General features: G+C 57.1%; 109 protein-coding genes, 1 tRNA gene and 2 pseudogenes (2 of these 112 cut by a window edge). 57 read left to right on the top strand and 55 right to left on the bottom strand.

Going from position 1 to position 115,343, the window contains the following annotated elements; all coding sequences use genetic code 11:
* From HRR99_RS19150 to HRR99_RS19215, 14 genes are all read left to right on the top strand, one after another.
* Positions 1-877: the 3' portion of a bifunctional salicylyl-CoA 5-hydroxylase/oxidoreductase gene (locus HRR99_RS19150; RefSeq protein ID WP_233124432.1), read on the top strand. It extends 1,436 nt beyond the left edge of the window; the window shows 877 of its 2,313 coding nt (coding positions 1,437-2,313); its start codon lies beyond the left edge, outside the window; it ends in the stop codon at positions 875-877.
* A 7-nt stretch (positions 878-884) separates the two neighbouring features.
* A complete protein-coding gene (locus HRR99_RS19155; protein WP_233124434.1) occupies positions 885-1,670 on the top strand; it encodes an SDR family NAD(P)-dependent oxidoreductase in 786 nt (261 codons plus the stop codon).
* A 23-nt stretch (positions 1,671-1,693) separates the two neighbouring features.
* The gene (locus HRR99_RS19160) at positions 1,694-2,113 is read left to right on the top strand and encodes an acyl-CoA thioesterase (RefSeq protein ID WP_233124435.1); all 420 of its coding nucleotides are present in this window, start codon (positions 1,694-1,696) and stop codon (positions 2,111-2,113) included.
* Complete coding sequence (locus HRR99_RS19165; protein WP_045229606.1) at positions 2,106-2,501, top strand: RidA family protein; 396 nt, start codon at positions 2,106-2,108, stop codon at positions 2,499-2,501. The genes HRR99_RS19160 and HRR99_RS19165 overlap by 8 nt, the downstream gene beginning before the upstream one ends.
* Before the next feature lie 27 nt (positions 2,502-2,528).
* Positions 2,529-2,957, top strand: a complete 429-nt coding sequence (locus HRR99_RS19170) for a cupin domain-containing protein (RefSeq protein ID WP_233124437.1) — start codon at positions 2,529-2,531, stop codon at positions 2,955-2,957.
* The gene (locus HRR99_RS19175; RefSeq protein ID WP_233124438.1) at positions 2,954-3,802 is read left to right on the top strand and encodes a fumarylacetoacetate hydrolase family protein; all 849 of its coding nucleotides are present in this window, start codon (positions 2,954-2,956) and stop codon (positions 3,800-3,802) included. Before HRR99_RS19170 ends, HRR99_RS19175 begins: the two co-directional genes overlap by 4 nt.
* A gap of 2 nt (positions 3,803-3,804) precedes the next feature.
* Entirely contained in the window at positions 3,805-4,587 is a 783-nt protein-coding gene (locus HRR99_RS19180; RefSeq protein ID WP_233124440.1) for an SDR family NAD(P)-dependent oxidoreductase, read from the top strand.
* Between the two features lie 162 nt (positions 4,588-4,749).
* Positions 4,750-5,256 (top strand): MarR family winged helix-turn-helix transcriptional regulator, encoded by a 507-nt coding sequence (locus tag HRR99_RS19185; RefSeq protein ID WP_233124442.1) that lies wholly within the window; start codon positions 4,750-4,752, stop codon positions 5,254-5,256.
* A 307-nt stretch (positions 5,257-5,563) separates the two neighbouring features.
* The gene (locus HRR99_RS19190) at positions 5,564-7,189 is read left to right on the top strand and encodes a benzoate-CoA ligase family protein (protein ID WP_233124443.1); all 1,626 of its coding nucleotides are present in this window, start codon (positions 5,564-5,566) and stop codon (positions 7,187-7,189) included.
* A gap of 118 nt (positions 7,190-7,307) precedes the next feature.
* Positions 7,308-8,444, top strand: a complete 1,137-nt coding sequence (locus tag HRR99_RS19195) for an ABC transporter substrate-binding protein (RefSeq protein ID WP_233124445.1) — start codon at positions 7,308-7,310, stop codon at positions 8,442-8,444.
* A 9-nt stretch (positions 8,445-8,453) separates the two neighbouring features.
* Positions 8,454-9,377 (top strand): branched-chain amino acid ABC transporter permease, encoded by a 924-nt coding sequence (locus HRR99_RS19200; protein WP_233124447.1) that lies wholly within the window; start codon positions 8,454-8,456, stop codon positions 9,375-9,377.
* Positions 9,378-9,389: 12 nt separating this feature from the next.
* Complete coding sequence (locus tag HRR99_RS19205; RefSeq protein WP_422387348.1) at positions 9,390-10,370, top strand: branched-chain amino acid ABC transporter permease; 981 nt, start codon at positions 9,390-9,392, stop codon at positions 10,368-10,370.
* Positions 10,363-11,112 carry an ABC transporter ATP-binding protein gene (locus HRR99_RS19210; protein ID WP_233124449.1) on the top strand — a complete coding sequence of 250 codons (750 nt, stop codon included), beginning with the start codon at positions 10,363-10,365 and terminating at the stop codon, positions 11,110-11,112. The genes HRR99_RS19205 and HRR99_RS19210 overlap by 8 nt, the downstream gene beginning before the upstream one ends.
* Positions 11,112-11,795 carry an ABC transporter ATP-binding protein gene (locus HRR99_RS19215; RefSeq protein WP_422387349.1) on the top strand — a complete coding sequence of 228 codons (684 nt, stop codon included), beginning with the start codon at positions 11,112-11,114 and terminating at the stop codon, positions 11,793-11,795. The genes HRR99_RS19210 and HRR99_RS19215 overlap by 1 nt, the downstream gene beginning before the upstream one ends.
* Before the next feature lie 29 nt (positions 11,796-11,824).
* Here the strand turns inward: HRR99_RS19215 and HRR99_RS19220 are convergent, their stop codons facing one another.
* Together HRR99_RS19220 and HRR99_RS19225 are read right to left on the bottom strand one after the other, a co-directional pair.
* Positions 11,825-12,811 carry an SMP-30/gluconolactonase/LRE family protein gene (locus HRR99_RS19220; RefSeq protein WP_233124450.1) on the bottom strand — a complete coding sequence of 329 codons (987 nt, stop codon included), beginning with the start codon at positions 12,809-12,811 and terminating at the stop codon, positions 11,825-11,827.
* The gene (locus HRR99_RS19225; RefSeq protein WP_233124451.1) at positions 12,808-13,701 is read right to left on the bottom strand and encodes a helix-turn-helix domain-containing protein; all 894 of its coding nucleotides are present in this window, start codon (positions 13,699-13,701) and stop codon (positions 12,808-12,810) included. The genes HRR99_RS19220 and HRR99_RS19225 overlap by 4 nt, the downstream gene beginning before the upstream one ends.
* An 87-nt stretch (positions 13,702-13,788) precedes the next feature.
* Here HRR99_RS19225 and HRR99_RS19230 point away from each other — a divergent pair, with 87 nt between their 5' ends.
* From HRR99_RS19230 to HRR99_RS19255, 6 genes are all read left to right on the top strand, one after another.
* On the top strand, positions 13,789-15,063 hold the full coding sequence (locus HRR99_RS19230; protein ID WP_233124452.1) for an ABC transporter substrate-binding protein: 1,275 nt from the start codon (positions 13,789-13,791) through the stop codon (positions 15,061-15,063).
* 90 nt (positions 15,064-15,153) lie between these two features.
* Entirely contained in the window at positions 15,154-16,014 is an 861-nt protein-coding gene (locus HRR99_RS19235; RefSeq protein ID WP_233124453.1) for a carbohydrate ABC transporter permease, read from the top strand.
* Positions 16,011-16,847, top strand: a complete 837-nt coding sequence (locus HRR99_RS19240) for a carbohydrate ABC transporter permease (RefSeq protein ID WP_233124454.1) — start codon at positions 16,011-16,013, stop codon at positions 16,845-16,847. The genes HRR99_RS19235 and HRR99_RS19240 overlap by 4 nt, the downstream gene beginning before the upstream one ends.
* A 15-nt stretch (positions 16,848-16,862) precedes the next feature.
* Positions 16,863-17,948 carry an ABC transporter ATP-binding protein gene (locus HRR99_RS19245; protein WP_233124455.1) on the top strand — a complete coding sequence of 362 codons (1,086 nt, stop codon included), beginning with the start codon at positions 16,863-16,865 and terminating at the stop codon, positions 17,946-17,948.
* Between the two features lie 39 nt (positions 17,949-17,987).
* Positions 17,988-19,994 carry an aldo/keto reductase gene (locus HRR99_RS19250; protein ID WP_233124456.1) on the top strand — a complete coding sequence of 669 codons (2,007 nt, stop codon included), beginning with the start codon at positions 17,988-17,990 and terminating at the stop codon, positions 19,992-19,994.
* A 207-nt stretch (positions 19,995-20,201) separates the two neighbouring features.
* Entirely contained in the window at positions 20,202-22,211 is a 2,010-nt protein-coding gene (locus tag HRR99_RS19255; protein ID WP_233124457.1) for a hypothetical protein, read from the top strand.
* Between the two features lie 74 nt (positions 22,212-22,285).
* Here HRR99_RS19255 and HRR99_RS19260 read toward each other — a convergent pair whose 3' ends face one another.
* The 8 genes from HRR99_RS19260 to repA form a co-directional block, all read right to left on the bottom strand.
* Entirely contained in the window at positions 22,286-22,843 is a 558-nt protein-coding gene (locus tag HRR99_RS19260) for a fasciclin domain-containing protein (protein WP_111838729.1), read from the bottom strand.
* A gap of 114 nt (positions 22,844-22,957) precedes the next feature.
* Positions 22,958-23,674 (bottom strand): anti-sigma factor, encoded by a 717-nt coding sequence (locus HRR99_RS19265; RefSeq protein WP_233124458.1) that lies wholly within the window; start codon positions 23,672-23,674, stop codon positions 22,958-22,960.
* Entirely contained in the window at positions 23,671-24,210 is a 540-nt protein-coding gene (locus tag HRR99_RS19270; RefSeq protein ID WP_233124459.1) for a sigma-70 family RNA polymerase sigma factor, read from the bottom strand. The genes HRR99_RS19265 and HRR99_RS19270 overlap by 4 nt, the downstream gene beginning before the upstream one ends.
* Positions 24,211-24,458: 248 nt before the next feature.
* Positions 24,459-25,448 carry a Bug family tripartite tricarboxylate transporter substrate binding protein gene (locus tag HRR99_RS19275; RefSeq protein ID WP_233124460.1) on the bottom strand — a complete coding sequence of 330 codons (990 nt, stop codon included), beginning with the start codon at positions 25,446-25,448 and terminating at the stop codon, positions 24,459-24,461.
* Positions 25,449-25,551: 103 nt separating this feature from the next.
* Positions 25,552-26,166 carry a biliverdin-producing heme oxygenase gene (locus tag HRR99_RS19280; RefSeq protein ID WP_233124461.1) on the bottom strand — a complete coding sequence of 205 codons (615 nt, stop codon included), beginning with the start codon at positions 26,164-26,166 and terminating at the stop codon, positions 25,552-25,554.
* A gap of 102 nt (positions 26,167-26,268) precedes the next feature.
* A complete protein-coding gene (gene repC / locus HRR99_RS19285) occupies positions 26,269-27,537 on the bottom strand; it encodes a plasmid replication protein RepC (RefSeq protein ID WP_233124462.1) in 1,269 nt (422 codons plus the stop codon).
* A 193-nt stretch (positions 27,538-27,730) separates the two neighbouring features.
* On the bottom strand, positions 27,731-28,744 hold the full coding sequence (gene repB, locus HRR99_RS19290) for a plasmid partitioning protein RepB (RefSeq protein ID WP_233124463.1): 1,014 nt from the start codon (positions 28,742-28,744) through the stop codon (positions 27,731-27,733).
* Positions 28,741-29,955, bottom strand: a complete 1,215-nt coding sequence (gene repA / locus HRR99_RS19295; RefSeq protein ID WP_233124464.1) for a plasmid partitioning protein RepA — start codon at positions 29,953-29,955, stop codon at positions 28,741-28,743. Before repA ends, repB begins: the two co-directional genes overlap by 4 nt.
* Before the next feature lie 342 nt (positions 29,956-30,297).
* Between repA and HRR99_RS19300 the strand changes: the two genes are divergently transcribed.
* The gene (locus tag HRR99_RS19300) at positions 30,298-31,689 is read left to right on the top strand and encodes an FAD/NAD(P)-binding protein (RefSeq protein WP_233124979.1); all 1,392 of its coding nucleotides are present in this window, start codon (positions 30,298-30,300) and stop codon (positions 31,687-31,689) included.
* Positions 31,690-31,849: 160 nt separating this feature from the next.
* Here the strand turns inward: HRR99_RS19300 and aptA are convergent, their stop codons facing one another.
* Positions 31,850-33,184 carry an omega-aminotransferase AptA gene (aptA, locus tag HRR99_RS19305; protein ID WP_233124465.1) on the bottom strand — a complete coding sequence of 445 codons (1,335 nt, stop codon included), beginning with the start codon at positions 33,182-33,184 and terminating at the stop codon, positions 31,850-31,852.
* 147 nt (positions 33,185-33,331) lie between these two features.
* Here aptA and HRR99_RS19310 point away from each other — a divergent pair, with 147 nt between their 5' ends.
* From HRR99_RS19310 to HRR99_RS19325, 4 genes are all read left to right on the top strand, one after another.
* Entirely contained in the window at positions 33,332-33,880 is a 549-nt protein-coding gene (locus tag HRR99_RS19310) for a cupin domain-containing protein (protein ID WP_233124466.1), read from the top strand.
* A gap of 367 nt (positions 33,881-34,247) precedes the next feature.
* Positions 34,248-36,308 carry a GumC family protein gene (locus HRR99_RS19315; protein WP_233124467.1) on the top strand — a complete coding sequence of 687 codons (2,061 nt, stop codon included), beginning with the start codon at positions 34,248-34,250 and terminating at the stop codon, positions 36,306-36,308.
* Positions 36,309-36,344: 36 nt separating this feature from the next.
* Positions 36,345-37,610 carry a lipopolysaccharide biosynthesis protein gene (locus HRR99_RS19320; RefSeq protein WP_233124468.1) on the top strand — a complete coding sequence of 422 codons (1,266 nt, stop codon included), beginning with the start codon at positions 36,345-36,347 and terminating at the stop codon, positions 37,608-37,610.
* Between the two features lie 49 nt (positions 37,611-37,659).
* On the top strand, positions 37,660-38,556 hold the full coding sequence (locus tag HRR99_RS19325; protein ID WP_233124469.1) for an ATP-grasp fold amidoligase family protein: 897 nt from the start codon (positions 37,660-37,662) through the stop codon (positions 38,554-38,556).
* A gap of 2 nt (positions 38,557-38,558) precedes the next feature.
* Here the strand turns inward: HRR99_RS19325 and HRR99_RS19330 are convergent, their stop codons facing one another.
* Both HRR99_RS19330 and HRR99_RS19335 read right to left on the bottom strand, forming a co-directional pair.
* Positions 38,559-39,863: an O-antigen polymerase gene (locus HRR99_RS19330; RefSeq protein ID WP_233124470.1), complete on the bottom strand. Its 1,305-nt coding sequence runs from the start codon at positions 39,861-39,863 to the stop codon at positions 38,559-38,561.
* A gap of 105 nt (positions 39,864-39,968) precedes the next feature.
* Positions 39,969-41,204: a glycosyltransferase gene (locus tag HRR99_RS19335; protein ID WP_233124471.1), complete on the bottom strand. Its 1,236-nt coding sequence runs from the start codon at positions 41,202-41,204 to the stop codon at positions 39,969-39,971.
* Positions 41,205-41,516: 312 nt separating this feature from the next.
* Here HRR99_RS19335 and HRR99_RS19340 point away from each other — a divergent pair, with 312 nt between their 5' ends.
* The 10 genes from HRR99_RS19340 (at position 41,517) to HRR99_RS19385 (ending at position 51,484) form a co-directional block, all read left to right on the top strand.
* On the top strand, positions 41,517-42,623 hold the full coding sequence (locus HRR99_RS19340; RefSeq protein ID WP_233124472.1) for a glycosyltransferase family 4 protein: 1,107 nt from the start codon (positions 41,517-41,519) through the stop codon (positions 42,621-42,623).
* Positions 42,620-43,693 carry a glycosyltransferase family 4 protein gene (locus HRR99_RS19345; RefSeq protein WP_233124473.1) on the top strand — a complete coding sequence of 358 codons (1,074 nt, stop codon included), beginning with the start codon at positions 42,620-42,622 and terminating at the stop codon, positions 43,691-43,693. Before HRR99_RS19340 ends, HRR99_RS19345 begins: the two co-directional genes overlap by 4 nt.
* A gap of 84 nt (positions 43,694-43,777) precedes the next feature.
* Positions 43,778-45,031: a glycosyltransferase gene (locus HRR99_RS19350; protein WP_233124474.1), complete on the top strand. Its 1,254-nt coding sequence runs from the start codon at positions 43,778-43,780 to the stop codon at positions 45,029-45,031.
* A 118-nt stretch (positions 45,032-45,149) separates the two neighbouring features.
* Positions 45,150-47,003, top strand: a complete 1,854-nt coding sequence (locus HRR99_RS19355) for an alpha/beta fold hydrolase (protein WP_233124475.1) — start codon at positions 45,150-45,152, stop codon at positions 47,001-47,003.
* Between the two features lie 281 nt (positions 47,004-47,284).
* The gene (gene rutA, locus HRR99_RS19360) at positions 47,285-48,376 is read left to right on the top strand and encodes a pyrimidine utilization protein A (RefSeq protein WP_233124476.1); all 1,092 of its coding nucleotides are present in this window, start codon (positions 47,285-47,287) and stop codon (positions 48,374-48,376) included.
* Positions 48,373-49,113 carry a pyrimidine utilization protein B gene (rutB, locus tag HRR99_RS19365; protein WP_233124477.1) on the top strand — a complete coding sequence of 247 codons (741 nt, stop codon included), beginning with the start codon at positions 48,373-48,375 and terminating at the stop codon, positions 49,111-49,113. The genes rutA and rutB overlap by 4 nt, the downstream gene beginning before the upstream one ends.
* A gap of 30 nt (positions 49,114-49,143) precedes the next feature.
* Positions 49,144-49,530: a pyrimidine utilization protein C gene (gene rutC / locus HRR99_RS19370; RefSeq protein WP_233124478.1), complete on the top strand. Its 387-nt coding sequence runs from the start codon at positions 49,144-49,146 to the stop codon at positions 49,528-49,530.
* 15 nt (positions 49,531-49,545) lie between these two features.
* Entirely contained in the window at positions 49,546-50,334 is a 789-nt protein-coding gene (gene rutD, locus HRR99_RS19375) for a pyrimidine utilization protein D (protein WP_233124479.1), read from the top strand.
* Between the two features lie 15 nt (positions 50,335-50,349).
* A complete protein-coding gene (locus HRR99_RS19380) occupies positions 50,350-50,934 on the top strand; it encodes a malonic semialdehyde reductase (protein ID WP_233124480.1) in 585 nt (194 codons plus the stop codon).
* Between the two features lie 25 nt (positions 50,935-50,959).
* Positions 50,960-51,484, top strand: a complete 525-nt coding sequence (locus HRR99_RS19385; RefSeq protein ID WP_233124481.1) for a flavin reductase — start codon at positions 50,960-50,962, stop codon at positions 51,482-51,484.
* A 6-nt stretch (positions 51,485-51,490) separates the two neighbouring features.
* Here HRR99_RS19385 and HRR99_RS19390 read toward each other — a convergent pair.
* The 7 genes from HRR99_RS19390 to HRR99_RS19420 all read right to left on the bottom strand — a co-directional run bounded on the left by HRR99_RS19390 (position 51,491) and on the right by HRR99_RS19420 (position 59,268).
* Positions 51,491-52,439 (bottom strand): IS630 family transposase gene (locus HRR99_RS19390; RefSeq protein ID WP_233124482.1). Its coding sequence is split into 2 segments (ribosomal slippage): positions 51,491-52,102 and positions 52,104-52,439, totalling 948 coding nucleotides; the frame shifts between segments, so codons are not numbered across the junction.
* A 102-nt stretch (positions 52,440-52,541) separates the two neighbouring features.
* The gene (locus HRR99_RS19395; protein WP_233124483.1) at positions 52,542-53,780 is read right to left on the bottom strand and encodes a putative bifunctional diguanylate cyclase/phosphodiesterase; all 1,239 of its coding nucleotides are present in this window, start codon (positions 53,778-53,780) and stop codon (positions 52,542-52,544) included.
* Positions 53,781-54,100: 320 nt separating this feature from the next.
* Positions 54,101-54,886: an SDR family oxidoreductase gene (locus HRR99_RS19400; RefSeq protein ID WP_233124484.1), complete on the bottom strand. Its 786-nt coding sequence runs from the start codon at positions 54,884-54,886 to the stop codon at positions 54,101-54,103.
* A gap of 28 nt (positions 54,887-54,914) precedes the next feature.
* The gene (locus tag HRR99_RS19405) at positions 54,915-55,868 is read right to left on the bottom strand and encodes a sugar-binding transcriptional regulator (RefSeq protein WP_162694442.1); all 954 of its coding nucleotides are present in this window, start codon (positions 55,866-55,868) and stop codon (positions 54,915-54,917) included.
* Positions 55,869-55,888: 20 nt separating this feature from the next.
* A complete protein-coding gene (locus HRR99_RS19410) occupies positions 55,889-57,358 on the bottom strand; it encodes an FGGY family carbohydrate kinase (RefSeq protein ID WP_233124485.1) in 1,470 nt (489 codons plus the stop codon).
* 144 nt (positions 57,359-57,502) lie between these two features.
* A complete protein-coding gene (locus HRR99_RS19415) occupies positions 57,503-58,459 on the bottom strand; it encodes a transketolase family protein (protein WP_233124486.1) in 957 nt (318 codons plus the stop codon).
* Positions 58,459-59,268: a transketolase gene (locus HRR99_RS19420; RefSeq protein WP_233124487.1), complete on the bottom strand. Its 810-nt coding sequence runs from the start codon at positions 59,266-59,268 to the stop codon at positions 58,459-58,461. The genes HRR99_RS19415 and HRR99_RS19420 overlap by 1 nt, the downstream gene beginning before the upstream one ends.
* Before the next feature lie 235 nt (positions 59,269-59,503).
* Here HRR99_RS19420 and HRR99_RS19425 point away from each other — a divergent pair, with 235 nt between their 5' ends.
* The 4 genes from HRR99_RS19425 (at position 59,504) to HRR99_RS19440 (ending at position 63,908) form a co-directional block, all read left to right on the top strand.
* On the top strand, positions 59,504-60,484 hold the full coding sequence (locus HRR99_RS19425; RefSeq protein ID WP_233124488.1) for an ABC transporter permease: 981 nt from the start codon (positions 59,504-59,506) through the stop codon (positions 60,482-60,484).
* 128 nt (positions 60,485-60,612) lie between these two features.
* Positions 60,613-61,539, top strand: a complete 927-nt coding sequence (locus HRR99_RS19430) for a sugar ABC transporter substrate-binding protein (RefSeq protein ID WP_112497994.1) — start codon at positions 60,613-60,615, stop codon at positions 61,537-61,539.
* 87 nt (positions 61,540-61,626) lie between these two features.
* Entirely contained in the window at positions 61,627-63,105 is a 1,479-nt protein-coding gene (locus HRR99_RS19435) for a sugar ABC transporter ATP-binding protein (protein ID WP_233124489.1), read from the top strand.
* A 14-nt stretch (positions 63,106-63,119) separates the two neighbouring features.
* The gene (locus tag HRR99_RS19440) at positions 63,120-63,908 is read left to right on the top strand and encodes an SDR family oxidoreductase (protein ID WP_233124490.1); all 789 of its coding nucleotides are present in this window, start codon (positions 63,120-63,122) and stop codon (positions 63,906-63,908) included.
* An 88-nt stretch (positions 63,909-63,996) separates the two neighbouring features.
* Here the strand turns inward: HRR99_RS19440 and HRR99_RS19445 are convergent, their stop codons facing one another.
* The 4 genes from HRR99_RS19445 to HRR99_RS19460 form a co-directional block, all read right to left on the bottom strand.
* Complete coding sequence (locus tag HRR99_RS19445) at positions 63,997-64,179, bottom strand: hypothetical protein (RefSeq protein WP_233124491.1); 183 nt, start codon at positions 64,177-64,179, stop codon at positions 63,997-63,999.
* A gap of 153 nt (positions 64,180-64,332) precedes the next feature.
* The gene (locus tag HRR99_RS19450; RefSeq protein WP_233124492.1) at positions 64,333-65,694 is read right to left on the bottom strand and encodes an enoyl ACP reductase FabMG family protein; all 1,362 of its coding nucleotides are present in this window, start codon (positions 65,692-65,694) and stop codon (positions 64,333-64,335) included.
* Between the two features lie 203 nt (positions 65,695-65,897).
* Positions 65,898-66,416 carry a 2'-5' RNA ligase family protein gene (locus tag HRR99_RS19455; protein WP_233124493.1) on the bottom strand — a complete coding sequence of 173 codons (519 nt, stop codon included), beginning with the start codon at positions 66,414-66,416 and terminating at the stop codon, positions 65,898-65,900.
* A gap of 19 nt (positions 66,417-66,435) precedes the next feature.
* Positions 66,436-67,569 carry a GAF domain-containing protein gene (locus HRR99_RS19460; RefSeq protein ID WP_233124494.1) on the bottom strand — a complete coding sequence of 378 codons (1,134 nt, stop codon included), beginning with the start codon at positions 67,567-67,569 and terminating at the stop codon, positions 66,436-66,438.
* Between the two features lie 271 nt (positions 67,570-67,840).
* On the opposite strand from HRR99_RS19460, the gene HRR99_RS19465 reads away from it, so the two are divergent.
* Positions 67,841-68,104: a hypothetical protein gene (locus tag HRR99_RS19465; protein WP_112497989.1), complete on the top strand. Its 264-nt coding sequence runs from the start codon at positions 67,841-67,843 to the stop codon at positions 68,102-68,104.
* Positions 68,105-68,125: 21 nt separating this feature from the next.
* Here the strand turns inward: HRR99_RS19465 and HRR99_RS19470 are convergent, their stop codons facing one another.
* Positions 68,126-69,010 (bottom strand): LysR substrate-binding domain-containing protein, encoded by an 885-nt coding sequence (locus HRR99_RS19470; RefSeq protein ID WP_233124495.1) that lies wholly within the window; start codon positions 69,008-69,010, stop codon positions 68,126-68,128.
* A gap of 106 nt (positions 69,011-69,116) precedes the next feature.
* Here HRR99_RS19470 and HRR99_RS19475 point away from each other — a divergent pair, with 106 nt between their 5' ends.
* Positions 69,117-70,133: a YeiH family protein gene (locus tag HRR99_RS19475; RefSeq protein WP_233124496.1), complete on the top strand. Its 1,017-nt coding sequence runs from the start codon at positions 69,117-69,119 to the stop codon at positions 70,131-70,133.
* Between the two features lie 33 nt (positions 70,134-70,166).
* On the opposite strand, the gene HRR99_RS19480 is transcribed toward HRR99_RS19475, so the two are convergent.
* The 3 genes from HRR99_RS19480 to HRR99_RS19490 are packed head-to-tail and all read right to left on the bottom strand — an operon-like array spanning position 70,167 to position 72,741.
* On the bottom strand, positions 70,167-70,694 hold the full coding sequence (locus HRR99_RS19480) for a flavin reductase family protein (RefSeq protein WP_111838689.1): 528 nt from the start codon (positions 70,692-70,694) through the stop codon (positions 70,167-70,169).
* Entirely contained in the window at positions 70,694-71,584 is an 891-nt protein-coding gene (locus HRR99_RS19485) for an aldo/keto reductase (RefSeq protein ID WP_233124497.1), read from the bottom strand. The genes HRR99_RS19480 and HRR99_RS19485 overlap by 1 nt, the downstream gene beginning before the upstream one ends.
* Complete coding sequence (locus HRR99_RS19490; RefSeq protein ID WP_233124498.1) at positions 71,584-72,741, bottom strand: LLM class flavin-dependent oxidoreductase; 1,158 nt, start codon at positions 72,739-72,741, stop codon at positions 71,584-71,586. Before HRR99_RS19490 ends, HRR99_RS19485 begins: the two co-directional genes overlap by 1 nt.
* 101 nt (positions 72,742-72,842) lie before the next feature.
* Here HRR99_RS19490 and HRR99_RS19495 point away from each other — a divergent pair, with 101 nt between their 5' ends.
* From HRR99_RS19495 to HRR99_RS19520, 6 genes are all read left to right on the top strand, one after another.
* Positions 72,843-73,547, top strand: a complete 705-nt coding sequence (locus tag HRR99_RS19495) for a GntR family transcriptional regulator (RefSeq protein WP_233124499.1) — start codon at positions 72,843-72,845, stop codon at positions 73,545-73,547.
* Positions 73,548-73,756: 209 nt separating this feature from the next.
* The gene (locus HRR99_RS19500; RefSeq protein ID WP_233124500.1) at positions 73,757-74,830 is read left to right on the top strand and encodes an ABC transporter ATP-binding protein; all 1,074 of its coding nucleotides are present in this window, start codon (positions 73,757-73,759) and stop codon (positions 74,828-74,830) included.
* 59 nt (positions 74,831-74,889) lie between these two features.
* Positions 74,890-76,125: an ABC transporter substrate-binding protein gene (locus HRR99_RS19505; RefSeq protein ID WP_233124501.1), complete on the top strand. Its 1,236-nt coding sequence runs from the start codon at positions 74,890-74,892 to the stop codon at positions 76,123-76,125.
* 118 nt (positions 76,126-76,243) lie between these two features.
* Positions 76,244-77,179, top strand: a complete 936-nt coding sequence (locus tag HRR99_RS19510) for a carbohydrate ABC transporter permease (RefSeq protein WP_422387350.1) — start codon at positions 76,244-76,246, stop codon at positions 77,177-77,179.
* Between the two features lie 5 nt (positions 77,180-77,184).
* Positions 77,185-78,039: a carbohydrate ABC transporter permease gene (locus HRR99_RS19515; protein ID WP_113492405.1), complete on the top strand. Its 855-nt coding sequence runs from the start codon at positions 77,185-77,187 to the stop codon at positions 78,037-78,039.
* A 52-nt stretch (positions 78,040-78,091) separates the two neighbouring features.
* Positions 78,092-80,083, top strand: coding sequence for an alpha-glucosidase (locus HRR99_RS19520; protein WP_233124502.1), 1,992 nt, complete (start codon positions 78,092-78,094; stop codon positions 80,081-80,083).
* 94 nt (positions 80,084-80,177) lie between these two features.
* On the opposite strand, the gene HRR99_RS19525 is transcribed toward HRR99_RS19520, so the two are convergent.
* From HRR99_RS19525 to HRR99_RS19560, 8 genes are all read right to left on the bottom strand, one after another.
* Positions 80,178-80,417 (bottom strand): hypothetical protein, encoded by a 240-nt coding sequence (locus tag HRR99_RS19525; protein WP_233124503.1) that lies wholly within the window; start codon positions 80,415-80,417, stop codon positions 80,178-80,180.
* 133 nt (positions 80,418-80,550) lie between these two features.
* Entirely contained in the window at positions 80,551-81,420 is an 870-nt protein-coding gene (locus HRR99_RS19530; RefSeq protein WP_233124504.1) for a D-psicose 3-epimerase, read from the bottom strand.
* Positions 81,421-81,431: 11 nt separating this feature from the next.
* On the bottom strand, positions 81,432-82,115 hold the full coding sequence (locus HRR99_RS19535) for a nucleoside triphosphate hydrolase (protein ID WP_233124505.1): 684 nt from the start codon (positions 82,113-82,115) through the stop codon (positions 81,432-81,434).
* 57 nt (positions 82,116-82,172) lie between these two features.
* Entirely contained in the window at positions 82,173-83,021 is an 849-nt protein-coding gene (locus tag HRR99_RS19540; RefSeq protein ID WP_233124506.1) for a sugar phosphate isomerase/epimerase family protein, read from the bottom strand.
* 1 nt (position 83,022) lies between these two features.
* Complete coding sequence (locus tag HRR99_RS19545) at positions 83,023-84,018, bottom strand: ABC transporter permease (protein ID WP_233124507.1); 996 nt, start codon at positions 84,016-84,018, stop codon at positions 83,023-83,025.
* Entirely contained in the window at positions 84,018-85,031 is a 1,014-nt protein-coding gene (locus HRR99_RS19550) for an ABC transporter permease (RefSeq protein ID WP_233124508.1), read from the bottom strand. Before HRR99_RS19550 ends, HRR99_RS19545 begins: the two co-directional genes overlap by 1 nt.
* Positions 85,024-86,514, bottom strand: a complete 1,491-nt coding sequence (locus HRR99_RS19555) for a sugar ABC transporter ATP-binding protein (RefSeq protein ID WP_233124509.1) — start codon at positions 86,512-86,514, stop codon at positions 85,024-85,026. Before HRR99_RS19555 ends, HRR99_RS19550 begins: the two co-directional genes overlap by 8 nt.
* 119 nt (positions 86,515-86,633) lie before the next feature.
* Positions 86,634-87,608 carry a substrate-binding domain-containing protein gene (locus HRR99_RS19560; protein WP_111838674.1) on the bottom strand — a complete coding sequence of 325 codons (975 nt, stop codon included), beginning with the start codon at positions 87,606-87,608 and terminating at the stop codon, positions 86,634-86,636.
* A gap of 238 nt (positions 87,609-87,846) precedes the next feature.
* Here HRR99_RS19560 and HRR99_RS19565 point away from each other — a divergent pair, with 238 nt between their 5' ends.
* The 4 genes from HRR99_RS19565 to HRR99_RS19580 all read left to right on the top strand — a co-directional run bounded on the left by HRR99_RS19565 (position 87,847) and on the right by HRR99_RS19580 (position 92,649).
* A complete protein-coding gene (locus HRR99_RS19565) occupies positions 87,847-88,926 on the top strand; it encodes a LacI family DNA-binding transcriptional regulator (RefSeq protein WP_233124510.1) in 1,080 nt (359 codons plus the stop codon).
* 86 nt (positions 88,927-89,012) lie between these two features.
* Positions 89,013-89,633, top strand: coding sequence for a pyridoxamine 5'-phosphate oxidase family protein (locus HRR99_RS19570; RefSeq protein ID WP_233124511.1), 621 nt, complete (start codon positions 89,013-89,015; stop codon positions 89,631-89,633).
* A gap of 694 nt (positions 89,634-90,327) precedes the next feature.
* Positions 90,328-90,401, top strand: a tRNA-Gln gene (locus HRR99_RS19575).
* A gap of 157 nt (positions 90,402-90,558) precedes the next feature.
* Positions 90,559-92,649, top strand: coding sequence for a DUF6538 domain-containing protein (locus tag HRR99_RS19580; protein WP_233124512.1), 2,091 nt, complete (start codon positions 90,559-90,561; stop codon positions 92,647-92,649).
* A gap of 21 nt (positions 92,650-92,670) precedes the next feature.
* Here the strand turns inward: HRR99_RS19580 and HRR99_RS19585 are convergent.
* Positions 92,671-94,017, bottom strand: a pseudogene (locus HRR99_RS19585) (hypothetical protein); the annotation flags it as partial.
* Positions 94,018-94,066: 49 nt separating this feature from the next.
* Here HRR99_RS19585 and HRR99_RS19590 point away from each other — a divergent pair.
* Positions 94,067-94,519: an ATP-binding domain-containing protein gene (locus tag HRR99_RS19590; RefSeq protein WP_233124513.1), complete on the top strand. Its 453-nt coding sequence runs from the start codon at positions 94,067-94,069 to the stop codon at positions 94,517-94,519.
* Between the two features lie 561 nt (positions 94,520-95,080).
* On the opposite strand, the gene HRR99_RS19595 is transcribed toward HRR99_RS19590, so the two are convergent.
* The 3 genes from HRR99_RS19595 to HRR99_RS19605 all read right to left on the bottom strand — a co-directional run bounded on the left by HRR99_RS19595 (position 95,081) and on the right by HRR99_RS19605 (position 97,874).
* The gene (locus HRR99_RS19595) at positions 95,081-96,184 is read right to left on the bottom strand and encodes a DUF4365 domain-containing protein (protein ID WP_233124514.1); all 1,104 of its coding nucleotides are present in this window, start codon (positions 96,182-96,184) and stop codon (positions 95,081-95,083) included.
* 329 nt (positions 96,185-96,513) lie between these two features.
* On the bottom strand, positions 96,514-96,879 hold the full coding sequence (locus HRR99_RS19600) for a hypothetical protein (RefSeq protein ID WP_233124515.1): 366 nt from the start codon (positions 96,877-96,879) through the stop codon (positions 96,514-96,516).
* Positions 96,880-96,896: 17 nt separating this feature from the next.
* Positions 96,897-97,874 carry a HEPN domain-containing protein gene (locus HRR99_RS19605; RefSeq protein WP_233124516.1) on the bottom strand — a complete coding sequence of 326 codons (978 nt, stop codon included), beginning with the start codon at positions 97,872-97,874 and terminating at the stop codon, positions 96,897-96,899.
* A gap of 331 nt (positions 97,875-98,205) precedes the next feature.
* Here HRR99_RS19605 and HRR99_RS19610 point away from each other — a divergent pair, with 331 nt between their 5' ends.
* Together HRR99_RS19610 and HRR99_RS19615 are read left to right on the top strand one after the other, a co-directional pair.
* Positions 98,206-98,586, top strand: a complete 381-nt coding sequence (locus HRR99_RS19610; protein ID WP_233124517.1) for a pentapeptide repeat-containing protein — start codon at positions 98,206-98,208, stop codon at positions 98,584-98,586.
* Positions 98,587-98,805: 219 nt separating this feature from the next.
* Positions 98,806-99,708 carry a hypothetical protein gene (locus HRR99_RS19615; protein WP_233124518.1) on the top strand — a complete coding sequence of 301 codons (903 nt, stop codon included), beginning with the start codon at positions 98,806-98,808 and terminating at the stop codon, positions 99,706-99,708.
* A 232-nt stretch (positions 99,709-99,940) separates the two neighbouring features.
* Here HRR99_RS19615 and HRR99_RS19620 read toward each other — a convergent pair whose 3' ends face one another.
* From HRR99_RS19620 to HRR99_RS19645, 6 genes are all read right to left on the bottom strand, one after another.
* On the bottom strand, positions 99,941-100,687 hold the full coding sequence (locus HRR99_RS19620) for an SDR family oxidoreductase (RefSeq protein WP_233124519.1): 747 nt from the start codon (positions 100,685-100,687) through the stop codon (positions 99,941-99,943).
* A gap of 54 nt (positions 100,688-100,741) precedes the next feature.
* A complete protein-coding gene (locus HRR99_RS19625; RefSeq protein WP_045232626.1) occupies positions 100,742-101,176 on the bottom strand; it encodes a MarR family winged helix-turn-helix transcriptional regulator in 435 nt (144 codons plus the stop codon).
* A 286-nt stretch (positions 101,177-101,462) separates the two neighbouring features.
* Positions 101,463-102,467: an NADP-dependent oxidoreductase gene (locus HRR99_RS19630; protein ID WP_233124520.1), complete on the bottom strand. Its 1,005-nt coding sequence runs from the start codon at positions 102,465-102,467 to the stop codon at positions 101,463-101,465.
* 124 nt (positions 102,468-102,591) lie between these two features.
* The gene (locus HRR99_RS19635; protein ID WP_233124521.1) at positions 102,592-103,416 is read right to left on the bottom strand and encodes an oxidoreductase; all 825 of its coding nucleotides are present in this window, start codon (positions 103,414-103,416) and stop codon (positions 102,592-102,594) included.
* A 112-nt stretch (positions 103,417-103,528) separates the two neighbouring features.
* Positions 103,529-104,623 carry an alkene reductase gene (locus HRR99_RS19640; RefSeq protein WP_233124522.1) on the bottom strand — a complete coding sequence of 365 codons (1,095 nt, stop codon included), beginning with the start codon at positions 104,621-104,623 and terminating at the stop codon, positions 103,529-103,531.
* A gap of 52 nt (positions 104,624-104,675) precedes the next feature.
* Positions 104,676-105,464 carry an SDR family NAD(P)-dependent oxidoreductase gene (locus HRR99_RS19645; protein WP_233124523.1) on the bottom strand — a complete coding sequence of 263 codons (789 nt, stop codon included), beginning with the start codon at positions 105,462-105,464 and terminating at the stop codon, positions 104,676-104,678.
* Between the two features lie 111 nt (positions 105,465-105,575).
* Here HRR99_RS19645 and HRR99_RS19650 point away from each other — a divergent pair, with 111 nt between their 5' ends.
* Positions 105,576-106,124 carry a TetR/AcrR family transcriptional regulator gene (locus HRR99_RS19650; RefSeq protein ID WP_233124524.1) on the top strand — a complete coding sequence of 183 codons (549 nt, stop codon included), beginning with the start codon at positions 105,576-105,578 and terminating at the stop codon, positions 106,122-106,124.
* Positions 106,125-106,426: 302 nt separating this feature from the next.
* Here the strand turns inward: HRR99_RS19650 and HRR99_RS19655 are convergent, their stop codons facing one another.
* Positions 106,427-109,543, bottom strand: a complete 3,117-nt coding sequence (locus tag HRR99_RS19655) for an efflux RND transporter permease subunit (RefSeq protein WP_233124525.1) — start codon at positions 109,541-109,543, stop codon at positions 106,427-106,429.
* Complete coding sequence (locus HRR99_RS19660; protein WP_045232633.1) at positions 109,543-110,655, bottom strand: efflux RND transporter periplasmic adaptor subunit; 1,113 nt, start codon at positions 110,653-110,655, stop codon at positions 109,543-109,545. Before HRR99_RS19660 ends, HRR99_RS19655 begins: the two co-directional genes overlap by 1 nt.
* A gap of 98 nt (positions 110,656-110,753) precedes the next feature.
* On the opposite strand from HRR99_RS19660, the gene HRR99_RS19665 reads away from it, so the two are divergent.
* Positions 110,754-111,341, top strand: a complete 588-nt coding sequence (locus HRR99_RS19665) for a TetR/AcrR family transcriptional regulator (protein ID WP_233124526.1) — start codon at positions 110,754-110,756, stop codon at positions 111,339-111,341.
* 779 nt (positions 111,342-112,120) lie between these two features.
* On the opposite strand, the gene HRR99_RS19670 is transcribed toward HRR99_RS19665, so the two are convergent.
* The 7 genes and pseudogenes from HRR99_RS19670 to HRR99_RS19700 all read right to left on the bottom strand — a co-directional run bounded on the left by HRR99_RS19670 (position 112,121) and on the right by HRR99_RS19700 (position 114,401).
* Positions 112,121-112,618: a hypothetical protein gene (locus HRR99_RS19670; protein WP_233124527.1), complete on the bottom strand. Its 498-nt coding sequence runs from the start codon at positions 112,616-112,618 to the stop codon at positions 112,121-112,123.
* Entirely contained in the window at positions 112,602-112,793 is a 192-nt protein-coding gene (locus HRR99_RS19675; protein WP_233124528.1) for a hypothetical protein, read from the bottom strand. Before HRR99_RS19675 ends, HRR99_RS19670 begins: the two co-directional genes overlap by 17 nt.
* Positions 112,793-112,981, bottom strand: a complete 189-nt coding sequence (locus HRR99_RS19680) for a helix-turn-helix domain-containing protein (protein WP_233124529.1) — start codon at positions 112,979-112,981, stop codon at positions 112,793-112,795. Before HRR99_RS19680 ends, HRR99_RS19675 begins: the two co-directional genes overlap by 1 nt.
* 58 nt (positions 112,982-113,039) lie before the next feature.
* Entirely contained in the window at positions 113,040-113,258 is a 219-nt protein-coding gene (locus tag HRR99_RS19685) for a hypothetical protein (RefSeq protein WP_233124530.1), read from the bottom strand.
* Positions 113,255-113,692 (bottom strand): hypothetical protein, encoded by a 438-nt coding sequence (locus HRR99_RS19690; protein WP_233124531.1) that lies wholly within the window; start codon positions 113,690-113,692, stop codon positions 113,255-113,257. Before HRR99_RS19690 ends, HRR99_RS19685 begins: the two co-directional genes overlap by 4 nt.
* Positions 113,693-113,916: 224 nt before the next feature.
* Positions 113,917-114,102: pseudogene (locus HRR99_RS19695) on the bottom strand (IS6 family transposase); the annotation flags it as partial.
* A complete protein-coding gene (locus tag HRR99_RS19700; RefSeq protein WP_233124532.1) occupies positions 114,087-114,401 on the bottom strand; it encodes a tripartite tricarboxylate transporter substrate-binding protein in 315 nt (104 codons plus the stop codon). The gene HRR99_RS19700 and the pseudogene HRR99_RS19695, both read right to left, overlap by 16 nt.
* 79 nt (positions 114,402-114,480) lie before the next feature.
* Between HRR99_RS19700 and HRR99_RS19705 the strand changes: the two genes are divergently transcribed.
* Positions 114,481-115,343, top strand: a protein-coding gene (locus HRR99_RS19705; protein ID WP_233124533.1) for an IS630 family transposase whose coding sequence is annotated in 2 segments (ribosomal slippage) — positions 114,481-114,816 and positions 114,818-115,343 — 948 coding nt in all (it continues 86 nt past the right edge of the window). Because the reading frame shifts where the segments join, the coding sequence is not laid out codon by codon here.

A 115,343-nucleotide genomic window follows, 5' to 3' on the forward strand; every position in this document is an offset into this window, starting at 1 on the left:
GCAGATTGCCGGTTGGAAACGGTTCGTGGATTTTGCACATGCCAACAGCGCCGCCAAGGTCGGCATTCAGCTCGGCCATGCCGGGCGCAAGGGTGCGACGAAACTGGCCTGGGAAGGCATCGACCAGCCGCTGGAAACCGGCGCATGGCCGCTGTTTTCGGCGTCAGCCATACCCTATCTGAAACACAGTGTCGTTCCCAAGGCGATGGACCGGGCCGATATGGACCGCGTCAAGGCCGACTTCGTGGCCGCAACCAAGCGCGCGGCTGAAACCGGCGCGGACTGGCTGGAACTGCACTGCGCCCACGGCTATCTGTTGTCCAGCTTCCTGTCGCCGCTCACCAATCTGCGTGAAGATGAATATGGTGGCAGCCATGAGAATATGGCGCGCTATCCGCTGGAGGTGTTTGCCGCCGTGCGTGCAGCCTGGCCCGAGGACAAGCCAATTTCGGTTCGCCTCTCCTGCCATGACTGGGCCGAGGGCGGCAACACGCCTGAGGATGCGGCCATCTATGCCCAGATGTTCAAGGATGCGGGTGCGGACCTGATCGACTGCTCGTCCGGTCAGGTATCGAAAGAAGAAAAGCCGGTTTATGGCCGCCTCTTCCAGACGCCGTTCTCGGACAAGATACGCAACGAAATCGGCATCCCGACCATCGCCGTCGGTGCGATCTCGGAGGCCGACCACGCCAACTCCATCATCTCGGCAGGTCGTGCGGATCTCTGCGCCGTTGCCCGTCCGCATCTTGCCGATCCATCCTGGGCTCTGCACGAAGCCGCCAAGATCGGCCTGAAATCCGTGGCATGGCCGAAGCAATACATGTCTGCGAAAGCGCAATACGAAGCCAATCTCGACCGCGCAGCGGCGGCAAAGTGAGGTCGGCATGGTAACGCAGACCCTTGCAGGCCGCCATGCGCTGGTGACAGGAGCCGGAAGCGGCATCGGTGCGGCGATTGCCATGACGCTGGCCAAGGCTGGAGCGAAGGTCACGCTGGCCGGTCGCCGTCGTCAGCCGCTGGAGGATGTGGCCGCTGCCATTGGCGGCGACTGCCTTGTTCTTGATGGTTTCGATGTCACCCAGCCGGACGCGATTGCCAAGGGCATGGAGACGGCGCGAGCAACATTCGGGCCGGTCTCTATTCTCGTCAACAATGCCGGTGAAGCGCCGAGTGCCTCGTTCGAGAAGACCACACTCGACATGTGGAGCCATGTTCTGTCAGTCGATCTCACCGGGGTTTTCAACGTCACGCAGGCAACGCTTGCCGATCTGAAGACGCACGGCGCGGGCGCGCGCATCATCAACGTCGCCTCGACAGCAGGTTTGACGGGTTATGCCTACGTATCCGCCTATTGCGCTGCAAAGCATGGCGTTATCGGCATGACGCGGGCGCTTGCGCTGGAACTGGCCAAAAAGGGCGTGACCGTCAATGCCGTCTGCCCTGGTTTTACCGATACGCCGATCATTCAGCACTCGCTGGAGACCATCATGGAAAAGACCGGTCGCAGCCGCGATCACGCCTTGGCCGAGTTCACCAAGTCAAACCCTCAGGGACGCCTGATCCAGCCGCAGGAAGTGGCCGACACCGTGCTGTGGCTTGCCTCACCGGGGGCTGGCTCCATCACGGGCCAAGCCATCGCGGTTGCCGGCGGCGAAATCATGGTTGGTTGAGCGAGAAAGAAGCGAGAGGACACATGCCTTTTACCCACTCCAAGCCGATGCGTTTTGGCGATTGCGACCTCACCGGCATCGCCTACCATCCGGCCTATCTGTCCATGCTGGTCGATGTCAACGAGGCGATGTTCGCTTCCTTTGGCGTGACCTGGAAAGAGATCATGTTCGAGCGCAAGCTGGGCTTGCCGACCGTGACCATGAACCTCGAATTCAAAAAGCCCGCCGTCTACGGCGATGTGCTGGATTTTGCCGTCCACGTGCGTTCCATCGGTCGCGCCTCGCTCGATCTGGAAACCATCGTCACGGTACGCGGTGACATCATCTGGACGGTGCGTCAGCGCATCGTGATGACCTCATTGACCGACCATAAATCCCATCCCTGGCCCGACGACATTCGCGCAGGCCTGACACGTTATCTGGAGCCAAAACATGATGCATGAAATCATCCAACCGGACGGTTGGGCAAAGCCCATCGGCTATTCCAACGGTATCAGCGCCCGTGGCCGCATCGTTCAGGTCGGCGGACAGATTGGCTGGGATGCGCATTGCCAGTTCCATTCCGATGACTTTGTCGATCAGGTTCGCCAGACGCTTTTGAACATCGTCAGCGTGCTGGAGGCTGCCAATGCCAAGCCTGAGCATCTCATTCAGATGACGTGGTACTTCACCGATCGCGAAGCCTACAAATCCCGCATGCGGGAAATCGGTGCCGTCTACCGTGAGATCATTGGCCGTCACTTTCCGCCCATGGCTGCCGTGCAAGTCGTGGCGCTAATGGAAGATCGCGCCAAGATCGAGATTCAGTCGCTCGCCGTCGTGCCGGACTGACAAACGTTCAAAGAGGAGGAGAATTCGATGACCAGCAAAGTCATGCCCGTGATTACCCGCAAGGGACAGGAAGATACCGGCACCGGCCAGTCCGGCGGTTGCGTGCGCATATCTGGCGTCAGCCCGCAGCACACGCCCGCCACCAAAATCTGGTTCGGCAAGGTCTCCAACGACCCCGGCTACCGCTCCTATCCGCACCACCACGGTGAAGCCGAGACAGGTGGTTACGTGCTGAAGGGCAAGGCCCGCATCTATTTCGGCGAGAACTGGCAAGAATTTCTCGACATGGAAGAAGGCGACTTCATCTTCGTACCGCCGAACTGGCCACATATCGAAGTCAACATGTCCACGACGGAAGAACTGGTCTGGCTAACGACCCGCACGCCCGACAACATCGTCGTCAATCTGCCCGACGTTGATGACAGCGTATTGGTTGGCTTCAGGAGAGCAGAATGAAACTGTTGAGACTAGGCGCGCTTGGTGCTGAAAAGCCCGCACTTCTGGCTGATGATGGCACATTGCGCGATCTCTCCGGCATCGTCTCCGACATCGCAGGCGAAGCTCTTGATGATGAGGCTCTAAACCGAATCCGCACCATTGATCCGGCAAGCCTGCCAGTCGTGTCCGCCGATCGCGTCGGTGCCTGCGTCGGCAATGTCGGCAAGTTCATTTGCGTCGGACTGAACTATGCCGACCATGCCAAGGAGACCGGCAAGGAGCCGCCTCCCGAGCCGATCCTGTTCATGAAGGCAACAACAGCGGTCGTCGGTCCCAATGACGATGTCGAAATACCCCGCACCTCCGCCAAGACCGACTGGGAGGTCGAGCTCGGCGTGGTCATCGGCAAACGCGCCAAATATGTCACCGAAGCCGATGCGTTGTCGCATGTCGCCGGTTATTGCGTGGTCAACGACGTGTCCGAGCGCGCCTTCCAGTCGGAACGAGGCGGGCAGTGGACCAAGGGCAAGAGCCACGACACCTTCGGCCCCATCGGCCCATGGCTGGTGACCCGTGACGAGGTTGCGGACCCGCAGAACCTGTCGCTCTGGCTCGATGTCGACGGCCAGCGTCGTCAGACAGGCAACACATCCACCATGATCTTCGGCGTTGCCCATCTCGTCAGCTATATCAGCCAGTTCATGACGCTGATGCCGGGCGACGTCATCGCCACCGGCACACCGCCGGGCGTCGGCATGGGCATCAAGCCAACGCCGGTCTTCCTTCAGCCCGGTCAGGTCATGACGCTCGGTATCGAAGGCCTGGGCGAACAGCGCCAGACCACCATCGCAGCGAGGGTATGACCATGAGCGATCTCAAGGGCCGTCTGGCCATCGTCACCGGCGGTGCGCGCGGACAGGGCGAAGCCGAAGCGCGGCTGTTTGCCTCCAAAGGTGCAGCCGTCATCATCGCCGATGTGCTTGACGAGGAAGGTCGCGCCCTGGCGCAGGCCTTGCAGGATGACGGGTTGGAAGCGCGTTTCATCCATCTCGATGTCACCGATCCCGAAAGCTGGGCTGGCGTCATCGCACTTGCCACCGAATGGAAGGGCCGCATCGATATTCTCGTCAACAATGCCGGCATCATCAATCGCTCGACGGTCGCGACGACAGGTCTGGAAGCATGGGAACGGGTGCTGAAGGTCAACCTGACCGGCGCCTTTCTCGGCATACAAGCGGTCACCGACCGCATGGCGGAAGGTGGCGGCGGTTCCATCATCAACATCTCATCCAATAGCGGCTTTTCCGGCCACTACGACCCTGCCTATACCGCCAGCAAATGGGGTCTGCGCGGCCTGACCCGCAGTGCGGCCATGGAGCTTGTCTCGAAAAACATCCGCGTCAACGCCGTCTGCCCTGGCCTCGTGGTCACCGGCCTCAACGCCAGCAGCCCGCATCTAAAGCCGATGATCGAGATGACGCCGATGAAGCGCAGCGGAAAGCCGGAAGAGATTGCCGAACTCGTGCTGTTTCTGGCGTCCGACGCATCCAGCTTCATGACCGGCGAAGACTTCGTCATCGATGGCGGCTTTACCGCAGGCGCTGCTTATCGGCGCGTCGCAGCCCAGACGAATATTTTCCCGGATTGAAATATGGCTGGCGGGAGATGCAAGCTCCCGCCCCTCTTGTGGAAGGTCGGTGGCAAAATGCGCCAGCGGCTAGCACTTCCTATGTTACTTGAACGTTCAAACATGTTGACGTGACCGCAGCGAATGGTGTTTGAGGTCTGCCGGCGTGCAAGGAACGGACATATGTCGGCAATCGACCTCGAAATCATCATCAGTGATACGCAGGAAGGCAAGAAACAGGAACTTCGCCTATGGTTGCGCCTGCTTTCGACGACGAAGTTGATTTCGCAGGAGATACGGCGCCGCCTGCGTCGCGAATTCGGGACGACTCTCCCGCAATTCGACCTGCTATCCCAGCTTTACCGCGAACCTGAAGGTTTGCGACTGGGCGAACTTTCAAAGCGCACCATGGTGACCAATGGCAATATCACCGGACTGGTGGAGCGGCTGGAGACGGATGGCTTCGTCCTTCGTCAGCGCCCAGCGGATGACCGGCGGGTTGTCGTGGCATGCCTGACCGAGAAAGGCCGCACGACCTTCGAAGCAATGGCTGAGGCACATGGCACATGGCTTGAAGATATGATGGGAGATGTCGATCCGATTGTAATTTCCGGCCTTCTCACCCATGTCGGACAAGTCAAGCAATCCGCGCGCAATCACCTGTCTGCCGATGATAAGGACGACATCTGATAGGACGTATTAGGTGGTTCCAAGAAATTTATAACTATCTGAATTTAATAATAAAATCTTTTTATCAAAGATGATTCTAGGTTGATACCTGAGATATGGTGCGCACCACTTCTGGCTGTAACACCGCGCCCTCTCCCCCTGCGGAATCCGGCAATTTACACATATATTTTATAGACGCAGATTTGCGTTTTTGGCAACTTCAAAAATTAGTACACACTTAAACTTTCTCTCTTGCCAGACCCACATTCCGATGCAATCCTGAACGAAAGGCAAAAAGCCGCATCGATAAGAATATGGGAACGATACTATGCTGGGACCGTCAGGCCATCAGGATACCTTTGCCCGCGATAACCTCCCGCCCTTCGAAGAATGGCCGGACATCAAGCTCGATGGGTTCCAATATCCCGACTGGATGAATGCAGGCGTCGAGCTGACCGACCGCATGGTCGAACGCGGCTTCGGCGACCGCACCGCCCTCATCGGCAATGGCCGACGTCGCACCTACAAAGAGCTTTCCGACTGGACGAACCGCATCGCACGTGCGCTCACGGAAGATTACGGCCTCAAGCCGGGCAACCGCGTTCTCATCCGTTCAGCCAACAACCCCGCCATGGTCGCCTGCTGGCTGGCTGCGACGAAGGCAGGCGCGGTCGTGGTCAACACCATGCCCATGCTGCGCGCCGGTGAGCTGACGAAAATCATCGACAAGGCGGAAATCACCGTCGCGCTGTGCGACACACGCCTGATGGATGAGCTGGTGATGGCCGCAAAGGATAGCGACTATCTCACCCAGGTAATCGGCTTCGACGGCACCGCCAACCACGATGCCGAGCTGGACAGAGCAGCGCTCAACAAGCCGGTTCAGTTCGAAGCGGCACAAACCGGCCGTGATGACGTCGCCCTGCTCGGCTTCACATCGGGCTCAACCGGTGTACCCAAAGCGACGATGCATTTTCACCGCGACATCCTCATCATCGCCGATGCCTATGCCCGCGAAGTGCTCGATGTCAAAGAAGACGACATCTTCGTCGGCTCACCGCCCCTCGCCTTCACCTTCGGCCTCGGCGGTCTGGCGGTCTTCCCCCTGCGCTTCGGCGCGAGTGCAGCGCTTCTCGAAAGCGCGACACCGCCGAACATGATCGAGATCATCGAGACCTACAAGGCCACCATCTGCTTCACGGCGCCCACTGCATATCGTGCCATGCTGGCAGCGATGGACGAAGGTGCCGACCTGTCGTCGCTGCGACTTGCGATTTCCGCTGGCGAAACGCTACCGGCGCCTGTCTTCGAGGAATGGGTGAGAAAGACCGGCAAGCCCATTCTGGACGGCATCGGCGGTACGGAAATGCTGCATATCTTCATTTCCAACCGCCCGGATGATTTCAAGCCCGGCTGCACCGGCAAGCCGCTGACCGGCTATAAGGCCTTGGTGGTGGATGCCGACATGAAGGAAGTGCCGCGCGGTACGCCCGGACATCTGGTCGTCAAGGGGCCCATCGGCTGCCGCTACCTTGCCGATGATCGTCAGCGCAAATTCGTCCGCGATGGCTGGAACCTGCCCGGCGATACCTTCGTGCAGGATGAAGATGGCTATTTCCACTTTTCCGCTCGCTCCGACGACATGATCGTGTCCGCTGGCTACAATATTGCCGGGCCCGAAGTCGAGGCAGCACTTTTGAAGCATGAGGCTGTCAGAGAATGCGCCGTGATCGGTGCAGCTGACGATATTCGTGGGACGATCGTCGAAGCGCATATCGTACTGGCGCCCGGCTTTGACGCCTGTGATGCGATGGCCAAGCTGTTGCAAAATCACGTCAAGGCGGTCATCGCGCCCTACAAATATCCGCGCTCGGTCGTCTTCACCGATATGCTTCCAAAGACCGAATCCGGCAAGATCCAGCGGTTCAGACTGAAACAGCGCGAGGCAGTATAACAGCAAACGCACATGAAACCTCGCCAGAGGTGATTGCAAGTCGTCATATGATTGTGGATGGTAACGTTTCGTCAGTCACGGGCTGAGCGGAACAGAAAAACAAAACGGGGAACACGACATGAAGACAATACTTGCCACGACGACACTGGCGCTCAGCCTTTGCGTATCCAGCCTTGCCATGGCCGAACCGCTGAAGATCGGCATGATCACCACCCTTTCCGGTGGCGGTGCGGGCCTTGGCGTCGATACGCGTGACGGCTTCATGCTGGCCATCAAGCAATCTGGCAACAAGGACATCACAGTCATCACCGAAGACGATGCCCAAAAGCCGGAACTGGCGGTTCAGATTGCCGACAAGATGATCCAGAGCGACAATGTCGACGTGCTGACCGGCATCGTCTGGTCCAACCTGTTGATGGCCGTCGTTCCGGGCGCTGTCGCACAGGGCAAGTTCTATGTTTCGACTAATGCGGCACCGGCGGCCTTGGCCGGTCAGGGCTGCAACAAGCTTTATTTCAACGCGGCATATCAGAACGACAATCTTCATGAAGCCATGGGCGAATACGCCAATAAGGGTTTCAAGAAGATGTTCATTCTCGCGCCGAACTATCCGGCTGGTAAGGATTCGCTTGCCGGTTTCAAGCGCTACTACAAGGGTGAGGTCGTTTCCGAGGTCTATACCAAGGTAGGACAGACGGATTACGCTGCCGAAATTGCCCAGATGCGCGCATCGGGTGCCGATGGCATCTTCACCTTCCTTCCCGGCGGCATGGGCATTGCTTTCATGAAGCAGTTCGCGCAATCGGGCGTCAAGGTTCCCGTCATGGGTCCGGGCTTCTCCTTCAGCCAGGATGTTCTGCCCGCCATCGGCGATGCCGCACTCGGCGTCAAGGCGTCTGGCCAGTGGGCACCGGATTTCGATACGGATGTGAGCAAGAAATTCGTTGCCGACTTCCAGAAGGAATATAACCGCCTGCCATCGATCTATGCCGTGCAGGCCTATGATGCGGCGCAATTGATCGTATCAGCCGCTGCCAAGGCCGACGTCAAGAATGCAGATGCCTTCCGCGCCGAACTGCTGAAGGCCGATTTCAAGTCGCCGCGCGGAAACTTCAAGTTCAACACCAACCAGCATCCGATTCAGGATATCTACATCACGGAAGTGGTGAAGAAGGATGGCGTGCTGACCAACAAGACGGTCGAGAAGATTTTCGCAGAACATGGCGATGCCTATGCCAAAGATTGCAAGATCTAAGGCAGCGGCGTGACCCTTGCACTTGCTATCGAACAGTTGCTGAACGGCATCCAGCTCGGCGTCATGTTGTTTCTCATGGCTGCCGGGCTGACGCTGATCTTCGGCGTCATGGGCCTCATCAACCTTGCTCATGGCTCTCTCTACATGGTCGGCGCATTTGCTTGCGCCACCGTCGCCGCCTGGACGGGCTCCTTCTGGCTCGGCCTTGTCGCCAGTCTGATCTGCGCTGCCGCCGCCGGGTCGATTGTCGAATTGACCGTCATCAGGCGGCTCTATGACCGGGATCACCTCGATCAGGTTCTGGCGACCTTCGCGCTCATTCTCATTTTTTCGGAAGGCACCCGCTGGATTTTCGGCTCCTTCCCGCTCTACCTCGATATTCCGCCGCTTCTACAGGGCGTCGTCAACTTGCCGGGAGACGCCAGCTACCCGCTTTATCGGCTGGCCATCATCACCGTCGGTGCGCTTGTGGCGCTTGGTCTTTATCTGCTTATCGGCAAGACGCGGCTTGGCATGCGTATCCGTGCGGGTGAAAGCGACCGCGAGATGATCGGCGCGCTGGGTGTCGATATCCGCACCCTCTACACATTGGTCTTCGCGCTGGGATCGGCCCTTGCTGGGCTGGCCGGTGCGCTTGTCGGCGCCTTGCAATCGGTGCAGGTCGGCATGGGCGAACCGGTGCTCATCCTCGCCTTCGTCGTCATCGTCATCGGCGGCATCGGCTCGATCAAAGGGGCGCTTTATGGCGCGCTTTTGGTTGGCGTCACCGATACGCTGGGACGCCTTCTGCTGCCGCAACTGCTCAGCCTGTTTGTCGATCCGTCGCAGGCAGGCATGATCGGCGGCGCTGCGGCATCCATGCTGATCTATGTCGTCATGGCCATCATTCTGGCTGTCAAACCGCGCGGGCTTTTCCCGCCGGCCCATGCGTGAGGTCCAGGCTCGATGATGTTGCTGACCCGCGAAAATACAGTCAATCTCGTCCTTGCCATCGCTTTGTTGGCGGCACCGCTCGCCGCCAACGCTTTGGGCCAACCCTTTTATATCACGCTTGCAACCCGCATCGCCATTCTGGCGCTGGCAGCGCTTGGTCTCAATCTTGCCTTGGGGCTTGGCGGTCTCGTCTCCTTCGGCCATGCCGCGTTTTTCGGCATCGGTGGATATGCAGCCGGTATTCTCGCCAGCCACGGCTTCTCCGGCGACCCGATGCTGTTCGGTTTGCCCGGCACGGTGCAGATGCCTGTCATCTGGATCGTCGCTGTCTGCGCGGCGGGTCTGGTGGCATTGCTAATCGGGTTGATCAGCCTGCGCACGTCAGGTGTCTACTTCATCATGATCACGCTCGCCTTTGCGCAGATGGTCTATTATTTCGCGATTTCCTGGCCCGCCTATGGTGGCGAGGATGGTCTGTCCATTCTTGTGCGCAATCAGTTTCCCGGCATCAACTCCATGAAGCCGCTGAGCTTCTTTCTTGTCAGCTATATCGTGCTGATGGCGGGCATTGGTTTCTTTGCACTCATCCGCGCGTCCCGTTTCGGGGCGGCCTTGCAAGCAGCAAGACAAAACGAGACGCGGGTAGCAACTGTCGGCATTCATCCCTATCGCATCCGTCTGGTCGGCTTCGTCATCTCCGCCATGATCACGGCGCTGGCCGGTGCGCTCTATGCCGATCTCAACCGCTTCGTCAGCCCCTCCATGCTGTCATGGCACATGTCGGGCGAACTGATCGTGCTGATCATTCTGGGTGGCACGGGCCGTCTGTTCGGTCCCGTTGCAGGAGCGGCACTTTTCGTGGCCTTTGAATTCGCATTGGGTGGCCTGACAGAGCGCTGGCAGTTTTTCCTCGGCCTCATTCTTCTCGGCGTGGTTCTGTTTGCTCGCGGTGGATTGCTGGGCCTGCTGGCTGGAAAGGCAAGACATGGCTGACGCTGTTCTCCAGATAGACAATCTCGTCAAGAGTTTCGGCGCCCTGCGCGCCACCGATGGCGTGACGCTCGACCTGCGGCCCGGTGAAATCCACGCTCTGATCGGCCCGAATGGTGCTGGCAAATCCACGCTCATCCATCAGATTTGCGGAACCTTGCGACAGGACATCGGCACCATCCATTTTGCCGGTGAAGACATAAGTCACCTCGACACGGCAGAGCGGGCGCGGCGCGGTCTGGGACGCACCTTTCAGGTGTCCTCGCTGGCACCTGAGTTTTCTGCGCTCCGCAACGTCATGCTGGCGGTGCAGGCCAAACAGGGAACCAGTTTCCGCTTCTTCAAACCGGTGATGAAAGACAAGACGCTTGTCGATCCCGCAATGGCCATTCTGGAGCGTGTGGGGCTTGCCGACCGCGCGCGTCTGCCAACCGCCGAGCTTTCCCATGGGGAACGGCGGCAGCTGGAAATCGCCATGGCGCTGGCGCTCCAATCGAAAGCCTTTCTGCTCGACGAGCCGATGGCCGGGATGGGGCCGGAGGGCTCGAAAAAACTGACCGGCTTTCTCGAAACCTTGCGGCATGAGGCGCCGATCCTGCTGGTCGAACATGACATGGATGCTGTCTTTGCACTCGCCGACCGGATTTCCGTTCTCGTCTATGGCAAGGTCATCGCTACCGGCACCGTAGACGAAATCCGCAACGACCCGACCGTGCGCACCGCCTATCTGGGAGACCACGCCTGATGCTCTTGGATATCAAGGATATCACCACCTACTACGGTGCCAGCCAGGCATTGTTTGGCGTGGAATTGACCATGGACGAAGGCGAGGTCGTGGCCCTGATGGGCCGCAACGGCATGGGGAAATCGACGACGATCAAGTCGATCTGCAATCTCATGCCACCCAAAACAGGCCATATCGTTTTCGGCGGCAAGTCTACGCAGCGGCTGGCACCCTACAAGGTGGCACGGCTGGGCGTCGGGCTGGTGCCCGAGGGTCGGCGGTGTTTCCCAAACCTCTCCGTCCACGAAAATCTCGTGGCAGCCGCGAGAACCGGACCCTGGACGCTGGAGAAGGTCAACGCACTTTTTCCGCGTCTGGAAGAACGCAGCGACCAGATGGCCAAGTCATTGTCAGGCGGCGAGCAGCAAATGCTAGCGATTGGCCGCGCGCTTATGACCAACCCACGTCTTCTCATTCTCGATGAAGCGACGGAAGGTCTCGCCCCCGTCATTCGTCAGGATATCTGGCGCGCCATCCGCAAGCTCAAAGCTGAAGGCCTTTCCATTCTCGTGGTGGACAAGACACTCTCAGAGCTCCTGCCGGTTGCCGACCGTTGCGTCATCATCGAAAACGGGCGCACCGTCTGGAAGGGCGCGAGTTCTGATCTGTCCGCCGACGTTCAGGACCGCTATCTTGGCATCTGATGGACAAAAAGGCTGCGCCGAGGTCCTTATCAAGACGCCGCTAAATTCGGATCGGCACAGACACTGTCAGCCAAGCGAAAGCTGGGGCTGGTATGAGGAAATGCTGCCAGAGAAGCGTCTGAAAAGATGGGTTCCGGCGCGCCGCGATGCGGTATTCTTGCCATATATGTCTCCCCTCCCGGCCCCGTGCCGCCCTGCTTGAGGGTCGTGATGAACACGGTGTCGAGATCGGGTCCGATAAAGCACAGGTTCGTCGGGTTCGGTGCGTCCACCTCGATGGCGGCATCGACCTTGCCGTCCGGTGTCAGGCGCAAGACCTTTCCAGAATCCGAGGCTGCGATCCAGTAGCAGCCGTCTGCATCCACGGCAGCTCCGTCCGGTCTTCCGCCCAGCAGGCTTTGGTCAGCAAACAGCCTGCCATTCGACAGGTCGCCGCTGTCTCCATCAAAGTCATAGGCCATGACGTGCGGGTTGCTGGGATAGGAGTCCGAAACATACATAATTCGTCCATCCAAACTCCAGGCGAGGCCGTTTTGCGTTCGGTAGCGTCCGCCCCGCTCGACCACCCTGCCCTCTTCATCGATGCTGAACAGCGTGCCTAAACCATCTGGAGCAGACGTATCGGGCGCCATCGAGCCCGACCAGAACCGCCCCTGCCGGTCGCAGGCGCCGTCATTCATGCGCCACCCCGACGACAGTTGCGGGCCGATCCCGAATGCGACCTCGGCGTTATCCTGATCGATCGTTATTCTTGCAAAGCCTTTATCGGTCGAGGCAATGAAACGACCGCCTGATATCAGGGCGAGAGCACCGGGTTTGAGGGGAAGTTGAAATGCTTTCACCTGGCCTGTCGGGAGATTGAACTGGTGCACCCGAGAGCACGCGTTATCCAGCCATGTGACAGTGGAGCTGGATGGGTCCCAAACAGGCGACTCTCCCAGAATGCAGACAGAACCAGCAATCCGTTCGGCCTTATAGACGGGATAGCTGCCTGACGTCGAGCGATGCCCCCTCACTGGAAAAATCCGCTCGAACCGCGCCTGAACCCGGAGGGCGGCATGCCTGCGATCTGGCGAAACGCCTTGTTGAACGCGCTGACGGAGCCGAAGCCGCTTTCCATGGCGATGCTGAGAATGTTGTCCTTGCCGCTGACCAGCATGGCTTGCGCGCGCGAAAGGCGCAGCAACGTCAGGTACTTGATCAACGTCATGCCGGTGGATTTTCGAAAGACATTCATCGCATATTTGGGATGAAGATTGGCGGCCCGGGCAATATCGGTTGCGTCGATATCTTCGAGAAAATTGGCGGCGATGTAGTCGCACATCCTAACGACGGCGCCAGAGGCAGAACTTTCGTGACCATTCGCCTGATGATCGCCCGTGGTCGGCGAGATGACGCTGTAGGGCTCAAGAAACATGCGCTCCACCCGCAGCATCAACTCCTCGACAGCATTCTGCGCCTTTGCGGCATCGCCTGATTTGACGTAGCGCTGCCATCTCGCAAAATTCTCGTCATCGGCCTTTCCGGTGTTGTGCGTCAGCATGGTCGCTCCACCCATCAGCATCGCAGATACGGCGGCGGGAAGACGCATGCGGAAGAAGTGGAAGAGCGGTAGATGGGCTCCGGCGTAAAAGGAATCCTCCGACGACACGTCCATCTGATGGGGTTGACCACCCCAGAACAGACACATCTGCCCGGCACCCATGCTGAAACTGTGATCGCCCATGCGGTAGTGCACGCTGCCGGACATGACATAGTTGATCTCCACCTGCGCATGCCAGTGCGGCATCAGCATAATAGGCGGATGCGCATAGAAAAACTGCAGCGTTGTCGGCCACCCTTCGATGCTGCTCGCGCCCGGCTGATAGAAAGCTCTTTCCTCGATCTTACTTTTCGACAATTTCACGTTCCCATTTTACGAGACAGATTTCGTCACGACGCTAATCTGCACATGTTCGCTAAAGAACGGCAATTGAAAAAAGGGAGGTTTTCAATGTGCTATAAAATCACGGGCGCGGCGGTATCGCTCGCCCTGCTCGCAGCTGCACCGGCTGCCGCACAATCGACGACAATTCGAATCTGGAGCTGGGATGTCGCCGCGTCATCGTTGCGCGCTGTGGCCGAAGACTTCAACAAGACGAACCCGGACATCAAGATCGATGTGCAGGATCTTGGAAACAATCAGGTCTACGACAAGGCAATCGCTGCATGCGCGGCTGGCGGGGAGGGCCTGCCCGATATCGTGACGGTTGAAAATTTCGAGGCCGAAGTCTTCTGGAGCCGTTTTCCAGATTGCTTCACGGATGTGACCGCGCTGGGTTACACGCCTGAAAAGCAGGCGCTTTTCCCTGAATTCAAACGCGCCGAACTCGAAGTCGATGGTGTGGCCTATGCCGTGCCATGGGATTCCGGTCCGGTCGCCGTGTTCTACCGTCGGGATTTCTACGAAAAAGCCGGTGTAGACCCGGCAACCATCAAGACATGGGATGACTTCATCGCTGCTGGCAAGAAGGTCATGGAAGCCAACCCCGGCACGGTAATGACCCAGGCTGATTTCAACGGCGACAGCGAATGGTTTCGCATGATGGCCAATGAGCAGGGCTGCGGTTACTTTTCGACAGACGGCCAGAATATCACCATCAACCAGCCCGCCTGCGTTGCCACGCTGGAAAAGCTGAAGCAGATGAAAGATGCCGGTATCATAACGGCGGCCATCTGGGACGAGAAAATCCAGGCCAACACGGCAGGCAAGGTTGCCAGCCAGATGTATGGCGGCTGGTATGAGGGCTCCATCCGGTCGAACTCGCCTGACCTGTCCGGCAAATGGGGTGTCTATCCTATGCCGAGCCTAACGGCGGATGGACCGCATGCCGCAAACCTGGGCGGTTCGTCGCTGGCCATCAGCTCTGTTTCGGAAAACAAAGAAGCCGCCTGGAAATTCGTCGATTACGCCCTGACGACGGGCGAGGGGCAGGTGAAAATGCTGAAATCCTTCGGCCTCGTTCCATCTCTGCTGTCTGCTGTGAACGATCCTTTCGTCAAGGAACCGCAACCCTATTGGGGCGGACAAGCTGTCTGGGCCGATATTCTCGCGACCCTGCCGAAGATCGTTCCAAGCCGTGGCACGGCCTTCCAGTCGGATGCCGAAGGCATCTACCACGCAACGCAGACCAAGTATCTGGCGGGTGGCTTCCCGGATGCAAAGACCGCACTCGACGATGCTGCAAAGCAGATCGAAGCGGCCACAGGCCTGACGACCGCGCAATAATCTCCCAAGCCTGAACCAGAGCCGGGCGCCCTTCGATGGGGCGCCCGGAAGGTTCGGTAAAATTTCATCATCATGCTCAGGGAGGTTGAGATGCCGCTAAGGACCAAGGTCGCCTACGCGTTTCTGGCGCCCTATCTTTTGATCTTCACCACGTTCTGGCTCTGGCCGATCATCAATTCGTTTCTCTTGTCCTTCCAGAACACGCGCATCAATCCGTGGCGCTTTGCGCCGACCATGAACTGGGGTCGCCTGGTCGGTGATCCCGCATTTTACAACGCGCTCTACAACACGCTGATCATTCTGGTCATCCAGGTGCCGGTGATGATCGCACTTGCGACAGTAATGGCCGTTCTTCTCAACTCGCCGCTGCTGAAGGCGCGTCCGCTTTATCGTTTCGCCTTCTTCGCGCCTGTCGTGGTTGGAGAAGTGGCCTATGCCGCCGTCTTCCGGCTGATGTTCAGCGCCGATTTCGGCATCATCAACAAAATACTCGTGACGGTCGGCCTTTCGCCCATAGCATGGTTCGACAATGCCACCGCTGCCATGGCGCTGATCATCATCGCGGTCACGTGGCGCTGGGCAGGATACAACGCCATCATCATCCTCGCCGGTCTGCAATCCATTCCCGGCGATGTCTATGAGGCCGCGAGGCTGGACCGGGTCAGCAAGCGCCAGCAGTTCTTCCACATCACACTGCCGCTTCTCAAACCCATCATCGTCTTTTGCATTGTGCTGTCCGTGATCGGCACCATGCAGCTCTTCACCGAGCCGTTCCTCATCACCAACAGAGGCGGTCCGGGCGGTGGAACAGAAACACTCGGCATCTTCCTTTATCGCCAGGGCTTCACCTCACTCAACTTCGGCTATGCCTCTGCAATCGCCTATACAATCGCGGCGCTGGCCATCTTCATATCGCTGTTCAATCTCTGGTTCGGGAGGGAACGGACATGAAATCGAAATCAAGATCGCTTCTCTGGCAAAAGATCGCCCTGCATGCGGCATTGACGCCGCTTGCGCTGATCTGGTTGTTTCCGCTGTGGATGATGTTCGTCTTCTCCACCATGCCGGATAACGGCATTTTCAGCCCCAACATCGAACTCATGCCATCAACCCATTTCGTGGAGAACTTCCGCAACCTCCAGGCTGACACCGATTTTCTGAGGGCCATGTTCATCTCGATCACGGTCGCTGTCATCTACACCTTTCTCTCGGTCATGCTGACGTCGATGGCTGGATGGGCCCTCGCCCGCTATCGCTTCGCCGGGCGCTCGGTCGTCGTCGCGATCATTTTAGGGACGATCACCTTGCCCTATGCGGTCGTCGTCATTCCGCAGTTCATCATGATCGCGCGCGAGTTCAAGATGGCCAATAGCTGGGTCGCGCTCATCGTACCGCCGCTGTTCAATTCGCTTGGCGTGCTCTTCATGCGGCAATCCTTCTCGATGATGCCGGGCGAGCTCTTCGATGCTGCACGGGTGGAAGGTGTCAAGGAGTGGCAAATCTTCCTTCGCATCGCCCTACCGCTTGCCCGACCCACCATGGCGGCGCTGTCCATCATTCTGTTTCTCGCCTCATGGAACAACTACCTCTGGCCGCTGCTCATCAATTCTCGCCCGGGCATGATGACGGCACCGGTAGCGCTTGGCACGCTGATCGGGCTGACCAAGGTCTCCTGGGGCGGGATCATGGCGGGCGCTATGTTGCTCACAGCACCCATTCTCATCATCTTCGTGGTCTTGCAGCGCCACTTCATCGCCGGCATTTCCGCCGGCGCCGTCAAGTAATCCGGGAGGAGCCGCATGGCGGGACTTTCACTCAAAAATGTCGTCAAACGTTACGGTGCTCTCGAGATCATCCATGGCGCCAATCTCGATATCAAGGACGGCGAATTCGTCGTCTTCGTCGGCCCCTCGGGCTGCGGCAAGTCCACCTTGCTCAGAATGATTGCCGGTCTCGAGGACATATCCAGCGGAGACATCAGCATAGGCGGCACCGTGGTCAACGATGCCGAACCGGCTGACCGCGGCATCGCCATGGTCTTTCAGTCCTACGCGCTCTATCCGCACATGACCGTCGAGGAAAATCTGTCATTCGGTCTCAGGATGAACGGAAATCCGAAGGCGGACACCGATGGCCGGGTCAGCCGTGCCGCCGAGATATTGCAGATCAACGAGTTGATGAAGCGCAGGCCAAAGCAGCTTTCGGGCGGGCAAAGGCAGCGGGTTGCCATCGGTCGCGCCATCGTGCGCCAGCCGCAGGTCTTTCTGTTCGATGAGCCGTTGTCCAACCTCGATGCCGAATTGCGCGTTCAGATGCGGGTGGAAATTTCCAAGCTGCACAAGCAGTTGGGGACGACGATGATCTATGTGACCCATGACCAGACCGAAGCAATGACGCTTGCCGACAAGATCGTGGTCCTTCGAAAGGGCAATATCGAGCAGATCGGCGCGCCGCTCGATCTTTACGACGACCCGGAAAACAGCTTCGTGGCAGGCTTCGTCGGCTCGCCGAAGATGAATTTTCTGCCGGGCAGGATCGTAACAGAAAGCGCGCAGGGCGTGACGGTCAATCTGGACCATGCACCATCCGTATCGCTGACGCTGCCGATCACCGCACGACCCGGCGAAGGAGCGCCCGTAACCCTCGGTATCCGCCCGGAGCATTTCAAGAATACGGGCGATGGTGCCGCCGATCTCACCGTCGAGGTCGATGTCGCAGAACATCTGGGCAATACCAGCTACGTCTACGCGCATCTGGCTCATGACCTTCCCCTGATCATCGAGCGGCCCGAGTCCCGCCATGTCGGCAAGCTCGACCGGCTGACCGTGTCAATATCTGCCGAAAAAACCTTTCTCTTCGACAGCGATGGCAAGCGCCTCCGCTGAAAACACCGCATCCCAAGACCCACGTAAATGAGGAATATCATGCCCGACTTTCAAACCGTCCGCTGGGGCATTATCGGACCCGGCACAATCGCGAAAACCTTTGCCGAGGGGATTGCCCATTCCAAAACAGGAAAACTCGTGGCGATTGCGTCACGAAACCCGGATCGTCCAGGCCTTGGTGATGGTTTTCCCGGTGCGCGCATCATCAATGGCTATGACGCCCTGCTTTCCGATCCCGAAATCGATGCCGTCTATATCGCCACGCCCCATACCAGCCACGCGGAATGGGCCATCAAGGCGATACGGGCGGGCAAGCATGTGCTGGTGGAAAAGCCCATCGCGCTGACGGCCTATGATGCCGAGGCGATCTTCCACGAAGCGAAGAAGGCAGGTGTTTTTGCTGGTGAAGCCTATATGTACCGGCTGCATCCGCAGACCGCGAAAATTGTGGAGTTGGTCAAAAGCGGCACGATTGGTGATGTCAGGATCATTCGCTCCAGCTTCGGCTTCAACATGGGAAGTTTCCGGGCCGACCACCGCCTGTTCGCCAATGACAGCGCAGGCGGCGGCATTCTCGATGTCGGCGGTTATCCGGTCTCCATGGCTCGGCTGATCGCCGGTGCAGCTGCCGGTCAGCCCTTCCTTGAGCCGATCAAAGTGGCGGGCGTTGCCCATCTCGGACAATCCGGCGTCGATGAGTGGGCTTCCGCCGTCCTGAAGTTTCCAAATGAGATCATTGCGGAAGTGTCCTGCTCCATCATGGCCAATCAGGACAACGTCCTGCGCATTATCGGCTCCGAAGGGCGGATCGAGGTTCAGGACTTCTGGTTCGCATCCGGCCACAAGGGCGGCGTCGGCAAAATCGAAGTCTTCAAAGGCAAGGGCGAGCACCAGACGATCGAAGTCAAGGAAGATCGTTGGCTCTATTCATTCGAGGTGGATGCTGCCGGAGAGACCATCCGCAACAACGCCTCGGAATTCGCCCATCCCGGTATGAGTTGGGCCGACAGTCTCGGCAATCTCAGGGTCATGGACCAGTGGCGTGCATCGGTCGGTCTGGAATATGGCGTGGAAACCTCGGCCAAGCGGGTCCTCAACATCGCCGGTGGCAAGGTCGTTCCCGGAAATTCAGTGCCGAAGCGGCAGATACCAGGCCTGTCAAAACCGGCTTCCGTCGTTGCGCTCGGCTTCGAATTCTTCCCGAATTTCGCTGCCGCATCGCTTACCCTCGACACATATTACGACGCGGGCGGCAATCTCTTTGACACGGCATTCGTTTATGGCGGTGGCAAGACGGAAGCCATCTTTGGCGACTGGCATACGAGCCGCAACGTGCCGCGAGAGGATATCGTGCTGATCGGCAAGGGCGCGCACTCACCGCTTTGCTACCCTGATATCATTGCCAAACAACTGGATCAGTCGCTCGAAAGGCTGAAGACCGATTACGTCGATGTCTACTTCATGCACCGCGACAATACGGACGTGCCGGTTGGCGAGTTCGTGGATGCCATGGATGCCGAGGTCAAACGCGGTCGGATCAGGGGCATTTTCGGCGGCTCCAACTGGACGCGGCAGCGCATGGACGAGGCAATCGCCTATGCGCAGAAGGCAGGCAAGACAGCGCCTGCCGCACTTTCCAACAATTTCTCGCTGGCCGAGATGCTGGACCCGATCTGGGCGGGATGCGTAGCAGCCTCCGACGAACCCTGGAAGGAGTGGGCTAGGGAGCGGCAGATACCAAACTTCGCATGGTCCAGTCAGGGGCGCGGCTTCTTCACCGACCGGGCAGGCCGCGACAAGCGTGACGATGAGGAGATCGTGCGCGTCTGGTATTCGGAGCGCAATTTTGAGCGTCGCGACAGGGCAATCGAGCTCGCAAAACAGCTTGGCCGAAACCCGATCCATATCGCGCTTGCCTACGTCATTGCCCAGCCCTTCCCTGTGCTGCCGCTGATCGGTCCGCGCACCATCGCCGAGCTGGAAGACAGCCTTTCCGCGCTCGACATCAAGCTGACGCCCGAACAGGTTCGCTGGCTTGAGGCGTGATGCCTGATCCAGCGCTGTAAAAGAGACAACAACCAGCCAAAGCCGTGGCTGGTTGTTCTCCTTGACGCTGGTGATTTAGGTGGCTGGCGTAGGTGGGATAACCCCCTCGAACAATTACCAACCCTTCCGGCAGCGGCCACTTGCGCAGCAACTTTAGCATGCCTAAAAGAGGCGAAGTCTCAATCAGCGTCGAATAGGACCAACTTCGTGGAACAGGCAAATACCCAAAACGGCAAGGGCCGATCCAAGGCTTTGTGGGCAACGGTCGCGATTCTGGCGATTGCAGCCGGAGGTATCGTGGGGGCCAAAGCCTTCTACCAGTCGAAGGTCAACGAACTGGTCGCTCGCAGCGGCGCAACGACCGGTTCCGTAGAGGTCGATTTTCTCGGCCAGGTTCATATTCGTGATCTGACACTCCCGCTTCAAGATGGCAAAAACATCCGCATTGCCGCCGTTGACGGTCGTCCAAAGCTTCCCTTTCTGGATGGCGCACTGGAGTTGAGCAACATCGATATCGATGTGCCGACCGGCAAAATCTCGATGCCCCATGCACGCGTCGAAAACGCCGCCTTCGAGAAAATTGCACCAGCATCCGGCGAGGCGAACGCCCATTCCCTGCCCAGACGCATCGAAGGCTTTTCCGCGAGCCGAATTTCGACGCCTGACGTCACCCTCACGCAGTCCATCGCGACGACCGAGCAGAAAACCATCTACAAAGATGTTGCGTTTTCCGACATCGCAGATGGCCGCATCGCCCGCTATTCCAGCGAAACCGGCAGCTACGACATCAAGATGAGCCTGCCGGATGCCAACGGTGCCATGGCGGAAAAGCACGTAGTCGTTTCTACAGGTGCCATTACAGGTCAGGACTTCGATCTCGCTTATCTCGCTCGCCTCTACACGGAAAAAGCTGGTCCTGACGACAAGGAACCGAAGCCCCTCTACGGCCCTCTGTCCATCAAGAACATTTCTTTCAAGGAAGGCGACAGCCAATTCAGCTACGACGAGATCCGCAGCGATGGTTTTACCGCCCGCATGCCAGCAGAGCCGCTTCTGGACACATTGAAGGAACTGACGACAACCAAAAAGCCGGATGAACTGTCACCGCAGGAGCGCCAGGCACTGGTTGCCAAGGCCGTCTCTCTCGCTGACATGATTGGCAAGAGCAACATTCAGTTGCTGGGCCTCAAGGCGGAAGGACCGGATACAAGCGCCGGGTCCACCGGAAAGCGGATCAAGGCGTCCGTTGATCGTCTCGAGATGCAGATGGATAACCGCAAGCTCGACTTCGGCCTTCACGGCATGTCCTTTGGTAGTGGCGACGACAAGATCGAAGTCGCCGAGGCCAGTCTCAAGGGCTTCGACTGGGGTTCTACACTGGAGAGTCTGACCCAAATCGTCGGGCTCGATGAAACACAAATCCAGAACTTCCCCTTCAATCGACTTATACCGGAGCTGGGCAAGGTCCGCGTCGCCGGCATCAACGTCGATTTCATCGCGCCTGAAACGGCTGGAGAAGAGCCCCCCGGCGCGCCTGAGCGGGTCAAGTTCGCGCTGAAGAATTTCGAGATGGGACTGACGAAGCCCTTCAACGGTATCCCCACCGATATCGAGATCAAGCAGGACGATCTCACGGTTCCCATCCCGGCGGATTCGACGGACGAAGCTTTCGTCGAGGCGCGCAAGCTGGGTCTTGAATCCTTCACAATGTCCTATGCGCTTTCTAGTGGCTGGGACCAGCCGAACAACAATCTGGTGATCCGGCAGATCTCGCTGAGCGGCAAGGATTTCGGCAGCATCAATGTCTCAGGTCTGATCAGCGGCTTCACGGAAGAATTCTTCGCCTTCGACACGGGCCGCGCTCAGGCCGCACTCTTCGGCCTTGCCGGTCGCGAAATGACATTCACGATCAAGGACGAAGGCATGATGGCCAAGGCGATCAAGCTTTATGCCCTGCAAAACGAGGTCACCGAAGATGAAGTGCGGGGCTTGATGGCGTTGGTGGTGAATGTAACGCTGCAACAACTCGCAGCCGAACAACCAAAGCTGCGCAGTGCGGTCGATGCACTGTTGCGCTTCATCAGCACACCGGGAACGCTCACGGTCACTGTCAAATCCAACGGCCCTAATGGTCTGGGTCTGCTTGACCTCGTCGCAGCGTCCAACGATCCGCTGCTTCTTCTGGACAAGGTTGATATTCAGGCAACAGCCGAGTAAACTGGCTGGCATTTTAGTGTTGCAACACGGCACCATGCGTTTGGGGGAACGCAGGGTGCCGTGTGCCATCGGTTCTACATCTTAGGCAGCAGAACCTTGTCGATGACGTGGATGACGCCATTCGATTGCTTCACATCGGCGATGGTGACATGCGCCACGGTGCCGTTTTCGTCGGTCAATGTGATCTTGTTCATGCTTTCCTTGGCCTTCAGAATGCAGCCACCAACGGTTTTCACGTCGTGGGTGCCGCCATCATCCTTGATCATCTTTTCGATGGCCTTCGACATGGCGTCAGCAGCAACAACGTGACAGGTGAGGATTTTGGTCAGCTTGGCCTTGTTTTCAGGCTTCAGCAATGTCTCGACGGTGCCCTTTGGCAAGGCAGCGAAGGCTTCGTTGGTGGGTGCAAACACCGTGAACGGGCCCTTGCCCTCCAGTGTCTCGACCAGACCGGCGGCCTTGACGGCGGCGACCAGCGTCGTGTGATCCTTGGAGTTGACGGCGTTTTCAACGATGTTCTTGTTTTCATACATGGCAGCGCCGCCGACCATCGGGTTCTTGGCTTGTGCTGCAAATGCGACGGTTGAAACGGCTGCGGCAAGCGCTATCATGCGCAGGCTGGACTTCATCATGGCGTTATCTCCTCTGGTTCCGCCAATCGTCACGAGCGTTTTTGCAAGTGACGTATCCGGTACATGAGAAGCTACGGATGATGTTCAGCCAAAGTTTCAGCCTTGACGTTTTTTTTAAAGCTGGCGCGTCGTTCCACTGCCAAGGATGGGTCCCGTCGGCTTGCCCGTGGGAGATCCACCATAGGGCTCAAGGCTGACGGCCAGTGTTACACCATCGCGCATCTGGTCCCGCATATCCGCGGGAATGATCATCTCCGCATCGCTTTTCGGATCGAAAACGCCCAATGAATGCGGCGTGCCATCCGGTTTGACCATCCACAGCTCCAGAGACTTTTGCGACGTCTCGCCAGCCGCCATCGGCGTCAGCGCCATCCGCCCGGAGCCCGCATCATAGGACACCATCAGCGCCATGGGAGCGTCGGGGGATGAAAGCTCTGCCATATAGGAAATACGCGATTGCTGGGGTAATGTTACGAAGGAGACAGCCACGATGATTGCACAGGCCGTCGTCAGCGCGCTGAGCCCGCGCCAGAATAGAAGCGACCCCCACAGGGATGGCATGAGACCCCCTGCAGCCGCGCCGGTCTGTCCAAACAGGCGGGCCTCAATGGCTGTATAGGTCGAAGCATTCGGCGAAACAGGCTGATAGTCGTCATTCAGACTTGAAAACCGTGCTTCCCACTGGTGGACCTGCTGAGCGAATGCCTCATCGGAACGCATGCGTCTTTCCACCTGCTGGCGGTCGCTGAGGGACAGCACGCCAAGCACATACTCGGCAACGATGATATCGTCCCGGTGAATGTCTCCATTGCTGTCGTCAGGTTCTGTCATCGCTCCATGCACTCTTTCAGCTTGATGAGGCTGCGCCTCAACCACGTTCGCATCGTATTCAAGGGTACGTCATAACTCTCGGCAAGCTCCTGATAGGTCATGCCCTCCAGATAGGCCTGCCGAACGGCCTTTGCTTTGTTGTCCTCCAACTCGCCAAGACAGAGGTCAATTCCCCGGCCCGTATCCTTGCGCAGCAGCGTCTGCTCCGGGTTGGGCGCAGTTTCGACCAGTTCCGGCCCGTCGCTCAGTTCGCTGGCAACGGGTTTGCGCGCCCTGATCATGTCGATGGCTGTGTTGCGTGCAATTGCTGCCATCCATACCTCGGCTGTGCCCGTCGCGGCGGAAAACTGTCGTGCACGCTGCCATATCTTCACATAGACCTCCTGCAACGCTTCATCGGCGTCCGTGCGGTCTTTAAGTATACGAAGGCATATGGAGAAAAGTTTCGGGCTCGTTCGCGTGTAGAGCGAAGCGAATGCTTTCCGATCAGACAGGGCAACAAGGCCGATCACCATATCAAGATCGTCTTGCCGCATTTCCATGCCCACCAAAGCGCCACTATGGCCTGCAAGCTGGCAGGGAAACCGTAAAAAGGCAAGCACTCATGCCGTTGCAGCCCATCCAGACTGGGAGCACGCTATTCGGGACATTACTCGGATTGTGCATTAACCGCCATCTGGGGACTGGGGCAGACTGTCGCATATGGAACAGCATGCAGACCAGCCCGGAAAACCGGGCCGATCATCTTCATGACCTTGGCGCTACGCCTATCTTCGACGCAGCGTCAGTCCATCTGAACGTTTGCGTCCTTGACGACCGGTCCCCACTTGGCGATTTCTTCCGAGACATGCGTCTTCAATTCTTCCGGTGTCGATGCGACAATCTGAGCACTGAAATCGGCCATGCGAGCCGCGACGCCGGGATCTGCGAGTGCTTTTTTCGCAGCCGCATTCAGCCGGTCTATGGCTTCGGTTGGTGTGCCGGTAGGCGCAAACAGTGCGTTCCAAGTGTAGGTCTCATAGCCGGGCACGGTTTCGGCAATAGTCGGTACGTCAGGGAAGGACGATGCTCTTTCCGCCGTGGTCACGCCCAGCGCACGCAAGGTACCGGATTTGATGTGTCCCGATGACGACGGGAGATTGTCGAACATGATGGAAACCTGGTTTCCAAGCAGATCGTTCAGCGCGGGACCGGACCCTTTGTAGGGAACGTGCTGCATGGAAACGCCTGTCATGCTCTTGAACAGCTCACCCGACAGGTGAAGCGGGGTGCCGTTACCGGAGGAGGCATAAGCATATTTGTCCGGCTCAGCCTTCAGCAGCGCGACCAGTTCGGCAACCGTGTTCACAGGAAGCTGCGGATTGACCACCAGTACATTGGGAACGACGACCAGCAGCGAGATCGGCGCGAAGTCTTTTTCGGGATCATACGGTTTGGTTTTGAGGATGAGAGGGTTGAGCGCATGCGTTGCGACAGTGCCCATCAGTACCGTGTATCCGTCAGGCTCGGCTCTGGCAACTCTGTCGGCACCGAGATTGCCGCCTGCCCCGGCGATATTTTCAACGATGACCTGCTGGCCCAGATCATCCCCCATTTTCTGCGCGATGACGCGGGCAACCACATCGGTCGAACCGCCCGCAGCGAAAGGAACAACGAGCGTTATTGCCCGGTCTGGAAAACCCTGCGCGTGAGCCACAGTGCCCACCGAGAAAAGTGAGACTGCAGACGCTGCAAGAGCCATGGCAGTGCGCCGTGTAATAAGTCGATACGTCATTGAACCTCCTATGAGTGGCCTCCCCGCCACCGGGCCATAGTAGCTCAACCTGTGCTGAGGGCAAGCATGAGCTTACCCGTGGTTTTCAACCATCCCGGGGTCGTCAGATCATCATCCGCTTGGCATGCTCGTGAACCGCGCGGAATGCGGCCTCGGCACCGGCAATGGCACGGTCTTCTTCTTCTGCGGTGAGTTCAATTGCGTCAAGCGCTGCAACAAAGGTGCGCCAGTGCAGACCACGCCCTTCCGGTGCCCCTGCCAGATGGCGTGCGCCAAAGGTTTCGTCGAGCCCGAGCTTTGCAGCATCCTTCAACAGAAAAGCAGCACCGAGGTTCGATCCTTCGATGACATAGAGCCATCCTAAAGCCTCTGGCAGGTCGAAATCCGCGTCATTGATGTTGAACCGCGTGGACTGTGTTTCCGGTGTCGAAATGCTCAAGTCGTTCAAGTCCTGCACGATGAAAGCAAGACGCCTGCGGCCTTTCAAGTCCGGCAGAAGCCCATCCAGCGTTTCGTTCGAGAACAAAGCATCAAGATCACTGTGAAAGAGGTACTGCGTCTGGACGAACTTGCCGAAATTTTCACGGCTTTCGAAGGGTTTCGCAGCCATGATGAAACCGTCCAGAGCCTCGTGAGCAGCCCGTGTCGCGGCCTTCAGGCGCTTGGTGCGGCTTGGTTCTATCTGGTGCAGGTCTACGGCCAGTCCGGCAGCGATCATTGGTTCTTCCTTATCATCTCTATTTCAGTCGACATAAAAATCTTTCAGTAGCGAGTCAACATTATTACTGACTTCACGGAATGGGGCACTCATCCAGTTTCGCTACTGCAAACTTGGTTCAAACTTTGATGATAATTGTGTCCGTAACAACGCCATGAGCATGGGTTTGATTGAGAATTGGCGGGATAGCGCTTTTTCCGTCAGCGTTCGCAGATAACCGCCCGGGGATTGAATGGTTGCTGATTTTTCTAATATACACGCTATGATTGCTGTTGCTGCATGTACGCCCATGGCTCTTTCCGCGTCATCATAGGCCGACTGGCTGATCGACAGCATGTTTCTGACCACTTTACCGGCATGCTGCATCTCCTGCCAGCTTCTGACAGCGCCATTCGGGCCATAGAGCGATATTTCCGGGCATGCATTGATCACGGTCTGCAGATCGAAGCCTTCCTGTCTTTGGACAGATTTGGTCTCTGTGCGGTTAGCTTCATCCAGTTTTTCAAAAGCCAGCTTCCTTTCCACAGGCTGAGTGTTTTCAGTTTTTCCCGCAGACTTATCCACATGCACCGTTTCAAAAATAGATTCGGATTCTGAACTCTGTATAAGCCGCTCATTTTGATAGGCATTGGCGCTTATTTTTTGAATTTCTATGTGTTTTTCCAGTCGGTTAGCCATCTCATTGCGCAAAATCGTCAAATCTTCGAGTACGAGCGTCAGATGCGGCGCTTTCGATTTGCGATCCAAGGATGATTTGAGCGTGAAATAGCGCGTTTGAAACTTTGACCAGTCACCGTCTGCATTTTCTTCGAGTGCGATTTCGGCGAACTTGATGATGTCACGTCGGCATAGGCTAATTTTTTCCCGCAGGCGCTGAAGTTCAAGCCTGTCGTCAACGACTTGTCTTGCAATTGCTTGGATTTCATCTGCACGGGTGATCAGTGGCGCGAGTGAAAAACCGAAGGCATCGCTGATACCGCCGCTTCGATCTTTGCGCGCATAACGCTTTCCGTTGGGGCTATCCTTGCGCAGAATAAGACCTGCATCGACCAGGGCCGCGAGATGACGCCGCAACGTTTGCTCTGGCATGCCGTGGGCGCGCAGGGAAAGTTGCTGGTTGGACGGAAAGACGACTAAGCCATTTTCTTCCGACAGCTCTGCCTTTGGATAAAAGCTGATCAGAGCGTTCAGGACCGCCAGCGATCTATCGCTTACGCCCAGCAGAGGTCGTGCTTCGCAAGTCGCGCGAAACATCTTCCATTTGTCGATAGACCTGTTGGGGTCAACCGTTTTCGATGCGAACTGACTTGCCAAACGGCCAAGGGATAACCCCCGCCGCCCGAAAGGCGTCGCTACAATGTCGCTATTCATGTCTCTCACCTTCAAAAAGGCAAAAGAAAATCGCTCACCGAAGAAATATCGATGCCAAGACTCTTGACTATGATTCGCGGAAATGAGATTCTTTGGTTGCTTAGATCAAAGAAAGGCTTCCGTGCGGCAACGTTCGGGGGCTTTTTTCTTTTGGGCTTGCTGCTCCTGTTAATCGTATCAGTTGATATGCGTGTTACTGCTTGGCGCGATGCTCTTCGAACAGCGCCTGTAGATGATCCAGAACGAACGCGGCAAACTCCGGCGCTTGTCTGCGATCGATGGAGATATCGACCCTGTTATCAGTCTCGACGATCTTCGCGAGCTTCTGACCGCTCTGCGTCGAAAGAACACCCGTCTTCTTTGGCTCGGCTTTAGGCTTTAGAAACTCGAGGATCGATTTGAATTTCTCTTCGGAAGGAAGCTTTTCAACGCTCTCATCGCTGAGATAAGCGCGTGCGGCTTCATTGACTTTCGACGAGGAAAGCTGCTCTGCCAAATCCATCCAGTTGCGGCGACCCACACCCGGTGCTGGACCGATGCTATCGACGATATCGTCGGGGATACGACCGACGACGGACAGCATGTTCGACAGATCGCCTTTGTATAGCGACATCGCAGCCATGATGGTTTCACGCGAGAAACGCATTTGAAGCTTCTGTGCAAAGCGTGCCTTTTCGATATAACTCAAGTCGCGGCGTTCGTTGTTTTCCTGTCCCTGGGCAACGACGAGCTGCTCATCGGTCAGGTCACGAACAACGGCACGAACCGGAATACCAATCTGTGCCACGGCACGAAGACGGCGATGACCGAAGGCCACCTGATAGCGACCCGGATGGTCCGGGTGAGGGCGAACGAGAATAGGAACCTGCTGTCCCTGCTCACGGATTGCTTCGACAAGACCGACATCCGCTTCGATGGACGATGGCATACGGTCGGGAATAAAGGATGGATCGACATCTGCTGGGTCGAGAGCGACAATCGTCAGCCCTTCGGCCAGCTTGCGTTCTATCTCTTCCGCGCGCTTGGAACGCTCGGAGACTTCATTCAGCGATTGTCCGATCATTCCGACCGGCGAATTCACGACATCGGTGACCAGTTCTGGCGAACCAAGGATCGGGCGGATACGCGGGCGTGAACGCTCTGCGGGTGCCTCGTTGTTATCCGTGGTCTTGCCACCAAGATTTGCGAAGATTTCTTTTCTGCTCATGCTGTCCTACCCCAGGCTTTTTTGATCAAGCCTTCTATTTCGGCATTAACGTTGGTCATGGATTCCAGAGCGCGGTCATAGGTAGACCGTGTGAACTGGGTACGCTCGACTTCGAAAAGTGTCTGGTTGGTCAATCCAGCGTCGGAAACGGCCGTCGTTTTCAACATCGGATGGTTCAAGACGTGTTCACCGAAGATCGAGCGGAGAAACGCGACCATCTGGTTTTGCGGACCGTCACTCGGCTCAAAGCGGGTCACGAGATAGCGCATCCAGTGATAATCGGAACGAGCGCCGGCTCTGCCGATTTCTGCCAGCAAATCGCCGGTCATGGCCAGAAACTGGTTCATCGACATCACATCGAGCATTTGCGGGTGAACGGTGACCAGAACCGATGTTGCTGCCGTCAAAGCCGAAAGCGTGAGGTAACCGAGCTGCGGCGGGCAATCGATGACGACAACGTCGTAGAAGTTCTGTGCCTGGGCTATCGCCTGGCCAATACGCGCGAAGAACAAGGTGTCGCCAGGCGCACGGCGCATCAAAGCCCGCGGCGTATCATGTTCGAACTCCATGAGTTCCAGGTTGCCAGGAATGATGTGGAGGTCGGGGATGTAGGTTCCTCTGACGATCTCCGCGATCGGACGCTGCTCGCTGTCATAGCGGATCGCGCCGTACAATGTTTCATTCGGACCGACGTCAAGTTCCGGCTGATGGCCGAACAGAGCCGAAAGACTGGCCTGCGGATCGAGATCGATTGCGAGCACGCGGTAGCCGCGCAACGCGAGATATTGTGCGAGGTGCGCAGACGTTGTCGTCTTGCCGGACCCACCCTTAAAATTCATTACCGCGATAACTTGTAGGTCTTCACCTTCGCGGCGGTGCGGCAGATAACGCCGCGTACCGCGTGCGCCCTGATCCAGAAACTTTCTGATATTATGAATGTCTTCGACGGTATAGCTGCGACGACCGCCACTTTGCGACGCGCTGAGATCAGGCTGCTCCGCTGCGATCTGGCGCAGATAGGCTTCACCGATACCGATCAGCTTGGCCGTTTCCGACGGAGAGAAATTCCGCATGCTTTTTTCCGCAAGCGGTGCGAAGGTGTTTGCGTTGTGCGCTTGCAGCTGCGCCGACAGCGCGGCCGAATGCTGAAGAATGAGGCCCGTCAGATCGGGCGCCTTCTCGGCAGATTTCAGATCGGCACTTTGAGTCATATCGGATTTTTCCACTTGCTAGATCAGTTGCGTTTTTTTCCGCTGAAATCGGTTTTTTCCGCAACTGGGATATAAGCGCCGATTCTCTTTTTCGTGCAATAGGCATTCGCCGAGAGCAAACATGAATCTTTTCAGCCGGCTAACCGCGATTTTTCACGTGAAATCGGATTCCGTGGACGGATTTTTTGCGGTTGTGCTGTTCACTACGTGATGCGGTTAGCCGCGGCTAACTCGATCTGGCGACGGCTGTATAAGGTCTCGTACGTGTCTAGCTGATTCCCGTTTGCCTTTCGATGGCAGTTGGGGTTTTCTTCGCCCTGTAAAAGCATGGGAGTATTTGAAGTGGTTTATGATGTCGCCGTTGTCGGGTCTGGGTTTTCCGCGATCAGTCTCGTCACCAATCTGTTGGAGCGTCTACCAGCCACAGCATCCATCGCCATCGTTGGCGATGACTCCGCGTTTGGTAGAGGGACAGCCTATCGCACTGAATTACATTTGCACCGGCTCAATGTGCCTGCCGCAAGAATGAGCGCATTTGCGGATAAGCCAAACGACTTCTTGGGTTGGTTGGCGAAGCGTGGCCATGCTGTCGATGGCACGACGTTTGCGTCGCGCAATGATTATGGTCTTTATCTCAGGGACACGCTCGCATCTCTGCTTAGGAGCCAAAGCCAGCGTGCTCGGGTTGATTTCGTCAAAGCTAAAGCGATGTCCTGTCTTTCTTGTGAGAAAGATAGAACGATCTTTCGATTGAGTGACGGTCGCGAGTTGGAAGCTGCCAACGTCGCTCTTTGTTTGGGCGTCGGGACTGCGAGTTTGCCGCGGCTAACTTCGGATGCCGACATGGCTCTCTTCCGACGCGTCGTGCGAAACCCGTGGCGGCTGGGCTGGTTGTCACGTGTGGGCACGGATGACACCATTGCCATTCTCGGCTCAGGCCTGACGATGATTGATCAGGTTCTTTCGCTTCGCAACAAAGGTCATCGTGGAAAAATCCACGTCCTGTCGCGCAGGGGTCTTGCACCGCATCCACACAGCCGCACGCCTGTGCAGGCGATTGAGCCAGCGCTTCAAGATGATCGGCGTGAGATAAGCCAGATACTCTCAGACTTGCGGGGACAGGTGAGGGAAGGTGCGGCGTGGCGCGGGGTTATGGAGGGCTTGAGGCATCAGACGCAGCCATTGTGGCAGAGCCTTAGCCAGGAGCAGCGCTCGCGTTTCCTCCGCCACGCGCTTGCATGGTGGAACATCCACAGGCACCGAGTGGCGCCGCAGGTGCATGAGGTTTTTGATGCCTTGGTGCAGGACGGTACGGTGACCGTGCATGCCGGTTTTGTATCAAAGATCACACGGCAGGGTGACGAGAACAGTCTCGTTTATCGCAAACGCGGCACCTCCGATGAAGTCTCTCTCGTGTTCGATTGGCTGGTCAATTGCACTGGCATGGAACGTGCGGGAATTGGCCACTCGCCGCTCTTGCAGCATATGCGGGAACAGGACATGCTTGAGATCGATCCACTTGGCCTTGGCGTTAAAGTGGATGACAAGTCGCGCGTTCTGTCGTGCAATGGCTCCCCACGGCCTGGCTTGTTTGCCGTGGGAGCCTTGACAGCGGGGCAGTTTTGGGAAATTACTGCTGTGCCTGACATTCGAAACCAGACTCGCCAAGTGGCTGAGCACATCACCGGTTTAGTGGAACCGAGTGGGTCCGAAACTCAGGACATTCATAGATAATTCACCATACGGAGTGTTGAAATGAAAGTTCTCTTTCGGTTTCGTATGATGTAATTTTTTCAATTAATTCAATTAAGTAGAATCAGCTGAAATTTTGGAAAGTACCGCTGGTTTTTGATCAGAGCGGCCTTGGTTGGCCGCTCTGAAACGTTTGGCAATCTCAGGCCGTGTGGGACAGTGCATCACTAATAATCGAGATGATGTCGCCAATCTGGCTTTCTTCGATGATCAGTGGTGGCGACAGCGCGATGATGTCGCCGGTCACACGGGTAAGAAGGCCCTTCTTCAGGCACTCGACGAAAACATCATAGGCGCGGGTGCCCGGAGCATCGTCGCGTGGTGCGAGTTCGATGGCGCCGACGAGCCCGAGATTGCGGACGTCGAGAACATGGGGCAAACCCTTTACCGAATGCAGAGCGTCCTGCCATGCCGTTGCCAATGTTTCGGCGCGGGTGAGCAGGCCTTCGTCCTGATAGATTTCTAGTGTCGCGATACCTGCGGCACACGCTACGGGATGGCCGGAATAGGTGTAGCCGTGGAAAAGTTCGATCTGGTTTTCAGGCCCGTGCATCAGAGCATCGTAAACCGCGCGCTTGGCAAAAACCGCGCCCATCGGAATCGCGCCGTTGGTAATGCCCTTGGCGGTCGTGACCAGATCCGGCACCACGCCGAAATAATCCGTGGCGAAGGGTTTGCCGAGGCGGCCGAAGCCGGTGATGACTTCATCGAAAATCAGGAGAATGCCGTGCTTGTCTGCAATGGCTCGCAGGCGCTGCAAATATCCCTCAGGTGGAAGGATGACGCCAGCCGAGCCGGACATGGGTTCCACGATGACCGCTGCAATGGTCTCGGCGCCGTGTAGAGCCACGAGTCGCTCAAGATCGTCCGCCAGTTCCACACCGTGGGCCGGAAGACCCTTCGAGAAGGCGTTGCGATCCAGATCCAGCGTGTGGCGCATGTGATCGGCGGGGATTTGTGGGAAGAAGCGACGGTTGTTGACGAGGCCGCCTACTGAAATGCCACCGAAGCCGACGCCGTGATACCCCTTTTCGCGCCCGATGATGCGACTACGGGTTCCCTGCCCAATTGCGCGCTGGTACGCGATTGCGATTTTAAGCGCGGTATCGACGGATTCCGAGCCTGAGCCTGTGAAGAAGACGCGGTCGAGTTCTGCATCCGGCCCGCCAGGTGCGACAGCGGCGAGTTTTTCGGCGAATTCGAAGGCGATTGGGTGCCCCATCTGGAACGTCGGGGCGAAATCGAGAGTGGACAACTGACGCTCGACGGCCTGAGTGATGCGTTTGCGCGCATGTCCGGCGTTGACGCACCACAGACCCGCGGTTCCGTCCAGAATTTTTTTGCCGTCGATATCGGTGTAATACATGCCCTCGGCGCTGGCCAGGAGGCGAGGCGCTGCCTTGAACTGCCGGTTAGCCGTGAACGGCATCCAGAAGTTTTCCAAATTCGGCATGTTGGATTTGCTGTTGTGATCCATTGGTTTCCCCATGTTGTGATGACGTACCATTCCAGATGTCATCGGTGTCGAACAGTCCTTTTCTTCTATTGGCTAATCCATTGATTTCGCTGTTTGCGTATGTGACTGTTTGTTGAATATCGAACATCTAAAAACAGGGAGACGAAGGTGGTCGTCGACATAGGCAACAGGCTGCGGCATTTGCGCTCCATTCATAAGCTATCGCAACGTGAGTTGGCCAAGCGGGCGGGGGTTACGAATTCCACGATTTCGCTAATCGAATCCAATTCCACCAATCCATCGGTGGGGGCGCTGAAGCGAATCCTCGATGGCATTCCCATTGGGCTGGCCGAGTTTTTCACGTTCGAGCCGGAAATGCCGCGCAAGGCGTTTTATGCTGCCGAGGAACTGGTTGAGATCGGCAAGGGACCAATTTCCTACCGGCAGATCGGCGACAATCTGTTTGGCAGAAGCTTGCAGATATTAAAGGAGTGCTATCAGCCGGGCGCTGGTACGGGTCGGGTTCCATTGGTGCATGAGGGAGAGGAGGGGGGCATCGTTCTGTCAGGTCGGCTGGAAGTGACCGTTGATGACGAGCGACGCATCCTGGGTCCCGGCGACGCCTATTATTTTGAAAGCAGGCGACCGCACACATTTCGCTGTGTGGGCCCGGTGCCCTGCGAGGTGATCAGTGCCTGCACGCCGCCAACTTTCTGATACTGGGCGATTGGCTCGGAAACAGCCGCATATAATAATTAGCCGACTAAGTTTATTCCTGTAGTCCTTTTCCCTCGCTTTTGAAGTTGAGAGATGCCCTATCGAAAGAAGACCTGCGATCGACGGTTTCGTCCAGCGCGATAGACTTCGAGCGTCCATGTTTTCGCAAAACGGTATATTAACTCGTTTTGTCTAGGATGTCGGATGGTCAAGTGCGGGGCGATTGTTCGGCAGATCTGTGGCTCAGCCACAATTGCGCGCAATGCGTATGATCTGGCTGGACTGCCAAAGACAAGAGCGAGCGCTCGAGAGTATGACGATGTCGAAACTTCGCAATAAGAACATGGGATCGTAAACCGAGATGGCGATGAACGAGACCACGTCTTACGAGCCGCACTACCGTGAACAGGCGAGCGGGCCCAACAATCTGCTGCGGCTGGCACTGTTGTTATGGCGCAATGCGCTTTTCATTCTTCTGATCGGTATATTGTGTGCGGCTCTGGCATTCGGTGCCTCGCTGCTGATCCCCAACTATTATGTCGCGACGTCACAAATCCTGCTGGACCCGGAGGGATCGCGGGTTCTGGAAAGTGACCTGCCGGGGCAACCCCGTGCGGTGGACTCGCATGTCCTGAACCAGCAATACATTATTACATCGGCGCAGGTTCTGTCGCGCATCGTCGAAAGTCAGAAGCTTTACGACGATCCCGATTTTGGCGCTGCCGAGCCTGTCTATCCCGACAAGGAACGACGCAGCAATCTGGCGCTGGATGCGCTGCGCAAGGTCACATCGGTGGCCGCTGTCGGCAAGAGCTTCGTCGTCAACATTTCGGTGAAGTCCGACAGCCCGCAGCGGGCCGCGGAACTCGCCAACCTGATTGCCACGACTTACGCGCAGGTGCGCATTGAAATGAACAGCGATGTCCTGCGCCGGACCGGTGGTGGGTTGGCAGCGCAGCTGGACCAGTTGCGTAAAGCAGTGGAAGATGGTGACCGCGCCGTTCAGGCCTACAGGGCCGAGCATAATCTGGCGGATATTCAGGGCCGACCGGATGTTGAACAGCGCATTGCGGACGCCAACACCGAGATTTCACGATTGCAGGCTTCCGTTGCCGAGAATGAAGCGCTGGTTTCCGAGCTCAATCGCGCCAGAAACGACCGGCAGTATTTGCGGTTCATTCCCGACACATCGCTGACGCCCGCCATTATTTCCCTGCGCGCGCGATACCAGGAAAGCCGCGAAGAGGAATCCGTTCAGGCAACGTCCCTTGGCGCACAGCACCCGTCGTTGCAGGCGGCGCGGGCACGGACCCAGTCTCTGGCTAATATTCTGGACGAGCAGCTGCGGAATTTCGCGACGGCGACATCGGGCAATCTGGCGCGGCTGAAAAATCAGCTGAAGCTTTCCACCACCAATGCCAACACGCTGAAAACCAGTCTCAACAGTGATGAACAGACCATGGTGCGGCTGCGCGAATTGCAGCGGAAGCTGGATAGTGACCGCGCGGTCTACGAAGCGTTCCTCTTGAGAACCAAGCAGCTTTCTGAGCAGCAGGGCGCGTCGAGCGAAAATCCGCAGATCATTTCCACCGCAGAGCCGCCGCTGCGCAAGGCCGGACCACCGCGTACACTGATGCTGGCCGGTGGCGGAATTTTTGGTCTTATCCTAGCGTCAGGACTGCTGATCCTGCGCGATCAGTTCCGTGGCCAGCCGAGTGATTTGCAAATGGTGCGTGCGCCTCAGACTTCGCTTCCGATAGGCCCTGCCGAAAGCCCGCCGCCCGCGGCACTTTTACCTGTTACGCGGAGTGCCGTTGCTGCGACGCCGGTTGCCACTGGCAGCGGTATCATCCGGCAGCGGGAAGTGCAGTTGCTCGCAGCCCCGGCAGACGAAGGATTCGATGGTCTGGCGCGCTTCGTGTCCTCCGCACTTCAACCTGCTGGCAATCACCGAATCCTCGTCGTCTCTACGGGCCCGAAAAATCGGGCGGCCTATAGCGCTTTCAATCTGGCGGCAGAGGTGTCGAAATTGGGACGCCGCGTTCTGCTGGTCGATTCCGCAAACCATGATCCGCTGATGACCGCCATGCTGCTACCGGAGCAGGCGGAAGAGGGTGCCACCGAACGTCGCTATCAAGTCGAGACTATTCCGCTTCTGACCTTCGCACCGGTAAACATCCGTAGCGGCGAAAACCTCGCTGATCCAAGAGACGACAAAGGCGAGGCCTTCGATCTCGTCGTCGTCGACGGCGGCGTGGCGGCGAAATCGAGGCTGAATGCAGATGCGCGCCATGGTCTGGACGAGGTTTTCCTGATGCAGCATGAGGAAGACACCGGCAGTGTCGTGATCGCGCTCGTATCGTTGGAAGAGAGCGGCCTGGAAAATATCAAAGTGCTGCGCATGACGCGGTCCGGCTTGCAATTTTGAGGACCGACCTTGGCTGAAAACAACAATAGGACAGCCATGCGTATTCCTTTCCTGAAAGGTCGATCCGTCACCGGTCTCAACGTCATCTTCAACATGGGGCTTCGCGGCTCTACGTTGGTGCTGCGGTTTGCGCTGTCGTTTTACATCGTCAAGTTCATGGGTCTTGAGGCTGCGGGCGTTTACGGACTGGCGCTGGGTGTGGTCAATGCCGCCCCTGCGGCTCTGGGCTGGGGCCTGAATTATTTCATCGCGCGTGACGTCAGCGGCAAGACCTCGGGTATTGCTGGGGTCTACATGAAAACACGACTGATGGTGACAGTGTCATCGCTGGCTGCGATGACGGCGATTGCCTTGATCGTCGCCTATTTCATGGGCCATGCGGTCATCCCACTTTATTTTCTCGTTCTTCTCGTCGTCTGGCTGGAGACGATCTCCTGCGACATCCACGTCCCGCTCATTGCGCAGGAAATGTCCAGTCAGGCCAATGTGCTGTTTTTCCTGAGAACATCGTCGTGGATATTACCCGTCGTGGGTCTTGGGCTTGCCTTCGAGAGCTTCCGTAATATCGAAACGATCATGGTCGCCTGGAGCCTTGGCTATATCGTCATGTTTTTCGGGCTCGCCTGCTTTTTGCGACAATGGCCGTTTCGGCGGATTTTTCAGGCACCGATGCGCACACGTTGGGTCAAGAAGCGAATGCGCAAGGCGTGGTTGATCTATATCAGCGATATGAGCAATGTCGGGCTGGTCTATGCGGATCGCTACATCGTTTCCATTCTGCTCACTCTGTCGCTGACGGGCGTCTATACGTTCTACTGGTCGCTGGCCAATGCGTTGCAAACGCTGATTTCAACGGCGGTCCTTCAGGTTGCCATTCCCGCGCTATTCAAGGCTTATAATACCGGCTCCATGAAAGAGTGGCGCAAGGTCATGATCTGGCAGTTCACCAAGACAGCGGCGGTGGCCTTCGGCCTGGGGGTCGCCATTTTCGTCAGCGGCAATATTCTCGTGCATTTCATGAATATGCCGGAGCTTGGCCAGCATCAGGGTATCTTTGCCCTCCTGCTTTTGACCGCCGTCGTCCGCTCCTGCACGGACCTGATGGGGCTTGGGCTCAACAGCCTGCGAAAAGACGGCCATTACGCATTCGTCAATCTGTCCAGCGTGCTGCTGTCGATTGGCATGAGTTTTCTCTTGATCAGCGCTTTCGGCTTTATCGGCGCTGGCCTCTCCGCCTTCTTCACGGCAATTGTGACGGCAACGATTTCCAGCACGTTGCTGTGGCGGGCATCGCGATCATAGATTTGAAAATTTAACTGAGCGGGTTCATTTAAAGAAGGCGGTTGAAGACATGGGATTGGACCAAAAGCAGCATTCACCCGGACGTCGTTTCCTTAAAAAACTGTATCATGCCGCCATTCAAAGCCTGCCGATCAAGCAGGCGACGCAACTGCAATATTATCGCTATCACAAACTCTGGGCCGATCTCGACCACCCCAAAACGCTGAACGAGCATCTGTGCGCGCGCAAGACTGCCTGGACGGGGCCGCAGTCGGACCCGCGCCTCATCACGCTCAGCGACAAGATTGCCGTCAAAGCCTATGTCGCAGAGGCCTTGGGTCCGCAGTGGGTCACGCCGATCCTGTGGCGCGGCAAAAATCTCGATGATTGTCCGCCGCTGCCGTTTCCCTATGTCATCAAGGTCAACCACGGGTCGGACCGGAATATTTTCGTTTATGGCCCTGCCGATCTGGTCGGTGCCAAGGAAAAATGCGACCTTTGGCTGGCTGGTCGCACGGCATGGCGGCTTGCGGAAGAGTGGTACAATCATATCGAGCCGGAAATATTCATTGAGCCGTTCATTGGCGAGAATGGCGAGGCACCTGTCGATTACAAACTCTTCTGCTTTGAAGATGACATTCCTTGCATCCAGATCGATACGGCGCGTTTCAGCGATCACCGCCGCTGCTTTTATGACGAGCATTGGACCAAGCTCGATTTCGGACATTATTATCCGCTGGAAACAGGCGAACTCCCGCGTCCACCGCATCTGGATGCCATTCTCTCGGCGGCGCGGACACTGGCAAAAGGGTTCGAGTTCGTCCGCATCGATTTCTACGACAAGCCATCAGGCCCTGTGTTCGGCGAGATGACCTTCAGCCCAACCTCCGGCTTTGGCGCCTTCCGGCCGCCCTCGACCGATGTTTGGTTGGGGACGTTCTGGAAAGACAGGCCAACCGGCAAATAGCGTTATGCTTTGCGGGCGGGCGGGGTCGTCTTGCCATCAGATGTGGGCTTGTCCAGCAGATAGGACAGAATAATGCCGCCCGTAAGCCACGCGACGACGACGTAAACGTAATAAAACCCTGGCGTGAAGACTGCGTTGAACAGAAACAGGAAGGCGATATAGCCGCATGCGACTCTGCGTAGGCCGAAGCGGTTGGGTTGCAGGTTGTCGTGCACCCACATTTGCAGCTTTCCGAAGTAAAAGCCGAAAAGCGTTGCGATGACCATGACGCCGGGAACGCCGAAGTTCAGGTAGGCTTCGCCGAACAGGGTGGGGCGCAGACCGGCGTGGAACTGTGGATCGAGACCCGCAAGCGTGCTGGTGATGATGCCCATGCGAAAGTCGTTTCGAAACTCGCTGATGAATGAGGGCACAAGCGCCATGTAGCCCGCGAGATACGTCATGCCGCGATAGAAATGGCCATCGAAGCCACTCAAAATCCAGGCGTAGTCGCGGAAATCGGAGAAATTGTTGCCGTAGAGTATCTGGTAGGACACGACCTGCAGGATATCGACGCTGTCATTGCCATCTGCCGTGGAGCGCAAGATACCGATGACGATGGCAACCGTCACGAAGCCGACGATGGACAAGGTGAAGGTTGCGAGGTTTTTGTAACGGTAGGCGATGATGAGGCAGACGACGAACATGAACAGCACCTCGATGCTGGCGCCGCGTGTGCCGATCATGAGGCCCAGCGCACTGCACATGAAGCCCGCGAAGACGAAAAACCGGCTATAGCCGAAACCATAGACGAGAAGGCTGAGCGTGATCGTCGGAAGGATGACCGAATAAAGATTGATGGCAGGGCGCAGCGAGGTGTTTTCAAACGAAAATTGCCTGCCTTGAAAAGGCCGGACACCCAGTGCGATGAGGCCCATGGTCGCAAAAAGAATGACGATCAGGGAAAGCCACGCACCCGGTTTCGTCTGCCAGAAGGCATATCCCTTCTCGACAAAGGTGAACATGGCACTTTTGCCGGAGCTGAATGTCGCCAGCCCCATGCCGACGAGAACGAAGACCACGCCGAGAACGGAGAGATAGAAGGCCTCGTTGATATAATCGCGGATGATGTAGATGGAATCGCCGACTGCTTCCATATTCTTGTCGGACTCCGCAAACGGCGACATCACCAGAATGGGCAGCACGTTGTACCGTATCCAGAAATAGGACGAGAAGGTCAGCACGCCCCATTTGAAGAACGAACTGACGTAATAAAAGGCAAAGACCAACCAGCCAATGATGAGGATGAGCCAAGCGAGATTGGACATGTCGAACCTTATTGCCTCGCATTGTGCAGGAAGCGGCAACGAAAACGGTTCGATGACCGTCGCAGAAATCCATTAAGAAGCTGTTAGCCATACGGGCTTGAGCGTTCAGCGAGCCGCAGCCGAGACCAGTATGGATTCGAGGCGTCCGTAATAGCCTGATAATTCTGCTGTACCCTTGAAATCCGCCAGACCAGGAAAAATCTCGTCGCGTTTTTCCCACCATTGGCTCTGGCCGATGGAGAGGGCTTTCGACATGAGTTGGGAGAGGAGATCGGGTTTGTCGGGATCGTAAGACCAGCCCGTCTGGTGTTCCCGAATCATTTCCGTTGTGCCGCCGCGCGTGGTCGCGATGACGGGAATGCCGTAGACGGGTGCCTCAACGAGAATTCGGCTTTGCGGTTCATGCCAGCGCGAAGGAACGATCATGGCATCGGCGATGCGGTAGATTTCTTCCGGCCTGACGAAGCCTTTGAATTCTATGGGCGCATCCGCAGCAAGCTTTTTGAGTCGCGCAACATCGCGTTCGTGGCCTCGCCCGGCGATGACCAGTCTGGACGTGCCGCGTTGCGGCAGGGACAAAAAGGCGCGGATGAGATCCGCCACACCTTTTTCTTCCGCCATGGCGCCAAGATAGCCGAAGGTGAATTTGGCCGCTGCTGGTGCCTGTCTGCCGATTAGCGATGTGTCGTATGTGCTTTTTGTCGCATTGGTGTTGTGCATCACGTGCCAATCGGCACTCTGCAACACGCCGTTGCTGACGAACCGGTGCCGCAAAGCGTCGCTAACTGCAATCACCGTCATGCCGTCACCCGTCATGTCCTTCATGCGCCGGGTCAAAAGCGAGCAGTCAAGGCAGGGGCGTTCGCAATTGTCGCCATTGCGGAACATGCTCGTCTTGGGACAGAGAAGTGCATAATCTCTCAGGTGCAGACAGAGCGGGATATTGGCTGTGCGCGCCGCGATGAAGAGAGCGGGCTGCATGTAAGCCGAATTCTGCGCGTAGATGAGGTCGAATTTTTCTGTCAGGAAAAACTGGGTCAGCTGCTCGGGGCAAAGCGCGCCCATGGCGGTGCGCAGATGCCAGCCTGCCCGGCGCAGAAACCCGGCAGAGGATTTGCGCGGCAGCGGCAGATAGCTGTTGTTCCACGGAAGGCGCACCACGCGGATTCCGCCCGGCAAACGCGCTTCTCCCGGAGGTGCGATAGCGTCACCTTCCTTGCCCAGGGCAAGAACGGTCACATCATGTCGCATGCCAAGCTCGATTGCGCTGAGGCGCGCGGAAATTTCCGCGCCGCCCTCCTCCTGTGGAGCAAAAGTCTGCGATACGATGCAGATTTTCAAATCCGCTTACCTCAATCCGCGATGTTCGCCATGCTTGCTGGCCGTTGCTACTTTATGACGCTACAACCATTTAAATATATTGAACGCTACCGTGCAAAAATCCGTAGTCTTTGCCGCAGATGATCAACATAAAATGATGGCTGGAGCTGCCAAAACGCCCTTTTCACTTTGCATTGCGCGCAATATGAAACGGCGAAAGCAGGCATTTGCTATTTCTCCTTCAATATTCTGTCTTGATTAAGGAATTTAAGATTTAAGTCTTGTCTGTAAGGGCAGGTCGTCTTCGAACCAATGCCGTGGCTAAGGTGGATCATGAAGATTCTGCACGTTTTCGAGACGATACCCGGTGGGCCTGCGACCTATTTCAACGAAATAGTGCCGAGCCAGATCAGGGCGCTGGGTGAGGAAAACGTCCGGGTCATCGTGCCGCAATCCCATGTCAGCTTTCTCAAGAACACGCCCGTTTCCTGCATTTCCACCTTCGTCAGGCGCAAACGCTCGACAGCGCTTCCGGCGCTTTCGCGGGCCGTCATACGGGAGGTGAAAACCTTCCGACCGGATATCGTTCACGCGCATTCCACTTTGGCAGGTGGCGTGTGCCGGTTGATCAGCCTGCTACCAGGACGGTTTCCGCCTGTCGTCTATTGCCCGCATGGTTGGGTCTTCGACATGGAGACACTCGGAGTGTTGCGCCACCCGGCGCGTTGGGTAGAGCGCCTTTTGTCGCCCTTGGCACGCAGCATCGTTGCTATCTCAGGTTATGAGTACGATCAGGGTCTGAAGGCGGGCATTTCTGCGCGGCGGATGGTGGTCATCGAAAACGGCATATCATCGCAAATGCCCGTGGCAACGCCAGCGCAATGGACCGATACGCGTACCAAAGTCCTGTTCGTTGGACGTCTGGACCGGCAGAAGGGTGTCGATATTCTGTTTCGCGCAGCAGATAGATTGCGCGACGTGGCCACATTCCGGGTTATCGGTGCGCATGTCACGACACGGAACGAGCGGACGGAGACGATACCCGACAATGTTAAACTGCTGGGTTGGAAATCACCGGAAGATATCGCCGGGCATCTGGCCGTCTGCGATGTCGTCGCCATGCCTTCGCGCTGGGAAGGTTTCGGGCTGGTAGCACTGGAAGCCATGCGCGCACGAAAACCGGTCATCGCATCGGCAGTCGGCGGGCTGCAATCGGTCGTCGCCGATGGCGTAACCGGCGTTCTCTTCCCCGCAGGCGATGACCGCGCCCTTGCCGCAGCTATTGCTTCACGCGATGGCGAAGCGTGGGCGCAGATGGGGGCGGCAGGCTATGAGCGCTTCATGGATCGCTACAGAAGCGAGCGGACCAATGAGGAGCTCATGCAGCTTTACCGCACCATATTGAATGAAATGCCTGCGGAGAGACGCAAGATCGCATGACGAATTTCATCAACGGGCGGTTCCTGACCCAAAAAACCAGTGGCGTGCAGCGATTTGCAAGGGAGATCGTCAAGGCGCTGGACCGGCATCTGGCATCGACTGGTAGCGACGATGAGTGGGTGCTGCTTGCGCCCGAAAGCGCGTCGCTGGATATGCCGCTTTCCGCGATCGCACAGCGCCACACGGGAAGCCTTTCCGGCCATCTGTGGGAGCAGACACAGCTTTTTGCGGCTGCGCGAGGCGGCAAGCTGATCAATCTGTGCAATAGCGGCCCGGTTTTGCATGGCAAAAGTCTCACCGTCATTCACGACGCAATGATTTTTCGCACGCCCGAGAACTTCTCGCGCTCCTATCGCGCCGTGCACGGAACGCTGGGACACCTTCTCTCCCGCCGTGGGCGCATCGCTACCGTTTCGGAGTTTTCCAAGCGCGAGTTGACGCAGATGATCGGCGCAAAAAACGTCTCCGTCATTCCCAATAGCTGCGAGCATCTGGCATCCATCGTGACGGATGAAACGGTGCTCCAGCGGTTGGCGTTGATACCGGGTCGTTATCTGCTTTTCGTCGGATCGCCGACACCCAACAAGAACATTCAGCGTGCCATCGAAGCCATCGGAATCATGGGCGATACCGCCCCTGACTTTGCCGTGGTCGGTGCCGCTGCATCCAGTGTCTTCAAGGCAAATGTGCCTGATAGCAAAAATACCCAGCGGGACCATGTGAAATTCACGGGTCGCCTGTCCGACGAAGAAATCGCGGCACTTTACAGCCATGCCGCAGCGCTGTTGTTTCCAAGCCTTTATGAAGGTTTCGGCATTCCGCCGCTGGAGGCCATGCTGCTGGGTTGCCCGGTTCTGTCATCGAACATCGAGCCTGCGCTGGAGGTTTGCGGCGATGCGGCGCTTTATTTCGATCCGAATGATGCCCATGACATTGTGCGATCGATCACTCATTTGACCGGGAACCCGGACCTGCGAGCCGAGATGATTGCGCGCGGCCATGCACGCGCGGCGGCGTTTTCCTGGGACCGGAGTGCGCTTGCTCTTGTCGATGCCGCAGCAGGTCTTTGATGCTATCTTTACTCCTGCTGAAATACTATGGATCGCCAGATGCTTCTCAGGGGCGGCGTGCGTAACGGAGACAATGCGAAACCGATGAAAATCTGTATCGTCGCACAGACATTCGCGCCCCAGGAGGAGGGTGGTGCAGAGATCGTCGCACGCATGTGCGCGGCTGAGCTTTCGCGTTACCATGACGTCATCATTCTCTCCCTCGGTCTGGAGGGTGACAGCGTTGCGCCACCCGGCGAAAGCATCAACAGCGACGGCATTCGGGTTCTGCGCGTCAACTGGCACAACAGTTATCTGCCGGGGCCGCGCAAACCAGCAGTGGGCAAGCTGACCAAACTGGCCTGGCACATTCGCAACGCGCTGGGCGCGACTTCTGCCGATGAGGTCAAGGAACTTTTGCTGCGGGAAAAGGTCGATCTCGTCTACGCCCATAATTCCGCAAAAATGCAGCCCGCCATTTTCGAAGCGACCAGTGCGCTCAACATACCGCTCTGTCTGCATTTGCATGATTATGCGCTGCTATGCCCAAAATCGAGCATGTTTCGCAGCTCCGGTAATTGTGAAAAGCCCTGCCTCGAATGCCGGGTGCTGACCGCGCGCATCAAATCCAGCAAGGGTGATGGCGTGACCGCGATTTCTGTCAGCGATGCGCTGCGCCAACGGTTCCTGCGCAACGGCGTTCTGAAGAAAGCCGACTGGCACGTTCTTTTGAACGCCAATCGCAGTGGAGCGCTGTTTCATGCGCCCCTCGTGGGTCGCAAGAGTGGTACCAGCGAAGTCTTCACCTTCGGGTATCTCGGTGCTCTTGCTGAAGAAAAAGGTGTCGAGGATTTGATTCAGGCCTTCCTCAAATTGCCGCAGACCAAGGCCGCCACGCTTCTAATCGCAGGTCGTGGCAGGGACGATTACGAGCGGCATCTGAAGGCGCTCGCTGGCGACGCCGCAATCCGCTTTCTTGGCTTCGTGCGGCCGGAAGAAGTCTATAAGGTCGCCGATGTCGTCGTCGTTCCCTCACGCTGGCATGAGCCGCAAAGCCTAATCTTGATGGAAGCCGCGACCTATGGCGTGCCCGTCATAGGAACGGAGCGGGGTGGGACACCGGAAATTCTGCGCGACCTTGGAACGGGCTGGTGTTACGATCCAGACCGGGAGACGGGCCTGCTGGAAACTCTGGAAAGGGCGCTGGCGATCGGCCATGAAAATTGGTGGCGAGAGCGGGATAGGCATTTCCCGGGTATTGAAGGTTTCAAGGGAACGTCGGAAGCATCGGGATATTATCGCAAGCTCAATGATATCCTGATGGCAGCAAAGGCTGCGGGCGAGACAACGTCTCACTGAATGTGACCTATGGAGAAGCAGCGTTAGCTTGGATTTCGAAGTACATATCAAGCATTGATTAACGTGAATACGGCATGGTGCATGACAGTTGCTTGAGACATCCATTGGAGGGTGGGACATGAATGCCGGTTTCAACCTGCCAAAAGCGAATGATAAAAGCGCGCAGATCGCCGCCGACTATCCGGTCGTTTTTGCAGATACGATCGGTCTTTTCCGGCCTGCCGATGCATTGACGCTTCCTGATCTTTCCCGGAATGAAGGCACGGCGTGGGCTGCAGATACGGCTGTTCTGTTCGTGGGCTCCTGGGGGTTCGAGGAACTTTGCGCCCGAAAATTCTGGCAGCAGCTGGCTGTCGAACTCTCCAAGCGCGGCATGGCCAGCTTGCGTTTCGACTATCCCGGTACTGGCGATGCGCTCGACCATCCCGATTATGCTGATGGTTTGGAAGTCTGGCTTGATACTGTCAGGGCCGCGGCGCGGACACTGCGAGAACTGGCTGGTGTCAAGAGATTGCTGTTGATTGGCCACGGGATCGGTGGTGCGATGGCGTGGCGCGTGGCGGAAACCATGGAAGATGTCGCGGGTGTGGCGCTTGCGGCACCGGCTCTTTCCGGGCGTCACTGGCTGCGAGAATTCGTGGCGTTGAGCCGCATTGCCAATCAGGGCGCCATACTGACGGGAAATTCGGCCTCCGGGCCAACCATGGGCGAGCAGGTCATACCAAAGGCGGTGACGTCAGGGCTAAAACTGCTGAAGATCACCGATGCGCAGAAGGCGCCCGCCGCCAACATTCTGATGCTGCAGCAGGAGAACCGCCCGGCGGATGCGACGTTTGCCGAGCATTTGCACACACTTGGCGTCAATGTTCAGGCCCAGACCTTTGAGGGCTACGAACGGTTCATCCGGGATGTTCTCTTTTCCGTACCGCCGACGGCCTCTATCGATGTCATCGCAAAGTGGGCTGCCGGTCTGACGCAGCGCATTCCGGCCGCCGTTCCTACCCATTTACAAGAGCATGGCTCCACAGCCCTCGAAGCCGAGTGTTTTACGGAAACCCCTGTTCGGTTTGGTGAGGGCAACCGTCTCTACGGTGTGTTGTGCGAGCCGCGTGGACCGCGCAAGGGTGCAACAGTGCTGGTTTTGCCGACCGGTTATGAGCGTGCGTCCGGCTGGGGGCGCATATCCGTTCGCTTGTGCCGGGATCTGGCGCGCACGGGTGTTGCAAGCCTGCGCTTCGACATGGCCAATATTGCTGACAGCCCTGCCGTTCCCGGTCGCCCGGAGCAGATCATCTATGGCGACGGGCAGCTTGCGGATGTTGATGCCGCGATGGAGTTTCTGACGGAAAAGAAGCTGTTTCCCGTGGTGGTGACCGGGCGGTGCAGCGGCGGATGGGCCGCTTTTAAAAGTGGCGTGCGGGACATGCGCTTCAGCGGTGTCGTCCCGGTCAATGTTTTCGACTTTTACATTCCACCTGATGCAGATGTGGAAGCGCTGCTGATCTCATCGCGCCAGCCCTTGGCAAGCTACGGTGCCAAATTGTTGCGCGGCAGCTTCTGGCGCAAGGTGCTGCGCGGCGAAGTCAGGGTCAGGAACGGTATCGTCAATCTCTGGGCCATGGTGATGGGCAAGGCCATTTCCTTCACAACGCCCATTATGGTGCGTTTTCCTTTTCTGTCACCACGGTTTCATGCCCTTTCGCAGGATTTCAATGCGATAGCCGCCAATGATACGCGCATGTCCATCGTCTTTACGGAAGGCGACATTGGTGCAGCGATGCTCGAAACCAATTTCGGACCGCGCGGTCGCCTGTTGACGTGCCGATATGGCAATCCGCGTATCGCCTTCATCGAAAACGCCGATCACAATCTGACCACAGCGGAAGCCCGCCATGCTTGGGCCGATGAAGTCAGAGCTATCGCAATGCAATTTCCACCTACGCATCAGGACGCGTCTGTCACCTCTGCCTGAAGATACCGGCAGTGCTCTATGTGACATCTGGCAAAACATGAAGTAGTCTGGTCTGCGTCGCAGTCCAGACTCGACACTCTGCCTCAAAATTAACATCGACCACGACCACCTGCTAAGAAAACAGGCAAAAGATTTATCATCCGATAAAAAATTTATCATTTGATAAAAATAAACATACAGAGAAAGACTAACCTATTGATTTCAATAGGCATCACGAACTGGCACAGAAACTGCATTTGATCTCTCAAAAGTTCACACGGGAACAAGAACTGGAGAATGCAATGGAAGTAGGTGTTTTCATACCGATCGGGAACAACGGTTGGCTGCTCTCTGAAAATGCGCCGCAATACAAGCCCACCTTCGAGCTTAACAAGCAGATCACGCTTGCAGCCGAGAAATACGGGTTCGATTTTGCCCTGTCCATGATCAAGCTTCGCGGCTTTGGTGGCAAGACGGAGTTCTGGGATTACAATCTCGAATCCTTCACGCTGATGGCCGGGCTCGCGGCGGTCACATCGAAAATCAAGCTTTTCGGCACCACTGCCACGCTCGTCATGCCACCGGCCATCGTCGCGCGCATGGCAACCACCATCGATTCCATTTCGGGCGGTCGTTTCGGGATCAACCTCATTACCGGCTGGCAGAGACCGGAATACAGCCAGATGGGCCTGTGGCCGGGCGATGATTATTTCGGCGATCGATACGAATATCTGAGTGAATATACCACCGTGCTTCAAGAGCTTTTGACGACAGGGCAATCGGACTTGAAGGGCAAGTATTTCACCATGGACGACTGCCGGATGAAGCCGGTGCCCGAGGGCAATGTCAAGCTGATCTGTGCTGGTTCGTCGGATAAGGGTCTTGCGTTCTCGGCGAAATTTGCAGATTATGGCTTTTGCTTTGGTGTGGGTGTGAACACGCCGAAAGCCTTTGCACCCACAAACGAACGTCTTCTCGCCGCCACCGAAAAGACCGGTCGCGATGTGCGGTCCTGTGTGTTGACGATGGTGCTGGCCGAAGAAAAGTCCGAGGACGCCTGGGCAAAGTGGGAACACTACAAGGCCGGTGCCGACCAGGAGGCCATCAAATGGCTGGGCCTTCAGAGCTCCGTCGATACGAAATCTGGATCGGATACCAATGTCAGGCACATGTCCAACCCGGTTTCCGCCGTCAACATCAACATGGGAACGCTGATCGGCTCCTACGAGGAAGTGGCCGCGATGCTGGACGAAATGAGCGAAGTGCCGGGTACCGGTGGCGTTATGCTGACTTTCGATGACTTTGTCGAAGGTATCGAAAAATTCGGCAAATTCGTACAGCCCTTGATGAAGAGCCGCGCCCATGTCACCGCGGCGCTGGAGGCAGCCGAATGAGCGATACCTTGGTTGCCGGTTACACACCGCCGAAGAGCCGCACCGAAAGCGTCACTCTGCCCGCCCGGCCAGAGCCGATTTCTCTAAAACCGAGCGAGACCGCCGTTGTCGTGGTGGATATGCAAAACGCCTATTCGACCGAAGGCGGCTATGTCGATCTGGCCGGGTTCGATATCTCGGGTGCGAAATCGACTATCGCCAATATCGGCAAGACGCTGTCGGCTGCCCGTGCGGCCGGTGTGCAGGTCATCTATTTTCAGAATGGCTGGGATAAGGATTATGTCGAGGCAGGGGGACCTGGTTCTCCCAACTGGCACAAGTCCAATGCCTTGAAGACCATGCGGGCACGACCGGAATTGCAGGGGAAACTGCTGGCCAAGGGCACATGGGATTATGCCATCGTCGATGAGCTGCAACCCCAGCCCGGCGACATTCTGGTGCCGAAAACCCGCTATAGCGGTTTCTTCAACACCAATATGGACAGCGTTTTGCGGGCGAGGGGTATTCGCAACCTTGTTTTCGTCGGCATTGCGACGAATGTCTGCGTGGAAAGCTCACTGCGGGATGCCTTCCATCTCGAATATTTCGGCGTGATGCTGGAAGACGCGACGCACCATCTTGGCCCTGACTTCATTCAGCAGGCAACCGTCTATAACGTCGAGAAATTCTTCGGTTGGGTCGCTACGGTCAATGACTTCTGCGCCGTGATTTCCCAAGCCGCACCGTTGCACGAATAACCCGACCCGATCAAAGAGGAGAACACGACAATGCCGAAGAAAATTATCGTTCCTGAAGGCACATCCAAACCAATCGCGCCATTTTCACCGGGAACACTGGCCGATGGCGTCGTATACGTGTCTGGCACTCTGCCGTTCGACAAGAACAACGACGTCGTGCATGTGGGAGACGCTGCCGCCCAGACCCGGCATGTGCTGGAAACCATCAAATCCGTCATCGAAACCGCTGGCGGCACCATGGATGACGTGACCATGAACCACATCTTCATCACCGACTGGGCAAATTATCAGGCGGTCAATACCGTCTATTCCGAGTATTTTCCCGGTGACAAGCCGGCGCGCTATTGCATCCTGTGCGGTCTGGTCAAGCCGGACGCGCTGGTGGAGATCGCAACCGTCGCCCATATCGGCACATAACGGCTGGATGGCGCAATGATCTATTTCGAAGTTCAGGGTCGTGATGAAGCCGATGCGCAAACCATCCTGCTGTCATCGGGGCTGGGCGGTTCCGGCTCCTATTGGGCACCCCAGATGGACATGCTGCAACGGCATTTTCGCGTGGTGGTCTATGATCATCATGGCACCGGCAGAACAGGTGGAGAAGTCCCGCAGTCCGGCGGCATAACCGCCATGGCGGATGATGTCATCGAGATTGCGAAGGTGCTGAACCTCGAAGCATTCCACTTTATGGGCCATGCGCTGGGTGGGTTGATCGGGCTGGATATCGCCCTTCGCAAACCCGGCCTCATCGATAGACTGGTCCTCGTCAATGCTTGGAGCAAGGCGGACGCCCATTCCGGCAGGTGTTTCGATACCCGGATCTCCCTCCTGGAAAACTCAGGTGTCGAAGCATTCGTGAAGGCTCAACCGCTGTTTCTTTACCCGGCTCAGTGGATGTCCGACAATGCCGAACGGCTTGCCAGGGATGACGCCCACGGCGTCAGTCATTTTCAGGGCAAGGACAATGTTTTGCGTCGGATTGCGGCACTGAGAGCGTTCGATGTGGATGACAGACTTGCAGACATCGAGAACGCAACACTGGTCATCGCCGCCAAGGACGATCTTCTTGTACCATACTCCCGTTCACTCCGGCTTGCGGAGGGTTTGCCGAACGCGCAACTCGTCCTTTTCGATGGGGGCGCCCATGCGGTCAACGTGACCGATGCCACTCTTTTTAACACCCGGCTCGAGACATTTTTGCTCGCCTCAAAGCCGAACTGAATAGGACGATACTCCATGCCCCTTGATGAACAGGCACTTTCAACACTTTTCACAGAAGCCCGCACCCATAATGGCTGGACTGACAAGCCGGTCGCGGATGCGCTTTTGCGCGACCTCTACGACCTGACCAAGATGGGACCGACATCGGCCAATTGCTCGCCGGGGCGGTTCGTTTTCATTCGCTCTGCCGATGCGAAGGAAAAGCTGAGACCAGCGCTGTCATCAGGCAATCTCGAAAAGACCATGACGGCCCCGGTGACGGTGATTGCCGCCATCGACGCGGAGTTTTACGAGAAGCTTCCGACGCTGTTCCCGCACGCCGATGCAAAATCGTGGTTCACATCCAGCCCCGCCATGGCCGAGGAGACGGCGTTTCGCAACGCCACGCTTCAGGCGGGATATCTCATTCTGGCAGCACGAGCGCTGGGGCTCGATACCGGGGCCATGTCGGGTTTCGACAAGACGAAGGTGGATGAGGCGTTTTTCGCTGGCACGACATGGAAGTCCAATTTCCTGATCAATCTGGGATATGGCGATGCATCGAAACTGTTTGGTCGCCTTCCCCGTCTTCCCTTTGAAGATGCCTGCCAGTTGGTTTGATGAGTTGTTAGGAAAGGTCGTTTAGATGCAGAGGCTGTCTCTCGATAAGGATACCGAAATGGAGACGAAGACTGCCGAACAGCGCAGCCTGGACTATCGTAACGCCATGGCCCAATTGGCTGGCGCGGTCAACATCGTCACGACCGATGGCCCAGAAGGCAGGGCCGGTTTTGCCGCGACTGCCGTGTGCAGCGTCTCAGATAATCCACCGACTCTGCTGGTTTGTCTGAACCGCAACTCGTCTGCTCACAGATATGTCGCTGGAAACGGTGTCGTCTGCATCAACACGCTGGCAGCCGATCAGGAGCAGTTGAGCAGCCTTTTTGGCGGCAAGACGCCGATCGATCAGCGTTTTGCAGCCGGGGAGTGGAGCACGCTTGAAACCGGAGCGCCCCTTCTCGAGGGCGCGCTCTGCTCGTTCGATTGCCGCATCCGCACCATCCATGATGGCGGCACCCACGATATTCTGATCTGCGATGTCATGGACACGGTCATTGGTGAAGGCGAGGAAGCGCTGGTCTATTTCAAGCGCGCCTACCGTCACCTCTAGAGCGCTTCACCTTTTGACGGAACCATATCCTGCATTTCTGATGTAGTTTGCGCATTCGTCGGGTCGGATCGTTTCGACCAGCCCGCCAATATGCCGCCAGGTATCTTCGATGCTGCGCTTCTGTGCGTTGCGCATCCAGTGCTTTATCTTCGAGAAGGCCTGTTCGATTGGATTGAGGTCCGGCGAGTAGGGTGGCAGGAACCATAGCCGAGCACCGGCAGCCGTGATCGCCTGACGGACTGCCGCGGATTTGTGGCTGCCAAGATTGTCCATGACGACGATGTCGCCTGGCTTGAGAACCGGAACCAACTGCTGTTCGACATAGGCACGAAAGCACTGACCGTTGATCGGTCCGTCGAAGACACAAGGTGCTGCCAACCGATCCTTTCTCAATGCACCGAGGAATGTCAGCGTACGCCAGTGCCCATGCGGCGCAAACGCACGCAGTCGCTTGCCTTTGGGTCCCCAGCCCTTGATGGGTGTCATGTTGGTCTTGATCCAGGTCTCATCAATGAAGACCAGCCGTTCAGGATCGAGGTGATGCTGTAAGGTCTTCCATCGCTCTCTTCTACGGGCGACATCGGCACGCGCCTGTTCAAGGGCGAACAGCGTTTTTTTTAAAGCGCAGCCCCTCGCTGCGGATGAATTTCCAAATCGTATTGTGGGAGACGGCGATGCCTCGCAAGGCAAGTTCGGCCTTCAGTCCATGCAGTGTCAGGTGTGGATTCTGAGCGAGCCGTTCGGCAATGAAGCTGCGATGTGGCTCCAGGATGCGCTTGCGGTAACCACCCATCTTGCCTGGACGAACCGATCCGGTCGCACGATGGCGCTGAGACCATTTCACCACCGAAGACGCGGCCACATCAAAGCGCGCTGCAACGGCACGGACGCTTTCGCCGCTCGACACGGCTGCGACAACACGTTCACGAAGATCATTTGATATCGGTGCGGTCATCAGATGCTGGCCTCCATCCAGCCAACATCAGTGAATCACATCAGAACTGATTTGGGAATCAAACCCGATTCAGAAAGACGTGGAAACGCTCTAAAGTTTGTTTCAGCCGAAGAAGCGTTCCTTGAAGACGTCGAGTGCCACCGGTCTGCCAAAATAAAAGCCCTGAAACGCGCTGCAACCGCAACCCAGCATGAACCGGTACTGCTCCTCGGTCTCGATTCCTTCTGCCAGGATGTCGAGGCCGAGATCGTGGCCCATCTGGCAGATGTTGCGTGCCAGTCTCGCACCACGCTGGGTGCTGATGGCACGCACGAAGCTGCGATCGATCTTCAGTTGTTTCAGCGGTAGCCTTTGCAGGTAGCTCAATGAAGAATAGCCGGTTCCGAAGTCATCGAGCGCAATGCCGATGCCGTGCTTTTCCAGTGCCTTGATCTTGCTGATGAGTTCATCGACCTCGGCAACGAACATCGTTTCGGTCAATTCCAGCTTCAGCGCGCGCGGCGGTACCGAAGACGCGGCCAGTGAGGAAATGACATGGGAAACGAAATTTTCCCGAAAAAGCTGGTCGGGACTGACATTGACGGAAAGGACGAGGTCTCTCGTTTCAGGCTGGTTGCGCCAGGCCGCCAAGGTTTCGATGCCACGATCCAGAACCCAGCCGCCCAGTTGCGGCATCAGGCCTGCGCGTTCGGCAACGGGAATGAATTCGTCCGGCGGTACGTAACCGAGGCGGGGGTGGCGCCAGCGCAGCAGGGCTTCCGCTCCCACCAACTGCCCCGCGCCATCCACCTGTGGCTGGAAGAAGAGCTCGAACTGGTCCTTGAGCAATGCCATGCGCAACTCTCTCGCATAGCGGCTATCGGGACCCAGCTTGCGTTGGATCAGCAAAATACCGCCACAGAGTAGAGAAGCCGAAACGCCTGCATGCACCCATGCGGTCACGGACCTGATGGAGTCCGGCAGCGGCGTCGCAAAATCATAGTGCATCGCGCAGGCGGAAAAGAGAACGAAGCAGGCGATGGATGTCAGGATTATGCCGAGCTGAAACCGGCTGGGATCCAGCTGGTGGTTGACGAAACCGGCAAGCGCGATGATCAGCAGGTAGATATGCGCGACACGAGGTGCTGCGTCGCTCGGCACGTCGAACATCAAGGAATAGATGACGATGAACAGGACGCAGGCGAGCTGGGAAACGAGCATTCCTTGCGAAATATATCCCCGCAACGCCGCCATCCACCCAGCGGAAATCGTGGCAAAAAGCGCGAACTCGAGGAGCACCAGTGGCCAGTTCTGCATGGCCGCAAAGATCAGCACCCAGATGCCGCTGACAAAAACGCCCACCGGGAGTGCCACCCGACAGACGAACTGAAGATGTTGGAAATGCTGTCTCTGGGTCCTGTAATGAGGACCGGCTATTGATTTATTTAACAATTGAGCTCGCTGATGCGTGATTTCAGCAAGCTTATCAGGAATAATCCGGTTGAGCGACGCCGCTTTCGAAAGAAATTCCGACAAAGCGTAAAGATGTTTAACCAGCGAAAGTCGGCCTCATACACGGTTAAGTGGTGGAGGCCTTGATCCGGGCGCTCATGATTTGTCACCGGCTACGAGAAGGTCTTGTCGGACCAGGACTTTTACATTCGAGCGCGAAAACACCACCATCAGGACATGATTAGCCCGCCATCGATGTTGATGGTCTGGCCGGTGATGTAGGCGGCGTCTTCGGAGGCGAGGAAGGCGACCAATGCCGCGACTTCCGCAGGCGTACCGGCGCGGCGCATGGGGATATTTCGCACCCATTCGGCCATCAGTTCACCGGGCTGGTAATCGCCCAGCATCTTGCCCCAGACGCGGTCGTTATAATCCCACATTTCGGTGTGGATGATGCCGGGGCAGATGGCATTGGCGGTGATGCCCTCGGGCGCGAGTTCCTTGGCAAGGCTTTGCGTGAGGCCGATGACGCCAAATTTCGAGGCGGCATAATGTGGTGTGTAGATAAAGCCCTGGCGGGCCTGACCGGAGGCGGTGTTGATCAGACGTCCCTTGATGCCGCTGGCGCGGAAACGGCGGATAGCCTCCTGGCAGCAAAGGAAAGCGCCCTTCGTGTTGACCTCCATGTTAAGGTCCCACTGGTCTTCGCTGAGTTCCTCGACCTTGGAAATCGTAATGACACCCGCATTCTGGACAGAGACCGACAGCGCCCCGATGGCGGCTTCCGCCGCACCGTACGCCTCGCGAACGGCGGCAGCATCACGCACATCCAGTGTCACACCGAATGTCTGGGCACCGGTTTCTTCGGCAAGCCGTGCTGCGATCTCGGCTGTGTCCTTCTCGACCGCAGCGATTGCAACCTTGGCGCCTTCCTCTGCAAAGCGACGGGCGATGCCGTAACCGATGCCCTTGTTACCACCGCTGACGAATACGGACTGACCTTCGAAGCGTTTCATTTCTCCTCCTCCAGGAAACTGTGTCTTGCTATGGGCCGACCAAACGTTCGGCCGTGAATTTATCGGTCACCAGCACGTCGATCACGCCGGTTCTCAGCGCGCCCGCAATGGCTTCGGTTTTCTTGGCACCGCCCGCCAGCGCAATCACGCGGTCGACATTGGATAGATTTTCAAGCGGAAGGCCGATGACCCGGTCGTCGAGCGGCGTCTTGACCGGTCTGCCTTCCTTGTCGAAAAAGCGCAGAGAAATATCGCCGACGGCACCGGCCTGCGCCAGATCGGCCAGTTCCTTGGTCGAGAAAATGTTGCCCGAGCGTGCCAGCAGTTCCGATGGCTCGACGGCGCCAACGCCGACGATGGCAAGCGTGATGGAGCCGAACAGGTCGATCGTCTCGCGCACGAAGGGATCTGCGAGCATCAGAAGCTTGGCCTCACGCGAGGTCGACACGCCCGGAACAGGTAGCAGCTTGGGTTCACCCTCGGTCAGACGCGCCAGCCGCGTGGTGATCTGAGTTGCATGGGTCTGAACGGAAGGGTCGCCCATGCCGCCCAGCGTCTGAACGATATATTTCGCCTTGGCACCTTTCAGAGGATGGATGTTCTCCACCATCTTGAAGATCGTCTGGCTCCAGCTGGAAACGCCGATGATTTCGTTCTGCGAGAGCGTCACTTCCAGAAAGTGGGCGGCAGCCTCGCCTATGCGCGCCATGATCGCGCCGTCACGGTCTTCGCTGCAATCCACTACGATGGCTTCCGGTAGGTCGAAGCGTTCACGTAGTCTGGTCTCCAGATCATTGAATGTGCCCACGGGAGGAATGATGGTGGTGCGGATAATGCCTTCGGCCTCGGCGCGTTTCAGCATGCGCGAAACGGTTGCCTGCGACAAATGAAGGTGCTCGGCAATTTCAGCCTGCCGCTTGTGCTCGCTGTAATACATCTGCGCGACACGCGATATCAGGCGAAGCTCGTTGATCCTACCCATGGTCCCTCCAGCGTGAATTTTTATTCACTATTAGCGGACCGGATTCTCAAGGTCGAGCGGGCAATTGCATCCTTCCATGTTGCGAGCTTCTCATTTCGGTTCGATGTCGCTGGCGTAATCTCGTTTCCGCTGGAATTGAGCTTTGCCACGGCCTCCATATCGGGCCACATGCCAAGCGCCAGACCGGCAAGGTAAGCGGCACCCAATGCAGATGCCTCGGGTGCATCCCGCTGAATGATCGGATGCTCCAGCAGGTCTGCCACGCATTGCATCAGAAAACGGTTCTGGCTCGGGCCGCCATCCACGAACAGGCGTCCAAAGCCCGTCGGTGATTGCGCGCCCATGGCGGCAAAGACATCGTGCACCTGGAATGCAATGGAATCGGTAACGGCGCGCGCCATCTGGGCGCGGGTAGTAGAGAAGTTGATCTGGGAAAACAGCGCGCGGCTGTCGGAATTCCAATAGGGCGCACCGAGGCCGACAAAGGCGGGAACGAAGCCCGGCCCGCCAGGTGCCGCCGTCGAGGCCAGTTCCACCAATGCCGCAACATCCGGCAGGCCGAGTATTTCGACCATCCAGGGAAGCGAGGCAGCAGAGACGAGGATATTGCCTTCGAAGGCAAAGGTCGGCTGCCCACCTAGCTGCCATGCGACGGTGGTGGTGATACCCTGTTTCGGTGCAATGAAATGCGGCAGCGTCGTCATCACCGACGAACCGGTGCCGAACGTCACTTTGCCATCGCCGGGATTAAAGGCTCCGTGACCGAACAGGGCGGCATGACTGTCGCCGATGGCTGCAAGGATCGGCGTGCCGTCCTTGATGCCGGGTACATTCTTCGTGACACCGAAATCGCCGCTGCTGTCCCGCACCTGCGGCAAGGCATCCATGTCGATGCCGAACAGCGCGCAAAGCTCCTCGCTCCAGACCTGTTTGTTGAGATCGAGCGCCTGACTGCGCGCTGCGTTGGATGCGTCACAGGCGTGAACCTTCCCACCGGTGAAACAATGGATCAGCCAGCTATCGATCGTGCCAAGTCGGACCTTGCGCCCCTTTGGTGAGCGATCCAGCAGCCAGCGCATTTTCGCACCGGGGAACATCGGGTCGATGGGCAGTCCGGTCAGCGCCATTACGCGTTCCGAATGGCCTTTTTCGATGAGGTCTGCACATTCGCTGGCGGTGCGGCGGCATTGCCAACTCAGGACAGGCCCGAGCGGTTCCCCGGTTTCGGCATCCCAGATGGTAACGGATTCGCGCTGGTTGGAAATGGCAATGGCTTCAACCGAGATGTCACCTGTTACAGCTTTCAGGCAGGCGTCGATGGCTTCGCAGACCGAAGCCCAGATGCGCGTCGGTTCCTGTTCCACCCAGCCGGGTCGCGGATAGGCGATGCCGACGGGGGATGATCCTCTGGCCAGAATGGAGCCTGTTTCGGAAACAAGAATGGCCTTGGAATTTGTCGTTCCCTGATCGACGGAGAGGATGGCGCGCATCGCTGTGTTCTCTTCCCGGATAATGATCTCTGCGTGACCCTTGCCGGGTTATTCTGGCGAATCCAAGAGCCGCGCAAACGATAAGGATAGAAAAGGGTACCGCCCACGCCCCCCGAGGGAGACATGAGCGGCTGAGAGGAAGGCTTATTTTCTCTTGACCAGGGCCTGCGCCGCATCCGCAATCGCTTCTGGTGCCATGCCGAATTCATCCAGCAGCCATTCAGCCGAGCCGGTATGGGCAAAGACGCCGGGAACGCCGAGACGCTTCATCGGCACAGGTGCGTGATCGACGACGACTTCGGCAACGGCTGAACCCAGCCCGCCGAAGATGGAATGTTCTTCAGCCGTCAGGATCGCGCCCGTTTCATTAGCGGCGGCAATGATTGCCGCCTCATCGATGGGGCGAACCGTCGCCATGTTCAGAACGCGCGCCTTGATGCCGCGCGACGCCAGAATATCGGCGGCCTTGACGATACGGTGGGTCAGCGTGCCGTTGGCGATCAGCGTAAGATCCGTGCCTTCGCGCAGGAGATTGGCTTTGCCGACTTCAAAGACGTGACCTTCCGGCAGCAAATCCGGCACGCCAACGCGCGAGAGGCGCAGGAAGCAAGGCCCGGCATAGTCTGCCGCCCACTTGATGGCCGCTGCGGTTTCTATGCGGTCGCAGGGTGCGATGACCGGCAGATTGGGCAGCACGCGGGTCCAGGCAAAATCCTCGATGGAATGGTGCGTTGGGCCAAGTTCGCCATAGGCCATACCGGAGGATATGCCGATTAGCTTCACATTGGCGTTGGAATAGGCAAGGTCGGCCTTGATCTGTTCCAGCGCACGACCGGTCAGAAAGCAGGATGCGCCGCACACGAACGGCAATTGCCCGCCATTGGCAAGACCGGCGCCAACGCCGACCATGTTTTGTTCGGCGATGCCGACATTGATCAGACGTTCCGGGAATTTCGTCTTGAAGCCACCGAGCTTGGAGGAGCCAACGGAATCGTTGCAGACGGCAACGACCCGAGGATCGGCAGCGGCCAGTGCTTCGATGGTTTCGGCAAAGGCGTCACGGCAGTCGTAGAGTTTGGGGGCGGATACGGGCGCGTTCATTATAGGGCCTCCGAGAGTTCTTTGACTGCGAGTTCATACTGTTCCTTGCTCGGAACCTTGTGATGCCAATCCACCCGGTCCTGCATGAAGGAAATGCCGTGACCCTTGTTGGTATGTGCCACGATGCAGTGCGGACGGTCGCTGCGATGTTCGAGCGCAGGAACGACCTCGGCCATGTCGTTGCCATTGATCTCGCTCACGTCCCAGCCAAATGCCTCCAGCTTCGGGCGAAGCGGCGCGATGTCGTTGGTATCGGAGAGGGCCGCACCCTGCTGGAACCGATTGTGATCGATGATCAGCGTCAGATTGTTGAGGCCGAACTGGGCGGCGGCCATGATGGCCTCCCAGTTGGAGCCTTCCTGCATTTCGCCGTCTCCGGTCATGACATAGGTATGGTAATCGGCACCGGAAAGCTTCGCAGCCTTGGCCATGCCCACCGCCACCGGGAGGCCGTGGCCGAGCGGGCCGGTATTGGTTTCGACACCCGGTACCTTGTTGCAGTTCGGGTGACCGTTGAGGCGCGAATTGGGCTGAAGGAAGGTGGAAATCTCGTCTTCAGGAATGAAACCGCGCTTGGCAAGCGTCACGTAAAGCGCGCAGGCCGTATGGCCCTTCGACAGCACGAAGCGGTCGCGGGCCGGGTTCTTCGGATCATCCGGCCAGATCCGCAAAACGCGAAAATAGAGTGCCGTCATAACATCGATGGCAGACATCTCACCGCCCACATGACCAGCGCCAGCTTCAAAAACGGCTTGCACATCGCGCAGACGGATCTGGCGGGCAACGCGCTCTAATTCTTTGGGCTCCATGAAATCCTCATCAAGATGCACGAGTGAATATTTATACATATCGCTATATAATTGCAGATGGAGGGGGTCTGTCAAGCCGCAAAAGTGTTTTCTGTTTCCATTCATAATACAGATTGGTGGCTTACTGGCTCTATTGACAAGCACATTAAATCTGCTTTATGCATTTTACACCGGTAGTGAATAAATATTCTAATCGGTTTAAAAGTTCTAGCGTGTAGACGTTTCGGGAGGAGCCATGACTGTGTTGGAGCGCAAGGACGCAAACGTCCAGACCAGAAATCCGCTCGCATGGCTAAGCGGCGCGACGGGGCCACTTGTAGGGCTGTTGCTGCTATGCGTGTTTCTGTCTTTCGCCAGTGAAAACTTCCTGTCGCTGCGCAACGGTCTAAATATTCTCGATCAGATCACTGTTCTCGGCATTATGGCCATCGGCATGACCTTCGTCATTCTGCTCGGTGGTATCGATCTTTCGGTCGGTTCCGTGCTGGCGCTGTCCATGATGATCATGGGCTGGACGGCCAATGTTGCCGGAATGCCCATGGGTGCTGCAATCGTTCTGGCGCTGCTGGCGTCCGGCGTTTGCGGTCTCGTCGTTGGCATTCTGGTGACGATGTTCCGGGTGCCCGCCTTCATCGCCACGCTTGCCATGATGTCGGTTGCGCGCGGCGTTGCCAATATGATCACCGATGGCCAGCAGATCGTCGGCTTTCCCGACTGGTTTATGATGCTGGCAATCGACCGCCACTTCGGTGTGCTCACCGCGACCGTCCTTCTGATGCTGGTCGTCGTTGCCATTTCCTGGGCCTTCCTGCGCTATCGTTCCGAAGGCCGCACGGTTTATGCCGTGGGCGGCAATGCGGAAGTGGCACGTCTGGCCGGTATCAACGTGCAGCTCGTCACCATCTGCGTCTATGTCATCTGCGCGGTTCTGGCAGGTCTTGCCGGTATCGTTCTGGCGGCGCGTCTGGATTCTGTGCAGCCATCGAGCGGCTTTGGCTATGAGCTCGATACGATCGCGGCTGTCGTCATCGGCGGAACATCCCTTTCGGGTGGCGCTGGCGGCATTGGCGGCACGCTGATCGGCGTCCTCATCATCGGCGTGCTTCGCAATGGCCTCAACCTTCTCAACGTTTCGCCTTTCTTGCAGCAGGTCATCATCGGCATCGTCATCGTACTGGCGGTCGGTGCGGAAACCCTGCGCCGCAAGAAGGCATGATTTTCAATTCAGGGGCAGCGCGCTGCGCCTAGACAGAACCATCTCCCTTGAAGAGGGAGGGTAAAACAGGCTGGAGGGGAGGAGGCACTGTCTCCCGAAGGCCAAAATCAAAACCCGGAGGAAAAGACATGAAATTTTCGCGCATTCTGATGGCATCCGCAGCACTCGCCCTTTCTCTCGGCACGGCCAACGCCGCTGAAGTGAAGAAGATCGGCCTTGCTGTCGCCAATCTTCAGGCAAACTTCTTCAACCAGATCAAGCAGTCCGTCGAGGCGGAAGCCAAGACGCGCGGCATTTCTGTCGTGACCGTGGATGCCAAGGGTGACGGCCCCACGCAGGTCAACCAGATCCAGGATCTTCTGACCCAGAATATCGATGCCCTGATCTACATTCCAGCCGGTGCCGCTGCCGCGACCGTTCCGGTCAAGCTGGCCAAGGCCGCTGGCGTTCCCGTCATCAACATCGACCGCAATGCCGATGGCGCGCCGGGTGACACGTTCCTTGCGACCGATTCCGTTGCATCCGCCAAATCCGTTTGTGACTACATCATCAAGCAGGCTGGCGGTAAGGGCAAGATGGTCATGATCCATGGCCAGAAGGGCACCACACCGGAAGTGGACCGCACAAAGGGTTGTATGGAATCCGTGAAGGCAAACCCCGACGTGAAGGTGGTTGCGGAGCAGTGGTCCAACATGTGGAGCCAGGACGAAGGCTTCCAGATCATGCAGAACCTGCTTCAGGCCAACCCTGACGTTTCCATCGTCTTTGCGCAGGCTGACGGCCTTGCACTCGGCGCGGCACAGGCGATCAAGGTCGGCAACCCATCGCAGAAGATCGTCGTTGGCGGTTTCGATGGCGATACGGCAGCACTCGAAGCGTTGAAGAACGGCGTGTTTGACGTCACCGCGACACAGCAGACCCAGAAGATGGGCCGCACTGCTGTTGAAATGGCTGTGAAGATCGTTGGTGGCGAGAAGGTTCCGCCGGTTCAGTTGCTGGATGCGACCCTGACCACCAAGGAAAATGTTGCAGGCTTCATCTCTAACCATCCCTGATCACTCCTCGGGTGCCGCCACAGTGGCGGCACCCGATTTCTTCGGGCCATGTGGCTCGTCTCTTGACGCTCTGGGAGGTTCTTCGTCATGCGTGAGCCGGTTCTTTCGCTCCGTGGCATCAGCAAACGCTATGGTCCGCTCGAGGTTTTGAAGAACGTCGATCTCGATGTCTATGCGGGTGAGGTCGTCGCGCTGCTCGGTGAAAACGGGGCGGGTAAATCGACGCTCTCCGGTATCATCGCCGGATCGCGCGAACCGTCGCAGGGCACGATGACGTGGCTCGGCCAGCCCTATGCTCCGGCATCGCCACGCGAAGCCATCGACAAGGGCGTGGTGCTGATCCATCAGGAACTGAAACTTCTTCCCGAACTATCCATTGCCGAAAACGTCTTTATCGGTCGCTGGCCGATGAAAAACGGCAGGGTCGACCGCGCTGAAATGGTGCGACGGGCGCAGGAGCAGCTTGCGCGGCTCAATCTCCACATCCCCGCCACCCGCAAAGTCGCCGGTCTCTCGACTGCGAACCAGCAGCTAATCGAAATCGCCAAAGCGCTGGCACTCAACGCAAAACTGCTCATTCTGGATGAACCGACGGCAGCCCTTGGCGGGGCGGAAACGCAGGCCCTGTTCGAGCAGGTGCGCAAGCTACGCGCTGAAGGCGTCGGCATTATCTACATTTCCCACCGCATGGAAGAGATCAGACAGATCACCGATCGTATCGTTGTTCTGCGCGATGGCGAACGCGTCAATGAATTTGCCGACAGTGCCACACCGGTTCGGACCATCGTGGAAAGCATGGTGGGTCGCTCGCTGGAGCGTCTGTTCCCGACTTTGCCGGAAGCACAGGACAAGGTCGTGCTGGAGGTGAAGGGACTGACGGGGGCGAACAACGCGTTCCGCAATGTCAGCTTCAATGTCCGCGCCGGCGAAATTCTCGGCATTGCAGGCCTTATCGGTGCTGGTCGCACGGAACTGGTGCGAACGATTGCCGGAGCAGATGCGATATCGGCAGGACAGATATTGCTCGATGGCAAGCCGCTCAACCTCAAGTCACCATCTGACGCAATCGATCAGGGCATCGCCATGGTGCCGGAAGATCGCAAAATGCAGGGGATCGTTGTCGAGCATGAAATTGGCGAGAACATCATCTACGCCAATCTGGATCTGCTCGGTACGGGCTGGATAACGCCCGGCGTCAAGCGCCGCTTTGCCAATGCGGCCATCGCCAAATTCGGCGTCAAAGGCAAGAGCGATCAGCCCGCATCAGACCTGTCCGGTGGCAACCAGCAGAAGGTGGTGATCGCCAAGTGGCTGGCGCGCAACCCGCGCGTCGTGGTGCTGGATGAGCCGACACGCGGCATCGATGTCGGCGCGCGCGCGGGCATTTACGATATCATCGTCGGGCTGGCAAAGCAGGGCGTAGCGGTCATCGTCGTCAGCTCCGATCTCGAGGAAGTGCTGGGCGTTTCCAGCCGCATTCTCGTTCTCGCCCAAGGAAATCAGGCCGGTATTCTCAACCGTGACGAAGCCAATGATGTTTCGGTCATGGAACTGGCGACTATCTGAAGAAGGAACTATCCATGTCCAACATCACGCTCAACGCGCCGAAACTCTTCGATCTCTCGGGCCAGATCGCTCTCGTTACCGGTGCCGGGTCGGGTATCGGTCAGCGCATCGCCATGGGTCTTGCGCAGGCTGGCGCAGACGTCGCACTGCTTGATCGCCGCACGGATGATGGTTTGGCGCAGACGGCCGATTTCATTGCCAAGGCTGGCCGCAAGTCCATCCAGATCGCAGCAGACGTGACCAGCAAACAGGCGCTCACCGATGCCGTCGCCCGGACCGAAGCCGAGCTTGGTGCTCTGTCGCTCGCCGTCAATGCTGCCGGTATCGCCAATGCCAATCCGGCAGAGGAGCTGGAGGAAAGCCAGTTCCAGACGATGATGGACATCAACCTGAAGGGCGTGTTCCTCTCCTGCCAGGCCGAGGCGCAAGCCATGTTGAAACATGGTCGCGGCGCCATCGTCAACATTGCCTCCATGTCCGGTGTCATCGTCAATCGCGGGCTGATGCAGTGCCATTACAACGCGTCGAAGGCGGGCGTCATCCACATGTCCAAATCCATGGCCATGGAATGGGTCGGCAAAGGCTTGCGCGTCAACACCATCTCTCCCGGCTACACGGCAACGCCGATGAACACACGCCCGGAAATGGTGCATCAGACCAAGCTTTTCGAAGAGCAGACGCCGATGCAGCGCATGGCCAATGTCGATGAGATGGTTGGCCCTGCCATCTTCTTGCTGTCGGATGCGGCAAGTTTCGTGACGGGCGTCGATCTCTTGGTGGATGGCGGTTTTTGCTGCTGGTAAGAAACTCTTCGCAGCAGTCAAACGATAAAAAGCCTGCCGTTGTTGATCCTCGGCAGGCTTTCTTTTATTTTGAAGTCGTTTTTGTAGATCAGCCAGAGCCGGGGTTCACATCATCGGCGTCATCCTCCGGCAGCGATCCGGCACCGGGTGTCTTGCTCTTATCTGTCAGATGGCTCTTGGCATGGGGTCCTGCGGGTGGATTGTCCACCACAGGTGCCGTCTTGTTGTCTTTGCCTTCGACGGAATCTCTGGCTTTATCGTCTTTGCTCATTTCGGCACTCCCTGCGTTCAGTTGCAGTGCAAACGCGGAGCTGTGCATCGAAGTTCCGCCGGGTCACGGCGACCCGATTGAGAGAACGGTTCAGAAAAGCAAAATGGCGGCCTCTTTCGAAACCGCCACTCAATTCAGGATATTTGTTGGCCGTTATGCCATCTCGGTTGGTGATGCCACGGCTGCGGATGATGTCGCCTGTCCGCGCTTGGCGTTCAACTGACGCGCGACGATGTCGTGGTTCAGCCACTGCACTGGACCGGCTGGGTTCGACGAGTTGCCGAAAATCAGCTGGCCGGTTGCCTCGACCACGAGGCTGCTCAGCACGTCGCTGATCATCGCCTTGTTGTCACGATGCATCTGGGTAATTTCATTAGAGGTGCCAATGGTCAGATCGGCCTGAGCCTGACTGTTGGGCATTGGCCATGCGGTAAAATCGTAGAACGGGCGCATGACGTCGCTCGCCTGCATGCCCTTGATCTTCTGCAAGACGTCTTCCATGGTGAAGCCGTCTGCCAGAAGGTTCTGGCAGGTCTGCCACTGCTCGTCCACCCAAGCGCCACCATTCTCTTTCTTGAGAGCCAGCAGCAGAGGGATCAGCGGAAGCTCGATGCCGGTGAAGACATCGGAGGAGTTCGTGCGGATTTCAGGGCAATTGTAGACGGTGGCCTTCACGCCTTCCGCCCATGCTTCGCCTGCAATCTTCTCCAACCGCATCTTGGCATAGCCCTGCGTGTAGTTGGTGTATGTCTGCCAACGATACTCGCCGTCGATCAGGATCGCCGTGCCATGGTAGCCATAGGCGGTGTAACGCACCTGGTTTCCGCCCGCCTCGACACGGCTGCGGATGGCAGCGCTGTGGTCGATCAAATGACGGAAAGTGATGGCAGAAACTTCATCGAAGTTCTGAAGAATGAGCTTGCCCATATCGCTGTCGAGCAGCGTTTGCGAGCACATGTGGCGCGCGCCGCGACCCTTGTAGATGCGGTTTGCAACGGCCAGAAACACCTTGGCCTTGGGAATGCCGCCAGCCATGGTGTGGGCGAACAGCACGTTGCGACCCTCGGGGATCATGCCGTCCAGAATGGACATGACGTCGGTCAGTGCGCCAGTGAAGCGCGCCGTTGCCAGGTCGCGACATTGCTTGATGTAGTCCCAGTCCAGCTTGTCGGTCTGCCAGCTTTCGAGCGACATCTTCGCCACGAGATCGGTCGGTGTCGGGCCGCCTTCGGGCGCATCGAGATCGAAACCGGCCATCAGCGGCACATTGATGATCTTGCCACCAAGCCGTGCTTCGGCTTCAGAAAGTTCTTCGGCAGTCAAAGGGCGCAGATTGTTGTTCTCGTCACGGCGACCAACGGTGATGCCGACGATATCCATGCCAGCAGCGCGCGCTTCGTCCAGAAGGCCAGTCGCATAACCGCGGCCAAACAATTCGCCAAAGAGGACGAAAACATCGCCTTCGCGAAAAAGGCTGTTTTGGGAACGCTGCTTCAATGCAAGCGGATTTTCCATGGTCTCAGCTCTTTGTTACATCAGTTGTTATGTATGCTCCGCAGAGCTTTGATAATCACATGCCCTTATGGGGACGAAATAGGAAGTCATATTAAGTGACCAAATGTATCAGAGCGTGAGCTTTGCCACTGAGAACGCACCAATTTGAAGCGTTTTAGACCAGATCGAAGCATTTCGATGCGGAATTGCCGAAGATATGTCTCTCACACAGCGCCATTAAATGCTGTGAAAGACGCATGCTCCCACGGACCATCCAGATATCGCCAAAGATCGAGCCCGATGATTCGCACATCCGTTTGCGTAAAATTGGCCTGTAGCTGTTGATAAAGCTCGTCTGCTTTCGTCTTGGGCACCTTGTTTTGTATGGTAATATGCGGCTGCCATTTCTGCATATCCTGCCCGCCAAGCCACGGTGCAAATGCCAGCCTGAGTCTAGCGCGGATATCCCAGAGTTCCTGACTTGAGATCGTAAAAGCAACGCCCGCACCCAGATGACGGATGCCAGCGACCTGCGCCAAAAACTCCTGATGTCCAGTTGCCACCTCGGCCAGATGCTCGCAGATCCGCTCGACATACTCTCCGGGCAGACGGTGAAACATGGTGAGGTGAGCCCGCAAGACGTTACCGTCGGGCGGAAAATGGGCCCTTCTCATACGGTCCAAGGGTTCGAGGTCGTCGTCGGCAAGCTTTGCGGTGAGGATGAGTGGCTTTCGCGTCTTCACGTCCTACCCGTTCGTCCGTTTACGAGCCGACACTGTCCAGTGGAAGATCGATGGTCACGACTAGTCCCTCTGTCGCGAACTCCCGTTCTATCCGACCAAACAGCTGCGACTCGATGGTTCTGGCAACCATGCGCGAGCCAAAGCCCTTTCGCGTTGGGATATCAGTGATCGGTGGCCCACCGATTTCGCGCCACACGATGCGCAGCCGTTCATCGTCCTGCTCACAACTGACTTCGATATAGCCTTCCGGTAACGATAGCGCGCCGTATTTCGCTGCATTCGTCGCCAGTTCGTGGATGACGAGTGCAAGTGACGAGCTGCATCGATTGCCGATGGCAACCGGTGTGCAGGTGAGCAGTATCTGGTTGTCGTGCCGCTTGAAGGGAGACAACAATGCGTTCAGCAGATCCGCGAGGCCATCGGGTCTTGCCACCCCAGCTTCCTCATCACCGATGATGAAGTCATTGGCAGCGCTTAGTGCCTGAATGCGGCCCGTGACATTGCGCACGAATGTATCGAGATCGCTCTCCGTTCGTGAGGAAATCAGCAAAAGGCTCGAGATGACCGAGAAGACGTTCTTGATACGGTGCGCAAGTTCTCCCTGCACAAGGCTACGCTGCTCGTCATAGCGCGCCAGTTGCTCCACCTGCGCCCGAAGGCCAATTTGCTCTTCGACCAGCTTTGCAAAGTCGCTGAGAATATCCTGCTCATGCTCCGTCCAGACGCGCGGCTTTGTGTCGATGGCACAGAGCGAGCCCAGCACATGCCCGTCCGCACCCAGCAATGGCATGCCCAGATAGGCATGAACGCTGAGGTCGGGGATCGCCAGATTGTCGCAAACCAGGGGCTCGACCACGGAATCATTGATCACGAGAGGTGACGCGCGCTCCACCACGTGCTGGCAGAAGGAGTGGGTGAGGGGCGTTTCCCGCGCGCTTCTCCAGGGCTCGGGCAATCCGTGAATGCTTTTGAAAAACTGCCTGTTGGTATCGACGAGCGAGACAAGACACACCGGGACGTTTAGCGTCTTCGCCACGAGCCGTGTCAATCGGTCGAACCGTTCCTCGGCGCCGCTATCCATCAGCTGCGTCTGGTACAGTGACTCGAGCCGAGGGCGGTCTGCCAAACCGACGGGCAGGGTGCTGTCACTCAACCGGGTATCCGCCGTGTTATCATTCGCCAATGTTCATCTTCCAGTTTTTCCGCAGACGATCAGGGTCCGGGACAATGCAATGCGGTATCTTGGCACCGAAAGCTATAATGACTTGCAGGGCCTTACCGTTGCATAAGCTTTTGAAGTTTCGCATCCCTTCCAAACTGGCGGCCCATTCGTTATGAATCTGGCATCAAGATTTGCGACTGTGCAGCATATAACTATTCATCTGCGGCGAATTTACAGTCCTGTGGCAGACCTGGAGAAGACAATGTCGAAAAAACAAAAGCTGGAACATTCCGAATTCTCCGGTGAATTCGAAGATGACGGCATCACCGTCCTCGTCGATATCTTCCGGCCTGCGGACACCAACAATGACTGGACCATGGAAGTCGTCAGCGAAGAGGAAGACGTTACCACTTGGGAAGAGCCTTTCGCAACCGACAAGGATGCCTGGGAAGAGTTCCTTGCCACCTGCGAAAAGGACGGCATTCGCAGTTTCCTCACGGATGAAGACGACGTCGCGGTACATTGAAGCGACGACTTCAACTCTCGATCATCCGCTCTGGTTGCAAATGTCGAGCAGCGTCAGGGCCGCCTTGCTGGTGTGACGTTCCTTGTGCCTCAAAAGGCGAAATTCGCGGGCTGGTGCGGGAAAATCGACCTCGCACAGGCGGCCACTTTCGATGAATTGCTGTGCGGCCAGGCGGGAAACCGCAGCTGCGCCGCTGCCCGCCAGCAGCGCGCAGAGGATCGATTCATTCGATGGCAGGACCAGCACGGTGTTGAGCGTGCCGACCTTGATACCCATATCGTTCAAGGCGTCCTCAAAGGCAGAGCGGGTGCCGGATCCCACCTCGCGCATGACCCAGTGACCTTCCCTTATGTCATCGACTGCAAGTGCCTTTTTGCCTGCCCAGGGGTGCGAAGGGCCGACGATAACGACGAGTTCGTCGCGGGCGACGATGGAGGACGCGAGCGCGGGCTCATCGAGTTCGCCCTCCACGAGGCCGATGTCGGCTTCGCCGCTGATGACTGCGTCTGCCACCGTGCGCGTGTTGCCGATGGTCAGTCCCAACTCTATGCCGGGAAACCTGTTGTGAAATTCCATCAGGCGCGGCGGCAACCAATAGCTGGCTATGGTCTGGCTGGCGAAGACATTGAGCGATCCGCGCTGCATGCCGCCAAGCTCGCTGAGAATAAGATCCACCGAGCGCGACCGTGCCAGAAGCTTGCGGGCCTCATCGAGGAAGATACGCCCTGCCGCAGTCAGCTCGATGCGTCGCCCGATCCTGTGAAACAGCTCGACACCGTAGTGCTGTTCGAGGTTGCGAATGGACGCGCTGACGGCGGACGGCGTCAAGTGGATTGCAGCGGCGGCTTTCGTGAGGTGCTCACGTTCAGCGACCGCGACGAAAACTGAGAGTTGTTCGAATGTCATGGGAAATCGTTCTGTTTTTCCGAATGAAACGTAGAATTATATTCGATGGAAGTAAATTAAATTAGATGAAAAAACTGTCATGACATATTAGCAGAGACAGTCCATCATGAGTTTTCTCCAATCCTGCCGGGTCTTGCCGGGCCTTGCCATCTGCACCGCTGTCGCAGGTGTGGCTTACCTTGTTACGCGCATACAGCATTCCTTTTTTGGAGCGGGCCTGCTGGAACCCCTGGTGTTTGCGATCATCATCGGCATCGTCATCCGCACCCTTTTTTCTGAACGCTCATCGTGGAAGCCCGGCATCGGTTTCAGCTCCAAGACACTATTAGAAATCGCCATTGTCCTCCTTGGCGCGTCGATCAGTTTCGCGACGATCCGGGATGCGGGCCTGACGTTGATCATTTCGGTCGCGGCTATCGTCACCCTGTCGATCTATGTCAGCTTCGCGGTCGCCAGACTGCTGGGCCTGTCGCCCCGGCTGGCCATGCTCATCGCCTGCGGAAACTCGATCTGCGGCAATTCGGCCATCGTCGCGGTTGCACCTGTCATCGAGGCCCATTCCGATGAGGTCGCTTCGGCGCTGGCTTTCACGGCCGTTCTCGGCGTCGCCTCCGTCCTCCTTCTCCCCCTGCTCTATGTTTATGCGGGCCTTGGTGCTGCACAATATGGCGCGCTCGCTGGTATGACGGTCTATGCCGTTCCGCAGGTTCTGGCCGCTGCCGCACCGGCGGGTCTGGTTGCGGTTCAGACGGGTACGGTCATCAAACTTCTGCGTGTCCTCATGCTCGGACCGGTGATTTTTACGCTGGGCATTCTTCAGGGAAAGGCCGCCCGACGTGAAGGTCGCAAGACCAGTTCCGGTAAACTCGTGCCATGGTTCATCATCGGCTTCATGCTTGTCGTTGTCGTGCGGTCGCTTGGTCTTATTCCGCTTGATCTGGTAACAATTTTGCTGACGATCTCCAGTGGACTGACGGTTATCGCGATGGCAGGGCTTGGGCTGTCGGTCGATATTCGCACAGTGGCAAGTGCCGGAGGGCGCGTTATCCTTGCGTCTTCGATTTCGCTGCTGCTCCTCATAGCGCTGAGCTACTTCGTGGTCATCGCGGCGCTGCAAACGTAAGCAACTGAAAGGCCGAGAATGGCCAGTCGCATCTCAGGATGCGACTGCGAACCGTCCCATTGCCCCGCGTGCGAAGCACAGCGGTTCTCCGTCGCGGTGGGCAGCGCGAAGGACGCGGCCCAGAAGGATCGAATGATCTCCACCATCATAAACAGACGCGCGCTCGCATTCGAAACGGCTCAATGTGCCCGGTATGATCGGAACGCCCTCCGGGTTCATGTCCCAGGCGAACTCTTCGAAACCAAGGCCACCGCGTGTAAACCGGCTGCTCAACTCGCCCTGATCGGCACCCAGCACGTGGATCGCGAAATGCGTGGCACCAGCGAAGAGGTCGTGCCGCGACGATGTCTTGGCAGGGGACCACAGGATCAACGGCGGATCGAGTGATACAGACGAGAAGCTGTTGACGGTCATGCCGATCGGCCCATCAGGCGTCTGCGCTGTTACGACCGTGATGCCGGTCGGGAAGTTGCCAAGCGCGGTTCGGAAACTGCGGGTGTTTGTCGCGTCTGGAACGAACATGTGTTCGTTATGGGACTGCATGCTGCTAAGCGATGTCATCAGGGCACCTCGTGGCCTTTTGCGAGCGTGTAGAGTTCAAACCACATCTGCCTGTCCATAGTGACCTGGCTTGCCTGCGAAATGGCGGCGATGCGCTGAAGATTGTTGGTGCCGAGCACGGGCAGGATTTTTGCCGGATGGCGAAGCAACCACGCGATGGCGACTGCGGCAGTGTCGACACCCTGATCTCCCGCGATTTTTGCCATGGCATCGGCCACAGCACCGCCTGCGGTCATCAGCGCGCCGCCCCCTAGTGGCGACCATGCCATGATGGCAAGGTTGCGTTCCTGAAGATAGGGGAGATCGCCATTCGTAAAGGCCGAGGTTTCGGCAAGGCTAAGCTCGATCTGGTTGGTCACCAGTTCGTTTTCCATATGCGTCTGCAGCAGGGAAAAGTCCCACGGGCGGAAGTTGGAAACACCGACGCTGCGAACTTTGCCAGAGGCGACCAAAGCGTCGAGCGCAGCACCCGTTTCGTCAGGGTCCATCATCGGATCAGGGCGATGGATCAGCAACAGGTCGATGTGATCGGTCGCCATGTCGCGCAACGATGCTTCGACGGAAGCATTGATATGCTCTGCGGACGTATCGTAGTGCTTGACGCGAACTGCAGAATGCCGACCAGCTGGAGCGACGATGCCGCATTTCGTGACGATTTCGACCTTGTCACGTAGCGACGGCGATGCCTTGAAGGCTGCACCCAGGATCGCTTCTGCCGTGTAGCCGCCGTAGATATCGGCCTGATCGAGCGTGGTGATGCCCTGCGCAAGGCAGGCTTCGATCTTGGCTTGAACGTGCTTCGCAGACGTATCAGCGTCATCGCCAACGCGCCACATTCCGTAGACGATGCGGCTCAGTGACAGTTCGGGTGTAAGTTCGATGCGGTCCATCAGTGACGGTCTCCGTTTCCAAGAGGTGTTGCGGGTGTCGCTTCGGGCACACGCCCGTGGACATGCGGCAGAGAACAGGTCTTCAATTGCGGCAGGACTTTGCTGCCGAAATGTTCGGCCTCATCCAGATGTGGGTAGCCGGATAAGATGAAGGCGCGAATGCCCATCTTCTGATAGTCTTCCAACTTGCTCAAAACCTGGTCGGTCGAGCCAACAAGTGCTGCGCCGCAGCCTGAGCGGGCGCGTCCGATACCCGTCCAGAGGTTCGGCTCGATATAGCCGAACTTATCTGCAAGTTCCCGTGCCTTGGCTTGATGCGCAACGCCCAGCGAGATGCTGTCATGGGCACGATTACGGATCAGCTGGCCATATTCATCATCCAGCTTGGAAACGAGATGCTCGGCATATTCTTGCGCTTCTTTTTCCGTATCGCGGACGATCATATGAACGCGCAGGCCGTAATCGAGCGTTCTGCCATGCGCTTCGGCGCGGGCGTGGACGGCACGCATGCGCTCGGCAAGCTGGTCCTTCGTCTCGGGCCACATGAGATAAACATCGCACTGCGCACCGCACAGCTCCAGAGCATCGGGAGAATAGCCGCCGAAATAGAGCAGGGGGCCGCCGTTCTGCTGATAGGGGCGGGCTGGTTCGGTCGAAACGCCCTTGAACTGGTAGATTTCCCCATCGTGGTCGATGGTTTCGCGTGTCCAAGCCTGACGCAGGATTTCCACCACTTCGTGGCTGCGCTTGTAACGATAGGCGCTATCTGCAACTTCGCCCGGAAAATCCGAGCTGATGACGTTCAGTGTCAGACGACCCTTGAGCATATGGTCAAGCGTGGCCACGGTGCGGGCCAGCATGATGGGTTGCATCTCGCCGCAGCGGATTGCAGCCAGCATATTGATCTTGTCGGTAATCGGCGCGCAACCTGCAACGAAGCTCAGCGTATCCTGTCCGACCTGATAGGAGGATGGGCAGAGGATATTGCGAAATCCAAGCTCTTCGGCCTTTTTGACGATTGCGGAGCAATGGTCCCAACTGGAGCGCAAAGAGCCATCGGGAACGCCAAGATAGGCGTAGTCATCGGAGCACAGCGCCGAAAACCAGGACACCTCGGCGGCATCCAGATCAGCAGATGTTACGGGAACAATCGTCATGAAATCCTCCTCACAGGACGTTGCTCAATTAACTAACATCAGGTATTGAGTAAATCAATAATGTATCAATTATTTCTCCCGCGCAGAGGAAGGTGTTGAAAATGCGGAGTTCCAAAGGAAGTTTGCCGGTGTATCTCCAGATTGCGGAGACACTGGTGCGGGACATTACTGCCGGTCGGTTGATCGACGGAGAGAAGCTTCCGCCGGAGCGCGAGATGGCGACAACGCTTGGAATTGCGGTCGGAACGCTTCGAAAGACGCTGGCCGAACTCCATACACGCGGACTGCTGGAGCGCATTCAGGGATCAGGCAATTACATCCGCGCGGTTACCGATCCGAAAAGCGTTTATGCCATGTTTCGCCTGGAGCTGGTGGCGGGGGGCGGCTTCCCGACGGCGGAAATTCTGAGCGTCAGCCGTGAGGTCAAGCCTGCGGCATTACCAGCCTTCGGCGCGTCACAGGAAGGCCACCGCATTCGTCGGATCAGGCGCATTGCCGGACAGGTTGCGGCGATTGAGGAAATATGGCTCGACGGTTCCTACATCGAAAAGGTCGCAGCCGAGGATTTGTCGGAATCGCTCTATCTCTATTATCGCACACGTCTGGGATTATGGATCGCCAAAGCGGAAGACCATATTGGCCTCGGCCATGTGCCGGATTGGGCACCGGAGGCGTTCGGGCCGAAAACCGGGCAGCCCGTTCCCCATATATTGCGCGTCAGTTATTCACATGAGGGCGCGATGGCCGAGGTCTCACACACCTGGTACGATCCGAATGTTGCCCGTTACGTCAATCGCCTCAAATAGATTTTGCGCGAGGCTTGGAAGTGGTCAGGATCATTTGCCCCATCCTGGATTTTAAACGAAATCAAAATTCTCTTGATAAATCAAAACGTAGATTTCAATTTTAAACGGAATAAATTAAATTGATACACCATTGATTTCCTTAAATCCTTGCGTATGCTCAATTCCAGAGGAGCCCGGAGCATTGTCGCCGAGGGTTGGGTGATTAAGAAATGGCATCAGTTAAGCTTACCAAGCTCGAAAAGAGCTATGGCGCATTGCGCATCGTCAAGGGTATCGATCTAGAGATCAACGACGGGGAGTTCGTTGTTTTCGTCGGTCCTTCCGGCTGCGGAAAATCCACGACCTTGCGCATGGTCGCCGGTCTGGAAACCATCACCGGCGGTGAGGTGAGGATCGGGGATCGCGTCGTCAACCGGCTGGCCCCGCGCGAGCGTGATATCGCCATGGTCTTTCAGGATTACGCGCTTTATCCGCACAAGACCGTGCGGGAAAACATGGGTTTCAGCCTCAAAGTTCGCGGTATCGCGGCAGGCGAAGCGGCGGCCCGTGTCGATGACGCTGCCAACATGCTCGGCATTTCCCATCTGCTGGATCGACGGCCCGGACAATTGTCGGGTGGCCAGCGCCAGCGCGTAGCCATGGGCCGCGCCATCGTGCGCCGCCCGCAGGTGTTTCTGTTCGATGAGCCACTGTCCAACCTCGATGCAAAATTGCGCGGGCAGGTTCGCACCGAAATCAAGAAGCTGCATCAAGCTTTGGGGACGACGATCATCTATGTGACCCACGACCAGGTCGAGGCCATGACACTTGCGGATCGCATCGTCATCCTGAAGGGCGGCGAGATCGAGCAGGTCGGAACGCCGGACGAGGTCTATAATCAGCCAGCCAGCGTCTTCGTTGGCGGTTTCGTTGGTTCGCCGGCCATGAACTTTGCGAAGGCGCGGGTCGATGGCGGCAATCTGGTCTTTTCCAACGGCGATAGCCTGCCGGTTTCGGCAATTCGCTCGTCCGGTCAGGTTGGTGCCATTAACGGACGAAATGTCACTGTTGGCATTCGCCCGGAACATTTCAGTGCAGATGCGTCTCAGGTGTTATTGACCTGCCAGGTTCAGGTTGTCGAACCGCTTGGCTCCGATACCCTCGTTCATTTTGCCATTGGTGGCGAGACGTTGACGGCGCGCATGCCACCGGAAACGCGGATCAAGGCGGGCGAGACATTGAAAATCGGCGTAGATCCCGCAAAGATCCATCTCTTCGACGCAGAAACAGAACGCGCAATTTAAGCGGCAATACGTGCGGGGGAACAGGACCGCGCGAAACAAACATCAAACGGGAGGAAATAATGACGTTTACGAAATTCACCGGCGCACTCTTCTGCGGCACGATGCTGGCCTTCGCCATGCCAGCCGCTGCCGAGACGACACTCAGCATCTACATTTCCAGTCAGCATCAGCCACAGGTCTGGCGTCAAGCGCTCGACAAATACGAAGCCGCCAATCCTGACGTGAAGGTCAAGATCGAAACCGGTGGCAATACATCGGAAGCTCAGGCGCAGTATCTCAATACGGTTATGTCGGCGAAGGATACGTCTCTGGACGTGCTCATCCTCGACGTCATCCGCCCGGCACAATTTGCCGCCGCTGGCTGGACCAGCGATTTCGCAGATAAGGACATGTCGGCTTACCTGCCAGCCTATGCCGGTGCCAATACCGTCGATGGTAAAGTCATCGCGCTGCCAGCCTTCGCGGACTCGCAATTCCTCTATTACCGTAAGGACCTGCTTGAAAAATACGGCATTCAGCCGCCGAAGACCTGGGACGAGTTGAAGGCCGCTGCCAAGAAGATTTCCGACGGTGAGGGCAACGCCAACCTTCAGGGCCTCTCCTTCCAGGGCAAGGCGATCGAAGGCGCGGTTTGTACCTTCCTGCTGCCTTACTGGAGCCAGGGCAAGAACCTGACCGAAAACGGTAAACTGACCTTCGACCGCGATGCCGCGATCAAATCGCTGAGCCTCTGGAAAAGCTTCGTTGATGACGGCGTTTCGAAGAAGAACATCGCCGAAGTCGGCACGGATGATACCCGCAAAGAATTCCAGGCCGGTAACGCCATCTTCGCAGTCAACTGGTCCTACGCCTGGGCACAGGCCCAAGGCAAGGAATCCGCCGTTGCCGACAAGGTCGGCGTTGCGCGACTTCCCGCTGTGACGGGTGGCGAGCAGGCGACGTGCCTTGGCGGTTGGGAGTGGGGCGTTTCTGCCTATTCCCAGCATCAGGATGAAGCCAAGAAGCTTGTGGAATACCTGTCCTCCCAGGACGTTTCCAAGTTTATGGCCATCAACGGTTCGCTTCTGCCGACCTATGCCGGTCTCTATAAGGACGCGGATGTTCTCAAAAGCGCACCATGGTTTGCCGACGCACTTCAGGTCGTCGAAACTGCCAAGCCTCGTCCTGTGACCCCGCGTTATAACGAAGTTAGCGAAGTCATCCGCACCACGGTCAACTCGGTTCTGGCAGGCGTGTCCACGCCGGAGCAGGGTGCCGACCAGATCGAAGCCCGCTTGAAGCGTATTCTGCGCTAAGCTGCGACATGTCTCTCCTTCCTGCTTTCGGGGAGGGGAGACCTTTTCTCAAAATGGCCTGCCCTCTGGAGGCGACGCTGCATCGCCGCCAGAACTTTCAATGTCTCGGAACGAAGCCATGGCAATGACGACCCAACTCAAAACTGGTGATGATCAGTCGGCACCATCGCCAAGCTGGACGCGGTGGCTCGACCTGAGCGACCGTTCGCTGGCGGTCCTGCTTCTGGCACCGGCAGCACTGCTTCTGGCATTGATCATCGTTTATCCGGTGTGCCGGTTAATCTATACGAGCTTTTTCAGCCTGTCGCTGACATCGGGTCTGCCTGCCGCCTTCGTGGGCTTTGAAAACTACCAGCTGATGATCGAAGACCCGGTTTTCTGGGAAACGACGTGGAATACGGTTCTGATCACGTTGATCACGGTGCCCGGTGCGCTGTTTGTCGGCCTTGGCCTCGCGCTGATGGCGAACCTTCCTTTTGGCATGCAATGGCCCGTTCGGCTGTCGCTGCTGATCCCGTGGGCGCTGCCTCTATCCTTTGCGGGATTGATCTTTGCATGGTTCTTCCATTCCGAATACGGCGTGGTCAACGACGTGCTGAACCGCTTCGGCTTTGAAGGCATCATCTGGTTCAATTCGCCCAACTGGGCCTTCGCCGCCATCTGCCTCACCATCATCTGGAAGACATCCTCCTTCATGGCGCTGATCATTCTGGCCGGTCTGCAAACCATTCCCCGTTCGCTGTACGAAGCTGCGGATGTAGACGGTGCCGGGCGGCTGCGGCAGTTCTTCGAGATCACCTTGCCATTGCTGAAACCCTCAATTGTCGTGGCCCTGATTTTCCGCACGATTACCGCGCTCCAGACCTTCGACATTCCCTACATGATGACAGGCGGCGGGCCGGGAACATCGACTGCAACGCTTGCTATGTATATCCACCAGAACACCGTGTCGTTCCTCGATCTCGGCTACGGCTCCGCACTCGCCGTCGTGATGTTCGTGATGTCCATGTGCGTCACGGCCGTCTATCTGCGCATGATCAGGACGAAGGAATAATCGCCATGACCACGCAAACCGCTTCCGGCTCCATGTCCTTTCTCTCCGGCAAACCGCTGCGTTTCATCGCTGCCGGCATTCTGCTGATCAACGGCCTGTTTCCAGCACTGTGGATTCTCTTCACATCGCTGAAAACAGAAGCGGAACTCACCGCAAAGCCTATTACCTGGATACCGCATGCGCCGACGTTGCAAAACTACATGCAGGCGTTTTCGGACCAGCCGCTGCACATCTTCCTGTTCAACAGCTTTATGGTGGCACTGCTCTCGACGGCGCTGACACTGCTGGTCTCGGTCCTTGCAGCCTATGCGCTGGCGCGGCTCAATCTCGCCTATCGCGGGCTGATCCTGTCGTTGATCATCGCTGTCTCCACCTTTCCGCTGGTTACGCTTCTGGTACCGCTGTTTGAAATCATGCGCGCCCTCAATCTTCTCAACAGCTGGATTGCGCTGGTGCTGCCCTACACGGTGCTCAGCCTGCCGGTCTGCACGTTGATGCTGGTCTCGTTCTTCGAGGGCATTCCGCGCGATCTGGAAAACGCCGCCATGATCGATGGCTGCACGCGAATGGGAGCCCTGTTCAAGGTGGTCGTGCCGCTTTGCGCGCCCGGTGTCTTCACCGCCGGTATCCTCGCCTTCGTCAATGCCTGGGATGAATTCCTGTTGGCGCTGTCCTTCAACTCCAACCCGTCCTTGCGCACGCTACCAGTTGGCATCCAGCTTTATCAGGGCGAGTTCGCGTTCCCATGGCCCGTGATCTCCGCGGCCCTCGTCGTCGGCATCGTACCAGTCGCCATTCTCATTGTCATCTTCCAGGAGCGTGTCGTCTCCGGCCTGACGGCAGGCGGCATCAAGGGATGAGTAAGTTCGCGATGCGAACCAACTGAAATCGAAGACTTTGAAAGACAGTGTCATGAAACTCGAGCAGACTGAGACCGGCTTCACGCTGTCCCTGAACGACCGTGCTATCCTCGACCACAGCGATGCATCGCCAGCGATCTTTGTCGGCATCGGCCAGGAGCGCATGGACATGTATCGTGGCAACTTCGAGATCGAAGACTACGTTATCGAACGCCGTGCTCTGGCCCACGCCCAGGTCGAAGGCAACCGCATACTGCTCTTCGACGCGGCAGGACAACCGCCCCGTCTCATCCTGACCGTCGTTGATAATGCCATCACGTTCGAAGCGACAGACCCCAAACTCAACCGCCTCTGGGTGCGCATCAAAGCCGATGAGGACGAGCATGTCTGGGGCGGCGGCGAGCAGATGTCCTATTTCGACATGCGGGGCCGCCGTTTTCCGCTCTGGACATCCGAGCCCGGTGTCGGTCGTGACCCGACAAGCGAAATCACCTTCAAAGCCAACGTCAAGGACAAGGCCGGGGGCGATTACTTCAACACCAACTATCCCCAGCCGACCTATGTCTCGTCGGCGCTCTACGCCCTGCACGTGGACACAACGGCCTATTCCGTCTTCGATTTCCGACAGAAGGCCTTCCACGAAATCGAGATATGGGCGATCCCCGACCGTATCGAACTCTTTGCCGCAAACACCTTCGTGGACTTGGTCGAGACGCTGTCCTCGCGCTTCGGTCGCCAACCGCCGCTGCCCGATTGGGTCTATAATGGTGCGATCATTGGTCTGAAAGACGGCGCAAATTCCTTCACTCGCCTTGAGACGATGCGCGCCGCCGGTGTGCAAGTCTCCGCGCTCTGGTGTGAAGACTGGGTCGGGTTGAGACAAACATCCTTCGGTTCCAGATTGTTCTGGGACTGGCAGGCAAACGAGACACGCTATCCTGGACTGCGCCAGAAAATCGGCGAACTGCATGACAGCGGCATTCGCTTTCTGGGCTATGTAAACCCTTATCTGTGCGTCGATGGTCCGCTATTCGAGATCGCAGACAAGGCTGGCTATTTCGCCACAGACGGTGCGGGAAAAACGGCGCTGGTGGATTTCGGCGAATTCGATTGCGGTGTCGTGGATTTCACGAATGAGGCTGCAGCCGATTGGTTCGCAGAAAAGATCATCGGTAAGAACATGCTCGACTTCGGGCTTTCCGGCTGGATGGCGGATTTCGGTGAGTATCTGCCCATCGACGTCCACCTGTCGAATGGTATCGATGCCAAACTGATGCACAATGCCTGGCCGACCCTCTGGGCTGAGGTCAACGCCAAGGCCGTTGACTCGCGCGACAAGACCGGTGACGCCTTGTTCTTCATGCGGGCAGGCTTCACGGGCGTTCAGAAACATTGTCCGCTTTTATGGGGCGGTGACCAATCGGTCGATTTCTCACGCCATGACGGGCTCGTCACTGTCATGTGCGGAGCGCTGTCCTCGGGTCTTCTGGGCAACGCCTACCACCATTCGGATATCGGCGGTTACACCAGCCTTTTCGGCAATGTCCGCACGCCGGAGCTTTTGATGCGCTGGGCGGAAATGGCGGCGTTTACGCCCGTCATGCGCAGCCACGAGGGAAATCGCCCGCGTGAAAATGTACAGATCGATCAGGACCCGGAAGTCCTTACGCATTTTGCGCGCATGACGCGGATTTACCGACATCTCGCACCCTACCTTAAGTCTCTCTCCGCAGAGGCGGTGGAACGGGGCTTGCCGGTGCAACGCCCGCTCTTCTTGCACCATCAGGAGGACCGCCAGACTTACACCATTCAGGACAGCTACCTCTACGGTGCCGACATGCTCGTAGCGCCGGTGTGGCAAGCCGCGCAGGAAACACGTTCCGTCTATCTTCCAAAGGGTGAGCTCTGGGTCCACGTCTGGACGGAAGAGGTTTTCGAAGGCGGCCAAGAGGTAGAGGTGGCAGCGCCAACAGGCAAACCCGCCGTGTTCTACCGTGCTGGCTGCACGAACGAAACGCTTTTTGCCAGTCTGCGAAATATCTGAATACAATGAAAAACCCCGCAGCTCGAAACTGCGGGGTACACGTCTGATGTTTCATCATGATAAGGCGACGACTGTGTCGCCTGGTCAGCTCGCGTCAGGCCGAAAACTTGACGCTGACACCGCGCTGGCGAAAATAGGCCTGCATCAACTTGCGTCCCGACCGATTGCCATGCGGCAATCTGGCCGGATCGAACACGGCTTCTTTGACGCCCTCGCGCGCCAATGCGAGCTTAAGAGCTGCAATATGCTCATCGATCCCGGCATTATCGGCATCGAGCGATTCGTAAATCTTGCCAGTCACCTCGGCCACGGTCTGTTCGCTCACGGTCTTCATCCTTCACTCTCTGAACCGGAGCGATACCACACATTGTTTCGCCGCAAAACATGTCGAAAGCGAGCGAGCAAACTTTTTGGCCATGATCGTGCCCGCAACCTTAGGCGCTGCGAGCACCATAGATAGTGGGCTTTCAACCACCCAGAACGAAACGGGAGAATGTGAGGGAATTTCGCGCATCCTCATCCATTTTCGCCACATCTGCGCCTTCGCTCAGGTCTCTCCAAACCCTGATATCAGAGCCGATGGTTCCGCCTGTTTTGACGAAAGGCTCCATGACGACGACACCGTTATAGTTGATTTCGCGCAAGGCTGCGCCGATCTCGTGCCACGGCATTCTACCTTTTCCCGGTACGCGGCGATTGCTTTCGCCGGTGTGGAAGTGGCCGAGCAGCGGGCCTGCGGTGCGGATCGCGTCGCCAAAACTGTCTTCCTCGATGTTCATGTGGAACGTGTCGAGCATCACCTTCACATTCGGCTTGCCAACCTCGGTCACGAAGGCAACACCTTCGGCTGCGGTGTTGAGGACGTGGTTTTCGAAGCGGTTGAGAACTTCGATACACAGATTGATACCGAGATCATTGGCAAAATCGGCGATGCCGTGAATGCCCTCTACGCCACGCGCGCGATCTCCTTCCTTGTCCACGGGCTGGGAGTAATCGACCGGCCAGTAGGAATGAAGCGCGCCTCCGATGGTCTTGATGTCGAGCTTGGCGACATTCGTCAGCGTCTTCTCGAAGAATGCCTTGCCCGCTTCACGCACGGCGACATCGGGTGATGACAGATTCTTTGCCTTGGACGGACCAATGCCGGCCGTCAGGATGATGCCATTATCCCTAGCGCTCTGCTTGATCGCGGCGAGGTCCGCATCGCTGTAGTCGTTGATGTGATGGGCAGCGACCTCGATGACATCAAACCCAAGCTTGGCGACCTTCTCGATGTAAGGGCCGAATTTGGCGCTCCACTCATGTTCCCAGTAGGAATAATAGATACCGTGTTTCATCTGTGCCTCTCTCAATCGACGTGTGTCTTGGTGATGGTTGCGGGTCTGCCCGGATTTTTCACCCGAAGATCGGGCTCCAGGCTGGTTGAAGCGACCAGAAGCCCGTTCGGAAGATCGTTTTCCTCGACCTTGCGGGTAATTTCGGCGTCATCCATGTCGAAATTCTGCCAGCGCTCCCGAAGCCGCTGGCGCAGATCATCCTCGTCCACATCGACGAAAACGGAGACATCGAAGATCGGCTTCAGACGGTGCCAGGGCGACTGGCTTGCGAGGAGATAATTTCCTTCGCATACGATGATGTTGACGGATTGCGGGACAAGCCGCCCGCCTGCGCGGGCAATTTCGATGGCACGGTCGAAGACCGGCACGGCAACGACATCGTCTTCGTTGCGTTTCAGCCGCTCCAGCATGTGTCGCAGGCCATGCACGTCGAACGTATCGATGGCGCCTTTGAACTCACGGCGGCGCATCTCTTCCAAAACGGCATCGTCATAGTGATAGCCGTCCATGGGAAAAAGCGCCGCGCACACACCGGCTTCGCCGTTCAGAACTTCAACCACACGCTCGGCGATGGTTGATTTGCCGGAACCGGGCGCACCGGCAATCGCGATCATCAGCCGCCGCCCGTTTTCCTGCTGAAAACGCTGGAGGCTCAGTGCTGCGATCTCGTGCGCATTGTCATCGATTGTATTCAAGGTGCATCTCGCTGCATGAATGAAGACGTGAACATCTGGACAAAAGGGAAGGAAGGGTCAGAAAAGCCGGTACTGGTCTGCCTTATCGCGCAGGAATGGCAGTCCCTTTTCCAGCACTTCCTCGGCGCTGCGGGCAACAGGGCGCCATGTCGAGATAGCGCCCGCCATTTCGACCGGCATGCCTGCAAAGCTTTCAAGCACCAACAAACCCTTGAAACCGATGGCTGACAGCGCTGCAAAGACTTCATTCCAGGCCACATTGCCAAAGCCCGGGGTGCCCCGGTCGCTTTCAGACATGTGCATATATTTCAGGTGATCGCGGGCAGCGATGATGCCGTTGCCCATCCCCTTTTCTTCCATGTTCATGTGAAACGTGTCGAGATGAACGAAGACGTTGTCCATTCCAATGCGCTCGATCAGCATGACGGCCTGTTCTGCGGAATTGATCAGATGGCTTTCATAGCGGTTCACCGCTTCGATACCGAATTGCAGGCCCAGCGTTTTGGCGTGTTTTGCAGCAGCACCCAGCGCGCGGGTGAGGTTGTCGTATTCGGCTTGCGTCGGTAGCACGCCAGTCCTTTCGTTCGTGCCGCCGAAGGTCACGCCGGTCAGCGCCTCTGCACCCATTTCCGACGCCTTGTCGAGCGCCGATTTGAGATGCTCAATCGCCGCATCGGGACGGACGGATGCCCAAGCCGGTTCCGGCAGCACCAGCGAGCAAGTGGCACGCAGGTCGTGCTTTTCCAGCAATGCACGGCTGTGCTTCGTATCGACCGAGGCAATGTCGATCAGTGGTATTTCGATGAAATCCTGGCCGTAGCGTGCAGCGCCAGCAATTGCCCGCTCTGCACCCGCGTGGTCCCACACCGTGGACCACATCATTGCGTGAACACCAAAACCTTGCACGTCATGCCTTCTTTCTGCGTGATGCGAAATAGTTGGAAGCCAGTGTGCGTGCCGCCATGACGACGATCATCAGCACACCCCAGAGCGCCGTTGCGAGGTGCTGGTTGGCACCCATCAGGTTCAGCCCGGAAGACAGAAGCTGGAGCACGACCAGCGCGAGGAACACGGGCAGAACCCGGCCAAAACCACCGAACGGGTTGATGCCGCCCAGAAAGGCCGCCAGCACCGTGATCAACAGATAGGATTCGCCATGGCCGACACGTACCGAGTTGAAGCGTGCCAGCATGATGATACCGGCCACAGCGCACATGAGACCTGAGAGCGTGTAGACCAGCACGACGATATTGCGGGTGTTGAGGCCGGAATATCGGGCCGATTCCATGTTAGAACCGATCATCAGCAGGCCGAAACCAAGCTTGGTGCGCGTCAGCAACACGTGCCACAGAGCAACGCAGACGATGAAAATCAGAAGCGGTATCGGCAGACCGAAAACGGAGCCATGGCCGATCGGCGCGACATAGTCGGGAAAGCCCGAGACATCGCCGCCGCGCGTGAGAAACTCGCCGAGACCGCGCAGAAAGATCATCATCGACAGCGTGATCAGAATGGGATGGGCGCGTGTGTAGGCAATGGCAGCACCCGTCAACGCACCCGCAGCACCGCCGGTGGCAAGGGCTGCCACACACGCCAGAAAGAATGTGGCTGGCGGAGCATCGACGCCGCCATACGCCTGTAGCACCCATGCGGCGGCAAGCCCGGAAAGATTGGCGGCAAAGGTGACGGACAGATTGATGCCGCCGGTCAGAAGCGGCAACAGCATGGCCAGTGTCAAAAGGCCAAGCTCCGGCAACTGGAAGGCAACCGAACCGAACGTGCCCAGCGACAGGAAGTTATCTGCCATCAACCCGAAGATGAGCATGACTGCGACGAAGGCGATGCAGGGGCCCGCCATATCGGCCCCGAAGGTGGCGTTGAATTTTTGTACGAAGGACTTCATCAACGCTTGCTCCCTTTTCTGGAAGAACCCTTCAGGCTGGCTGGCAAAAGCTTGTCCAACCGCGTGGAAGAGAGCGTGATTGCAACGAGGATGATCGCGCCGACGATCATCTTGAAGGCGAAGGGCGAGACGCCCATCAGGTTGAGGCCGTTTTGGGTGATCGAGACCATCAGAACACCGAGAACACAGCCCAGAACAGAGCCTTTGCCCCCACCGAGGCGCGCGCCGCCGAGAACGGTTGCGGCGAGCACATCGAGTTCGCGTCCGTAAAGAGCGTTGGGCACCACTTCCTGCGCATAATGCGCCTGCATTAGCCCGGCAATTCCAGCCATCAGCCCCAGCCAACCGAAGGAAATGTAGTGCATGGCGCCGATGTTGATGCCGAAGCGGCGCGCACCCTCCGGGTTGTCGCCGAAGGCGTAGAGTTGCCGCCCGATGGTCGTGCGCGAAATCATGAACCACGTGGCCACGCAGCAGAGGATCATCACCACGACCGGCAAGGTTAGTTCCAACCAGGAGCCATCCGGCATTTCGCGTTCGTAGAAGACGACACGGTTGGAAAGCCAGTCCGGCAGATTGTAGATCGACACGCCCTTGGTGAAAAACATCAACAGGCCGAAGAAGATGTTGAAGGTCGATATGGTGGCCACGATCGAGATGATGCGGAAACGCCAAACCAGCAGCGCGTTGATAAGCCCCAGCCCGATGCCAACGGCACCGGCGATGATGAACCCCTCCGCCCAGTTGCCGCCACCCAGCGCAGTGAGCGCCAGAACCGTGACATACTGCACAACGGAGGCTGCGACTGCAAAGGAGATGTCGATGCCACCAGATATCAGCACGACCAGTAGCCCGACGGCAAAGATGATGTTGACGGCCGACACGTTCAGCACGTCGAACGCGTTCGAGACGGTCAAGAACCGGTCCGTGCCAAACGAAAGCCCGGCGCACAGGAGGATCATCACCAAGAAAAGCGTGAACTCGGTCGTATTTCCAAGAATTAGCCTACGCATAGATGGCAGACTCCAGTTTGGTCAGCGACACCTCACGCGGATCGTAGGTCGCGTGGAACCGGCCTTCCACCATGTGGATGACCCGGTCGGTGTTGAAATAGACTTCCGGCGGCTCATCGGAGATCACGATGATGGAAAGGCCATCTGCTGCAAGTTTTCGAACGATCTCGAAGATACCGGCGCGGGCACCGACATCGACCCCCACTGTCGGAGCATCGAGGATGAGGATCTTCGGCCCAATCGCGAGCCATTTGGCGATGGCGATGCGCTGCTGATTTCCGCCGGATAGCGTTCGGATCGGATCGTCCGGCAGGCCGATCTTGACGCCGAGGGCAGAAATCCAGTTCGAAACGACGCTCTGCTTTTTCGATGGCGAGATCAGCCCGTGGCTTAGCAACCGGTCGAGCGACGCCATGACCAAATTATCGGAAATAGATTGTGGCTGGTTCAAACCGAGCGACAGGCGGTCTTCGGAAAGGTAGGCAACACCTGCACGGATCGCATCCCGGTTCGACCGGAAATGCATCTTTTCGCCTTCGATGTGTATTTCACCGGACTGCGGCTGCAGCATGCCGAACAGCGTCAGGGCAAGCTCCGTGCGGCCAGCGCCCAGAAGCCCGGTTATGCCAAGCGTCTCGCCGCGACGCAGATCGAACGAGACATCCTGAAACTCACCTTCGCGGGTCAGTCCGCGCACGGATAGCACGACAGGCTGATCATCATGATCTCCCGCAATCACGGCACTATCGAAATTGCGGCCCGTCATCAGTTCGGTCACGCGTGACTGGGTCATGCCTTCAACGGGAAAAACGCCGACCAGCGCGCCATCGCGCAGCACGGTAATCCTGTGCGAAATTTCCAGCACTTCCGCCAGTCGATGCGACACGAAGACAACGGCGATGCCGGAGGCCGCAAGGTTGCGAACGATGTCGATCAGATAATCCGCTTCCGACTGCGTCAAAGAAGCGGTTGGCTCGTCCATGAAAACGACGCGTGCATCGCCAACCAGAGCGCGGGCAATGGCGACGATCTGACGTTGCGCGATGGGCAATTCCTTGAGCGGCCTGTGAATGTCAATCTCGACACCGAGCCGCGCCAATGCGGCCTCGGCGGATTTCTCGATAGCGCGCTTGTCGACCAGCCCGTACTTGCCCTTTACAGCGTGCTGAAAGCCGATGTTCTCGGCAACCGACATTTCATCAAAAAGCGCCAAATCCTGCCAGATCACCTGAATGCCAAGCGATTGCGCGAGAGCCGGTGTCATCGCGGCAATCGGTTCGCCGGCAAAGGAGAGTTCGGCACCAGATTCAGGCTTGTAGACACCGGTGATCACTTTGATCAGCGTGCTCTTGCCACAGCCGTTTTCTCCGGCAAGGCAATGCACTTCTCCGGGATTGACCTCGAAGGACACACCTTTCAGGGCGCGCACGCCGCCGAAAGTGACTTTGATGTTCTTGAGGGACAGGAGCGGTTTTTCGCTCATAATCGCGTATCTCTCCGGTCGCCGCGCGTTTGTTGCGGACGCCATAAAACTAGCATTTCAACTGTGAACCGGCGTCGCGTGACATTTGCGTTCACGCGACGCCGTGGCCTTGGGGAGGATCAGAGGCCCATGGAGACGAGGTTGTCGATGCTGTCCTTGTCGATCTTCAGGAGCTGATCGACGATGATCGTGTTGCCTTCGGGCGTGATTGTGCCGAGACCTTCGATATTATCACCGGCTTTGGGAACCTGACCCTTTGCGATATGGTCTGCAAGCGTGATGAAGACCTCACCCGCCAGCTTCGGGTTCCACATGAAGCCGCCTGTCAGCGCGCCGGATTTGATCAGCTTGGCGCCCTGTCCGGGTGAGAAAGGCCCGATGACGAAGACCTTGCCGTCCTTGCGGCGCTCTTCGACGGCGCGTCCAGCACCGATCGGTCCCTGCGAACCAAAGGCCAGGAAGCCATGCAGATCAGGGTTTGCCGACATGAGATCGAGTGCCGTTGAGCGGCTCTTGTCGAGGTCTTCGGCAACGCCGTAGCGGTCGCCGACGAGTTTCATATCGGGGTAATTCGCCTTGATATAGGCAATGGCCGCATCGGCCCAGGCATTGTGAAGCGGAACGGTCAGGGAGCCGACGAATACGGCGTAAGAGCCTTTGCCGCCCATCTTTTCGCCCAGAAGCTTGCCGTGGGCCTCACCGAAACCCTTCGCAGAGGCCAGCTCGAAATCCCAATCTGCGCCAAGCTGCTTGGGTGATTCATGCGTGATGACCTTGATGCCAGCTGCCTGCGCCTTTTTCAGAACCGGCTCCAGCACTTTCGCGTCGTTCGGTACGACACCGATAAAATCGACTTTCTGCGCGATCAAATCTTCGATAGCGCGCACCTGCAAGGCTGGATCGGCGCTGGTCGGACCGACCATGAAGCCGTTGACGCCGAGCTTGGTGCTCTGCTCCTTGATTCCAGCTTCCATAGCGTTGAACCATGGAATGCCGCCGATCTTGACGACGACGCCCACTTTCGGCCCCTCGGCAAACGCCGTGGATGACAGCAGTGCGAGCGACAGACCAAGGGCTGCGATTATTTTATTCATGGATGTTCCTCCTCCAAACACTCGGCAATCGGCTTTTCGCAGCGGTTTCTTGATACCCCGCGCGCAAAATCTTTCATCTCGCCCATTCGAGACGTTCCCGTGCCACTCCCATAGCAACCATCTCCGCACAATCGATATTGCGTATCTGCACAATCGATGGTGCAATGAACATAACACGACGCACTCTTTCGTCAAGAGGACAACTGCTTCTATAATGGGAATCAGTAGGGGGACCAAAATGACGGAGCCGAACGGCAAGAAAGCCACCATCTATGACCTGTCCGTTCTGTCAGGCGCATCGGCATCTACCGTGAGTGCTGTCTTGAACGGTTCATGGCGCAAACGGCGGATTTCGGAAGAAACGGCGGGCAAAATCCTGTCGCTGGCTAAAGCGCAGCGCTACACCACTAACCTTCAAGCCCGTGGCTTGAGAAGCTCTAAATCCGGCCTCGTTGGGTTGCTGGTGCCGGTCTATGACAACAGGTTCTTTTCGTCCATGGCCCAGACCTTTGAGGCGCAGGCGCGTCTGCGCGGTCTCTCTCCTATGGTCGTGTCCGGTCGGCGCGATCCCGAAGAGGAACGCCGGACCGTCGAGACGCTGATCGCCTATTCCATCGACGCCCTGTTTATCGCTGGCGTGACAGACCCGGATGGCGTTCACCAGGTCTGTGCCCGCGCCGCCTTACCCCATGTCAACATCGACCTGCCCGGCAAGCTGGCATCTTCGGTCATTTCAGACAACAGGCATGGTGCGGAGGTTCTGACATCGGCAATCCTCGCCCATGCCGCCCGCAACGGGGCCCTCAGCCCGGAAGACGTCATTCTATTCGGCGGCCATGACGACCATGCCAGCCGCGACCGCATCGCCGGTTTCCACGCGGTGAAAAACAGCTATTTCGGGATTAAAAGCAGCGACGATATCGAGATCACGGGTTACTCGCCGCGCATGACGGAACTCGCCTTCGAGCGCTTTTTCGACCGCAAAGGCCGCCTGCCGCGCTGTTTCTTCGTCAACTCCTCCATCAATTTCGAAGGCCTGCTTCGCTTCATGGGAGGGCACGATGGCGAAACCTTCGGCGACATCGTCGTCGGCTGTTTCGACTATGATCCCTTCGCCTCGTTCCTTCCGTTCCCGGTCTACATGATCAAGCCTGACATCTCCAAGATGCTCGAGCGGGGATTTGATCTCCTAGAGCAACCTCCTGCCCGCCCCACGGTCACGATCATCGAGCCGAAACTGATCCCGCCACGGACAGCCCTGGAGGGACCTCTCGATGACATCAAAGATCCCACTCCGTTAATGAGTGGTGCTCGATAATCAGCTACCAGCGACCCAAGGCCGATGTGAAGGCATCGCCGCTTATGATAGGGTCGGGCGTCCTCTTCTTCAGCGCAGGAAACGCCATGCCATATCACTTTCTGGAGGTCGCAGTGACCCCAAGCGTCAGGGCCGCTCAAGCGGAAATGGGTGCTGATCAAATCTGGCTCGGCGGCCACGACCGACCGTCCGATCGGTTCACCGAAAACGAGATTGCCTTCATCGCCTCGCGCGACAGCTTCTATATGGCATCCGTATCAGAAACAGACTGGCCCTATGTGCAGCACCGGGGCGGGCAGCCGGGCTTTCTCAAGGTCATCGACGACCAGACGCTTGCCTTTGCGGATTATCGCGGCAACCGGCAATATATCAGTACCGGCAATTTCGCCGTCAACGACCGTACCTGCCTGTTCCTGATGGATTATGCACGCCACGCCCGTCTCAAAATCTATGCCCATGTCGAGCACCTGACGCTCGAAGCGGACCCCGCCCTCACAGCCGCTGTCTCCGACCTGAATTACCGTGCGCGCGCCGAGCGAATTTTCAAGCTGAGGCTCGAAGCCTTCGACTGGAACTGCCCGCAACACATCACACCGCGTTACACTGAACACGAGGTAGAACAGGCCGTCACCCCTCTCCGCGAAAGGTTATCTCAACTGGAGGCGGAAAACGAGGCTTTGCGTGTAAGGATTGGTGAACTAAGGTAGGAAAACCGAAGTGTTCACGCGGCGCGGAGCGTCCGTGGTTTGCGGTGGTTCAGGCCCGGAGAGCACACGCAAATGCGGTCACTTGTGGTCTATTTGTCCGCATTTGCGTGGCCACTGGCTGTCCCGTCCGTGTGTTTCCTCAGCCAAAGCCGAGGGGAGGGTTTGTTTGAGGCATTATGGCTCCCATACAAACACTCCATCCGTCTCGCCACGCAACCAGACATCTTGGCTTGGCGGAGCTCTCGATGGGTCCGGGGCCGTGGCTGGGTTCGTGGCACCGATGTCTCGGTTTCGATCGCATGTTTCGGTCAAATCCCAAACACCTCTTACAGCCGCCATGATGTCTCGCGATACACCCTGCCGATGGAAGCGAGGCAATTGTAGGCACAGCTTCGGGGACCAATGAAAAAGCTTTTGTCGATTTTTTGCGTTTTTTTGATAAGGCTCAGATTTTGAATGGATGTTTTTCATAGAAGCTGTACTTCACGTGGCATTCACCACATTTCGTCAATATCCGCCATTACCGACCAACGAAAATTCAGCCACTCGCCTGAGCTGGCCAGACGAGTTACGTGCAGTAGAAAAATCCCTCCAGCAGCATTTTCCTGACTGAAACGCATTTTTCAGCTTGCATAGCGAGACAAATCATTTATACGACCCCCTTAACGAAGCGGCGCAGCCACTTCGGTTGCGTTGGGGAATAGTTCAACGGTAGAACGACGGACTCTGACTCCGTTAATCTTGGTTCGAATCCAGGTTCCCCAGCCAATTCTCTCTAAATACCCTTAATCCCTTGATCTTCCAGTCGTGTCGGATATCGTTTTGGCATCATTGGCGACCTGGTGCCCACAACTGTAGCCCACAGGTGATGCCCACGCGCAATATGCGCGCCGGCATTTCAGGTGGCAGGCAAGGGTAGAACTTCATGGCGGTCCGCCACGACGTCGAGAATCTCATCCGCCGCGGCAATATCTTTTATTGGCGTGCGCGTGTTCCAAACGCGTTTCGGCAATGCCTACCAGGCAGCCGACTTTCATTAAGCCTTCATTGTTCTGATCATAAGAAAGCTCAAGTCATTGGTCGCAAGCTCAACGTGCTGATGGCCGAACTTAAGTTGAAACAGAAGGACCCCATGTCAAAGGCGCAGCTCCAAAAGCTTTGCGAACACGAACGTGACAAGATGCTCGAGCATCTGGACGACGTCTCGATGGTCGCACGGCGCTATGGCCGTCCGGCCGATATCGCAGAGCTGGAAATGGATCTCGAAAATGGCTGGGCCTATCGTCTTCTTGAGATGTTCGGGATTCGCCATCGCCTGACACTGGAGGCCGATTGCCCCGGCCACACCTATCTTCGAAAACAAGGGGTCTCCGCTTCCCATTACTTTTCAATCCGCTCGAACTATCTCGAACTTTGTCAGGAGGCGACCTCACGCGGTTTTCAGGAGGGTCTCCACAGATTGATGTACTTGTTCGACATCAATCCAAGCGCGCTCAACGAGGAAAAGGCCATGAAGGCCTATTTCAGCGGGCGGGCAGAAGCTCTGTTTGACGTCGCCGAAAGGCACCCGCTCGCCGACCGCGATCTCAGCGAACTTACAGGCGGTGCGGCATCCAGACCACAGCCCAATTACATCGAAGGTACATTCCTTGAAACGACGTCATCATCTTCGGTGACTGCAGCTCCCGCCGATGACGTTGTCACGCCGCCCGAGCTAGAAGATCCGCCGATCAAGATGCTTGATCTTACTCCATCACAGCAGTCCGCAGCCATCGATCAGCCGGTCGAGGGCAAGGCACGTCCTGTGATCCAAATTGCAGACTTCGAGACCGAGTGCGAAAAGCTCGTGCAGAACATGAAGGACTCTTGGGATGAGACCACCGCACGTGATGCTCGTGCGCTGGTTCGCATCTTCAAGGGCGTGCTCGAAGAACACGGTGTGGAACATACCGGGCGGATTAGCCAGTACCACATCGGCAAGCTTCGTCAGCACTTCAATGATATTCCGACGCGTTGGGGGCAGAGCGCCAGAATGAGGGCGATGTCCGCCCCCGAATTACGAGCCGAAGGGCAAAAGCTACGCAAGCAAGCCGAGACTGAAGGCGCGGTCGCGGCGGTGGGTTTGAGCGCCGCAACGATCCGCAAGCATTTTGGAAACCTGAATCACTTTTTGAAGCATGTACGTGGGCACGGGTTTGAACTCGACGATTGGACGTTTGAAGGCTTGAGGCCAAAGAAACCGAAGCTTGGCTCCATTCGCAAACAGCAGCACAAGCCGAAGCCGGACGAAATCAAACCAATCTTTTCCAGCCCGATCTATACTGGGTCCTTGAATAATGATCGCGGACGCAAGAAACCAGGACCGCATGTCTTCCATGATGCAGCCTATTTCCTCCCCATTATGTTTTCCTATCTCGGTGCGCGTCGAAGCGAGTTCGCCGGTCTTGCATTGAACGACATCGCCGAAGACGATGATGGCCTGGTGCTCATCCTGCGTACCAATAAGTTTAGAGGATTAAAGACCGAGCAATCGGAGAGGCTGCTACCGCTTCCCGATGAACTGGTTCGCCTGGGCTTCTTGGAGTATTGCGCCGCTCTCCAGGACTTGGGATATGAGGCCGTATTTCCTGACCTATTCTCAGATAAGACCACGAACGATCCGGGGGACCGCTTCTACGACGTCTTCCTTCCGATCATGAAACAGTCGCTAGGAGAGAAAATGTGGGATCGCGCTTTCCACGCGCTGCGTCACGGCATGGCAGACACTCTCCTCCAGGCAGGTGTGCCACCCTTGGTCATCGACGATATCTCGGGAAGGCTCAGTCAGGGCAGTGAGACCAGCCTTCGCTACACAAATCCTGCCGGCGTACCGTTGATGCGCGATGCTCTGAGCAAATATCCGATCATCACGTCCGGCATTGAACCGAAGCCGATCAAACTATTGCCATGGATCGAGAAGCGACTACCGCCGCCTTGGGCGCGTGAGGCAAAGAATGATGCGAGACGCCGGAAATAATTTCCGACGTCTCCTTTTGCGTTAAGCAGCCTCCCAGACCTGATTGAGAATGCGTGCGGCAAGTGCTGCCTTATCTTGGGGCAAGAAGCGTCCATAGTGCTTTGCGACCATGTCGGCCGTGTCCTGGATTGCGTAGCTGGCCTGCTCGTAAGAACCGGTCTGCTTCAGGATGTGAGTCGCGAGCACGTCGCGGACGTTGTGGGGACCGTGAGGCAAAAGCCCCTTGATTGCACCTCGCCCGGTGTAGGGGTTGTAGATCCCGTAGCGCTGGATGGTGAGACGCCATGCCTCGTAAAAGCTGGTCGTGTCATACGCCGCATTGGTGCTGGTCGTCTTGACGGTCTTGACGAAGAAGGTACCGGGATCAGCGGCCGACTTTAGCAGCACCGAGCGATGGTAATCGACATAGGCGTCGATGTACTTATAGAGATCCAAGAGGTCTGGAAGCACAAGCCGAAAAGGTTTGTCGCCAAAAAAGGACGAGTGCGCGTTCTTGAAGGCAATGGCAGGGATGAAGACTTCCCAACCGCCTTCTCGGTCACTCCAACGGATTTCGCCGCGCTTCATCTTTTCCAACGCGCGTTCCGAACGCGGCATCGATCCCTTTGGGTTGAGCATCAGTTGCCGGAGGTTTTTTTGGCGGAGCCCCAGATGCAAACCAAGTCTCAGCATCAGAAATGATCGTACCGCTTCGGCAGCCGGCCGAGGGTAGCGCTCTTCATCTGGCATCAAGCGGATGATCTCCTCGGTGATCTTTCTATACTCACCAACAGGGCTTTCTGCCTCTAGAACCGGCATGATTGGCTCGAACGGATCGCGATGGACTCGAGCAATCCGCTGTATTTCTTTGGCGCGATGAGCCGCATGCTTGTGGAAGTCATCACAGGCAGCGTGCCAGTCGGCGTTCGCGTAATCGATCTGATCTTGCGAGACGAGGCCCTCGATCGGTTGAACGCGGGCCAGAAGCTCCGGATGCTGTCGAAGCCACCCCGTCTCCTCTTTGGTGATAGCTAGAGCGATCCGCAGCATGTCGACCTCCCACGCGGTAAAGAAGCCTCTGCGCTTCTCGCGCCACTGCAGATACCAATCCCACACACCCGGAAATACAAGCAGCCCAAATGTCAACTGCCGCAGCGGCACCCCGTAACCCTTCACCTCTCCATCTTTGGCCGCAGCCAGAGCACCGAACATCAGACCCAGATGCTCGATCTTCTGAGAAGCTGTCTCCTCGCCCCAGACTCCGTTACGCTGAAATCCGACCGATGTCAGAGCTGACGTCTTAAAGCGCACAAGGTCGGCCATTTCTGTAGCAAGTGCCGGGGGTGCCTTGACTACGCCTGACTGAAAGTCAGGGTCCTCAACCCAGGTCACGATCGGCGAAGTCATTGCTCACCTGCAGGCGACAGGTCTGCCGATCTTGTCGGACGCGGTCGAGCGTCAGGAGAAGGATCTTGCCCATGCCATCGCCGCTGGAGGGGAGCTGTCGAGCCGCCAAAAGGAACTAAGCAAGCTGCACAACGTCGCCTACGCGGACGTCATTGCCCTTTGTACTTACCTCGACGGCCATTCGCCGTTTCAAACCAAGCACGGGGTGAAGGGAGATCAGTTCGAGAACGTGCTCGTCGTATTTGGCCGCGGTTGGAATGAGTATGACTTCAACGCTTATCTCGGAATGGCCAAGAATCCTGCTCAGATAGCGGCCAAGGCTGCCGCCTATGAGCGCTATCGCAACCTGTTCTATGTTGCGGTGTCTCGTCCGAAGCGTCGTCTGGCGCTCTTGTTTACGCAGAAGCTAGAGCCTTCGGCGATGGCGACGCTCACAGACTGGTTTGGACAGCATCCCATTCTCGATATCGGGCATACGCTCTAGCGCGCTGGCCGCAAGGGCGTAGCAGCGGGAGACTATCCTCGAGGGTCCGCTCTGTGGCCCTACCGCATTGTCTGCTACTGGCGGATACTGTTGAAAAACCCCAGCAGGCGGCTTTCGCTTCAGGATCGCTGAAATAATATTGCGTGTGCCAAGCTCGCCCTACATGGCACAAGCAAAGTGGTTTCACCTCTCCCCAACCGTCAGAAAACTATACCTGACGATTCGGCCGAGGAGTGCCATTGCTGATGTTCAATGGAGATTTTCAACAGTATCGGCGCAACCATGACCTCCATAGTGGTGGGCGGAAACGTCTGCTTTCAAGGATCCGATAATTAGGTCTCCATGTCCGACATGAAGGCGCGTTGCCGTCTGGGCACGGCCGCCACCTGAACGGCGGCTATCTCAGTCCCGGAGCCCGTAACCGAGAGCGCAGGAATCCGCTCCGTGATATTCGGGGTCGCAAAGGTCGTAGTCCGTAAATTGGTCATCCTCGGCAGCGGGGCCGCATTTGCCCACATAACACCTATCATAATGAGCCGGCACGACCGTAAAGCCGGTACACTACGAGCAAGAGGCTTCCGGCGCCTGGGTTTCCACCCAGATCAGATTGTCGAGAAGAATTGAGCTCCCTCGTGTGGGATATTTTGTGAAAAGCCGGTACGACAAGTCATCATCGTCTCGTAGCTGGAGTTCGCCGAAACGAGTTTGTGGTAAGGCGCCGTTGCTAAAACGCATGACGAGCTGATAGCCACTGAGGTCGGCGTAATGTTCACGCGCAGAGCAATACCATGCCACTTCCTCTACGTCGGCATCCCGAAAAGCTGATGGCAAATCCATTGCCCTTGCTTGCTCTGGCCAGCAATCGTAAAATGTTGCTAGACCCTCGAGGCCGGCCCGCGAGTAGGAATCATACCGCAGGACCAGGCGTAGGACTTGGTCCTGACTAAACATGTCACCAAGGCGTTCGACGGTCGCAACGATCTGCGGGATTAGCTGCGACGTTTGCCACAAGCCAGGGTTTGACCCCAAGCCGACCAGAAGCTCTATGATCTTCTCCGCCGTGCGGAGCCGATTCGGAGCTTCGATATCATCCAGTAGTGCAAGCACACCCCTGAATAATTTGATCTGCTGGCCGTCGCTAGCGGCAACGTCCGCCAGCTCCCTTAGCGCGAGCACCACGGCTGACGCGTGTTTTCCTGATACGACATCGATAAGTTCGTGGTCGAGGCCAGTTTCAAGCGTTCTATGAAGCGGTATATGCACTGTGATGGTTGCATTGTCGGGCGATGACGTAAGGCGCTCTTCGTGTTCCAGCGCCCAGGACTGGAGCCAAAGCCACCAAGCCGAACGCGTCGTCACGTCCACATGCACAAGTATGACGGGCAACCGGAACTGCAGCGCGTAACTTAGGAATGATCGTTCAAGTACAACGTGGACCACCTGTCCGTGCACGTCCGCCGACTCGGTCGCCTTGACCTGTAGTTTTAACAGCTTGCCTGCGGGGCGCTGTCCGTCGCCTTCGGCTGGCGCATACTCGGCCTCAAGGTCAACACCGTAGTCAAGGTCCTGAAATCTACACATCCAATGGGGATGCGCATCCACCTGTTCACGAACCTGATTCTGGCCTTTGTCGCCAATTTTTTGCGAACGGGTCCGAGCTGGCACGGAAACCTTCCATTACGTGAGTGTGTCTAATCAATGATAGCGCCGAGCATACATGCCGACTTGGACCCTGCTGCTCCAACACATCGGGAGGATTGTAGCTGGACGAATTGCAACCCTAGTTCAAACGTCCGTTTTTGGCAAGTTCGGAGTCAGCCGGAACGGCCGGTCTGAAGCCGCAAAGCTGCCAGGCGCTCTGTGGCTGCCTCACCGCGAACTTGAGGCCCGAAAGCGGAAATTATTGCCGTTAGACCGTCCAGTTGACTGATGCCCAAAGCCAGGGCACAAAGGTGGCATCCACGGTCGCTCGCGATTGGAAAACAGAGGGAATTTCAAGGACGTTCTTTTAAGTCATTGAAATCATGTGAGAATCCAAGGTCCCCAGGCAAGTCAATTTTGACCATTTTTTGATCAAAATTAGCGACGATCTCCAGCACGGAAAAGTGGCGTCTTCTCAATAAGTTGCGCATGTCGGCCGCAGTCCATTGGGCCCTACGTCGCTTTCGAGAGCGACTAGGAAAATTGGCTGGGGACCCGCAAGCAACGACCGCACCGGGGCCGGAATCTGGCTGTTGGATAATGTGCGAGAGAAAGGTGACGCTGAGATTTAAGCATTTTTTGCTGTTGTCCGCTTTCGGCCCGAAGCGGTCGTTGCCGGACTGCAATTGGCACCCGCTGAGTTGGTTGAGTCCAGCCACGAGCACTTTCCCCATCATCACGTCGATGTCTGGTTCTTAATGTGCTCGGAAAGCCAATGATGCAGGAGCGTGTCACAGTCGGGCACCGCGCCCTGCGAAATGCAAGTAATGAAGGCAAGTCGAGCCAAGCGAGCGCTCTCTGCAAGAGCAGCACCAGTTGCCTCTTGGGAGTTGTGAACGCTGCTACCTCTTAGTTCGTAAAGCTGCGTGATGCGCTGCTGCAGCGCTTCGCGTTTGCCGCCGGGATCTTCAAGGTACGTCGCAATGGCCTTGGACAACCGCTTTGTCAGTTGATTTTGCCCTGGACGAAAGAGGGTCTCAAGAGCGGCCCATATCATTACCATCGCTGCTCCGCTTGAGTGAGCGAACGGCGCAGAGTCCATTGTCTGATACGCACGGTTGAAGTGCTCAATGTTCATTAGCGCAGCGCCCGGAGCGAAGAGTTCTCTAACCGCCTCCAGATGGTCGATACCAATAACCTCATTGGTCACTCGTGGCCCCATGCGCGGACGCGATATCTCAATCGGCCAAAACTGCGGGTCGTGCTCACAGTCTCGTGCGTCGGCAAATGCCGTATCCGAAAGCACTGGAAGCACCAACGGCATTCCTGTTATCAATCGCAGCAAGGAAAGTGTCCACCAAACCGAGTTCATACGGTCGAAATTAATTGGAGATGCGCGCTCCGCGAGAGCGACCTCGATACACACATCAAACCCGATGCCACCCGACGCTGGACGCCACGGACCCGGATGCGGCTTTGATGCAGCATCTGGCTTGGCAAAAGCTATCAAGTATGGAGACATCACATGAGCAAAAGTCTGTCGAATCGTGAGGCCCTCTGCCACCTCAAACTGTTCCACTGCCAAGGATCCACCAGCGACGCCGCCATAAACCGCGCTATTCGCGGGATCGAAAACGAGGTGCTGCTTCGGCCGCAGCCGTCCCTCCAGAGCGTCTCTCAATTCACGCAACTTTTCTTCTATAAGTTGATCCATTCGGCTAGCCTAACTCGGACTGAGCTCAACTGGCAATCACATCCTAGACGACCTATTCGACTGTGAGGCTGATCTTGGGAAGCAGGCATCAGGCGATTATCGTCCTTAGCGCCTGAGCACAGGAATGACCGTGTTGGCGCAAAGCGGTCATTCGCCCGTTGGAGCAATAGCCGTGAAGCCTAACTTTCGCGACAGACTTGGCGACGAGGAAAGTCAGGGAGCTTCTTCGAGATCAGCTTGGACTTGTTTCTATTTTGGATTCGCCGGTCGCAAATAACCGGACATTCTGGCATTCTTCGAGCAGCAGTCATGCTCGAAGGAGGATACGAAGATGGCCGAGCCACAAAAAAACATTGAGTTTGATGGCCCTCAGATGCAGGGAACGCATTATAAGCGCGCCGATATGGCAGGGTCTAATTTCGATGGCGTAAACCTCGCCGACGCACAGTTTTACGCTTGTTTGACCAAGGCGAGGTTCACCGACACTAATTTAAGCGAAGCCGTTTTTGACGATATCAACCTTGCAGATGCGCGCTTTAACGACGTCAATCTCTCTGGAGCCGCCATCACGAATGCGAACCTATCGCGCTTAACAATAAGCGGCGTGACGTTGGCAGATTCGGACATCAAAGACGCCGATTTAACGGGCATGCGGATCAACGGCGTTCTCGTTACCGATTTGTTCGTCGCCTATGAACAAGCGAAAACCTGATGGCTATTGACTTCCTTCGCAAATGGCGCAGCGCGGAAAACCGCATGTGGCCCAGAGCGACATTGTGGGAAACGTTTAGCTCGCGTGCGTGACGCGGCTTGCGATCACCCTGCTTTTGACCGATCATCTGCAGAGTATGGACAATGTGGGCTGCCAGAGGACAAATCTATGTTTCATCGCTTCATGGCTTGAACCGTTTTGCCATAGGGACGCCTCTCGTTGAAGAATACTCGTCGCCAATCAGACCATCAGGCCGAGCAAACCCTACATCGCTTCGACCTCAACCCTCCCGATGTCGATAGCTGTCTCTCTCAGCTCCACACGGCTTTCTCCCATTATCGTCCGCGATGGGATTGGTGCCGCCAGTGCTTCTCGGTAGATGACGAGGCACGAACACGAAGTGCGGGCGATCCGCGTCGCGCCACCCTGGAAAGCTTCGGGCAAATCTACTTCGAACATCCGAACTGCTCCGGCGGCCGCGACACATTCCTGCATTGGCTGCCCCGTGGGCTGGAACTAACATTCCTTAACTTTGACCATGACTACTTTCCCATGGAAGGCGCTATGCGACTTGGGCTCTGGCGCTGGCCGAGAGAGGAACAGGATGCACTGCGCGGCTTGTTCTGCAGCGTCGCGATGAATTGGTTCAACGGCGGCGAGCCCGTGCCATTCGAGCGTGTGATGCGCAAGTCGAACAAAGACATGGATAGCCTTGTGTCCGTACGCATCGTCAAAGCGCTCCTACTGCTTAGGATCAACCCCTTTGAGCTGTTTGCTTGGCTGGCACGAGCGAAATCAACCCGAGCGCGGAGCGTCCTGGTCGGACTCACGACCCATGGGCATCTCGTCGACGAAGGTGACTACTATGTTCTGGACGATACCACCGACGAACCATTGCTGCACGAGGGAACTCGAGCCTTAGATCGCCTCGCTTTGGACGCTCTTCAGCGGATCGCCACCGACGAGCGGCTGATATGCCTATGGGATTGGGCTCACCGAGAAGACCGGATGTTGGCCCGCACTATCGAGAATACGGAACCGTTGCGAACGCAACGTGCCCTGCGCCTGTTGGCGACGGAACGCCAGAAGGATCGCTTGATCGTCCAAGCTGCTGTCGTTTGAGCCGCCGCTGGCGTCCCCCTGTCTGGAAATATGTGTGCGATATCTTCGAATGCGCGTGACGGCTGCCGCAAGATCGAATGCCTCTTGAACCGCCACCTTTGGGATCGTGAGGCGACCAGACACCCTTCGAGGAAGGTTCGGTGTTGGCGCATGCGGAAGCCAGCGTGCGATCCGGAGGAGACATTAAGATGCGGAACCGGTGGGCACGCATCCCATAATTGCTGAATGCGTATCACCAACTCTTTTGCACAAGTTCGCCTGATGGAGCGCAAGCGTAGAACCCTGCTGTCGGTCCATATGCGTGGGTCGTTGCAAGAGCGACTCCAGGGCGAGCGCCTTCTTCAGGCGAATGACCAGCTCCGTTGCCTGTCATATCGCTCGATGTGAGGCCGGGGTCCACCGCGTTCACTTTGATCCCTTCCCGATCCAGCTCCTTCGCGAGCTTGACGGTCAACATGTTCAGCGCAGTCTTGGAGGCGCAGTATCCGCCGAAACCGACCGTCCATGTTTCGCTCCGCATGTCCAAGGCATCCGTCAACGAACTTAGGCCGCTGCTCATCATTACGATCCGTGCCGCCTTCGATTTGCGCAACAACGGCAAAAAGGCTTGAGTGACGCGCATCACCCCGAATACGTTGGTGTTGAACATCCGCTGCATCTCGTCAATTGACTCCTCGGCAAGCGAGGGAGGCGGACCAAACATGAGCCCGGCGTTGTTGACCAATACGTCGAGATGCCCCACTGCACTCTTGACGATTTTGGCGGCGTTGGAAACGCTCTCATCTTCCGTGACATCGAGTTGCACTGCACGGGCGTCAACGCCGTTTCCTCGCAGTTCGCAAGCTGCCATCTCGCCCCGTGACACGTCTCGGCATCCCAGCCAGACTGTGTGTCCGGCTGCGCCAAGCTGCCGCGCAATGGCGAGGCCAATACCCTTGTTTGCTCCCGTAACGAGCGCAATGGGCGATGTGTGGGTCATGATGACGTCCCTGATCATTTCGATGTCAGAGACATACTACGAAATTCGTAATATTCAACCTTCGTATTTTGCAATTTGTTGGGTAAGCCTCAGAAATTCGGTTTGGTCGACGGAATCGAGGGCCTGCAGCATCGCTTTGCAGGATGCTCGATATCCATCGATATAGCCTGCAACGGCTTGCTGCCCCTCGTTCGTGATCGTCAGAGCCACCGACCTGCGGTTCGCCTCTGGCCGCTGCCGTTCAATCATGTCCCGACGGACCAGCCGGTCAGCCGAAGACGACATTGTCGTCAGAGCGACCTGAAGGTGCCGGGCAACATCCCCGAGGTTACACTCGGGATGCTCATCGATAAAAAGAAGCGCCTGAATATCGAGGGGGTTGAGCGAGTTTTGCATAACGGCCGCTGCCTCCGCGACCTTGAAACGACGGGTAAAGCGCTCAAAGGCGGTAGCGAGTTTTTCGATTTGTTCGGGCGTAGGTTCTGTCATTCCTGATATTAAGCATTTCTGCTCCGAGGACGTAAGGCATTACCCCAGAATAGGTATTCCTTGAATTTATGCGATAACCGCTAATGGCGCAGTGCAGCCATCCCCGGCATTATAACTTTCTTCGGGAAAGCGGAAATTATTTCCGAGAACTCGCTGGTTGAATGCTTCAAACAGTCTGTGACGAATGACGGTTTGGGCCCGCAAGGAGAACGTCCGTTCCTTTTTGCAACAGTCATGGAAGCGGACATGCCGCTTTGAAAAAGAGAGCTTTATGCAGGTGAAACCGTCACTGCGAAACGGCAACGACAACCTTCCCCTTGGCGCGCCCGGTTTCGACATAAGGCAAGGCTTCCGCCGTCTGCGAAAAGGGAAACACCTTGTCGACGACAGGACGGATGGCGCTAGCGTCGACCAGCTTGGCGATCTCCTGCAGTTGCTGGCCTTCCGCCCGCATGAATAGGAACGAATAGTCGACGCCCCGGCTCTTTGCCTTTTTCAGAATCCCTCTGCTCAGCATCCACATGACAAGGCGCAGGATGAGGTTCAGCCGCAGGGATTTGGCGAAGGGGACGTCCGGCGGTCCGGAGATCGAGATCAGTTTACCGCCGGGCCTCAGCACATTCACCGACTTTGCTAACGCCCTGGCATCCTGGCTGTTCAGCACGAGATCGTATCCCGAGAGCACCTGTTCGAAGTCCTGCGTCTTGTAGTCGATGACCACATCCGCGCCGAGGCTTTTGACAAGCTCGATATTCGCGGCACTAGTGGTGGTCGCCACGCTGGCACCGAGATGTTTGGCGAGTTGGATAGCGAATGTGCCGACACCGCCGGACCCTGCCTGGATGAATACCTTTTGACCCGGCTTGACCTTGCCCACCTCGACAAGCGCCTGCCACGCGGTCAGTCCGACCAGCGGGATCGAGGCAGCCTGCACCATGGAGAGGTTTTTCGGCTTCAGCGCCAGGTCTGCGGCATCAACCGCTATCATTTCTGCGAAGGTGCCAGCTCTGTGATCCCGCGGACGTCCGTAGACTTCGTCGCCTGCCTTGAACTGTCGGACATTGGCGCCGACGCGGAGGACAGTGCCAGCCAGATCATGACCGAGGATGAAGGGCGGGCGATAGGGCAGGAACAGCTTGAATTCGCCGTCACGCACCTTGGAATCAAGAAGGTTGATTGCGGTGGCCTCGATGCGAACCAGCACGTCGTTGGCACCGATCTCAGGATTTGGCATGTCCGCTAGACGCAGGGGCCTATGCTTCTTGTATTTGTCGACAACGAAGGCTTTCACGGGTTCTCTCCGGTGTAAGATGATTATCAGGTCAGACCGCCGGGAAAGCCAGAGCTTTCAGCACGAACTCGGCATGGTAATGCAAGATCGCACCGTCGCGGGCATCGTCAAAGATAATCAAATCTCAGGCTATGTTGAATTGCTTGCGCAGGATACGATCAAACAGCGCACGCGGAAGAAAGCGCCGGGCGAAGGAAGTCTGTCGGGCAGCCTTTCCCGAGGGGTACCGCAAGCGCGGCGTCCTTGCTTGCGCTGCGGCAAGAATAGTCGCGGCGACATCGTCTGCCGTGTCGCCGGCTGCCATGGCGGCATTGAACGCCGCTTGGTATCGGGCAAATGTCTGACCATAGGCCGCAACGGGACGGTCGCCACGCGGCGAGTTGGCTTCGATGGACGTCTTCGTCGCCCATGGCTCAATGACGGCGACCCGGATGCCGAACGGCCGCACCTCGTGATCGAGGGATTCGGAATAACCCTCGATCGCATGCTTGCTCGCCGTATAATAAGCGCCGAAGGGACCAGGAATAAGCCCCACGACCGAGCCAATATTCAGGATCCGCCCAAAACCCTTTTGACGCATGATCGGAAGAACTGCATTCGTCACCCGCACCACGCCCAGAAAATTTGTATCGAACAGCGCATGAACCTGCTCGATCGAACTTTCTTCCGCAGCGCCTGATATGGCGTATCCGGCATTGTTGACGAGAAGGTCGATTTGGCCGAGTTCTGCAAGTGCCAGCGACGCCGCGGCAGCAACGGAAGCGTCCGAGGTCACATCGCACGCGATCATGCGTATGCCGTCGCGAACCTCGTCGGGTGACGCCTTGCGGCTGGTGCCAATCACCCGGTAACCCGCCCGGCTGAGCGTCAATGCAGCCGCTTTGCCGATGCCGCTTGAGGCACCGGTCACAAATGCAGTCTTCTGTCTTTTAGATGCAAAGGTTGCCATTACTTTGTTCTCGATCTGGTGCGCGACATCTGTCCGCGCAGCCTTGGGAATTGTCAGGAATTAATAGTGATCGACATGAGAGGGGCCGCGCCGAGGTACGGCCCCTGATGGCTCAACGACCGGAGGTCTCGGTAAGGCGCGGATAGTCGGTGTAGCCCGCAGCGCCGCCGCCATAGAGCGTGGCCGGATTGATTTCGGCCAGAGGTGCACCGCTTTGCAGTCGCTCCACGAGATCGGGATTGGCGATGAAGGGGCGTCCGAAGGCAATGAGATCCGCACTGCCATCGGCCAGATACGACGTCGCAAGCTCAAAATCAAAGCCATTGTTGGCGATGTAGCTTTTGCTGAAGCGGCGGCGCAGCGAGCCATAATCGAAGGGCGCGACGTCGCGCGGGCCGCCGGTCGCACCTTCGACGACGTGAATGTAGGCGATGCCGAGAGCATCGAGTTTATCGACGATGTAATCGTACTGCGTCTGGGGATCGCTGCAGGAAATGCCGTTGGCGGGCGAGACCGGCGAAATCCGAGTGCCTACGCGCTCGGCACCGATTTCCTGCGCCACCGCGGCGGTGACTTCGAGCATGAGACGCGCGCGGTTTTCCACGGAGCCGCCATAGGCATCCGTTCGAACATTGGCGCCGTCTTTAGTGAACTGCTCGAGCAGATAGCCGTTGGCCCCGTGCACCTCGACCCCATCGAAACCGGCTTCGACGGCATTGGCTGCCGCCTTGCGGAAGTCGTCTACGATACCGGCGAGCTCATCAATCTCCAGGGCGCGGGGCTCGGACACATCGACAAAGCCATTGTTGACAAAGGTCTTGGTCGCCGCACGAATGGCCGATGGCGCCACTGGCAGGCCGCCATTGGGCTGCAGGTCGACATGGCTGATGCGACCAACATGCCAGAGCTGCATGACGATGCGCCCACCCTTTGCGTGCACAGCAGCCGTCACCTTGCGCCAGCCGTCGATCTGGTCCTTCGTGTAGATGCCGGGCGTGTCCTGATAGCCCTGGCCCTGCTGGGAAATCTGGGTAGCCTCGGATATAATCAGCCCTGCAGAAGCGCGCTGGGCATAATATTCGGCTGTCAGGTCGCCGGGCACGAAGCCCGCGCCAGCGCGGTTGCGGGTGAGCGGCGCCATGACGATGCGGTTTGCAAGCGTGATTGCGCCTAGACTGGTGGGTTCGAAGAGGGTGGTCTTTGTCATGATATCACTTTCATGCTTTCTGAATCTCGTTGGTTCATCGAGTGAGGAAAGCTCACACCGATGTGCGATAGCGTTCGGCAGAGAGCGCGTTGGCGAGATTGCCGAGCATGGCTTTTCGCGCGCCATCGAAGGCGTCCCACTGGCCGATATCGTGCAAGGGCGGGATGGTCACCAGTTCGCGACGGTCGAACCCGACCAGGGCCGCATCGACCAGATCACCCACTTCCATGACATTGTTCATGGCATTGACGTCTGCGCCGACGTGATCCCAGATTTCGGTCCGGGTCGTGGCGGGAAGCACCGCCTGAATGTAAACACCCTTCGGTCCGAGCTCTTGCGCAAGTCCCTGTGACAGGAAAAGGACGAAAGCCTTTGTCGCACCGTAGACGGTCATGCCGAATTCCGGGGCGAGGCCGACGACCGAACCGATATTGACGATTGCGCCTTCCCCTGCCTTGGCAAGTCGGGGAGCAATAGCGCTGGAAAGCCTGACGAGCGCGGTCGCGTTGAGCGTAACGAGCTTGGTCATGTCATCGACGCTCTGGTCAACGAAGCTTCCACCGATCGCCGTTCCGGCATTGTTGACGAGAATGCCGATGCGCGCATCGTCACGCAGCCGGGTCTCAACCTTTGCAAGATCCGTCGTCTGGGTGAGATCGGCCGGGAGAATTTCGATCGTCACGCCGGTTTCCTGGCGCAGACGGCTTGCAAGCATCTCCATGCGTGCCACGTCTCGGGCGACCAGCACGAGGTCATGGCCGCGGCGCGCGAACCGTTCGGCATAGGTGGCGCCAATGCCAGTGGACGCACCAGTAATCAGGACCGCGGAAATTTGGCTCATTGGATTGCTCTTTTCTCTAATTGAACCTATATTCATGATCATCATCATGATTGGATTTAAATATGATGGACATCATGTATATGTCAACAGGTGTTGCGGAGAATTTAGAAAATGAAGGTCAGCCGAGAACAGATGGCAGAAAACCGTCGCCGGATTCTGGATGTCGCGAGCCGGTTGTTTAAGGACAAGGGGTTCGATGCGGTCAGTGTGGCCGAAGTCATGAAGGCAGCCGGACTGACGCATGGCGGCTTTTACGGACACTTCACATCAAAAGATGATCTTGTGGCCCAGACGCTTGCACAGGCGCTGGCATCTGACAGTGTCGGAGACGGCAAGTTCAACAGTTTCGTCCGCTCTTACCTCGCACCTCGTCATCGGGATAATCCCGGCAATGGATGCCCGACGGCAGGCCTCGCCGCCGCTATTCGTCACCAGAAGCCAGCCGCAAAAGCCGTCATGACAGAAGGATTGCGCACCCAAATCGCGCGTATCGAGCAGGCGCTTCCGGAGCAAGGTGCAGCCGAAAAGCGCCGTGCAGCGATCGGAAGCTGGGCCGCAATGGTGGGAGCCGTTATCCTTGCCAGAGCGGTCGATGATCCTGAATTGTCTGACGAGGTTCTTGAGCAGACGCGCGCTTGGATCGACACCCGTGTCGGCTAGGGCATCCGAAAGCGCACAATCTGCGCAGTCGATCCGGTAGAGGCCAATGCTCACCACCACGAGGACCGATCTCCCCGGAAACATCTGACGTGCCGCGGCTCAATGTTACCATTCGATCGCGGCACCCAGACATGGAAAATACTGGATTAGAAAGACTTAGTTGCAGCGCGCGTCGTTTCTCGGTTTGATGGTTACCACACCACGAGCCTCTGACCATGATCGAGCGACGGCCGCTTCCGGATGCTGCAAACTTCTGGCAGCATCCATTCCGATGGCGGATTACTTTAGCTGGATCGGTTGGCCTACTCCGCCGCCATAGCATGTCCATGGCCCGGCTCCCGCTGAATATCAGTCTGCTGAGAAGCTTCAGCTTTCGGGGGCTTAATGCGGAACCAAACGGCGTAGAGCGCTGGCAGGAAAAGCAGGATCATCGCTGTCCCGGCCGCCGTTCCACCGATCAGCGTATAAGCCATCGATCCCCAGAACACCGAATGAGTCAGCGGTATGAAAGCCAGGATCGCCGCAAGCGCAGTCAGGATTACGGGTCTTGTCCGCTGCACCGTCGCTTCGATAACGGCATGGTAATCATGGAGACCAGCCGCCTGATTTTCCTTTATCTGCTCCGTCAGGATCAGCGTGTTGCGCATGAGGATACCCGCCAGTCCGATCAAGCCGAGGATGGCATTGAAACCGAACGGTTGATTGAACAGCAGTAACGTCGGAACCACTCCGGCAAGGCCAAGCGGTGCAGTTAGCATCACCATCGTCATCGTCGACAAGCTGCGAACCTGCAAGATGATGACAATCAATGTGGCTGCGATCATGAGCGGGAAGACCTGAACCAGCGCCGCGTTGGCCTTCAGCGACTCCTCGATGTTGCCGCCCATCTCGATCCGGTATCCGACCGGAAGCGATGCGATCAGCGGCTGTAGCGCCTTCATCACCTGTTGAGACACTTCCGGCGGCTGGGTCGCCTCGTTGATATCGGACCTGATCGTGATGACCGGTGTCCGGTCGCGACGCTTCAGGATCGGCTCCTCGAACCGGATCTCGGAGTGCCCGAGCTGATCCAATGGAACCTGACGTCCATCCCTGCTCATCAGTGAGAAGTCCGCCAAGCGTGATGGGTCGAGGCGATTTTCGCCTGCGCTGCGGGCTACGACAGGCACGTTGCGAATATTATCGCGCACCTGCGTGACCGGAATGCCGCTCAGCAGCAACTGCATCTGCTGTGCTGCCTCCGAAGGCGACAGACCGATCAGATTGAGTCGTTCCTGATCAGGCACGAACCTTAGGACAGGGGTGCGGTTGCCCCAGTCACGGTTTGCCTGACGGACATCCGGAACGGTTTTCATGATGGCCAGAGCCTGTTCGGATATCCGATAGAGCTCATCCTGATCAGGCCCCATAATGCGAAACTCGACCGGGAACGGTGTGTAAGGACCAAAGACAAGCTGGGTCACGCGAACGGACGCCTCGGGTACAAGACCTTCCGATATGGCGGCACGAAGACGGTGCTTCAATTCCTCTCGTGCATGCGCATCAGGCGTAAGCACGACGACCTTCGCGAAAGCGGGATCCGGCAATTCTGGTGCCATTGCAAAGAAGAACCGAGGTGCACCCTGACCGACATAACTTGTAACGATATTGGTCTCGGGCTGGGTCTGCAGCCAATCCTCGACTTTTTTGACCGCCGATGTCGTGGCCTCAATGCTCGTGCCTTCCGGCATGCGCACTTCGACCAAGACCTCAGGCCGATCCGATGTCGGGAAGAACTGTTGCTTCACGCCACCCATTCCAACGACAGAGACAGCCATGGTGATGCCAACGATTGCGCAGGTCATGAACTTGTGGCGAACAGCAAAGGCGATGGTTGACCGCAGGCGACGGTAGTTCGGTGTATTGTAGATGGCTTCATGGCCACCCTCGGCAGGCTTGATGTCCGGCAGCATCTTGACGCCGAGATAAGGTGTGAAGGTGACAGCCACGAGCCATGAAACGATCAGGGCAAAACCCACGACCCAGAAGATGTTTCCGGCATATTCTCCAGCAGTGGATTTTGCAAAGCCGACGGGCATCAGGCCGATAATGGTGACGAGCGTTCCGGACAGCATGGGGGCTGCCGTATGGCTCCAGGCGTAAGCGGCCGCCTTGATGCGATCCATGCCTTCTTCCATTTTCACGACCATGACTTCGATAGCGATGATGGCATCATCAACCAGAAGTCCGAGCGCCAGGATCAGAGCTCCGAGTGTAATGCGGTCGAAAAACCGCCCGGTTTCCAGCATGATGAGAAAGACAACGGCAAGAGTGAGCGGCACGGCTAGCGCCACGACGATGCCAACACGCCAGCCAAGCGCGACCAAGCTTACAAAGAGCACCACGCCAAGTGCCATTGCGAACTTCAGCATGAACTCGCCAACGGCCTCATCGATATTGACGGCCTGATCGCTGACTTTGGTCAAAGTCATACCCAAAGGCAGCGTCTGCGCGATCGCCGCCGATCGGGCTTCAAGCGCCTTGCCGAGATCGAGACCGTTCCATCCCGCCTGCATCACGGCACCCAGCATGATCGTCGGTTCGCCTTCGTGGCGGATGATGTAGGTCGCTGGATCTTGATAGCCGCGTCGTACATCGGCAAGATTGGACAGCTTGAGTGTCCTTCCAGCGACAGCAATCGGCGTGTCGGCTATTGCCTGCTTACTGTTATAAGCACCGTCAAACCGGATGAAGACTTGCGGTCCTTTCGTGTCGATCGACCCTGCAGGCGTGACGGTGTTTTGTCTCTGCAAAGCTGAGGCAATATCCTGAGTGGATATGCCGAGCGTAGCCAGCTTGGCAAAGGAGAACTCTACGAAAATCTGTTCGGGACGTTCGCCGACGATGTTGATTTTCTTGATGCCGGGAACGTGAAGCAGATCCTGACGGATGACCTCCGCCTGCCGCACCAGATCTCGCATCGGCATGCCCTTGGCTTTCAGGGCATAGAGACCAAAGCTGACGTCGGAATACTCATCATTCACAAACGGGCCCATCACGCCCGGAGGCAGGTTTCTGGCTTCATCGCCAAGCTTCTTGCGCGCCTGATAGAACTCCTCTCCAACAGCAGACGCTGGCGTATTGTCTTTCAGCGTCACCGTGAGGAATGCATAACCCGGTCGAGTTGTCGTCTCGACGCGGTCGTACCATGTCAGTTCCTGGAGACGCTTTTCGAGAGGTTCGGCGACAAGATCCTGCATTTCCCGCGCTGTCGCGCCGGGCCAAACGGATGTAACGGTTAGCGTCTTGATAGTGAAGGACGGATCCTCGGCGCGCCCCAACTTGACGAAGGCATAGACGCCTGCGGCGGCCAGCAACACGATGAAGAAAAGGGTGACGGCGCGTTCGCGAACGGCGATGGCGGAAAGATTGAAGCTCATTACTCAGCCCCTTCCTGCTGCGCGGCGACCCTGACGGTGGTACCATTCTCAAGAAGGTGAGCGCCCAGTGCGACGACCTGCTGGCCAACTTCGATGCCAGTGACAAAGGCGTTCTCCTCGCCGATTCTTTTCACGTCAATAGGTGTGAATTTCACGGACGATGACGTCCGGTCGATAACCCACACGCCTGTGCGGCTGCCGTCATCAAGGATAGAACCGACCGGGACAGAGACTTCCGACTGCCGGTCGACGTCTTGAATTCTGATTGTGACGGTTGAACCAAGCGGCGCAGAGCCCGCATTACCATCAAGGACATAGCGTGCTTCGTAGGTTCGGGTTTGCGGGTCTGCGGAATCGGAGATCTGTCTCAGTCGAGCGTTTCCACTGAGCCCGTTGCTGCCATAGACACTGGCCTGGGCTTCAGACCCAACCTCGGGGCGTAGTGTCTCAGGTAACCAGACCACCGCCTCACGTGGGCCTGCCTTTGCCAATCGCACCACCGTCTGGCCCGCCGCAACGACCTGTCCCGGATCACCAAGGGTTTCGACGACCGTTCCGTCCGAGTCAGCCAGAAGAGTGGTGTAGCGTGTTGCGTTTTCAGCAACCTCCGCCTCCGCTTGCGCGGCGGCGAGCTGTGCTGTGGCTGTATCAAGTGCGGCCTTTGCCTGCTCGTATCGCTGGGGCGTGGCGGCAAGTCCGTTCTTCACCAGCGTCGCATAGCGTTTTTCGTCCGCCTGCGCCTGGATCAGGACAGCACGTGCTGCGGTGACCGCATTTAGTCTGGCTGTGAGCGCCAGTTGCAGGTCAGCTTCGTCAACCCTCATCAACGGCTGTCCAATATTTACCCGCTCGCCAACATCAACCATGCGCTCGACTATCTTGCCTGGAACTCGAAAGCCGAGGTTGCTTTGCACCCTTGAAGCGACTGTTCCAGTAAATGAACGCTCGACCGCATGCGTTTTCGTTGCCTGCGCGGCGCGTACCAGTGGTGACGCGGTTCTTGGATCTGCGGCTACCGCCGTCTGCGCAGACGTTTGCGACATCACTACAAAGGCACCACCACCTGCTGCAATTGCGAAGCCCAATAGGATCAGGACATGTTTGCGTTTCATTTTCAGTTCTCTTCTTGACGAGCGATTCAAACGAATTAGATTGCGACCTAACTCTATTTACATTATAGATGTCAATCGAAATCTAATTGGAGGTCATCATGAGAGTGAGCCGAGCGCAGGCAGAGGAGAACCGGGACAGGGTAATTGATGTCGCAAGCCGTCTATTTCGAGAGCATGGCTTCGATGGCATAGGACTGAAGGACCTGATGAAAGGTGCTGGTCTCACCCAGGGTGCTTTCTACAAACAGTTCACGTCCAAGGATGACCTCGCGGCACTCGCATCGGCGAGAGCTATGGAGAGCGCTACAAAAAGATGGTCCGAAGCCGCAGCAAACAGCTATGATCCGCTCGAAGCTGTCATGGACTTCTACCTCTCGACGGACCACCGGGGAGAGAAGGCAGAAGGTTGTCCTCTGGTGGCTCTGGGATCGGACGTTGCTCGCCAGAACGAAGAGGTCAAGCAACCATTCGAGGACGGAATTCGCGCCCATTTCGATGTGCTGGAAAACCTGGTGGGCGGAGCCGGTGACCCGGAAGCCAGCGAAAAGGCTATGGCGATCCTTTCCCTCATGGTGGGTGCGGTCACGCTGTCACGTCTTACCCAAGATGAGACCCTGTCTCAGGGCGTCTTGAAGTCAGCGGCTGACGAAGTCCGGCGTATCGCAGGTCGGGCTGATACACCCTGAAAAGCGGCCTCAACCTGAGATCCGAAAGCGGAAATTATTTCCGTTTCGGACCCGTATTGACTGATGCCCAAAGCCAGGGCACAAAGGTGGCATCCACGGTCGCTCGCGATGGGAAAACGGAGGGAATTTCAAGGCGATTCCGATAAGCCATTGAAATCATGTGAGAATCCAGGTTCCCCAGCCATATGTTTTTGCTACGTATTTCCGCGATTTTTGTCAGAACAAATTGAGTTTGTTGGACGCTCAGTTGGGAAACTTCGTTCTCGCTTCGAGCTTTCGGATCGCATTTTCAGCCAGCTCGGGGTCGCGATTTAGGTAGATCGAATCAGGGATTGAGCAAACGTCGCGAAGACTGTGGCGAGTGATCGTCGCAATCTCTGCCTCTGTACATTCCGTCAAAGCCAGTCGCGTTATAGCGGTTCCGCGAAGGTCGTTGAATGTCGCCCCCACGACACCAGCAGCAGCGCATGCCTTACGCCACGAAGACGAGAAACCATCGCCAGTCCACGGCGTGCCATCCAGCGTTAGTAGAACATGGCCGACCTTCTGCCTCCTTGGATCAAGCATCGCTTTGAGAGGCGCGCCAACTGGAATAACCACACACGCGCACCGGTTTTGCCGTGCTTGAGGCGAATGCGCTCACCATCATATTGAGGCCAAGTCAGAGCCAAAAAATCGCCCTGCCTCTGTCCGGTCCAGAGCGCCAGCTTGAGTGCGACGTGAAGGTGCTGTGGCGCGGAAGCGAGGAAATTTGCCTCATCATCCGCAGACCACACGATTTAAGCCCGAGAACCGCGATAAAGCCGCCCACCCATTTCGCAATGACTGGATAGGGTTAGGCCGCGCTCATAAGCCCAAGAAAGAATACGGGCCAGAACCTGCCATCCATAATCTGCCTGTCGCTGCGACTTCTTGGCGCGAACATCCCGCCATTCTATAAAGATCGAACGCGAACGCCGATCCGACAAGGCAGAAAGCGGAAAGGTGCCGAACTCTTTCTCGATGATTTTGATAAGCTCTACATAGTCAGACTGCGTTCGCGGTGCAAGCTCGTCCCACTTGAAGCTTTGCTGGAAGCCGGTAAGGACTGATTGCAAGGTCCCTGCTTTCGGCTCGACCTTTTTCCCGATGGCTGCATGGTAAGCCGCCATGAATTCCTGATCGCCCGGAATGCCAGGTAACCGAGCCCCGCCCTTCCACGCGTAGTAATACGTAGGCAATGTACCGTCTGAGAGCTTCTTTTTGACCTTGTTTAGCACCTTAAGCTTTACGCGCACGGTCCCGCTCCGATCTATTCAGTTCGCTTTCCGCCGACTGCCCAGCTTGCGCAGCAACCAAAACAATCCGGACATTTTCGATTTCGACGCGCCCAACGGTCATGCCGCCAGCGCTTGCCGCCGTAATCGCGCGCGTCACGTCAACTTTGCGCCATGAGGCCACCAGCGTTGCCATCAACGCTTTCCCTTCTTTTTTTGGAAGGCGCGAAGATCGACGCGGCTCATTTTGATTGGGCTGGTATTGGAGCCGACTTTGAATGTCGGCAGTCTGCCTCGTGCATAGTAACGCCTTACAGTCCGCACCGAGCAACCAAGTTCAGCGGCGATCTCCCCAATGCTGATCGGGCTTGGAATTTCTTTCATGATGAAATCCTCGAAAAATAGTGGAGAAGAGTCGCCCGGATTGGCGCCACTGAGTTGCTCAGTGTTCGGCGGAGTGAGGCACATTGCGGTCGAGGGCCAACATCACTGTTTCCAGCTTAGGGTTGGCGTCACGCAGCACGGCGCGCAGTGCGCAAAACAGGTCCACGTTTCGCGGTGCCTCAAGTTCAAGATCATCCATCACGACGATTGCAAGCGAGACAACAGAATTGATAGTGAATACGGCATCCCACGCGGCTTGGCGCTCCGCTTCCGTCATGCCGCACCGCTTTCTTGAATAATCAGGCTGGGAAGAAACAGATCGCTGTGGTTACTGCCAAGCGATGCCAGATGATCGTTTCCGGCGAACAGCGATACCTTGCGCTGCACTTCCGCAGAGGTGCGGCATTGGAATTCCAAAAGGGCTTCCGCCGCTTTGGATTTCGGCCCGCCGCCATCGTCACCCGAACGCCGTCGTTCGCACCACTTCTCATATGCGGCCTGCCGGTCCGCTATCAGTGACTCTAATTCAACACAGGGAGTACTGAACGCAGCGAACTTAGCTCGTTTTTCTTTCCACAGATCGAACGAGTAACTGTGAGCCATTTCAGTGGTTTGTTGGAGATCAGGTGATTTGTCTTCGGCTTCTCCGCCGTCGCAACGGGAAAGAGGATGACAGGTAAAGTTAAAAGCATCCACAACTTTTTCGTCCAACGAAGCATGGTCTCGCCGCTGACAAGCCAGATCGCTACAAATATCCAAAACAGAAAGGAAAACTCTCCGAAAGTGAAACCCACACAGTAATAAATACGGCGATTATTACGGCAACTATACTGAGTAATTTCGCTTTCCCGCTTTTCTGCATTCTTACCTAGTCGACAGCCTATATGACTTCGAACACACTGGAATTCCATGACAGCAATGCCGGCGTCGCAGCTATGTTCGAGCATTGCAACCACCTCGGTTAGCGCGTTTGGACCAACCCCGAAGGCCCGTTCAACGATGCGAGCCACTCTACGAATGCCGCCTGTTAGATTGAAACTTGCAGCCTGCCCCTTGCGTAACGCCCGCATGACCTCGAAACCCTTGATCGTCGCATAAGCTGTCTTCAACGTCTTAAACCCACATCAAGGAAGTCCTTGGCACCATCAGGAGGGATGTTGGCGCCCTGCTCAACCTCAAAGCCGAGTGTGGGTGCGCGTTCCACAACATCCGGTTCTGCGAGCGCCTTGGCGATTGCCTTGCTCATTGTATTCACGATCTCGGCAGGCGTTCCGGCTGGCGCGATGACCATAAACCAGCCTTGGAGATCGACGCCTTTGAGCGTCTCCGAAATTGCCGGTACATCGGGGAGAGACGAGATACGCTGAGTGCCTGCGACTGCAATTGGCCGAGGCTGTGTGAAGACACCAGCGCAACCCACGTCTTTCTGAATCGGGTTTGATTCCCAAATCAGTTCTGATGTGATTCACTGATGTTGGCTGGATGGAGGCCAGCATCTGATGACCGCACCGATATCAAATGATCTTCGTGAACGTGTTGTCGCAGCCGTGTCGAGCGGCGAAAGCGTCCGTGCCGTTGCAGCGCGCTTTGATGTGGCCGCGTCTTCGGTGGTGAAATGGTCTCAGCGCCATCGTGCGACCGGATCGGTTCGTCCAGGCAAGATGGGTGGTTACCGCAAGCGCATCCTGGAGCCACATCGCAGCTTCATTGCCGAACGGCTCGCTCAGAATCCACACCTGACACTGCATGGACTGAAGGCCGAACTTGCCTTGCGAGGCATCGCCGTCTCCCACAATACGATTTGGAAATTCATCCGCAGCGAGGGGCTGCGCTTTAAAAAAAACGCTGTTCGCCCTTGAACAGGCGCGTGCCGATGTCGCCCGTAGAAGAGAGCGATGGAAGACCTTACAGCATCACCTCGATCCTGAACGGCTGGTCTTCATTGATGAGACCTGGATCAAGACCAACATGACACCCATCAGGGGCTGGGGACCCAAAGGCAAGCGACTGCGTGCGTTTGCGCCGCATGGGCACTGGCGTACGCTGACATTCCTCGGTGCATTGAGAAAGGATCGGTTGGCAGCACCTTGTGTCTTCGACGGACCGATCAACGGTCAGTGCTTTCGTGCCTATGTCGAACAGCAGTTGGTTCCGGTTCTCAAGCCAGGCGACATCGTCGTCATGGACAATCTTGGCAGCCACAAATCCGCGGCAGTCCGTCAGGCGATCACGGCTGCCGGTGCTCGGCTATGGTTCCTGCCACCCTACTCGTCGGACCTCAATCCAATCGAACAGGCCTTCTCGAAGATAAAGCACTGGATGCGCAACGCACAGAAGCGCAGCATCGAAGATACCTGGCGGC

Source organism: Agrobacterium vaccinii, from assembly GCF_021310995.1.
Taxonomy (GTDB): Bacteria; Pseudomonadota; Alphaproteobacteria; order Rhizobiales; family Rhizobiaceae; genus Agrobacterium; species Agrobacterium vaccinii.

Bases quoted from the DNA above. Each gene is read 5' to 3' on its own strand.
- HRR99_RS19155 (WP_233124434.1), top strand. From the start codon at position 885: ATGGTAACGCAGACCCTTGCAGGCCGCCATGCGCTGGTGACAGGAGCC.
- HRR99_RS19160 (WP_233124435.1), top strand. From the start codon at position 1,694: ATGCCTTTTACCCACTCCAAGCCGATGCGTTTTGGCGATTGCGACCTC.
- HRR99_RS19165 (WP_045229606.1), top strand. From the start codon at position 2,106: ATGCATGAAATCATCCAACCGGACGGTTGGGCAAAGCCCATCGGCTAT.
- HRR99_RS19170 (WP_233124437.1), top strand. From the start codon at position 2,529: ATGACCAGCAAAGTCATGCCCGTGATTACCCGCAAGGGACAGGAAGAT.
- HRR99_RS19175 (WP_233124438.1), top strand. From the start codon at position 2,954: ATGAAACTGTTGAGACTAGGCGCGCTTGGTGCTGAAAAGCCCGCACTT.
- HRR99_RS19180 (WP_233124440.1), top strand. From the start codon at position 3,805: ATGAGCGATCTCAAGGGCCGTCTGGCCATCGTCACCGGCGGTGCGCGC.
- HRR99_RS19185 (WP_233124442.1), top strand. From the start codon at position 4,750: ATGTCGGCAATCGACCTCGAAATCATCATCAGTGATACGCAGGAAGGC.
- HRR99_RS19190 (WP_233124443.1), top strand. From the start codon at position 5,564: ATGCTGGGACCGTCAGGCCATCAGGATACCTTTGCCCGCGATAACCTC.
- HRR99_RS19195 (WP_233124445.1), top strand. From the start codon at position 7,308: ATGAAGACAATACTTGCCACGACGACACTGGCGCTCAGCCTTTGCGTA.
- HRR99_RS19205 (WP_422387348.1), top strand. From the start codon at position 9,390: ATGATGTTGCTGACCCGCGAAAATACAGTCAATCTCGTCCTTGCCATC.
- HRR99_RS19210 (WP_233124449.1), top strand. From the start codon at position 10,363: ATGGCTGACGCTGTTCTCCAGATAGACAATCTCGTCAAGAGTTTCGGC.
- HRR99_RS19215 (WP_422387349.1), top strand. From the start codon at position 11,112: ATGCTCTTGGATATCAAGGATATCACCACCTACTACGGTGCCAGCCAG.
- HRR99_RS19230 (WP_233124452.1), top strand. From the start codon at position 13,789: ATGTGCTATAAAATCACGGGCGCGGCGGTATCGCTCGCCCTGCTCGCA.
- HRR99_RS19235 (WP_233124453.1), top strand. From the start codon at position 15,154: ATGCCGCTAAGGACCAAGGTCGCCTACGCGTTTCTGGCGCCCTATCTT.
- HRR99_RS19240 (WP_233124454.1), top strand. From the start codon at position 16,011: ATGAAATCGAAATCAAGATCGCTTCTCTGGCAAAAGATCGCCCTGCAT.
- HRR99_RS19245 (WP_233124455.1), top strand. From the start codon at position 16,863: ATGGCGGGACTTTCACTCAAAAATGTCGTCAAACGTTACGGTGCTCTC.
- HRR99_RS19250 (WP_233124456.1), top strand. From the start codon at position 17,988: ATGCCCGACTTTCAAACCGTCCGCTGGGGCATTATCGGACCCGGCACA.
- HRR99_RS19260 (WP_111838729.1), bottom strand. From the start codon at position 22,843: ATGATGAAGTCCAGCCTGCGCATGATAGCGCTTGCCGCAGCCGTTTCA.
- HRR99_RS19265 (WP_233124458.1), bottom strand. From the start codon at position 23,674: ATGACAGAACCTGACGACAGCAATGGAGACATTCACCGGGACGATATC.
- HRR99_RS19270 (WP_233124459.1), bottom strand. From the start codon at position 24,210: ATGCGGCAAGACGATCTTGATATGGTGATCGGCCTTGTTGCCCTGTCT.
- HRR99_RS19275 (WP_233124460.1), bottom strand. From the start codon at position 25,448: ATGACGTATCGACTTATTACACGGCGCACTGCCATGGCTCTTGCAGCG.
- HRR99_RS19280 (WP_233124461.1), bottom strand. From the start codon at position 26,166: ATGATCGCTGCCGGACTGGCCGTAGACCTGCACCAGATAGAACCAAGC.
- repC (WP_233124462.1), bottom strand. From the start codon at position 27,537: ATGAATAGCGACATTGTAGCGACGCCTTTCGGGCGGCGGGGGTTATCC.
- repB (WP_233124463.1), bottom strand. From the start codon at position 28,744: ATGAGCAGAAAAGAAATCTTCGCAAATCTTGGTGGCAAGACCACGGAT.
- repA (WP_233124464.1), bottom strand. From the start codon at position 29,955: ATGACTCAAAGTGCCGATCTGAAATCTGCCGAGAAGGCGCCCGATCTG.
- aptA (WP_233124465.1), bottom strand. From the start codon at position 33,184: ATGGATCACAACAGCAAATCCAACATGCCGAATTTGGAAAACTTCTGG.
- HRR99_RS19315 (WP_233124467.1), top strand. From the start codon at position 34,248: ATGAACGAGACCACGTCTTACGAGCCGCACTACCGTGAACAGGCGAGC.
- HRR99_RS19320 (WP_233124468.1), top strand. From the start codon at position 36,345: ATGCGTATTCCTTTCCTGAAAGGTCGATCCGTCACCGGTCTCAACGTC.
- HRR99_RS19325 (WP_233124469.1), top strand. From the start codon at position 37,660: ATGGGATTGGACCAAAAGCAGCATTCACCCGGACGTCGTTTCCTTAAA.
- HRR99_RS19330 (WP_233124470.1), bottom strand. From the start codon at position 39,863: ATGTCCAATCTCGCTTGGCTCATCCTCATCATTGGCTGGTTGGTCTTT.
- HRR99_RS19340 (WP_233124472.1), top strand. From the start codon at position 41,517: ATGAAGATTCTGCACGTTTTCGAGACGATACCCGGTGGGCCTGCGACC.
- HRR99_RS19345 (WP_233124473.1), top strand. From the start codon at position 42,620: ATGACGAATTTCATCAACGGGCGGTTCCTGACCCAAAAAACCAGTGGC.
- HRR99_RS19350 (WP_233124474.1), top strand. From the start codon at position 43,778: ATGAAAATCTGTATCGTCGCACAGACATTCGCGCCCCAGGAGGAGGGT.
- HRR99_RS19355 (WP_233124475.1), top strand. From the start codon at position 45,150: ATGAATGCCGGTTTCAACCTGCCAAAAGCGAATGATAAAAGCGCGCAG.
- rutA (WP_233124476.1), top strand. From the start codon at position 47,285: ATGGAAGTAGGTGTTTTCATACCGATCGGGAACAACGGTTGGCTGCTC.
- rutB (WP_233124477.1), top strand. From the start codon at position 48,373: ATGAGCGATACCTTGGTTGCCGGTTACACACCGCCGAAGAGCCGCACC.
- rutC (WP_233124478.1), top strand. From the start codon at position 49,144: ATGCCGAAGAAAATTATCGTTCCTGAAGGCACATCCAAACCAATCGCG.
- rutD (WP_233124479.1), top strand. From the start codon at position 49,546: ATGATCTATTTCGAAGTTCAGGGTCGTGATGAAGCCGATGCGCAAACC.
- HRR99_RS19380 (WP_233124480.1), top strand. From the start codon at position 50,350: ATGCCCCTTGATGAACAGGCACTTTCAACACTTTTCACAGAAGCCCGC.
- HRR99_RS19385 (WP_233124481.1), top strand. From the start codon at position 50,960: ATGCAGAGGCTGTCTCTCGATAAGGATACCGAAATGGAGACGAAGACT.
- HRR99_RS19400 (WP_233124484.1), bottom strand. From the start codon at position 54,886: ATGAAACGCTTCGAAGGTCAGTCCGTATTCGTCAGCGGTGGTAACAAG.
- HRR99_RS19405 (WP_162694442.1), bottom strand. From the start codon at position 55,868: ATGGGTAGGATCAACGAGCTTCGCCTGATATCGCGTGTCGCGCAGATG.
- HRR99_RS19410 (WP_233124485.1), bottom strand. From the start codon at position 57,358: ATGCGCGCCATCCTCTCCGTCGATCAGGGAACGACAAATTCCAAGGCC.
- HRR99_RS19415 (WP_233124486.1), bottom strand. From the start codon at position 58,459: ATGAACGCGCCCGTATCCGCCCCCAAACTCTACGACTGCCGTGACGCC.
- HRR99_RS19420 (WP_233124487.1), bottom strand. From the start codon at position 59,268: ATGGAGCCCAAAGAATTAGAGCGCGTTGCCCGCCAGATCCGTCTGCGC.
- HRR99_RS19425 (WP_233124488.1), top strand. From the start codon at position 59,504: ATGACTGTGTTGGAGCGCAAGGACGCAAACGTCCAGACCAGAAATCCG.
- HRR99_RS19430 (WP_112497994.1), top strand. From the start codon at position 60,613: ATGAAATTTTCGCGCATTCTGATGGCATCCGCAGCACTCGCCCTTTCT.
- HRR99_RS19435 (WP_233124489.1), top strand. From the start codon at position 61,627: ATGCGTGAGCCGGTTCTTTCGCTCCGTGGCATCAGCAAACGCTATGGT.
- HRR99_RS19440 (WP_233124490.1), top strand. From the start codon at position 63,120: ATGTCCAACATCACGCTCAACGCGCCGAAACTCTTCGATCTCTCGGGC.
- HRR99_RS19445 (WP_233124491.1), bottom strand. From the start codon at position 64,179: ATGAGCAAAGACGATAAAGCCAGAGATTCCGTCGAAGGCAAAGACAAC.
- HRR99_RS19450 (WP_233124492.1), bottom strand. From the start codon at position 65,694: ATGGAAAATCCGCTTGCATTGAAGCAGCGTTCCCAAAACAGCCTTTTT.
- HRR99_RS19465 (WP_112497989.1), top strand. From the start codon at position 67,841: ATGTCGAAAAAACAAAAGCTGGAACATTCCGAATTCTCCGGTGAATTC.
- HRR99_RS19470 (WP_233124495.1), bottom strand. From the start codon at position 69,010: ATGACATTCGAACAACTCTCAGTTTTCGTCGCGGTCGCTGAACGTGAG.
- HRR99_RS19475 (WP_233124496.1), top strand. From the start codon at position 69,117: ATGAGTTTTCTCCAATCCTGCCGGGTCTTGCCGGGCCTTGCCATCTGC.
- HRR99_RS19480 (WP_111838689.1), bottom strand. From the start codon at position 70,694: ATGACATCGCTTAGCAGCATGCAGTCCCATAACGAACACATGTTCGTT.
- HRR99_RS19485 (WP_233124497.1), bottom strand. From the start codon at position 71,584: ATGGACCGCATCGAACTTACACCCGAACTGTCACTGAGCCGCATCGTC.
- HRR99_RS19490 (WP_233124498.1), bottom strand. From the start codon at position 72,741: ATGACGATTGTTCCCGTAACATCTGCTGATCTGGATGCCGCCGAGGTG.
- HRR99_RS19495 (WP_233124499.1), top strand. From the start codon at position 72,843: ATGCGGAGTTCCAAAGGAAGTTTGCCGGTGTATCTCCAGATTGCGGAG.
- HRR99_RS19500 (WP_233124500.1), top strand. From the start codon at position 73,757: ATGGCATCAGTTAAGCTTACCAAGCTCGAAAAGAGCTATGGCGCATTG.
- HRR99_RS19505 (WP_233124501.1), top strand. From the start codon at position 74,890: ATGACGTTTACGAAATTCACCGGCGCACTCTTCTGCGGCACGATGCTG.
- HRR99_RS19510 (WP_422387350.1), top strand. From the start codon at position 76,244: ATGGCAATGACGACCCAACTCAAAACTGGTGATGATCAGTCGGCACCA.
- HRR99_RS19515 (WP_113492405.1), top strand. From the start codon at position 77,185: ATGACCACGCAAACCGCTTCCGGCTCCATGTCCTTTCTCTCCGGCAAA.
- HRR99_RS19520 (WP_233124502.1), top strand. From the start codon at position 78,092: ATGAAACTCGAGCAGACTGAGACCGGCTTCACGCTGTCCCTGAACGAC.
- HRR99_RS19525 (WP_233124503.1), bottom strand. From the start codon at position 80,417: ATGAAGACCGTGAGCGAACAGACCGTGGCCGAGGTGACTGGCAAGATT.
- HRR99_RS19530 (WP_233124504.1), bottom strand. From the start codon at position 81,420: ATGAAACACGGTATCTATTATTCCTACTGGGAACATGAGTGGAGCGCC.
- HRR99_RS19545 (WP_233124507.1), bottom strand. From the start codon at position 84,018: ATGAAGTCCTTCGTACAAAAATTCAACGCCACCTTCGGGGCCGATATG.
- HRR99_RS19550 (WP_233124508.1), bottom strand. From the start codon at position 85,031: ATGCGTAGGCTAATTCTTGGAAATACGACCGAGTTCACGCTTTTCTTG.
- HRR99_RS19555 (WP_233124509.1), bottom strand. From the start codon at position 86,514: ATGAGCGAAAAACCGCTCCTGTCCCTCAAGAACATCAAAGTCACTTTC.
- HRR99_RS19560 (WP_111838674.1), bottom strand. From the start codon at position 87,608: ATGAATAAAATAATCGCAGCCCTTGGTCTGTCGCTCGCACTGCTGTCA.
- HRR99_RS19565 (WP_233124510.1), top strand. From the start codon at position 87,847: ATGACGGAGCCGAACGGCAAGAAAGCCACCATCTATGACCTGTCCGTT.
- HRR99_RS19570 (WP_233124511.1), top strand. From the start codon at position 89,013: ATGCCATATCACTTTCTGGAGGTCGCAGTGACCCCAAGCGTCAGGGCC.
- HRR99_RS19580 (WP_233124512.1), top strand. From the start codon at position 90,559: ATGGCGGTCCGCCACGACGTCGAGAATCTCATCCGCCGCGGCAATATC.
- HRR99_RS19605 (WP_233124516.1), bottom strand. From the start codon at position 97,874: ATGGATCAACTTATAGAAGAAAAGTTGCGTGAATTGAGAGACGCTCTG.
- HRR99_RS19610 (WP_233124517.1), top strand. From the start codon at position 98,206: ATGGCCGAGCCACAAAAAAACATTGAGTTTGATGGCCCTCAGATGCAG.
- HRR99_RS19620 (WP_233124519.1), bottom strand. From the start codon at position 100,687: ATGACCCACACATCGCCCATTGCGCTCGTTACGGGAGCAAACAAGGGT.
- HRR99_RS19625 (WP_045232626.1), bottom strand. From the start codon at position 101,176: ATGACAGAACCTACGCCCGAACAAATCGAAAAACTCGCTACCGCCTTT.
- HRR99_RS19635 (WP_233124521.1), bottom strand. From the start codon at position 103,416: ATGGCAACCTTTGCATCTAAAAGACAGAAGACTGCATTTGTGACCGGT.
- HRR99_RS19640 (WP_233124522.1), bottom strand. From the start codon at position 104,623: ATGACAAAGACCACCCTCTTCGAACCCACCAGTCTAGGCGCAATCACG.
- HRR99_RS19645 (WP_233124523.1), bottom strand. From the start codon at position 105,464: ATGAGCCAAATTTCCGCGGTCCTGATTACTGGTGCGTCCACTGGCATT.
- HRR99_RS19650 (WP_233124524.1), top strand. From the start codon at position 105,576: ATGAAGGTCAGCCGAGAACAGATGGCAGAAAACCGTCGCCGGATTCTG.
- HRR99_RS19655 (WP_233124525.1), bottom strand. From the start codon at position 109,543: ATGAGCTTCAATCTTTCCGCCATCGCCGTTCGCGAACGCGCCGTCACC.
- HRR99_RS19660 (WP_045232633.1), bottom strand. From the start codon at position 110,655: ATGAAACGCAAACATGTCCTGATCCTATTGGGCTTCGCAATTGCAGCA.
- HRR99_RS19665 (WP_233124526.1), top strand. From the start codon at position 110,754: ATGAGAGTGAGCCGAGCGCAGGCAGAGGAGAACCGGGACAGGGTAATT.
- HRR99_RS19675 (WP_233124528.1), bottom strand. From the start codon at position 112,793: ATGGCAACGCTGGTGGCCTCATGGCGCAAAGTTGACGTGACGCGCGCG.
- HRR99_RS19680 (WP_233124529.1), bottom strand. From the start codon at position 112,981: ATGAAAGAAATTCCAAGCCCGATCAGCATTGGGGAGATCGCCGCTGAA.
- HRR99_RS19685 (WP_233124530.1), bottom strand. From the start codon at position 113,258: ATGACGGAAGCGGAGCGCCAAGCCGCGTGGGATGCCGTATTCACTATC.